Consider the following 109,306-nt stretch of genomic DNA (forward strand, 5'->3'; position numbering starts at 1 on the left):
CGAGGCCGACGACGAGCGCTGTGGTCGTGCTCATCGGCCCGCCTCCCTGTCGCGGCCCGCGTGCTGCGGTACGCCGTCCGCGGCGGCGTCGGGCTGCGGGCGCACCCGCACGCGCTCGACGCGCCGTCCGTCCATGACCTCGACCCGCAGCGTCACGCGGGTGGTGGTGCGGTGCACGGTGACCTCGTCACCCACCGCGGGCATCCGGCCCAGCTCGGCCATGATGAGCCCGCCCAGCGTCTCGTAGGCGGCACCCTCCGGGACCTCGATGCCGGTGTACTCGACGAGCTCGTCGGGGCGCAGCATGCCGGGCACGATCCAGGAGCCGTCGGCGGCGCGGGCGGCACCGGCGCGGCGCGGGTCGTGCTCGTCGGCGACATCACCCACGAGCTCCTCGACGACGTCCTCCAGCGTGACGACGCCGGAGGTGCCGCCGTACTCGTCGACCACCACGGCCATCTGCATCCCCAGCTCGCGCAGCTCGACCAGCAGAGGGCCGAGGCGCACGGTCTCGGGCACGCGGGGCGCCTCCACCATGAGCGCGGCGGCGGGCACCTCGGCCCGCCGGTCGTGCGGCACGCCGACGGCGCGGCGCAGGTGCACCAGGCCGACGACGTCGTCCCGGTCCTGGCCGATCACCGGGAACCGCGAGTGCCCCGTGCGCCGGGCGAGCGCGACGACGTCGTCCGCCGTCGCGTCCCGGTCCAGCACGGACATCCGCAGGCGGTCCGTCATGACGTCGCGCGCGCTCAGCGTGTCGAGCTCGATCGAGTTGGTCAGCAGCGTGGCCACCGACTCCTCGAGCGTGCCCTCCTCGGCGGAGCGACGCACGAGGGAGGCCAGCTCCGACGCGGACCGGGCTCCGGAGAGCTCCTCGCGCGGCTCGACGCCGAGCCGCCGCAGCAGCGCGTTCGCCGAGCCGTTGAGCACCGCGATGAGCGGCTTGAACGTCACGGTGAACACCCGCTGCACCGGCACCACGAGGCGCGCCGTGGCCAGTGGCGCCGAGAGCGCGAAGTTCTTGGGGATCAGCTCACCGCATACCATCGAGAACGCGTTCACCAGCACGAGGGCCAGGGCGCCGGCGAGCCCGGCGGAGACGGCGGTGGGTATCGACGTCGCGCCGAAGGCCGCCGACAGCAGCGAGTTCAGGGCCGGCTGCGCGGTGTAGCCGAGCAGGATGGTGGTCAGCGTGATGCCGACCTGGGCGGAGCTCAGCTCCGTGGAGAGGTGCCGCAGCGCGGTGCGCACGCTGCTGTCGCGCATGCCGTGCCCCAGCGCGGGGCGGCCGGGATGCCCGGGGGCGGAAGGATCGGACCCGGTCCGCCCGGGTCTGTCCCCCTCCGAGTCGTCGGAGTCGCCGATCACGGCGGGGTCGATGGTGACGAGGGAGAACTCCCCGGCCACGAAGACAGCAGTACCTGCTGTGAGGATGACGCCCACGGCGACCATGATCCAGTCGCCGGTCATCTCGCGCTCCGGAAGGCACTCGAGGGGTGCGGCGTCTTCCAAGGATTCCGGTCGGGATATCGCTCGATCATCGTGCGATAGATCGTAGCGGGAAGGGGGACTCTCAGGCTCGCTTCAGTGTCTTGTCAGGCAAGTACGGGCATGATTGACCTATGTCATCTGGTATTCCCCAGCCGTCTGGGGCCCCGCAGCAGCCCGGAACGGCGTCGGCCGCCGCCTCGTCCGGCCAGCAGAGCGCGACCGTGCTCGTGGTGGAGGACGAGCCGACGATCGCCACGGCGATCGCCCAGCGGCTGTCGGCCGAGGGCTGGCGCGTCGAGGTCGCGCGGGACGGGCTGTCCGGCGTCGACGCGGCGTCCCGGCTGCGCCCCGACGTCGTCGTCCTGGACGTCATGCTGCCCGGCATCGACGGGCTCGAGGTCACGCGGCGCATCCAGGCGGAGCACCCGACCCCGATCCTCATGCTCACCGCGCGCGACGACGAGACCGACATGCTCGTCGGGCTCGGCGTCGGGGCCGACGACTACATGACCAAGCCCTTCTCGATGCGCGAGCTCGTGGCCCGCATCAAGGCGCTGCTGCGGCGGGTGGACCGGGCGGCGCAGGCCGCCGCGACCACCCCGGCCGACCCGCCCATGACGATGGGCGACGTCACCGTGGACCGCGCCCAGCGGCGCGTGTACCGGGCCGGCGACGAGGTGCACCTGACCCCCACGGAGTTCGAGCTGCTGGTCATGCTCGCCGGCTCCCCCAAGACCGTGCTGACGCGCGAACGCCTGCTCGCCGAGGTCTGGGACTGGGCCGACGCCAGCGGCACCCGCACCGTGGACTCGCACATCAAGGCGCTGCGCCGCAAGCTCGGCCCGGACCTGATCCGCACGGTGCACGGCGTGGGCTACGCGTTCGAGCCGCCCGCCGGCCAGTGACCGGGCCCCACGACCTGGCCTCCCGATGATGCGGCCGCACGTACCCCGTCCCCGCGTCCCGGACGTGCGGCCGCTCGACCCGCTGAGCTCGCTCAAGATCAAGCTCGGCGTGCTCGTGGCCGCCACGGTGACCGCGGCGGTGCTCATCACGTGGCTCGGCCTCCAGGCGTCCCTGGGGCCGAGCCGCACGTTCCCGCTCGCGATCATCCTGTCGCTGCTGGTCACCCAGATCCTGGCCCGCGGCATGACGTCGCCGCTGCGCGAGATCACCGAGGCCGTCCAGGCGATGGCCGACGGCGACTACACCCGGCGGGTGCGCGCCACCAGCAGCGACGAGGTGGGCCAGCTCGCGCACGCCTTCAACCGGATGGCCGAGGACCTGGCCTCGGTGGAGCAGACGCGTCGCGACCTCATCGCCAACGTCTCGCACGAGCTGCGCACCCCGGTGGCGGCGCTGCAGGCCCAGCTCGAGAACATGGTCGACGGCGTGGTGCAGCCCACGCCCGCCGCGCTCGAGCAGGCGCACGCGCAGACCGAGCGGCTCACCCGCCTGGTCACCTACCTGCTGGACCTGTCGCGCATCGAGGCCGGGGCGTCCGCGCTCAACGTCAGCACCATCGCGGTCGGCGACTTCCTGGAGGACTGCGCCGAGGACCTGTCGATGGTCGACGCGGCGAAGGACCTGCACTACGTCGTCGACGTCACGCCCGAGGACCTGGTCATCGAGGGCGACGCCGAGCGGCTGCACCAGGTGGTCACGAACCTGCTGCAGAACGCGATCCGGCACTCCCCCACGGGCGGCGTGGTCCGCCTGGACGCGTACCCGGTGGACGGGAGCGAGGGGGCCGACGTCGTGCTCGAGGTGAGCGACGAGGGGCCGGGGATCGCCGCCGCGGACCGCGAGCGGATCTTCCAGCGGTTCGTCCGCGGCACCGGCTCGACCGGCGAGGGCCGGGGGCGCGGCGGGGCGTCGGCCGAGCAGCACGTGGACACGGTGAGCGTCGCGGGAGCGGGCAGCACTGTGGGCAGCACTGTGGGCAGCACGGCCGGGGGCACCGTCGGGTCGAGCGGCGGCACTGGCATCGGCCTCGCCATCGTGCGCTGGGCCGTGGAGCTGCACGGCGGTCACGTCGAGGTGGTCGACTCCGAGCGCGGCGCCACGATGCGCGTCACGCTACCGGCGCGGGCGCACCCGGCCCCGGGGGTCACCACGACGCACTCGGGATGAGGGCCGGCACGAAGACCGGTCGTGCGGGCCTGCGTGCGGACCCGGCGTGCGCGTGGCGTGACCGTCAGGTGATCGTCCCGGCGGGAAACGCAGCAGCCTAGGGCTCTCCCGGTCCGGAACGTGAACCGGAGTTCCGTGATTTCGGTCACAGACGCAAAGGAAGCCCGCCCTGCAACAAATCCCCGTAACGCTGCGTTGGCGACTTCGAGGGCGAATGTTGCCCGGGTTTTGCTCTGGGTACGGGAACCATGACGAACCACCTCCATTGGTGCTCTGGCGCACGCTTGCGCCACAGCGCGCACACGCACCGTGGAGCGGAAAGGGCCTACGCTTGGAGGGTCCGAAAACCGTTCGGGCTGCGCGCGCCGCGACCAGACGTGGCGCGCTACGAACGCAACTGTGGTGAAGGTGGGCGATCCGCGCGTGTCCCCTAAGGCTGGTTCAGAGTCGATCAGCGTGGCGAGCTCGTCATTCGGAGCCAACGAGTGGCTTGTGGACGAGCTCTACCAGCAGTACTTGAAGGACAAGAACGCGGTGGACCCCGCGTGGTGGGACTTCTTCGCCGACTACACCCCGGGCGAGAACGGTTCCGCCAAGGACGGCGTGCAGGACGGCGCCCCGGCGCCCACGAAGGCCCCTGCGGCACCCGCCGCCGCGGCCCCCGCCCAGGCAGCCCCGGCCCCCGCCCAGGAGGCCACCCCCGCCGCGCCGACCACGCCCGTCACCGGCGGCACCGCCGCGGCGGAGGCGGGTCAGCCCGTGCGCGAGAAGGTGCTCCCGGCCGACCCCAAGATCAACCCGGCCAACCCCATCGCCACGCCGCCCACCACCCACTACGCGGACACGTTCGAGCGCCCGGTGGCGCACCCGGACGCCGTCGACGACATCCAGAAGCTGCGCGGCCCCGCCGCGCGCGTCGTGACCAACATGGAGTCCTCGCTCGAGGTCCCGACGGCCACGTCCGTGCGCGCCGTGCCGGCCAAGCTGATGGTCGACAACCGCATCGTCATCAACAACCACCTCAAGCGCGGCCGCGGCGGCAAGATCTCGTTCACGCACCTCATCGGCTTCGCTCTGGTCGAGGCGCTGGCGGACATGCCGGTCATGAACGCGCACTACGAGCTCGTCGACGGCAAGCCCGGCGTGAACCAGCCCGCGCACGTCGGCTTCGGTCTCGCGATCGACCTGGCCAAGCCGGACGGCTCGCGCCAGCTCCTGGTGCCCAGCATCAAGAAGGCCGAGGAGCTCGACTTCGCCGAGTACTGGGCGGCGTACGAGGAGCTGGTCCGCAAGGCCCGCGGCGGCAAGCTCGCGGTCCCGGACTTCCAGGGCACCACGATCTCGCTGACGAACCCGGGCGGCATCGGCACCGTGCACTCCGTGCCGCGCCTCATGCAGGGCCAGGGCACCATCGTCGGCGTCGGCGCCATGGACTACCCGGCGGAGTTCGCCGGCGCGTCCGAGGAGCAGCTCGCCCGCATGGGCGTCTCGAAGGTCATGACGCTCACGTCGACCTACGACCACCGCATCATCCAGGGCGCCCAGTCCGGCGAGTTCCTCAAGATCATCTCGGAGAAGCTGCTCGGTCTCGACGGCTTCTACGACCGTGTGTTCGCGGCCCTGCGCGTGCCGTACGAGCCCGTCCGCTGGGTCCGCGACAACACCGTGGACGCCGACGTCGAGGCCGCCAAGCCGGCCAAGATCGCCGAGGTCATCCAGGCGTACCGCTCGCGCGGCCACCTCATGGCCGACACGGACCCGCTGGCCTACCGCCAGCGCAAGCACCCGGACCTGGACATCCAGAACCACGGCCTGACGCTGTGGGACCTCGACCGCACGTTCCCGACCGGCGGCTTCGGCACCAAGCCGAAGGCCACGCTGCGCGAGATCCTCGGCCTGCTGCGCGACTCCTACTGCCGCACCATCGGCATCGAGTACATGCACATCGCCGACCCGGCCCAGCGCAAGTGGCTCCAAGAGCGCCTGGAGGCCGGCTACGCCAAGACGCCGCGCGAGGACCAGCTGCGCATCCTGCGCCGCCTGAACTCCGCCGAGGCGTTCGAGACGTTCCTGCAGACCAAGTTCGTGGGGCAGAAGCGCTTCTCGCTCGAGGGCGGCGAGTCCCTGATCCCGCTGCTCGACGCGATCCTCTCGCGGGCCGCCGAGGGCGGCCTCGACGAGGTCGGCATCGGCATGGCCCACCGCGGCCGCCTGAACGTGCTGGCGAACATCGCGGGCAAGAGCTACGGCCAGATCTTCAAGGAGTTCGAGGGTCAGCTCGACCCGAAGAGCGTCCAGGGCTCCGGCGACGTGAAGTACCACCTCGGCACCGAGGGCACGTTCACCTCGGAGTCCGGCGCCACCACGCGCGTCTACCTCGCGGCCAACCCGTCGCACCTGGAGGCCGTGGACCCGGTGCTCGAGGGCATCGTGCGCGCCAAGCAGGACCGCATCGACCTCGGCGGCGACGGCTTCTCCGTGCTGCCGATCCTGGTGCACGGCGACGCGGCGTTCGCCGGCCAGGGCGTGGTCCCCGAGGTGCTGAACCTGTCGCAGCTGCGCGGGTACCGCACCGGCGGCACCATCCACGTGGTCGTCAACAACCAGGTCGGCTTCACCACGGGCCCGACGGCGTCCCGCTCGACCACCTACGCGACCGACGTGGCCAAGGGCTACCAGGTGCCGGTGCTGCACGTGAACGGCGATGACCCCGAGGCCGTCGTCCGCACCGCGGAGCTCGCCTTCGCGTTCCGCGAGCAGTTCGGCCAGGACGTCATCATCGACCTCATCTGCTACCGCCGCCGCGGGCACAACGAGGGCGACGACCCGTCGATGACGCAGCCGCTCATGTACAACCTCATCGAGACCAAGCGCTCGGTGCGCAAGCTCTACACCGAGAACCTGGTCGCGCGCGGTGACATCACCGTGGAGGAGGCCGAGCACGCGCTGCAGGACTACCAGTCGCAGCTCGAGCGGGTCTTCACCGAGACCAAGTCGGGCTTCACGCCCGCGCCGCAGACCGAGCACCTCGCCGGCCTGGAGCGCCCGGAGTCCCAGCGCGAGGACGCCGGCACGATGGTCGGCTGGCAGACGGCGATTTCCCCCGAGATCCTGCAGCGGGTCGGCGAGGTGCACACCACGCCGCCGGAGGGCTTCACGGTCCACCCGAAGCTGGCCCAGCTGCTGGAGAAGCGCCACCTCATGGCGAAGGAGGGCGGCATCGACTGGGGCTTCGGCGAGCTCGCGGCCTTCGGGTCGCTGCTCGTGGAGGGCACCCCGGTGCGTCTCGCCGGCCAGGACTCGCGCCGCGGCACCTTCGTGCAGCGGCACGCCGTGCTGCACGACCGCGAGACCGGTGCCGAGTGGACGCCGCTGCTGTACCTGTCGAGCGACCAGGCCAAGTTCTGGGTCTACGACTCGTCGCTGTCGGAGTACGCGGCCCTCGGGTTCGAGTACGGCTACTCCGTGGAGCGCCCGGACGCCCTCGTGCTCTGGGAGGCGCAGTTCGGTGACTTCGTCAACGGCGCCCAGACGGTGATCGACGAGTTCATCTCGTCCGCCGAGCAGAAGTGGGGCCAGTCGTCGTCGGTGGTCATGCTGCTGCCGCACGGCTACGAGGGCCAGGGGCCGGACCACTCGTCCGCGCGGATCGAGCGGTTCCTGCAGCTCTGCGCCGAGAACAACATCACGGTCGCGCAGCCGTCCACCCCGGCGTCGTACTTCCACCTGCTGCGTCGCCAGGCCTACGCCCGGCCGCGCCGTCCGCTCGTGGTGTTCACGCCGAAGCAGCTGCTGCGCCTCAAGGCCGCCGCCTCCTCGGCGGAGGACTTCACGCAGGGCACGTTCCAGGAGGTCATCCCGGACCCCGCGGCCGACCCGGCCAAGGTGAACCGCGTGATCCTGTGCACGGGCCGCGTGTACTACGACCTGCTCGCCGAGCGCACCAAGCGCGGCGACGAGGGCGTGGCGCTGGTCCGCCTGGAGCAGCTGTACCCGTTCCCGGAGGAGCAGATCCGCGCGGAGCTCGCGAAGTACGGCGACGCCGAGGTGGTCTGGGTCCAGGACGAGCCGCAGAACCAGGGCGCGTGGAGCTACCTCCACCTGGCGCTGCCGATGGACGTGCCGTACGTCAAGGTCGTCTCCCGCCCGGCGTCCGCCTCGACCGCCGCCGGTACGGCCAAGCTGCACCAGGCCCAGCAGAAGACGCTCCTGGAGCAGGCCTTCACGCGGGGCTGATCCGCGCACGACACGAGAGGCGGGCACCCTTCGCGGGTGCCCGCCTCTCGTGCGTCCGGACGGCGCCGTAGGCTGGCCGGATGGCAGACGCTGAGTTCAAGGACCTGGTCATCGACGCCACCCACGGGCCGACGCTCGCCACGTTCTGGTCGGCCGCCCTCGGCCTGCGGTCGCGGCCGGCGGGCGACTCGTCCGCGGTGTTCGCCCTGGAGGACGACGTGCCCCGGCACATGGTCTGGATCAACCAGGTGCCCGAGCCGCGCACCGTCAAGCAGCGGGTGCACCTCGACCTGCACGCCACGGTCGCCGAGCTGGAGGCGCTGGGCGCGACCGCGGACACCGCCCGCGAGAACTGGGTGGTCATGCGCGACCCCGAGGGCGGGGAGCTGTGCGCCTTCCCCGACCGGGCCGCCGAGGCGGGGCCGTACCGCCTCTACGCGCTGGTCGTGGACTCGGTGGACGCGGCGGCGGCCAGCGCGTGGTGGGGCAGGCGGCTCGGGCTCGAGCCGCAGGAGCTCGAGGGCCGCGGCTGGTACCGGCTGGGCCCGGGCGGCTCGCTGCCGTGGCAGATGCTGTTCATCCCGGTGCCCGAGCCCAAGACGGTCAAGAACCGCATCCACTGGGACGTCGTGGGCGACACCGGCGCCCTCCTCGACGCCGGCGCCACACTCGTCATGCCGCGCGAGGACTCACCCGACCCGCACGTCTTCTGGGACGTGCTGGCCGACCCCGAGGGCAACGAGTTCTGCGTGTTCGCCCCGGACCAGGTCTGATCCCCGGCCCGGGGCGGGCACGTCACCACTTGTCGTGCACGTGCTCCTTGATCAGCTCGTCGTAGATCTCGCGCACGCCCGACATGAACAGCGGGCCCAGGGTCGCGGCGTCGCCCGCCGCGGCGTTCGCGCGCGCCTGGTCGACGTTCCGCGCCCCCGGGATCACCGACGACACGCCGGGCCGCTGCCACGCCCAGGCGATCGCGGCCTGCGCCGGGGTGAGGGTGTCGCCCACGACGTCCCGGGCCAGCTCGGTGAACCGGCCCGCGGCCTCCAGGCCCACCTCGAAGGGCACGCCGGAGAACGTCTCGCCGACGTCGAACGCGGCGCCCTCGCGGTTGAAGTTCCGGTGGTCGTTCTCGGCGAACACCGTGTCCTTGGTGTACCGCCCGGCCAGCAGGCCCGACGCGAGCGGCACGCGCGCGATGATGCCGACGCCGGCGGCGGAGGCCGCGGGCAGCACCTCGTCGAGCGGCTTGAGCCGGAACGCGTTGAGGATGATCTGCACGGTGGCCACGTGGGGCCGGGCGATGGCCTCGAGGGCCTCGGAGGTCTTCTCGACGCTCACGCCGTAGGCCGCGATCGCGCCGTCGGCCACCAGCTGGTCGAGCGCGTCGTAGACGGCGTCGCTCGAGTACACGGCGCTGGGCGGGCAGTGCAGCTGCACCAGGTCCAGCCGCTCGACGCCGAGGTTGCGGCGCGACCGGTCCGTCCACTGCCGGAAGTTGTCCAGCACGTAGTTCTCCGGCACCTGGTCCACGCGCCGGCCCATCTTGGTGGCGACCGTGAGCCCGGCGTCGGGGTGGTCCTTGAGGAAGGAGCCGATGACCTGCTCGCTGCGGCCGTCGCCGTAGACGTCCGCGGTGTCGAAGAACGTCACACCCGCCTCGAGCGACGCCTCCAGGACGGCGCGCGCGTCGTCCTCGCTGACGTCGCCCCAGTCCGCACCGAGCTGCCAGGTGCCCAGGCCCACAGCCGATACGAGCCGACCCGTCCGTCCGAGTACCTGCTGTTCCATCGTTCCTCCTGCTGCTGAGGCGGGCTGGTACACCCGCGCGGACCCGCCGTCGGGCCCCTTTCATAGCGGGGTCGTGGGGACATGCCAATATCCGACCCTCTAGTCTGCCGTCCCACGCTACGTGGCGCAGGCGGAAATTGCCCTACGGTTACGGTGTGAGTGTGACGACAGAAATTCCTCCCGTGGGTGCGGCCAGTCCTCATCCTTCCGGGGACCAGTTCCGGATCGGGCACGGCGCGCACCGTGCGACGGTCACCCAGGTGGGGGCCGCGCTGCGCGAGTACTCGGTGGACGGGCGCGACGTCGTGGTGCCCTTCGGCGTGGACGAGATCAACCCGGTGTTCAACAGCGCGGTGCTGATCCCGTGGCCCAACCGCCTCGCCGACGGCGCCTACGAGTACGGCGGCGTCACGCACCAGCTGCCGATCACCGAGCCGGACCGCCGCACGGCGCTGCACGGGCTCGCGGCCTTCGAGCGCTGGTCCGTCGTCGAGCACACCGGGTCCGCCGTGACGCTCGAGCTGGAGCTCGTCGCGCGGCCCGGCTACCCCTTCCAGCTCGTGGTCCAGATCCGGTACGCCCTGTCCGACGCGGGCCTGGAGATCACCCTCGACGTCACCAACGTGGGCACCGACACCGCACCGTACGGCTGCGGTTTCCACCCCTGGCTGTCGACCGGCGGCGCGCCGCTGGACGAGTGCACCGTGCGCCTGGACGCCGCCACCCGCGTCACCACCGACGAGCGGCTGCTCCCCACCGGCACCGAGCCGGCGTCGAGCACGTACGACCTGCGCGAGCCGCGCAGCGCGGCGGGCCTCGACCTCGACGACGCCTACGTCGACGTGGTGCGGGACGAGCAGGGCCTGTCGTGGGCGCACCTCGCGGGGCCGGACGGCCGCACGGCCGCGGTCTGGATGGACGGGTCGCAGGATGTCTGGCAGATCTGCACGGGCGACCACATCCAGCCCGAGCGGCGGCGGATGGGCCTGGCCGCCGAGCCCATGAGCTGCGTCGCCGACGCGTTCCGGACGGGCGAGCGGCTCGTGCACCTCGCGCCGGGCGAGCGCCACGCGGTCCGTTGGGGCATGACGCTCCTCTGACGTCGGCGCGTTGCCACCGGTCGGCCCGGGTCCGTGCACCACAATGAGGAACCGGCCGTCCGCCAGGCTGCCGGGAACAGGCAAGGAGAGTCCGTTGCAGGAACGCGAGGTGCGCATCTGCGTCGTCGGTGACGAGCTGGCCACGGGTGTCGGAGATGCCCGTGCGCTCGGCTGGACCGGGCGCGTGGTCGCGCGCACCCATTTCTCCCGGCCCGCCATGCTCTTCACGCTCGCCGTGCCCGGCGAGACGAGCACCCAGCTCGGCGCCCGCTGGGAGACCGAGACCGCCGCACGGTTCGGCCCGGACTCCGAGGTCGAGAACCGCCTGGTGGTGGCCCTGGGACGGCACGACGTCGCCTCCGGGCTGACCGTCGCGCGCTCGCGGCTGAACCTGGCGAACATCCTCGACGTCGCCGACGCCAACCGCACGGCGGCCTTCGTCGTCGGCCCGCCGCCCGGCACGCCGGCCGAGGGCGAGCGGATCGCCGAGCTGTCCGACGCGTTCGCGGACGTCGCCAGCCGGCGCCGCGTGCCCTACGTGGACACGTACACGCCGCTGGCGCAGCACGAGCAGTGGCTGGCCGACATGGCCCAGGGCGGCGGCGTGTACCCGGGCCAGGCGGGTTACGGCCTCATGGCGTGGCTCGTGCTGCACACGGGCTGGCACGCGTGGCTGGGCCTCCCCCAGGACGAGGTCGCCTGACCCGAAGTAGAACCAGGGCGAGATAGAACTGCAGCCGAAGCTGGAGTTCTATCTCGCTGCAGTTCTATCTCGCCCTGGTTCTACTTCGCTGCAGTTCTACTTCGGCGGCGACGGGGTCAGGAGCGGGTGATCGTGGCCGTGCCCGAGACCGTGTTGGTCGAGACGTAGGCCGCGGCGCCGGGCTCCGCGTGGTCGACCACGACCGTGCGCTGCGCGCTCGACGTCGCCTGCGTGCCGTCGATGACGACCTTGCCGGTGACGCTGCGCGCGCGGAGGTTGACCGGCGACCCGGCGTCGAGCCGCACGGCCGCCGCACCGGACACCGTCTTGACGTTGACGAGCGGAGTCGTGCCGACGGCGGCCACCTCTACCGCCCCGGACACCGTCTGGGCCGAGACCCGGCCCAGCGCGCCCACCAGCGACACGGCGCCCGACACCGTGGTGGCCGACGCGTCGCCCGAGTGCTCGGCGATCGTGACCGAGCCCGTGCCCGACTTGGTGGTGACCGAGCCGGTGGTGCCGGTGACGGTGATCGACCCGCCGGCGGTCTTGACGTTGACGCCGGCCTGCGACCCGGTCACCACGACCTCGGCGCCGACCGTCGCGACGTCCACCACCGACGTGGCGGGCACGGTGATCCGCACGGAGGCGCTGTCCTGGTCCTTGAGGCCGCGGAACCGGTCCACGAAGCCCTCGAGGCCCGGGAAGTCGTAGGCGACCCGGAGGTTGCCGTGCTCGGCGAGCACCTGCAGCGGACGGGAGGAGACGTCCAGGACCTCCACGACGGCGCCCGTGGTGCGGTTCGGGTCGGCCACGACCTCGGCGCGGCCGTTGGTGAGTCGGACGGTCAGGGTCGAGGCGCTGCCGACCTCGATGGTCTGGGGGGCGGCCACGCTCCAGGACTCGGTGGTCATCGCTGTGCTCCGTTCGGTGGGGAGATTCGGGGGCGGTCGGTGGTCACGGGTGGGTGGTCGGGTCGGTGGGCCGGGGGCCGGAGGAGGTCGTGTGCGGCAGCGTCCCACGGATCGCGGTCCGGGCCGAGTCGAGCACGGTGCGCAGCGTCTCGACGGTCAGCGCGGACACCGTACCGGCGACGTCGGCCTCTCGCAGGTCAGCCAGGACGTCGTTGCGGAACCGCTGCAGCACCGCCTCGGCGTCGTGCCGCAGCGAGTTGGACTGCGTGCGCCGCGGGTCGGGCGTCGTGTCGGGACCCGGGCGAGGGCGGGAGCGGGCCTCCTGCGCCGCGGCGGCCAGCTCGGCCCGCAGGCCGCGCATCGTGTCGCGGATGTCCGCCCGGACCTCGTCCGCCAGGCTGCGCACCGTCTCGGCGACACTGCGCTCCAGACGCCGCACGTCGTCCATGCGGGCGTCGACCTCCGCCCGGCCCGCCGGCGTGAGCTCGTAGGAGGCCTTGCGGCCCGCGCCGGCGGCATCGGGGACGGACCGGCGGACCAGCCCTTCCTCCTCGAGCCGGGCCAGCCGCGGGTAGATGGTCCCGGCACTGGGCCGGTACGTGCCGCCGAAGCGCCGGGTGAGCTCGGTGATCAGCTCGTACCCGTGCCGGGGCCCGTCCAGCAGCAGGACGAGCAGGTACAGGCGCAGCTCACCGTGCGCGAAGACGGGCGGCACTACAGCTCCACGGGCGTCGGCGCGGCGTCCTCGGGGGCGTCCGGCGTGGCGTCCGCCGGTGCGTCCTGCGGTCCGCCGATCACCGTGACGTCGCCGGAGACACCCGTGACGCGCAGCTGCGTGACGCCGGGGGCGCCGGACCGCTCGCCGCCGGTCACCCTGGACCCACCGCCGCCGGTGAACTGCAGGCCGCCGAGCGTCACCCGGCCGCTGACGCTCTGGACGGAGACCTCGACCGCACGGTCGTCCGGGACCCGCAGGAGCATGTCGCCCGAGACGGAGTTGACCCGGACCTGCCGCGGCTGGGTCACCAGGTCGAGGGTCACGTTGCCGGACACCGACGACGACGTGACGACGTCGGCCGAGCCGCTGACCACGACGTCGGCCGACACCGTGTTGCTGGTGATGTCGCCGACGTGGTCGCGCACCGTCAGCTCGCCGGAGACGGTGTTCAGCCTGAGGTCTCCGGCCGTGCGCGACACCAGCAGCGAGCCCGAGACCGTGGACGCCGACGCGCCCGCCGTCGTCCCCGCGAGGAGGCCCTCGCCGCGCACCGTGCCGAGGCGCACGACGGTGCCGGCGGGCACCGCCACGTGGATGTCGGCGCGCGCCTTGCCCCCGAAGTCGACGAACCGCTTCACGAACGAGCCCCAGCCCGACAGGCCGCTCTCGTGCTCGATCACCAGGCGGCCGTCCACGAGGCGCACCTCGAGGGACCGGCCCTCGACGGAGTGCACCTCGACGCGGACCACCGGTTCGTCGTGGGCCACGACGTCGAGCCGTCCGTCGACGACGTGGGCGTCGACGGTCGTGACACCGTCGAGCTCGATGGTCTGCGGGCCTGTGACGGTCCAGCTGTCCGCGCTCATGGGATCCTCCGATGGTCGGGGAGACACGATATATCGCGTCCTCGCCAGACACGATATATCGCGTTGCCGGTCCGGACAACCCCCTGCCGCTCGCCCGATGCCGGACAACCGCCGGATCTGTGGGATCATGGGCACCATTCAGTCCGTCACCTGTCAGGAGACACCCATGAGCAAGCGCGGTCGCAAGCGCCGTAGCCGCAAGGGCAACGCCGCCAACCACGGCAAGCGCCCCAACGCCTGAGCACAGCCTCAGGCCGTACGGCACACGAAAGGGCCGGCACCCCTTGCGGGGTCCCGGCCCTTCGTCATGCCCGCACGCGGCGGGTCGACGGCGGCGCTACTTCACGACCGCCATCGTGAGCTGCTGGTGGATGCGCACCCGGAGGGTGTCCGGGGCGCGCTCGCTGCACGACCGCTTCACGAGCTGCTTCACGAGGTCCTCGACGCTCAGCTCGGCCAGGCACGGCGAGCAGTGGGCGACGTGCGCGCGCATGCGCTGCTCGTCGTCGGGCGTCATCTCGGAGTCCAGGTACTCGTACAGGTGCGTCAGCATGTGCTGACACTCGGACTCCCCCGCCGTGTCGTGCGGAACGGGTTCGATGTTGTTCACTGCGCACCTCCGGGCGCCTGGCTGACGAGTCCTCGCTGGGCTGCGTAGTCGGCGAGCAGCTCGCGCAGCTGCCGACGTCCGCGGTGGAGCCGGGACATGACCGTCCCGATCGGAGTTCCCATGATCTCCGCGATCTCCTTGTAGGGGAAGCCCTCCACGTCGGCGTAGTACACGACCATCCGACGATCCTCCGGGAGCTCGGCGAGCGCCCGCTTCACATCACTGTCCGGCAGCCGGTCCAGCGCCTCGGCCTCGGCCGAGCGCAGACCCCGCGACGTGTGCGACGCCGCGCGCGCGATCTGCCAGTCCTCGACGTCCTCCGTCTGGGACTGCTGCGGCTCACGCTGCTTCTTGCGGTAGCTGTTGATGAACGTGTTCGTGAGGATGCGGTACAGCCAGGCCTTCAGGTTGGTACCCGGCCGGTACTGGTGGAACGCGGCGAACGCCTTGGCGAACGTCTCCTGCACCAGGTCCTCGGCGTCCGCAGGGTTGCGCGTCATGCGCAGCGCCGCGGAGTAGAGCTGGTCGAGGTACTGGAGCGCGTCACGCTCGAACCGCGCGGCGCGCGCCGTAGCGTCCTCCTCGACGGGCGACCGCTCGGTGTTCTCGGCGTCCTCGGCGCCCGTGCCCTCGGCACCCTCGGCGTCCGTCTCGACGGCCGCTCCGACCTCGCTCGCGCTCGTGTCGGGGCGCGCCTCGACGTCGGCCCCGGCCTCGCCGGTGCCCTCGTTCTGCTCGCGCGAAGTATCGGTCATCGCAGTCGAGCCTAGCCGGGTCGGCCATCCGGCGTTCGCCAGGACCGCGGACAGACCGTCCGTCGCATCCTTCGCCGTGGCCCCCGACCGGTCCTCGCCCAGGTGGAGGAGGTGCTGAGGTACCGCACCGAACTCCAGCGCCGCGTCCCGGACATCCCGCACGTCCGAGCCGGCCCCGTTCGTCATACCGGTCACCGTGTCGATCACCCTGTTCCTCACCGCATCCTTCTCGAGGCAACGCTCCACGACCGGTTCAACCCCCGCTCGCCCCCGGGAATTCCCGGTGCGGGCGGCGTCACTGCTGCGACGTGGGCCCGCATCTGCCATGGTGGGTCCATGCTCCTTCGACACATCGCGCGTCCCCTTCTGGCCTCGTCGTTCATCTACGACGGCGTGCAGGCCGCCCGGAAGCCGAGCGAGCACGTCGCCGCGGCCCGGACGGGTTCCGCGCTGGCGACCAAGGCGCTCGGCGCCGAGCCGCTCAGCGAGAAGCAGGTCGCCACGCTCGTGCGCGCGCACGGGATCGCCACCGCCACCGCCGGCACCCTGCTCGCGCTCGGCAAGGCGCCCCGCGCGTCGGCCCTCGCGCTGGCCCTGCTCACGCTGCCCCTCGCGGCCGTGAACCAGCCCTTCACGGCGCCCAAGGACGAGCGCCCGGCGCGTACCGAGCGGTTCCTGCGCAACCTGGCCTCGGTCGGGGCGGCGCTGATCGCCGGGGCCGACCTGGAGGGCCGGCCGGGTCTGTCGTGGCGCGTCCAGCAGGCCCGCGCCGCGCGCGCCGAGGTGAAGGCCGCCAAGGCCGACTGATCCCGCGATAACCTCGGCACATGACGTCATCGACCACCGCGCCCGCCCCTGCCTGGGAGGCGCCGCTCGCCGGCGCCCCGCTGGACGCGACGGTCGAGATACCCGGCAGCAAGTCGCTCACCAACCGGCTCCTCGTGCTCGCCGCGCTGGCGGACGCACCCGGCACCCTGCGGGGCGCGCTGCGCAGCCGCGACGCCGACCTCATGATCGGCGCGCTGCGCGCGCTGGGCGCCGGCATCGCGGAGGGTGACCAGCCGAGCACGCTGCACGTGACCCCCGGTCCGGTCACCGGCGACACCGACATCGACACCGGTCTGGCCGGCACCGTGATGCGGTTCCTGCCACCGTTCGCCGCCCTCGCCGACGGCCCGGTCCGGTTCGACGGCGACGCCGCGGCCCGGGTGCGGCCCATGCTGCCGGTGCTGGCCGCCCTGCACGCGCTCGGTGTCACGGTGCACGGGCCCGACGGTGCCGACGAGGGCGAGCTGCCGGCCCATCTCCCCTTCACGGTCGAGGGCCGCGGGCACGTGGCGGGCGGCGCGGTCGACGTCGACGCGTCCCAGTCGTCGCAGTTCGTGTCCGGCCTGCTGCTGGCAGCCGCCCGGTTCGAGCGCGGCCTGACCCTGCGCCACATCGGCGCGACGCTCCCGAGCCTGCCCCACATCGAGATGACGGTGGCGACGCTGCGCGACGTCGGCGTCGAGGTCGACGACTCGCGCGACGGCATGTGGCACGTCGCGCCCGGGCCGATCGCGGCGCGCGACGTCCGGGTCGAGCCGGACCTGTCCAACGCGGCGCCGTTCCTCGCGGCCGCGCTCGTGGCCGGCGGCACGGTCCGCGTGCCGGGCTGGCCCACGATCACCACCCAGCCCGGGGCCATGGTGCCGGAGCTGCTGGAGCGCATGGGCGGCACGTACACGCTGGCCGACGGCGTCCTGTCCGTCACGGGCACCGGCGCGGTGCACGGGATCGACGTGGACCTGCACGCCGGCGGCGAGCTCGCGCCGACCTTCGCCGCGCTCGCCGCGCTCGCCGACAGCCCGTCCCGGCTGCGTGGCATCGCGCACCTGCGCGGGCACGAGACGGACCGGTTGGCCGCGCTGGCCCGGGAGATCACCCGGCTCGGCGGGCAGGCCGAGGAGACCCGCGACGGGCTGGTCATCACGCCGCGGCCGCTGCGCGGCGACGTCGTGCGCACGTACGAGGACCACCGCATGGCGACGTCGGCCGCGCTGCTCGGCCTGCGCGTGCCCGGGGTCCAGGTGGAGAACGTCGCCACCACGGGCAAGACCCTGCCCGGGTTCACCGCCATGTGGCAGCGCATGCTCGGCTCGGACGCCTGAGGGGCGAGCCGATGGGTCGGCGCGACATCCGCGACGAGTCGGACTTCCGCTCCCGTCCGTCCAAGCGCGGGTCGCGGCCGCGGACGAAGCAGCGCCCCGAGCACTCGGACGCCGTGACGGGGCTCGTCACGGGGGTGGACCGGGGGCGGTACACGCTGCTGGTGGGCGGATCCGAGACGGGTCACGGCGGCACGGTGGTCACCGCGATGAAGGCGCGCGAGCTCACCCGCACGCGCGTCGTGGTCGGCGACCGGGTGGACGTCGTGGGCGACACCTCGGGCGAGGAGGGGTCGCTCGCGCGGATCGTCCGGATCCAGGAGCGCACCTCGACCCTGCGCCGCACGGCCGACGACACCGACCCGTACGAGCGGATCGTCGTGGCCAACGCCGACCAGCTCGTGATCGTCACCGCGCTGGCCCAGCCCGAGCCGCGCACCGGCATGATCGACCGGTGCGTCGTGGCCGCGTACGACGCCGGGATGTCGGTGCTGCTGTGCCTCACCAAGGCCGACCTGGCCTCCCCCGACGCACTGCGTGCGCTCTACGAGCCGCTCGGGGTCGAGGTCGTGGTCACCCGGCGGACGACGGCGGACGACGGCGGCGCCGGCGACCTCGGCGCCGTGGCGCTGGTCCCGGAGTCGGTCGAGGAGGTCCGCGACCGGCTGCGTGGCCTGTCGTCGGTGCTGGTGGGGCACTCCGGCGTCGGCAAGTCCACGCTGATCAACGCGCTCGTCCCCGAGGCGGGTCGCGCCACCGGCGTGGTGAACGACGTGACGGGCCGCGGCCGGCACACCTCGACGTCGGCGGTCGCGCTGCGGCTGCCCGACGGCCCGGCGACCGACGACGACCCCGACTACGACGGCTGGGTGATCGACACCCCGGGCGTGCGGTCGTTCGGCCTGGCGCACGTCGAGGTGGCGCACCTGCTGCACGCGTTCGAGGACCTCGACGAGGTGGCGCAGGAGTGCCCGCGCGGCTGCACCCACCTGGCCGACGCCCCGGACTGCGCCCTCGACGACTGGATCGAGGCCTCTCCGGACGACGAGCGCCCGGCCCGGGAGGCGCGCCTCGCCTCGTTCCGGCGGCTGCTGACGTCGCGCACCGGCACGGACGCGTGACGGCGCCGCCTCAGGCGGCCGACGCGGCCCGGCTCGGCGCGGTCGACGTGCAGTACCTGGACGACGGCGGGGCACGCGCGGCGCTCGTCGTCTCCGCGCTGCCGACGTTCGCGGCGCTGACCGAGGAGCGCACCGTGCTGGTCGAGCACGTCGCGGAGTACCGGCCCGGCCGGTTCTACGAGCGCGAGCTGCCCGCCCTCGTGCAGGTGCTCTCGGGTACCGACCCGCTGGACCTCCTGATCGTCGACGGCTACGTGGACCTCGACCCCGAGGGGAGGCCCGGCCTGGGCGCCCACGTCGCCGCGGCGGGACTCGCACCCGTCGTGCTCGGCGTCGCCAAGACCCGGTTCCGAGCCGCTACGCACGCGACCGAGGTGCTCCGCGGGCGGTCCGCGCGGCCGCTGTACGTCACCGCGACCGGCATGGCGCCGGCCGACGCCGCGGAGCTGGTGCGCTCGATGGCGGGCGCCGGCCGGCTGCCGGACGCCCTGCGCCGGGTGGACCGCCTGGCCCGGGGTGCCGCTCCGGCCTAGAGGTTCTGGCCTCGGCCCTCACGACGTGCCTCACGACTGGAGGAACATCCAGCGGTGGCCCTCCAGGTCCTCCGCGCGGTACAGCCTGCCGTAGGGCTCCTCCTCGATCCCCGAGAGCAGGCCGGCACCCGCGGCCCGTGCCCGCGCGTAGTGGGCCTCGACGTCGGTGACGTGGACCAGCACGCCGTCGATCACCCACGGCGTCGACAGCCAGGCGTCGGCCGCCGTGCAGTGCTTGCGGTGGGCCGTCGGCCCCTCGTACGACGCGAGCTCCGAGAGCATCACCCGACCGCCACCGGCATCGAGCTCGCCGTGGGCGAGGTGGCCGTCGTCGTCCAGCCACCGTTCCGCCTCCGTGAAGCCGAAGGCCTCGATGAGCCAGTCCATGGCGGCGGCGCCGTCCTGGTAGGACAGCATGGGGATCACTGCGGGTGCGGGCATGACCGACCTCCTCGTTCTCGAACAAATGTACGAGTCATTCGAGGATCTGTCGAGCGCTCCCTACCCGATCTGGAAGCCGAACAGCTCCACGGCCCACGGGTCCAGGCGGCCGGCCGCGGGTCCGCCGTCGGCGCCCTGCACGTCGAAGCCGAAGAACTCCGAGGCGGCCTGCCCGCCGAGCGCCAGCGGATGGAAGGGCAGCGGGTAGTCCGCACCGGCCGGCGCCGGGTGGTCCCCCGCCCAGAACGGCTCCTCGAACGCGAGCCGCTCGCCCGCGTCCTCCAGGACGCCGTCCTCCGGAGACACGCTCAGCGAGCGCACGAGCGCGCCGTCCCGCCAGACCGCGAAGGCGAACCAGTCCACGGCGCTGTGCATCGCGTGCAGGTACAGCGTGCGACCGACGCTCGCCGCGACGAGGTGCGCGGGGAGCTGGGAGGGCCGGTCGAGCATGAGCGCCTGGTCGCACAGGACGTCCACCTCGGGCGTGGACAGCGCGCACGCCCGCCCCTGGGGCGGGAACAGCGCGTCGCCGAGGTCCCACGGCTCCTCGCCGTCCGGACGGATGCGGGCGGGCGGCCACAGCAGGCCGAGCAGGTCGGCCGCACCCGCCTCGTCGGCGAACTCCGCCGCACCGGACAACCCCTCCGCCACGTCCCCGTCCGCGTACACCAGCATCGCGGTCTTGGCACCCATCGTCGCTCCCGCCCTCGTTCCGTGCGTGTCTCCAGCGTGCACCCTCGGCGCCCTGCCCGACGCCGCACACGAGGGTACGGCCACCCACCCACACCGCCACCGCGCGGTCCCAGCGGACGGACCCCGCGCCCTGGCACACGGGCGGGCCCGGACACGGCAGACTGAGCACATGCGTATCTACGTGCCCGCCACGCTCGACGAGCTCGACGCCGTCACCCATGCTCCCGACGCCGCCCGCTGGACGATCGCTCCGCGCCGCGCGCACGCCGTCACGAAGGAGCTCGAGGCCGCGCTCCCCGAGGAGGACGCCGAGAGCCTCGAGTACGTGGCCGCGCTGAACGCCGCGGACGACTCCCTCGCCCTGATCGCCGGGCGCGCCGACGCGCCGCACCAGCGCGTGATCATCACGGTGGAGGTCCCGGACGCGGTCGTCGCGCCGGCCGACGGCGACGTCCCGGACGACGACGACCCGGTGGCCTCCGAGATCCAGGTCACCGGCACGGTGGAGGGCGTCGCGATCGTCTGCGTGCACGTCGACGAGCCGGACGCGGCGACGGACATCGCCGACGTCCTGGCGGCGGCGGACGAGGAGAGCGACAGCGAGGACGTCTCCGGCGTCAACGAGGAGGCCGAGTCGGCGCTCGACGAGGCCCTGCAGCGGGTCACGGACCGCGACCTGCTCTGGTACGACTGGAGCGAGATCAAGAACGTCCCGCGGGCCTGACCCGGGCGACGGGGCCCGGCCCCTGTGGGCCGGGCCCCCGTGGGCCGGGCCCCGTCAGGCCAGGTACTCCAGCGCTGCCGCGTGCAGCCTGCCGTTCGTGGCGATCGCGTTCCCGCCCCACGGCCCAGGAGTGCCGTCGAGGGCGGTGAACGTGCCGCCCGCCTCGGTGACGATCGGCACGAGCGCGGCCATGTCGTACACCTCGAGCTCGGGCTCGGCGGCGATGTCCACGGCCCCGTCGGCGACGAGCATGTACGACCAGAAGTCCCCGTACCCGCGGGTGCGGGCGCAGGCCCGGGTGAGATCGAGGAACCCGTCGAGCGAGCCGCGCTCCTCCCAGCCGCCGATGGAGGCGTAGCTGAACGAGGCGTCCGCGACGTCGGACACGCCGGACACGGACATCCGGGTCGCGGACGCCAGCGACTTGCCGGTCCACGCCCCCGAACCCTTCGCGGCCCACCAGCGCCGGCCGAGCGCGGGGGCGCTGACCAGGCCGACCACGACCTCCTCGCCGTCCGCCAGGGCGATCAGGGTGGCCCAGACGGGCACGCCACGGACGAAGTTCTTGGTGCCGTCGATGGGGTCCACGATCCAGCGGCGCGCGCCGTTGCCCGCCGAGCCGTACTCCTCCCCGACGATGGCGTCGCGCGTCCGGGCCCGGGCCAGCTGGCCGCGGATGAAGTCCTCCGCGGCGCGGTCGGCGTCCGACACCGGCGTGAGGTCCGGCTTGGTCTCGACCTTGAGGTCCAGCGCCCGGAACCGCGACATGGTGATGGAGTCGACCTGGTCGGCGATCACGTGCGCCAGACGGAGGTCGTCGGCGTAGTTGTCCTTCGTCATGGCGGCCACGGGCACAACCTAGCGCCGTACAGCACGTCCGTGCCGGAGGGCCGCGCCGGGCGGGCAGATTGTGCCGGGCCGGTCCGGTCGCTCACGTGAGGGCCGGCACCAGCTCGCGGACCCGTTCGGCCAGGTCCTGGAACGCGGCCCGCGCGGGCGAGGCGGGCGCGCACTCGGCGAGCACCCGGCCGGCGAGCAGCGCGGCGTCCAGGCCGGCCGGGTCGTCCGGCACCAGGTGCACGTCGTCGACGCCCGCGTACCGGGCGAGCGCGTCCCGCACCTGGGACCCCGCGCGCCGGCCGACGACGGCGTCCCGCACGCGGTTCACGACCACGACACGGGCCGCGACCCCGGGCACGCCGGCGTCCCGCAGGTCCTCCAGGCCCCGGACCAGACGCTGCACACCGACCGGGTCGGCCCCGCCGACGACCACCACCACGTCGGCGGCCTGCAGCGCGCTCAACGTGGCGCCGTTACGCTGCGGCGCGCGCGTGTCGTAGGTGATCAGCTCATCGGTCTCCAGGATGGGTCCGCAGTCGACCACGGTCCAGGTCGCCAGCTCCCGGCACCGCTCGAACACCACGTCGAGCGAGGCCGCGGGCAGCTCCGGCCAGCGGGAGGCGCGGGTGATGCCCGTGAGCACCCGCACGCCGGGGAGGACCACGGGGCTGTGGTGCGCCAGCGCGACGACGTCGAGCGCGCCGCGGCTCGCCGCCCGGGCCGCTGCGGCCAGCCCCGGCGCGTCGTCGAGCAGGCCGAGCCGGGAGGTGACCGACGAGGCGTAGGTGTCCGCGTCGGCCAGGACCACCGTGTCCGCACCGGGCGGGCGGACCGAACCGGACGGACGCGTGCCGCGGGACCTGCGCAGCAGGCCGCCGCGGCGGGCCGGAGCGGCGCCCACGCCGGCAAGGGCCGCCGCGAGCTCGATGGCCGTCGTCGTGCGGCCGGGCGAGCCCGGCGGCCCCCAGACCGCGACGACGGTGCCGCGCCGACCACCGGCATCCGGCACCGCGACCGACGGTTCGACGACCTCCGGGGGTGCCCCGCGCACCGCCGCGACCAGGTTCTCCGCGTCCCCGGCGGCGACCACGACGTCGCACCCGAGCGCGGCGAGGCGTGCGGCGGGCGTGGCCGCGTCCTCGACCGCGACGACCCGGAGCCCGGCGGCGCGCATCCGGGCCACGGCCTCGCGGTCCAGGCCGGGCAGGTCCCCCGAGACGACCGCGGCCGTGCCGGCACCTGCCTCGGCGGACGCCAGGAGCTCGGTGAGCTCGGCGCACCGGCGGGTCACGGTGACCCGCGGCTGCGCGCCGAGCACCGTGACCGCGGCGGCCTCCTCGTCCGGCGCGCGCACCGCCACGAGCACGGTCACGACCCGCTCGTCGCTCACCGGACGCCACCCGCCACGGGGACGACGGCGACCGTCCCGGTGTCGGTCAGCGCCGCCAGGACCGCGGGCAGCGCGTCGGACGGGACCAGCACGTGCAGCGTGGCCTCCCCGTTCACCACGATCGCGCCGTCCGCGGCGTCGACCTGCTCGACCACGACGTCGCTCGCGAGCGTGCGCGGCTCCGGCCGGTCGGCCTCCGGCGCGACCGGGGCGGCGGGCACGAACCACAGGTCGACCACCGCCCCGGCGCGGATCCGGTCCGAGAGCCCGGAGCCGACCGGCACGGCCACGGACCGGACGTCGGCACCGGCCCCGAGCGCACTCAGGGGGACCAGCTCGCCGTCGTCCACCACCCGCAGCGCCACGAGGCCTCCGGGCAGCGGCGCGTCGGCCGGCAGGTACCGGCCTGTGCCCGCGCCGAGCCGGACGTCAGCGACGCGCAACGAGCCCGCGGTGACCGGTTCGCCGGGCGTGAGGGCGCCGTCCGCGACGAAGACCGGGACGGTGCGGCTCGCGGCCGAGACCGCCCACGAGCCCGCCGCCACCGACAGCGCCACGATCACGAGGCCGGTCACGAGCCGCGGATCGCGCCACCGCGGCCGGCGCAGCCGCGCCGCGGGCTGCTCGGGCAACACCCCGCTCGTGAGGGCCGGGGCGGCCGGGGCATACGTCATCTCGGTCCTTCCGCGTACTTTGATGGACTTTGTGCAGCGCCTCACGTAGAACTCCCCCTACCGGGCCGCGCACGACAAGGTGACGATCCCGGCGAATGGGTGCCCAGGCGGGGCAGAGCGCCGGAACCATAGTGATCGAACACTGTCGATCCGGCATCAGATAAACACTTCTTGTGGATAACCCCCTCATGTCGGTGTCTCGTGCCACACTGGTCCCATGGAAAAGCGCTTTCTCTCTCTGGCCGACGTAGTCGAGACACTGAACATCTCGATGGCCCAGGGCTACGCACTGGTCCGGACCGGCGACCTTCCTGCCATCCAGGTCGGGCCCAAGAAGGTCTGGCGCGTCGAGGCGGCGGAGCTCGAGGCCTACATCGAGCGCATGTACGCGAAGAGCCGCGAGCGGCTCAAGGGTTCTGCGACCAGCGACGCCTGAAAGCCCTCAGCACACCGTCGGGACCGGCGCACTCCCCGGAGTGACACCGGTCCCGATCTCCGTCGACCGGCGCCCCTGACAGGCCCCCATCAGGCAGGCCCACATCGGTCACGTCACGGCGCCTCGCTCACCGCCAGCAATGCCGCAAACGGCACCAGCCGCGTGCTGCCGATGTCGAGCACATCCACGTCGAGGTGATCGCGCCCCACGCGCGCGACCCTGCCGGTCACCGCACCCCTGAGCGTGCGCACCGCGACCCGCACCCGGTCACGCTGGAGCGCACGCAGCAGGGTGCCGAGCCCGACCGCATCGCGCCGGGACGCCGCGGGCGCGGCCTGGCGAGCCAGACCCTGCACACCGGCGACGGCGCCGAGCGGCACCACGTGCCGCCCCGCCGGCTCGGGCCGCACCCCCTGGAGCAGCACCCACTCGTCCGCGGCCTCCCGCACCACGCCGCGCAGCGGCTCACCGTCGAGCAGCTCCACCGTCACGCCTGACCCGATCACCGCCCGGAACCGGTCCGCGAGGGTCATCGTCGCGTGCTCGGCACGGGTGAGCTCGGGCACCAGCGCGTCGAGCTCCGCAGCCGACTGCGCGTCGGCCTGCGCCTCGAGGTCCCCGAAGAGCGCAGCCCACCGCACCTGGTCCCCGCGGCCGGCCGCGGTGTCACGTGACGTCATGCAGCCATCCTGCGCTATCCACAGCCATCGCGCTCCCCGGTGGACACCCACCCGGCACGGAGGTTGAATATCGATGGCCAGTGAGCATCAAAGGGCATCAACGTTGCTTCATGAGCCCGACCATCGGTAAGACGACATCTGCAGGGGGAACCATGACGAACAGCACCGGGCCTGGCCAGACGCCGTCGCCCACACAGGCCGGCGGGCGTGGCGGCGTCGCCGGCCTGCTGGCCCTCGGCGTCGGGCTCGTCGCGGCGGCCGGCGCGCTGGGGGCACGCACCTGGTACGTGGGGAGCGGGCTCGGCTCGGCGCTGTTCCCCGTCGACGGCATCGTCGAGCTCGCGGCGGTCTCGGTGGGCACGGTCGTCGCCGGATGGACGGGTGTCCACGCCCTGGTGGCGCTGGCCTGGGTACTGGTCTGCCGGCGCGGCGCGCGCTGGAGGGCGGGCGAGCGAGCAGTCGCGCGGCACGCGCCGGCCGTGGTGCGCCGTCTGGTCCGGGCAGCCCTCGGCGCCGGTGTCGGCCTCGCGCTCACCGTGCCGACGGCCATGGCCGCGCAGCCCGCGGCCGCCGCGCCGACGGCCGTGACCGCGTCGACGGCGCAGGCCGCCGACGACCCGGCGGTGGTGCGGCTCGGCTGGCGGCCCACGGGCGGCACCGCGGAGACCACTGCGAAGCCCGCCCCCGAGCGTTCCGCGCTCGTCAACCGCGGGGTGTCCGCCGGACGTGAGCCGGTCGTCGTGGTCGAGCGGGGCGACACGCTCTGGGCCATCGCGACGGATCACCTGGCGGAGACCGGCAGCAGCGGCGGGGCGGGCACCGGAGCCCAGGCCGCGGTCAGCGACGCCGAGATCGCGGCCGCCGTCGACCGGTGGCACGACGCCAACCGGCGGGTGCTGGGCGCCGATCCCGACCTGATCCTGCCGGGCACGGTGCTGCACCGGCCCTGAGGCCGGCTCGCCACAGCCCGGCCATTCGACCCCAGCCACCAGCCCGCCGACCCCAGGAGCCCGCGCATGACCACCCTCGACGTCCGTCCGGACGCGCTGCCCGAACCTGCCGGGCCGGGCGCGCCCGCAGACACGCCGTCAGCGGGCCCCGCGCCCGCGTCCGCACCTACGTCCGCACCCGTGACCACCGTCAGCCCGCCAGCCGCCCGCGCCACGTCGCAGCCCACGGCCCCCTCCGCGCAAGACGTCCCGGCGCCGACCCGGACGGCCGCTCCCCCGGCGGTGCGCACGACCTCGGTGCCGCGGGCGCCCCGGCGGGCCGCTCCGCCCACCGACACCCCCGTGACCCGCAGGGCCGCGATCCCGGCAGCGGGCCCAGCGGTCACCGCTCGCACACCACCCGGCCTCGTGCCGCCGAGGACCGGTTCCAGGTCCGGCCCCGGGACCGGCCCCGGGATCGGACGTCGCCTGCGGCGCATGCGGATCGGCGGCAGCCCGTACCCGGAGCTGGAGGACGCGGCGGCGGCGCTCGACGCCGCGGCGGGTCGTCCGGCGCCCGAGCCGGAGACGCCGCTGCCCGACCCGACCGCCCAGGTCTGCCGTGTGGTCCGTGCCGCCGTCGAGGTGCTGCGGGGCGAGCGTCCGGCGGCCCAGCTCGCCCGCTGGGTCACCCCGCAGGTCTACGACCAGCTCCTGGAGCGGGGACGGCTCATGCGGGAGGCCCGGGGGAACCAGCCGCCGCGGCCCAAGGCGCACCCGGCCACCGTGCGGCGGGTGCGCATGGTCCGGCTCGGCGCCGCCTCCGCCGAGGCGACGGTGATCCTCCACGACGAAGGGCGGGTACGCGCCGCGGCGGTCCGGCTGGAGGGGCGCCGCGGGGTCTGGCGCGTCGCCGTCCTGGAGATCGGCTGAGCGGTCGCGCCGGGATCAGGCCAGCTCGACCACCAGGTCTGCCGCGCCACGCGTGGTGGCGATGAGCTCCGCGTTGCGCTGGTCGGACCCGGCGGCCCACGCCTCGGCGTCGGGCAGCGGCTTGCCGAAGGCGTGGTGCCGCGCGACGAGGCGGCGCAGTCGTTCGGAGTCGGCCAGCTCGAGGTACCAGACCTCGGCCATCCGGGCGCGGGCCGCGGGCCAGGCACCGTCCGGGACCAGCAGGTAGTTGCCCTCGGTGATCACCAGCGGCTCGTCGGCGACGACGGTACCGGCCGCGACCGGCTCCTCGATCTCGCGGCGGAACTCGGGCGCGTACAGCGGCCGGTCGCCACGGCGGCGGTCCGCGATGCGGTTGATCAGGGCGGCGTACCCGGCGTCGTCGAAGGTGTCGACGGCGCCCTTGCGGGCTCGGCTGCCCTGCGCCTCCAGCACGGCGTCGGCCAGGTGGAACCCGTCCATGCCCACCACGACGGCGGTGCCCGGCGCCAGGGCCTCGACAAGAGCCACCGCCAGCGTGGACTTGCCCGCGCCGGGCGGCCCCGTGATCCCGAGCACGCGGACCTCGCCCGTGCGGGCGGCGTCGGCGGCGAGGGTCGACGCCCGTTCGACCAGGTCCGCCGTCGTCAGCCGCACGGCAGGTGCTCCAGCCAGGAGCGCGGACCGACGTGCTGCACGCGGATGGTGGCGACGCGCACGGCCTCCTCGACCGCGGCCTCCAGGTCCAGTCCCCGGCCGAGCGCGACCACCAGCGCGCCGTGGAACGCGTCGCCCGCCCCGAGGGTGTCGCGCACGTCGACCGCCGGCACGTTCGTGGTGCCCTTCCTGCCGGCCTCGTCGCACCAGGTCACCGGGTCGCCGCCGTGCGTGGCGACGGTCGCCCGGGACCGCGCGACGCCGTCGGGCGCGTGGAAGTCCGCCGAGCGGGCCGTGACGTCCGCCGAGCCCATCAGGTCGGCGAAGACCGGCCGCCACCGCCCGGCGTCGAGCACGATCATCGGACGCGGGTCCAGCGTCTTCGCGTACGCGAGCACGCGGCGCGCCAGGTCGGGGTGGTGCCCGTCGAGCAGGACGACCCGGGGGCGCGGCAGGGCGTCGAGGTCCACGGGGGTGACGTCGACGCCGTCCACCAGGGTCGCGTCCGGCGAGACCACCGACCGGTCGCCGGTCTCGTCGTCGACCATGACCGCGGAGACGGCCAGGGGGATCTCCGTCCCCGCCGCGGTGTCGTGCACCTCGACCCCGTGATGCTCCAGGTCACCGCGGGCGGCGGCACCCACCGGACCGGCCCCCACGGGGCTGATGAGCAGGGCCCGGGCGCCGAGGCTCGCGGCCGTGACGGCCGCGTTGGCCGCCGGACCGCCCGCGGACACGTCCTGGCGCACCGCCGTGACCTTCTGGTTGGGCCCCGGCCGGACGACGCTGCGATGGATCACATCGAGGGTCGTGAGACCGGCGAACCAGCAGGTCAACGCCGGTTTCTGGGTGGTTTCTGGCGGTGCGTCGGACATGTGCAGAGGCTACCTCTGAAACTGAGTGTCAGTGACCGTGGCTACCGTGAGGGGATGACGAACGACGAGTCGACGACGCCTCCCGAACCGCCCCCGGATTTCTGGCGCGACCTGCTGCTCGACCAGCTCGAATTCTACTGGGACGTCCACCTCTGGCCACGGCTCGAGGGCCTGACCGACGCCGAGTACCTCTGGGAGCCGGCGTCGCCCGCCTGGAGCGTCCGCCCCGGGCCGGACGGCGAACCCAGGCTGGAGTACGAGACCCCCGAACCGGAGGTCCCGCCGGTCACGACCATCGCGTGGCGCATGGTCCACGTGGGCCGCGACGTGTTCGGGCGGCGCGCCCGGGCCCTGTTCGGGCCGACGGACGCACCGCCCGAGGCCGACATGTTCGACCCCCGGCACTGGCCGGAGGCGCCCGTCACGGCCGCCGGTGGCCTCGCCATGCTCGACGAGGGCTACCGGGCGTGGCGGTCCGGGATCGCGAACCTGGACGACACGGCCCTGCGGGCCCCGATCGGCCCCAAGGGGGCCGCGTTCGCCGAGTTCCCGGTCGCCGCGCTGGTGACCCACCTCAGCCGCGAGGCCATGGCGCACGGCGGCGAGATCTGCCTGCTGCGCGACCTCTACCGCGCTCAGGAGGCGTCCTCCGGGTAGGCGTGCTCGGCGTACACCCGCAGCGCGTCGCGCACGAACGTCGCACCGCCGGTGCCGCCGTAGCTGGTGGCGAACCGGTCGTCCGCCACGTACAGGTCCGCCAGGCCCAGCAGGTAGCCCTTGTCGGGGCGGCCCTGACCGTGGCCCGGCGTGCCCGGCACGGCCACGAGCCACGCGGCGTGCCGGGCGGCGAGCGCCTGCGCCTCGTCCGAGGCGGGGTCGGTCCCCGCCTCCGCGGCGTCGGCCCAGGCCTTGCTCAGCGCGGCGACGTCGGCCTTGAAGGCGTCCTGCTCCTCCTTGCCGAGGCCGGTCCACCAGCGGTCGCCCTGTTCGTAGGCGTCGCGGCCCCAGCGCTCGGTCACCTCCTGCTCGTACCGGGTGTGGTCGAAACCGTCGAGCATGTCCTGCGCCATGATGTCCTCCTTCGCGTCGGGGTCCTGTTCCAGGGCGGCGACCGTCCGTTCGACCGACGCGATCTGCCGCGCCAGCCTGTCCTGCTCCGCCCGCAGCGAGACGAGGTGCCGGCGCAGCGCCGGCACCTCGTCCTGTTCGCTGTCGAGCAGCGTGGCGATGTCGCCGAGCCCGAGACCGAGGTCCCGGAGCAGCAGGATGCGCTGCAACCGCACCACGGCGGTGCGGTCGTAGCGGCGCGGGCCGCTCGCCGTCGTCCGGACGGCGGGCAGCAGCCCGACGGCGTCGTAGTGCCGCAGCGTGCGGCTCGTGACACCGGTCAGCCGCGCGATCTCCTGGATGGACCAGTACATGCCCTCCACGGTAGAGGTTGACGCCGCGTCAACTTCAACCCCCGTGGTCAGATGTCCTGGAGCAGCTACCACTCGTCGTCGGTGAAGAGCCTCGACCGGATGAGGAAGCGCACCCCCTCGGGGGCCTCCAGGCTGAACCCGGCCCCGCGCCCGGGCACCACGTCGATGGTCAGGTGGGTGTGCTTCCAGTACTCGAACTGGTTGCGGCTCATCCAGACCGGGACGGTGAACGAGTCGACGGCGAGGTCACCGAGGTGCACGTCGGCGTCGCCGGTGATGAAGTCGCCGTCGGGGTAGCACATGGGCGACGAGCCGTCGCAGCAGCCTCCCGACTGGTGGAACATCAGCTCGCCGTGCTTCTCGCGCAGCCGCACGAGCAGCGCCGCCGCGTCGTCGGTCACGGCGACCCGCGCGGGTGGCGCGCCGACGGTCCCCGGCGAGGATGTGTCGTCGGACATCCGAACCTCCTCGGTAGCGCGGTCATCGGTGGCGTCGTCGGACGTACGGGTCGCCTGGGCGACCTGTACGTCCGACGACGTGGGGGCAGGGGCTAGAAGAAGCCGAGCTTCTGCGGGGAGTAGCTGACCAGGAGGTTCTTGGTCTGCTGGTAGTGGTCGAGCATCATCTTGTGGTTCTCGCGGCCCACGCCCGACCCCTTGTAGCCGCCGAACGCCGCCGCCGCCGGGTACGCGTGGTAGTTGTTGGTCCACACGCGGCCCGCTTCGATGGCCCGCCCGGCCCGGTAGGCGTCGGCGCCCGACCGGCTCCACACCCCGGCGCCCAGCCCGTACAGGGTGTCGTTGGCGATCTTGATGGCGTCGTCGAAGTCCGCGAACTCCGTCACCGCCACCACGGGCCCGAAGATCTCCTCCTGGAAGACCCGCATCTCGTTCTTGCCCTCGAAGATCGTGGGCGTCACGTAGTAACCGCCCGCGAGGTCGCCCTCCAGCTCGGCCCGGTGGCCGCCCGTGAGCACCTTGGCACCCTCGGCCCGGCCGATCTCGAAGTAGCTGAGGATCTTCTCGAGCTGGTCGTTGCTGGCCTGCGCCCCGATCATCGTGTCGGTGTCCAGCGGGTTGCCCTGCTTGACGGCCTCGGTGCGCGCGACGGCGTCGGCCAGGAAGTCGCGGTAGATGTCGCTCTGGATGAGCGCGCGCGACGGGCACGTGCACACCTCGCCCTGGTTGAGGGCGAACATCGTGAACCCCTCGAGCGCCTTGTCGTAGAAGTCGTCGCGCGCCGCGGCGACGTCGCTGAAGAAGATGTTCGGCGACTTGCCGCCGAGCTCCAGGGTCACCGGGATGATGTTCTGCGACGCGTACTGCATGATCAGACGGCCCGTCGTGGTCTCGCCCGTGAACGCGATCTTGCGGATCCGGGGCGAGCTCGCGAGCGGCTTGCCCGCCTCCGCGCCGAACCCGTTGACCACGTTGACGACGCCCGGCGGCAGCAGGTCCGCGATGAGCTCCATGAGGTACAGGATCGACGTCGGCGTCTGCTCCGCCGGCTTGAGCACCACCGCATTGCCCGCCGCGAGCGCCGGGGCCAGCTTCCAGACCGCCATGAGGATCGGGAAGTTCCAGGGGATGATCTGGCCGACCACGCCCAGCGGCTCGTGGAAGTGGTAGGCGATGGTGTCGCCGTCGATCTCGCTGATCGATCCTTCCTGGGCCCGGATCGCGCCGGCGAAGTAGCGGAAGTGGTCGATGGCGAGCGGCATGTCGGCGGCCAGGGTCTCGCGGACCGGCTTGCCGTTCTCCCAGGTCTCCGCGACGGCGAGCTCCTCGAGGTGCTCCTCCATCCGGTCGGCGATCTTGTTCAGGATGATCGCGCGCTCGGTGACCGAGGTGCGTCCCCAGGCCGGTGCGGCCCCGTGGGCGGCGTCGAGCGCCCGGTCGATGTCGTCGGCGTCGCCGCGCGCCACCTCGGTGAAGGTGCGGCCGGTGACGGGGCTGGGGTTCTCGAAGTACTGCCCGTTGGCCGGGGGCACGTACTCGCCGCCGATCCAGTGGTCGTACCGGGTGCGGTAGGTGGCGATGGCCCCCTCGGTCCCCGGGGCTGCGTACACGGTCATGGTCTGCCTCCTCGCAGTCTTCTCGCGCCCGCCTCGGTCGCCCGACGGCGGGGCCACGGCTCGGGTGCACCGGTGCGCCCGAGTGGGGCGAGGGTAGGCAGCGGTGCGTTGCATCGGCGTTGCAACCCGACCGTGACCTCACGCGGGCAAGGCCGGCCGGTACCGGGACAGAGACGGGGCGAGGACAGGTCGCGCGGCCCGACGAGGGCGTGCGGCACGACGCACCCGCGGAGAGGACACCGATGAATCCCGCACCACGTACCCCGGCCCGCACCGGCCGCCCCGCCCTGCCCCTGATCGTGCCGCTGGCCGCGGCCCTGACGGTGGTGCTGGCCCTGGCGGGCTGCGGCGACGGCGGCGACGGCGCAGAGACCGCCCCCGACGCGGTGAGCCTGTCGCTCCCGGACGGCGGCACCGGCGAGGTCGCCCCCGCCCCCGTCCCAGCCGCCGAACCGTTCGTCCCGGAAGGCCGGGAGGAGTACGACGACTCCCCCGAGTCACCGTTCCAGGACGTCGCCACGAGCCCGCTGTCCACGTTCTCGGCCGACGTCGACACGGCGTCCTACTCGAACCTGCGCCGCCAGGTGAACCAGGGCGTGCGGCCCGAGGGCGTGCGCATCGAGGAGCTCGTCAACTACTTCGACTACGGCTACCCCGCACCCGCTCCGGACGCCGAGCACCCGTTCACGGTGACGACCGAGGTCGCCGCCGCCCCCTGGAACGCGGAGCACCAGCTCGCGATGGTGGGCGTGCAGGCCACGGAGGCGGTCCCGACGTCGGAGGGCAACAACATCGTCTTCCTGCTGGACGTGTCGGGCTCCATGGACGAGCCCGCCAAGCTGCCGCTGCTCGCGGAGTCGTTCGCGCTGCTGGTCGAGCAGCTCGACGAACGCGACCGCGTGTCGATCGTGACCTACGCGGGCGACAACCGCGTGGTGGCGGACTCCGTGCCGGGCTCGGAGCACGATGTGCTCGTGGACCACCTGCGCTCGCTGCGCGCGGGCGGGGCGACGGGCGGGGCGGACGGCCTGGCCACCGCCTACGAGCTGGCGGAGAAGAACTTCGTCGAGGGCGGGAACAACCGGGTGGTCCTGGCGACCGACGGCGACTTCAACGTGGGCCCGTCCACGCCGCAGGAGCTCACGGAGCTGATCGAGGCCGAGCGCGAGTCGGGGGTGTACGTGTCGGTGCTGGGCTTCGGCATGGGCAACCTCAAGGACAGCACCATGGAGGCGATCGCCGACCACGGGAACGGCAACTACGCGTACGTCGACACCCTGGCGGAGGCGCGCAAGGTGCTCGTGGACGAGTTCGGTTCGACGATGTTCGTCGTCGCCCAGGACCTCAAGGTGCAGGTGGAGCTCAACCCGGCGACGGTCGCGTCCTACCGGCTGATCGGCTACGACAACCGGCGCCTGGACGACGAGGAGTTCGCGGACGACGCGCGCGACGCGGGCGACGTCGGCGCCGGGCACTCGGTGACGGCGTTCTACGAGCTGGTCCCCGCCGACGCGGACCGGCCCGGCTCCGACGGTCTGGCGTACTCCGACCGGGAGGTCGGCCCGAGCGACGACTTCATGACCGTGCACGTGCGGTACAAGGAGCCGGGCGGTGGGGCGAGCACCGAGGCTGAGTTCCCCGTCGGTGCCGGGGCCTTCACGACGGCCCCGACCGCGGACTTCGCCTTCGCCTCCGCGGTGGCCGAGCTCGGCCTGATCGCCACCGGGTCCGAGTACCGCGGCGCGGCCGACCTGGACGCCGTCCGCGAGCGGGCCGCCGGCGCCGTGGGTGCGGACCCGTACGGGCTGCGGGCGGAGTTCGTGGACCTGGTGGATGCCTACCCGAGATAACCGCCGACGACGATTTCCGGTGGCGAAACAGATGCATCCAAAGCCATCAACATTGACCGGAAGAATGACACGAAAGTTGTTTACCGCCAGTGCCGGGTCTGGAAATTCTCAGACCCGGCGAAATGGCCCGTCAGGAACCGTCGTGGGAGGTGAGGACGGTTCGCGCGCCCACCGGGTCGCGCGTCTCGAGCGCGTGCTGGGCGCCCTGCGACTGCTGCACCATGTCGACCGCGGCGCGCAGGTCCTCGGTGGCCCAGTCCAGGGAGGTCTCGATGTGGGTCGCCTGGGCGAGCAGGGTACGGGCCTGCGTCACCGACGACGGCGGGGCGTCGGTGACCCGCTGCGCCACGGCGGCGCGGGCGTCGGCGAGAGCCTCGGCGAGCACGTCGCGCGTCGCCGGGTCGGCGACCCGGCCCTCCGAGTGCTCGTACACCCGCTCGGCCGTGTCCAGCACCGCCGCGAGGTCGTGCGACCTGTCGGATGTACTGCTGACCTGGGCGTCGATCTCGGCGGCGAGCGCCAGGAGGTGGCTGGCCTCGTCCGCGCGGACCGATCCGGCCCACAGCGAGACGGCGACCGCGACGCCCGTCACCACGGCCGCGCCGAACGTCCAGCGGCGGCGGCCGCGGGCGCCGGCGAGGTCGGCGAGCGGCGGCTCCGGCGATTCGAGCGGCGGGGAGTCGAGCGGCGGGAGCTCGGCGGGGTCGGGCACCGGCGGCGCCGCCGGCACGCTGGTGGATGGCAGGTGGCTCGGACTGTCTCCGGCCGGGTCGTCAGCGTCAGACATCGTCGATTCCGGTCTGGACAAAGCGATGGTGTTCAACTCTTCCCCCAAAGAGAGTTCCCCTGAAAACAAACTGTCGGACACGAGGTCCGTTCAACAACCGGTGCGAATGACGCTAGGACTACTTTCTGCGTCCCGCGCGGCGAATCCGTAATACGTCCGTGATCTGTGGACGACGCGCTCGGGACCCGGTGCACTTGGTGAACTCCGTGCCCAACCTGTTGAGGACCTTGGTGCGGTGCCTACACTGGCCTGGTTCGACGACGGCGTCCGGACGAGGTAGGTGCAGATGGCCCAGGTGCCACACCGGGACGCGCAGTGGGTGCGCGCGGCGTACGAGCGATTCGTCGGTTCCGCGGGTTCGCAGGAGCCCGCCGGCATCGACCCCGTCGTCGCGGCCTCCTGGCGGCGGAGCCTGCGCAACGGCGTCGACCCGGACCATCCGAGCGCCGTGCCCGTCGCCGCGACGGCCGACCTCGAGGACTACCGGCGGCACCATCCGCTCGCCGTCGCGATGCCGCTGGTCCGCGACCTGGTCGGCGGAGCGACGGGCGACGACCTCGTCGTCGCCGTGTCGGACGACGCCGGCCGCCTGCTCTGGGTCGAGGGCCACGGCCCCGTGCGCAGCGCCGTGGACCGTGTCGGGTTCGTCGAGGGGGCCGTGTGGCGCGAGGAGTCGGTGGGCACCAACGCACCCGGCACGGCGCTGGCCACCCGCCGCCCGGTGCAGGTGCTCGGTGCCGAGCACTACGCCCGCCCCGTGCAGCGGCTGAGCTGCACCGCCGCCCCCGTGCACGACGCGTCCGGTGGCATCGTCGGCGCCCTCGACCTCACCGGAGGCAGCGTCGCCGGCACGGGCGTCGCACTCGCCCTGGTACGAGCGACGGTCGCGATGGTCGAACGCGAACTCGCGGCGCGGGCCGCCACCTCCCACGCCCCGGCCGACGCCATCGCCCCCGGCCTGGCCGTGGCCCCGGACCCCACCCCCGACCTGCGGCTGCTCGGGCCGCCCACCCTGCGCGGACGCCGCATCTCGCTGCGCCACGCCGAGATCCTGCTGCTGCTCGCCGAGCACCCCCGCGGTCTGACCGCGGAGGAGCTCGCCGTGCTGCTGCACCCCGGCGACCTGTCCCTCGTGGCGGTCCGTGCCGAGGTCTCCCGGCTGCGCCGGGTCGCCGACGCCGTCCTGGACGGTCCGCTGCTCGCCGGCTCCCGCCCGTACCGGCTCGCCCGGCCGCTGCGGTCCGACGTCGACGCGGCGCGCGGCCACCTCCGCCGGGGCGACGTGCGCAGCGCGCTGACCGCCTACCCCGAACCACTGCTGCGCCGGTCGGCGGCGCCCGGCGTCGAGCGGCTCCGCGAGGAGCTGGAGGCCGAGGTCCGGGAGGCGGTGCACGCCTGCGCCGACACGGTCGCCGTCGATCGCTGGACCGCGCGCCCCGAGGGCGCGGACGACCACGCCGCCTGGACGCGCCTTGCCCGCCTCGCCCAGCCCGGCGGCCCGCTGGCCGCCCGCGCGTCGGCACACCTCGACGTGCTGGAGCGCCGGTTGCGCTGACACCCCACTGGGGGCACGCCAGGGACGTCCGGCAGTGTGTCCACCCAGCGGACGCCCGGGATCGATTCCGGGCTCCTCCGCGTTGCCAACGTCGTCAGAGCACGCTCCCCCGAGGAGGACCCATGTCCACGCCCGTCGACCCTTCCGAGAAGTTCGCGCAGTACGCCCACCCGGAACGCCTCGTGAGCACCGCGTGGCTCGCGGAGCACCTCAAGGACCCCGGCGTCGTCGTGGTCGAGTCGGACGAGGACGTGCTGCTCTACGAGACCGGCCACATCCCCGGCGCCGTGAAGGTCGACTGGCACACGGAGCTGCAGCACCCGGAGATCCGTGACTACCTGGACGGCGCGGCGTTCGCCGCTCTCCTGGGCGGCAAGGGCATCTCGCGCGACACCACGATCGTGCTGTACGGCGACAAGAACAACTGGTGGGCGGCCTACACCGCGTGGGTGTTCACGCTGTTCGGCCACGAGGACGTGCGCCTGCTCGACGGCGGCCGCGGCCTGTGGACCGCCGAGGGCCGCGAGCTCACCACCGACGTCCCCGCCCCGGCGCCGGTCGAGTACCCCGTCGTCGAGCGCGACGACACCACCGTGCGCGCGTTCCGGGACGACGTCCTGGCGCACCTCGGCACGGGCCCGCTCGTCGACATCCGCTCACCGCAGGAGTACACGGGTGAGCGCATCGCCATCCCGGACTACCCGGAGGAGGGCGTGCTGCGCGGCGGGCACATCCCGACGGCCCGCAACGTCCCGTGGGCCACGGCCGTGGCCGAGGACGGCACCTACAAGACGCGCGCCGAGCTCGAGGCGATCTACACGGAGGGCCTGGGCATCGACCCCGACGACGCCGTGATCACCTACTGCCGCATCGGCGAGCGCTCCAGCCACACCTGGTTCGCGCTGACGTACCTGCTCGGCTACACGAACGTGCGCAACTACGACGGCTCGTGGACCGAGTGGGGCAACGCGGTGCGCGTCCCGGTCGCCACGGGCCCGGAGCCGGGCACGGTCTGACACGGGCGGCGGCGGTCAGTCCCGGCCGAAGGCCTTGCGCAGCTCGTCCTTGGCGCGCTCCAGCACGTCACGCTGGTCCGCATCGAGGTCCTTGCCCGCGCGGTTGACGTAGAAGGTCAGCATCGACATCGCCGACCGGTACGGCGAGCTCTTGCGGCGGTCGCTCGCCTCCGCGGACCTCTTGAGGGAGCGGGCGATCCGCGCGGGGTCGTCCCACGTGAACACGCCCTCCTCCAGGTCCAGGGCGTCGCTGCCCTCGGTGACCTCCTGGGACCAGCGGTCGGGGCGGTCGTCCCGGTCCTTGTTCTCGGCCATACGGCCACGCTACGACGACGCCGCGGCACTCGCCCGGGTGCTCGCCCCGCCCGGGACGCGGTGAAAGGATGAACCGATGAGCACCGACGACACCACCCTCCCCGACGCGCTCGCCGAGCTCCGGGACGCCTTCCTGGAGACGCCTGAGCGGGACCGCCTCCAGCTGCTGCTGGAGGTGTCGCGTGAGCTCCCGCCGCTGCCCGACCGCTACGCGGACGCCCCCGAGCAGCTCGAGCGGGTCCAGGAGTGCCAGTCCCCCGTCTACGCGTTCGCGGAGGTGGACGACGCCGGGGTGGTCGCCTTCCACGCGACCGCACCGGAGGAGGCGCCCACCACGCGCGGGTTCGCGTCGATCCTCGCGCAGGGCCTGACCGGGCTCACAGCGCAGCAGGTGCTCGACGTGCCCGACGACTACCCGCTCCAGCTCGGCCTCACGAAGGTGGTCAGCCTGCTCCGCCTCAACGGGATGGCGGGCATGCTGGCGCGCGCCAAGCGTCAGGTGCGCGAGCAGGTCGAGGCCGCGCGGGCCTGACCCGCCCGCACTGACCCCGCCCGCGCGGTCAGCCCAGCCGGGACCGCAGCCAGGGGATGCAGGCCTCCGCCTGGATGCGCTGGAACGCCCGCAGGTGCGGGATGCCCGGCGGCGCCTCGAGCAGCGAGCTGCGCACGAAATAGGCGGTCAGCACGGCCACCCAGACCGTCACCGCCTCGGCGTCCGTCCCGGCGGGCAGCGGCGTCCGCTCCAGCACCTCCTGCGGCGCGGGACCACCCGTCGCACGCACCACCGGCAGCATCGCGACCTGGTCCACGAACGCGGGACCACGCCGCGCGTGCGGCCAGTCGACGGCGACGGCCTCCTCCCCGCCGTCCGGGGAGCGCACGACGAGCGCGTTGTCCGCGCGCAGGTCGTTGTGCACCAGGTGGGGCCCGGCCAGGGCCTCCCGCTGGCGCGCGGCCGAGGCGACCTCCGCGAGGACGTCGACGTGGGCGGCCAGCCACGGGTCGTACGTGGCAAGACCCGCCGGCCGCTGGTCGGCCAGGAGGGCCGCCTCCGGCCAGGACAGGTCGGCCGCGTCCGGGAACGCCCCGCCGGCGGGCACCTCGTGCTCGGCGATCCGCCGGGCCAGGCGCTGCAGCCGGTCCAGGTCGCCGAGGTCCCAGGGTTCGCCCCGGGGCGCCCGCCCGTCGACCACGTCGGACGCGACGAGCACCCAGGACGGCTCGGCCTCTCCGGGGTCGGCCACCTCCTCGGCCCACCGGAAGGCCGGCGCGGGGACGCCGTCGGGCAGGGCCGCCGAACGCACCGCCTCCGCGCGGTGCAGGCGGGCGGCCTCGGCGTGGTCGGTCGAGGCGACCTTGACGAACGCGCGGCCCGCCGGGGACTCGAGCGTGAGCGCCCACCCGGGCGAGAAGCCGCCGTCGTGCGACGTCCAGGAGGTGACCGGACCACCCAGCCGCGCGACGACGGCCTTGCGCACGTGGGCGGGCAGGTCGGGCCAGGTGGGTCGCACGCGGGTCATGCGGCGATGATGTCAGGGCCCCGCGCCCGGCGCGGAATCATTTTCCGTCCGCTCCCATTCTTGGACGACCGTCCTGTATCACCGTTGTGATGTCGGGGTTACTGCGATTCCTGGCGTATTCAGTTCCGGGTCGGTCCTGGAATGCCCGAAATACCGCGGCCGATGCATCCTCATGCACCGATTGACAGGGTGAAAAAGGCGTCTCACCCTTCTTCCTGGTGAACACACGTGTGTGCTCCACCACACTGTTACGACGGAGCTATTCGAGGGGAAACACCATGATCCGAGGATTCCGTGCAATCAGTCGCGCTGTCGCGACCGTGGCCGTCTCGGCCGGCCTGGTCTGCGCAGCCACCACAGGTGCGAGCGCCACGGTGGCGACCGAGGGGGACGTTCCCGCGGTCCACCAGCTCACCATCTCCGAGCCGGCCCCCGAGGTCGTCGCGGAGGTCCCCGCCGAGGCCGAGGACCCGGTCCCCGACGTGCCGGTGCCCGACGTCCCCGTCCCCGACGTCCCCGTCCCGGACCTGCCCGTGCCGGTCCCGACCCCGGGTCTCCTGGACGGCCTGCTCGCCGCGATCGGCAACCTGCTCGCGTCGCTCCTCGGCGGTGTCCCCGTACCGCTGCCCGTCCCCGGCGTCTGACCGCCGGATCCCCGACCCGCCGGACGCCGCCAGCACGCCCGGCACCGACGTCCTTTTCACCGGCCGTTCTTGAACGGTGGGGCCGGTGACAAAGGGCTCCTGAGGAAGAGGCCCTTTCCCGCACCGGGAAAGGGCCTCTTTCTCGTCCGCTCACTCCTCGAAACGATATCCCGCACCCGGGTGCGTGAGGATATGGCGCGGCTGTGACGGGTCCCGTTCCAGCTTTCGCCGCAGCTGCGCCGTGTACACGCGCAGATAGTTCGTCTCCGTCGAGTAGGCGGGCCCCCACACCTCGTGCAGCAGGCGCTTGCGGTCCACGAGCCGGCCGCGGTTGCGCACGAGCACCTCCAGCAGCGCCCACTCGGTGGGGCTCAGCCGTACCTCCCCACCGGCCCGGAACACCTGCCGCCGCGCCAGGTCGACACGCAGGTCGCCCGCGACGACCACGGGCTCCTCGGACTGCACCGGTGCGCCCCGGCGGACGGCGGCACGCAGGCGCGCGAGCAGCTCGTTCATCGCGAAGGGCTTGGTCACGTAGTCGTCGGCGCCGGCGTCGAGGGCGTCCACCTTGTCGTCGCCGAGCTGCCGGGCGGACAGCACGACGATCGGTACCCGCGTCCAGCCCCGGATCCCCGCGATCACATCGAGCCCCGGCATGTCCGGAAGCCCGAGGTCCAGGAGCACCACGTCGGGCCGGACCGCAGCCACGGCGTCCAGGGCGGCAGCCCCCGTGGGCGCGGCCGTCACGTCCCAGCCGTGGGCGCGCAGGTTGATGGCCAGGGCGCGGGCCAGCGCGGCGTCGTCGTCGACCACGAGGACGCGGTTGCCGGACGCCGCGCGGTCGGCCTCGTCTGTCACGGGGCCGGTCACGGGACCACCCCCTCGCGCGGAACGGTGAGCACCATGGTCAGCCCGCCTCCCGGGGTGTCCTCGGCAGCGATCCGAGCGCCGACGGCACCTGCCAGACCCGCCGCGACGGCGAGACCGAGGCCCAAGCCCTCGGCGCTCGTGTCGTCGAGCCGCTGGAACGGCTCGAACATGGCGGCCTTCCGGTCGTCGGGCACGCCCGGCCCGGTGTCCGCCACGCGCAGTTCCACCACGTCGCGTGCCGCGGACGCCGTGACCAGCACCTGCGCACCGGGCGGAGAGTGCCGGACGGCGTTGGAGACCACGTTGGCCACCACCCGCTCGAACAGGCCGGGGTCGGTGTGCACCAGCGGCAGGTCCTCCGGCACGTCGAGCACGAGGTCCCCCAGCCACGGCTCGACGGCGATCGGCACCACCTCCTCCAGCGATGCGGCGCGCAGCGCGGGCCGCAGAGCGCCGGTCTGGATGCGGGACAGGTCCAGGAGGTTGCCGATCAGGCGCTCCAGCCGCTGCGTCGAGCCGGCGATCGTAGCCGTCAGGACGTCCCGGTCCTCCTGGTCCAGCTCCACGTCCGGCGAGGCCAGGCCGTCCACGGCCGTGCGGATCGCCGCGAGCGGCGTGCGCAGGTCGTGCGAGACCGCGGCGAGCAACGCGGTGCGGGTGCTCTCGGTGCGCTCCAGCACCTCGGCCTGCGCGGCCTGCTCACGCAGCCGGCGCCGTTCCATGACGATCCCGGCCTGCGCGCCGAACGCCTCCACGACCTGCCGGTCGCTCGCGGGGAGAACGCGGCCGACGAGGACCAGCCGGTGCCGGTCGTCGATCGTCACCTCGGTCGCGGTCGCGGTCGCGTCCGCCGCGCCGCGCCCGGGGACCACGTCGGTGGCCCGCCGCTCGTGCGCCACGACCGACCAGGGCGCGCGGTCGTCGGCGCGCTCCTCCAGGCGCACGTCGGCCATGGCGAAGGTCTGGGCCAGACGCTGCACGACGGCCTGCGCCGTGTCCTGTCCCGAGAGCACCGCGCGGGACAGCGCGGCCAACGTGGATGCCTCGGCCCGCGCCCGGTAGGCCTGCGTGGTACGCCGGGCGGCCAGGTCCACCACCGAGGCCACGGCCACGGCGATCACCACGAACACCACGAGCGCGAGCACGTTCTCCGCCCCCGCGATGCTCAGCCGGCCCGTCGGTGCGGCGAAGAACCAGTTGAGGCACAGGTTGGACACGACGGCGGCCACGACGGCGGGCCACAGGCCGCCGATCATCGCGACCCCCACCACACCCGCGAGGAGCAGCATGGCGTCGGTCGCGAGCGCCACGTCGTCGGTGCCGGACGCCAGCAGCGCCGCCGTGAGCACGGCGGGGACGAACAGGGCCGACGTCCAGCCCGCGGCCCGTCGCCTCGGGGACAGCGACGAGTACCGCGACCGCACGCCCAGCCCCACCCGGGCCCGCTCGTGCGTCACCAGATGCACGTCGATCGCGCCGGAGAGCCGCGCGATCTCGGCGCTGGAGGAGCCCAGCAGCGCCTGCCGCCACACCGGGTGCCGGGACACACCCACGACGATCATGGTCGCGTTGACCCCGCGCGCGAAGTCCACGACGGCGGACGGCACGTCCTCCCCTACGACCGTGTGGAACACGCCGCCGAGCGACTCCACCAGCGCGCGGTGCGCGGCGATCGTGGCCGACGGCGTCGACGGCAGGCCGTCGGTGGGCAGCACGTGCACGGCCAGCAGCTCGGTGCCCGCCGCTCGCTGCGCGATGCGCGCGGCCCGGCGCAGCAGCGTCTCCGTCTCCGGGCCGCCCGTCACGGCGACGACGATCCGCTCCCGCGCGGGCCACGTGCCGCCGATCGCGTGGTCGGCGCGGTACCTGGTCAGGGCGTCGTCCACCCGGTCGGCCAGCCACAGCAGGGCGAGCTCACGCAGCGCCGTCAGGTTGCCGACCCGGAAGAACGACGACATCGAGGCGTCGATCTGCTCCGCCCGGTACACGTTGCCGTGCGCGAGCCGGCGCCGGAGCTGCTCGGGCGAGAGGTCCACGAGCTGGATCTGGTCGGCGTCGCGCACCACCTGGTCGGGCACCGTCTCGCGTTGGCGGACGCCGGTGATGGCCTCGACGTCGTCGGTCAGGGACGCGATGTGCTGCACGTTGACCGTGGTGACCACGTCGATCCCGGCGTCGAGCAGGTCGTGCACATCCTGCCAGCGCTTGGCGTGCCCGGAGCCGGGCGCGTTGGTGTGCGCCAGCTCGTCCACGAGCACGACCTCGGGCGCGCGCTCCAGCACCGCGGCGACGTCCAGCTCGGTCAACACGGACCCGCGGTACTCGGACCTCCGCCGCGGCACCATCTCCAGGTCGCCGATCTTGGCGACCGTCGCGGCACGGCCGTGCGTCTCGACCAGCCCGATCACGAGGTCGGTGCCGCGCGCCCGGCGGCGGTGCGCCTCGTCCAGCATGGCGTAGGTCTTGCCCACGCCAGGGGCCGCCCCCAGGTAGACGGTGAGGCGGCCCCGGCGTCCGGTGGTCATGGGTTCAGTGTGCGTCATCGAGCGCGAGGTTGAGCTCCAGCACGTCGACCCGCGGCTCGCCCAGCACGCCCAGGTCACGCCCGGCCGTGTGCGCCTCGACCGCGGCCTCGACGTCGGCCACCGGCAGGCCCCGCTCGCGCGCGACGCGGGCGACCTGGATCGCGGCGTACTCGGGGCTGATCTGCGGGTCCAGGCCCGAGCCGGACGACGTCACGGCGTCCGCCGGGACGTCGGCCGGGTCCACGCCCTCCAGCTCGGCGACGGCGTCCTTGCGCTCCTCGATCGCCGCCACCAGGTCGGGGTTGAGCGGGCCCAGGTTCGAGGCCGCCGAGGCGAGGGTGTCGTAGCCGTCGCCCGCCGCCGACGGCCGCGGGTGGAAGTACTGCGCGCCCTCGAATGCCTGCGCGACCAGTGTCGAGCCCACCGCCTCCGAGCGGTCGGTCGTGTGCGAACCGTCGGAGCGGACGAGCGAGCCGCTCGCCTGCCAGGGGAACGCCACCTGTCCCACCGCCGTCATCGCGAGGGGGTACGCCAGGCCCAGCAGCAGCGTGAAGACGAGGAGCATGCGCAGCCCCGCCAGCGTGTGCCGGGTCAGCGTCGCGAGGTCGCTCGCCACCGTGGTGCTTGCCATTCTGAAGTCCTTTCAGGATCCGATGCGCGCGGGCTACAGGCCCGGGATCAGCGAGACGACGAGGTCGATGAGCTTGATGCCGATGAACGGCGCGACCAGGCCGCCCAGGCCGTAGACCAGCAGGTTGCGCTGCAGCAGCGACGACGCCGAGGCCGGCCGGTACCTGACGCCCCGCAGCGACAGCGGGATCAGCGCCAGGATGATCAGCGCATTGAAGATGACGGCCGACAGGATGGCCGAGCCCGGGCTCGCCAGGCGCATGATGTTCAGCACCTCGAGCTGCGGGAACACCGTCATGAACATGGCGGGCAGGATCGCGAAGTACTTCGCGACGTCGTTCGCCACCGAGAACGTGGTCAGCGCACCGCGCGTGATCAGGAGCTGCTTGCCGATCTCCACGATCTCGATCAGCTTCGTGGGGTCCGAGTCCAGGTCCACCATGTTGCCCGCCTCCTTGGCGGCGGACGTGCCGGTGTTCATCGCCACGCCGACGTCGGACTGGGCCAGCGCCGGGGCGTCGTTCGTGCCGTCGCCGGCCATCGCGACGAGCTTGCCGCCCTCCTGCTCGCGCTTGATGAGCGCGAGCTTGTCCTCCGGGGTGGCCTCCGCCAGGACGTCGTCCACCCCCGCCTCCGCGGCGATGGCCTGCGCGGTCACGGCGTTGTCGCCGGTGACCATCACCGACCGGATGCTCATGGCGCGCAGCGCGTCGAACCGCTCGCGCATGCCCTCCTTGACCACGTCCTTGAGCCGGACGACGCCGAGGATGCGCGCCGGGTGCTCGCCGAGCTGCTCCCCCACGACCAGGGGGGTGCCACCCATCCGCGAGACCGCGTCGATGTGCGCGTCGAGCTCGGCCGTCTCGGCCTCGCTCAGGTACGTCCCGGTGCTCTGCGCCCAGCGCCGGATCGCACTGCCGGCACCCTTACGGATCCGGTGCATCTCGGTGTTCCCCGCCCCGCCGGCCTCGCTCGACCGGGTCAGCGGCAGGTCCACGCCCGACATCCGGGTCTGCGCCGTGAACGGCACCAGCGCCGCGTCCAGCGGCAGCTCTTCCGCTGTCCCGTACGTGCCGTCGACGAGCTCGACGATGCTGCGCCCCTCCGGTGTCTCGTCCGCCAGCGACGCGAGCCTGGCCGACTCGGCCAGCTCACGCGGCGTCACCTCCGTCACCGGCAGCACCTCGGTGGCCCTTCGGTTGCCGTACGTGATGGTGCCCGTCTTGTCGAGCAGCAGCACGTCCACGTCGCCCGCCGCCTCCACCGCGCGACCCGACATCGCCAGCACGTTGCGCTGCACCAGCCGGTCCATGCCCGCGATGCCGATGGCGCTCAGCAGCGCGCCGATCGTCGTCGGGATGAGGCAGACCAGGAGTGCGACGAGCACGAGCAGGTCCTGCCGGGCCCCGGAGTAGATCGCGAACGGCTGCAGCGTGGCCACCGCCAGCAGGAACACGACGGTCAGCGACGTCAGCAGGATGTTCAGCGCGATCTCGTTCGGCGTCTTCTGGCGCTCGCTGCCCTCGACCAGGGCGATCATCCGGTCCACGAACGTGGCCCCGGCGGGCGCCGTGATGCGCACGACGACCTGGTCCGAGAGCACCACGGTGCCGCCGGTGACGGCGCTGCGGTCGCCGCCGGACTCGCGGATGACGGGGGCCGACTCGCCGGTGACGGCCGACTCGTCGATGGACGCGACGCCCTCGATGACGTCGCCGTCACCCGGGACGGTCTCGCCTGCGGCGACCACGACGACGTCGCCCACCTGCAGCGTCGAGGACGGCACCTCGACGGTGGGCAGCCGGTCGAGCCGTGTGCCCGAGGTCAGGGTGTCCTGAGGGGCGTCGACCTTGCGCGCCGTCGTCTGCTTCTGCGTGGCGCGCAGGGTCGAGGCCTGGGCCTTGCCCCGCGACTCGGCCACGGACTCGGCCAGCGTCGCGAAGAGGACCGTTGCCCACAGCCAGACCGCGATCCACCAGGCGAACACGCCCGGCTCGACGATCGCGAGCACCGTGGTGACCACGGCGCCCACCTCGACCACGAACATGACCGGCGAGGTGTACAGCACGCGCGGGTCGAGCTTGCGCAGCGCGCCTGGGAGGGCGGACCGCAGCTGCGCCCGGGTCAGGGCGCGTGGGGCGGGCCGCGCGCCGCCGGGCGCGGGTTCCCGGGTGGGCGTGTCCGGGACGTTCCGGGTGTCGATGGTCATGACAGGGACTCCACAACGGGACCGAGGGACAGGACGGGGATGAAGGTGAGACCCACGACGATGATTGCCACGGTCGCCAGCAGGCCCGCGAACAGCGGGCGGTGCGTGGGCAGGGTGCCCGAGGTCGCAGGCACGACCGCCTGGCGCGCCAGGCAGCCGGCAAGGGCCAGCACCAGTGCGATCGGAACGAACCGGCCGGCCAGCATCGCGATGCCCTGCGTCACCTCGTAGAACGGGGTGCCGCTGGTGAGGCCGCCGAACGCGGAGCCGTTGTTGTTGGCTGCCGAGGCGTAGGCATAGAGCACCTCGGACAGGCCGTGCGGACCCGACTCCTGGAGGCCGGCCAGGCCGGGCCGAGCCACAACGGCGGCCGCCGTGCCCACCAGGACCAGCGCGGGGGTCGTCAGCACGTAGAGCGCGACGAGCGTCATCTCGCGGCGACCGATCTTCTTGCCCAGGTACTCCGGCGTGCGCCCGACCATGAGCCCGGCGATGAACACCGCGACCACGGCCAGCACGAGCATGCCGTACAGGCCCGCGCCCACGCCGCCCGGGGCGACCTCACCCAGCAGCATGTTGAACAGCACCAGGCCGCCGCCGGGAGCGGTGAGCGAGTCGTGCGACGCGTTCACCGCGCCGGTCGACGTCGCCGTGGTCGCCACCGCGAACAACGCACTGCCCGCGAGCCCGAACCTGGTCTCCTTGCCCTCCATGGCGGCGCCCGCCGCCTGGGGCGCGGCCCCGGGGCCTGCCATCTCGGCCCAGGTGGTCAGCGCGAGCGAGGCCGTGAACAGGCCGGCCGTGACCCCGAGGACCGCCCAGCCCTGCCGCTTGTCACCGACCAGGATGCCGAACGTGCGGGGCAGGGTGAACGGGACGAGCAGGAGCAGGAAGATCTCGACCAGGTTGGTGAACGGCGTCGGGTTCTCCAGCGGGTGGCCGGAGTTCGCGTTGAAGAACCCGCCACCGTTGGTGCCCAGCTCCTTGATCGCCTCCTGCGACGCGACCGGGCCGCCCAGCGACTGCTGGGTGGCGCCCTCGACCGTGGTCAGTGCGGTGTGCGGGTCCAGGTTCTGGATCACACCGCCCGCCATGAGCAGCACGGCGGCCACCAGCGACAGGGGCAGCAGGATGCGGGTCACGCCGCGGGTCAGGTCGGACCAGAAGTTGCCGATGCGGGCGTCCGTCCCGGAGCGGGCGAAGCCGCGCACCAGGGCGATCGCGGCCGCCATGCCCACGGAGGCGGAGACGAAGTTCTGCACGGCCAGGCCGGCCATCTGCACCAGGTGTCCGGCGGCGGCCTCACCCGAGTACCACTGCCAGTTGGTGTTGGTGGTGAAGCTGACCGCGGTGTTCCACGCGCCCGCCGGGTCGAACCCGGTGAAGCCGAGGTTCCAGGGCAGGTGCTGCTGCAGCCGCAGCATGCCGTACAGGACCAGGACGGAGACCAGCGAGAAGCCGAGCAGGGACATCAGGTAGGTGGTCCAGCGCTGCTCGGCGTCCGGGTCCACGCGGACGACGCGGTACCAGAGTCGCTCGGCACGCAGGTGCCGCGGGCTGGAGTAGACCCGCGCCATGTAGGCGCCCAGCGGTGCGTGGACGGCGGCGAGCAGGGCGACCAGGACGAGCGCCTGCGCCACCGCGGCGAGAACCGGTGTGCTCACGGCGGTCACCGCGTCCGGTCGCCGCGGACGAGCGCGACGAAGAGGTAGGCGAGGCCGGCGAGGGTGAGGACCAGCCCCACCGCGTCCACGGGGTTCACCGCTGCCTCCCCGAGGGGCGGGCGGAGTCGTCGTTCGCGGAGGCGCGGCGCGCCACGAGGGCCACCGTGGCGAAGAACGCCACGGTCAGGAGGATGAGAACCAGATCGGTCATGCGTCCGGTCTACTCCGCCGCCACCGGGGCAGAACCGCTCGTTGACGCAACGCTGACGCGGGAGCCGGTGCCGTTGACACCTCTCTGACGCCTGGCCCGCCTCCGAGAACGACCTGAGGTACCGATCCAGGGCCGGATCAGTACCTCAGGTCGTTCTCGAAGCGGACCTTTCCGGTCAGAAGTCGAAGAGGTCCTCCAGGAAGGACTCCTTGCGCTTCTTCTTGTAGCGGCGGTCGCCGTACTCGTACCGCCGGTCGTCGCCGTAGCGCCGGTCGCCGTCGTAGCGGCGGTCGTCGTCCCGGCGGCGGTCGTCGTACCGCGGGTCGTACGCGGGCTGGGGCGATCCGTACGCCGGCCCCGCCTGCACGGGGTTGGGCGCGGGGGCCGACGGCGTCGCCGGCCGGTTCTCGGCGGCGATCTCGGTCTCCACCGAACGGTCGATGACCTTGTCGAGCTCACCGCGGTCGAGCCACACGCCACGGCACGTGGGGCAGTAGTCGATCTCGATCCCCTTGCGCTCGGACATGACGAGCGTGGTCTGGTCGATGGGGCACAGCATCGGATATCTCCTCGCGGTCGCGTGGTCTACCCGTGTCCCAACGCGCGAGGCGGGGCGCAGGTTCCGACGCCTGCCAGTGACCCGGACATGTGAGAGAGTTTCACCGCAGGGTGACTACCCGGCGAACCTGTCCGGAGGTGCTAGGACCGATGACCGTCCTCGTGGCATACAACGAGTCGCCCCAGGGTGAGGCCGCCATGCGCGCCGCCGTCGCGGAGGCGGCGCGCCGCAAGCAGGAGCTGGCCGTGCTCGTGCTCACGCCGCAGGAGGACACCACGGTGCCCGCGTCGCTCGCCCACCTGCTCGACGCCGTGCCGAGCACGGTCGCCGTCGCGCCGATCGCCTTCCGCGCCCAGCAGACCGAGGTCGCCGACGCGATCCTGGACCGCGCCGAGGCGGTCTCCGCGGACCTCGTCGTGATCGGCTCCCGCAAGCACTCGACCGTGGGCACGTTCCTGGTCGGGTCGACGACGCAGCAGGTGCTGCTCGACTCCCCCGCCCCCGTGCTGGTGGTCAAGGCCAGCTACGCCTGAGCGCCCGCAGCGCTGCCTGCGGAGCTCGACGCGGCGCGCGCCGCGATCCGCCCGACGACGTCGTCGAGCACCGGCGTCGCGATCCCGTGGCGTGCGGCCCGGCGCCGCACCGCCCCGCCGATGGCGTCGAGCTCGCCCTCCCGGCCGGCCTCGATGTCCGCCTGGAGCGAGGAGCGCATCGCGGGCGGGAAGCCGCCGAGGATGCCCCGCAGGTCGTCGCCCGTGGTCGGCACGCCCTCGGCGGTCGCGGTCGCGGCGATCTCGTCCAGCAGGCCCGCGGTCAGCGCGGGGTCGCGGGTCAGCGCCTCGCCGATGCCGGTAGCCCACGTGGAGGTCAGCAGCGCGAGCGGGGCGAGGAACCGCAGCTTCTTCCACAGCACCTCGGCCTCGGTGCCGCCGGTGAGCACCTCGATCGGCGTGTCGCGCAGCGCCGCGACGACGCCGAGCTCCGCGGCGTCGTCCGGAACGACCGTCCGCAGGAGCGTGCCGCGGTGGCGCACGAGTGCCGGCCCGGGGCCGTCGGCGCCCGTGCGCAGCGTCTCGCCCGCGATGGTGGCGCCGACCACCTCGACCCCGGGCAGCGCGGTCCGCAGCGTGTCCACGTGGTCCAGGCCGTTGAGCAGGGACAGCACCTCCGCGGGCGCGGCGGGTCCGAGCAGGCGGGCGGCGTCGGCCACGCCCTCGGCCTTGACCGCCACGACCACCCGGGCGCCGTGCGGCACCTCGGTGACCGCCGGGAGCGCGGCGTGCCAGGCGCCGAACTCGTCGGTGGTGACGTCCAGGCCGTGCTCCGCGACGTGGCGGGCGGTCCGCTCCCGGGCCACCACGACGACGTCGTGCCCGGCGCGCTGGAGCATCGCGGCCACGAGGCCGCCGATGGCTCCCGGGCCGACGACTGCGATCGGCTCCTGGGTCGCGGGCTGGTCGGTCGAGGTCACGTCGTTGGCCGCATCACGCATGGCCACATCGTAGGCACGCGCCGGGATCGGTCCGTGCACTGGTCTACTCTCGACGCATGGCCGCAGTCACGCTCGGTATCCCGTCGGTGCGGGGCGTGCCCCGGCGCGCAGCCACCCCCGCGGGCAGGCCGCGTCCCGACACCCCGCTGCTGGTCGACCGCTACGGCCGCGTGGCGCGCGACCTGCGGGTCTCGATCACCACGGCGTGCTCGCTGCGCTGCACGTACTGCATGCCTGCCGAGGGCCTGCCGCTGGTGCCGCGCGACGAGCTGATGACGCCCGAGGAGATCGGCCGGCTGGTCGGCATCGGCGTGCGCGACCTGGGCCTGCGCGACATCCGGTTCACGGGCGGCGAGCCGCTCATGCGCCGCGACCTGGAGCAGATCATCGGGGCCGCCCGCACCGCGGCGGACGAGGGCATCGCCGCGGCCGGCGCGACCGGCGAGCGCGTGCGGATCGCCATGACCTCGAACGCGCTCGGCCTCGACAAGCGCGTGGACGCCCTGGTCGCCGCCGGGCTGGACCGCGTCAACGTCTCGCTCGACACGGTGGACCGGCAGGCGTTCGCCACCCTGACCCGGCGCGACCGGCTGGACGACGTGCTCACGGGCATCCGCGCCGCCCTCGCCGCGGGCCTCGCACCCGTCAAGATCAACGCCGTGCTGCTGCCGGAGACCCTGGCGGGCGCCGCCGACCTGCTCGCCTGGGCGGTCGAGCACGACTGCCGGCTGCGGTTCATCGAGGAGATGCCGCTCGACGCCGACGGGCAGTGGACCCGGGGCGATGTCGTGAGCGCCGCCGACCTGCTCGACGTGCTGGGCCGGCGCTTCACGCTCACCCCGGCCGGCCGCGAGGACCCGTCGGCCCCGGCCGAGGAGTGGCTGGTCGACGGCGGCCCGGCGACCGTGGGCGTGATCGCGTCGGTGACGCGGTCGTTCTGCGGTGCCTGCGACCGCACCCGGCTGACCGCCGAGGGCACGGTCCGGTCCTGCCTGTTCGGCAACGAGGAGACCGACCTCAAGTCGCTGCTCCGGGCGGGTGCCACGGACGAGGAGGTCAGCGATGCCTGGCGGGCCGCGATGTGGGCCAAGCCGCGTGCGCACGGCAGCGACGCTCCCGACCTCGCGGCCGACGCCTTCGCCGACACGGTGCGCAGCATGGGGGCCATCGGCGGCTGACCGCGTCAGAGACCGACCCACTCGGACTCGCCGTCCGTGAACCGCTGCTTCTTCCAGATGGGCACCTCGGCCTTGATCCGCTCGACGAGCAGCGAGCAGGCCTCGAACGCCTCCTTGCGATGCCCCGCGGACGCGGACGCCACCAGGGCGACGTCGCCGATCTCCAGGTGGCCGTACCGGTGCACAGCGGCCACGCGCAGCCCGGTCTCCGCGGACACGGCCGCGCACACGTCGCGCAGCACCGTGGTCGCGTCGGGGTGCGCCTCGTAGTCCAGGCTCGTGACGTCGCGGCCGCCGTCCTCGTCGCGCACCACCCCGCGGAACGTGACCACCGCGCCGCACTCCGGGGCGGCCACGGCCGCCTCGACGGCCCGCCCGACGGCGTCGTCGAGCACCTCCGGCGTCACCCGCACCACTGCGTCCACGACTGCTCCCTCGTTCTCGTGCTCTCGTCCGCGCCGCGTCACAGCGGCCAGACGGCCACCTCGGCACCGGGTTCGAGCGTAGTCGTAGCGGCCGGGACGTCGATCAGCACGTCCGCCGCCGCCATCGACGCGACCAGGTGCGACCCCGGCCCGCCGACGACCGCGACACGGGGCGTTCCCGCGACGGCGTCGTCACGCACCCACCGCCCGCGCAGGAGCTGGCGTCTCCCGGGCGGCGAGGCGACGGCGCCGTCGAGCACCGCGGTGACCCGGTCGACCGGCGGGAGGCCGCCCGCCCGGCGCAGCAGGTCGCGCAGGAAGACGACGAACGAGACCTGGGCGCTCACCGGGTTGCCCGGGAAGGCCAGCACGGGCCGGCCGCCCACCTGCCCCAGGCCCTGCGGTCCGCCGGGCTGCATCGCCACCGACCGGAACGTCACCTCCGGCAGCGCGTCCTTGACCACCTCGTACGCGCCCTGGCTGACGCCGCCGGTGGTGAGCACGAGGTCGCACAGCGCGGCCGCGCGCTCCAGGGCGACGCGCACGACCTCCGGGTCGTCGGGCACGCTCACCCGCAGGCCGACCCGGCCGCCCGCCGCCCGCACGGCCGCCTCCAGCGCCGGACCGTTGGCGTCCCAGACCTGACCCGGGCCGGGCTCGCCGTCCGGCGGGACGAGCTCGCTGCCTGTGGACACGACGGCTACCGAGACCGGCACGAGCACGGGCAGCCGGGTGATGCCGCAGGCCGCGGCCGCGGCCACGTGGTGCGGGGCGAGCACCGTGCCGGCCCGCAGCACCACGTCGCCGGCCGCGACGTCCGACCCGGGCTCCCGGACGTACTCGCCCGCGGTGCGCGGCCGGACCACGGCGACGGTCCCGCCCCCGGAGGTGTCCGCCGACCCGTTGAAGGTCAGGTGGTCGGTGTCCTCCACCGGGACCACGGCGTCGGCGCCGGCCGGCAGCGGGGCGCCCGTCATGATGCGGACGGCGGTGCCCGGTTCCAGCGGGGCCGGCTCGCCCGGGGCGGCCGCGACGTCGCCCGCCACGGGCAGGGTCACGGGGACGCCCGGGGCGGCCGGAGCGACGTCCGCGGCCCGCACCGCGAACCCGTCCATCTGGGAGTTGCGGAAGCGGGGCAGCGCGCCGGGCGCGGTGACGTCCCGCGCCAGCACCCGCCCGAGCACGTCCTGGTGCAGCGGCACCACCTCCTGCGGACGGTCCGCGAGCGGTGCCAGGAGCTCCGCCACGTCGGCCCGGTGCTGTTCCACGTCCACCCGGTCCCCGTGATCAGCCATGCCAGCAACCTATCCCGGCGCGCGGCCGGACCTGCACCGGACGTGTGACGGCCGGCGAGGCAGGGGTGCGAGACAGGGGTGAGGGACGCAAGAATCGACCATGCACATCCATGCGCTGAGCAACAACGGGACCACCCCCGACGGCGTCCTCGTGCGCCGGGACGCGAACACCCCGCACGGGCTGCGGGTGCTCGACTCCGTGCTCGCCATGCGCCCGACCCCCGACGTGGTCCTGCGAGCCCGGCAGCGCGTGGAGTACGAGGGCGACGTGCGGCGCTGGGTGCGGTACTCGCTCCAGCGGGAACCGGGCGGGGTGGACGTCACGTTCGACCGTGCCGACCTGCCGCCCGGCGTCGGCGACGGTGTGCCGTCGTTCGCGCGCTACCTCCTGGTGCTGGAGCTGGCCACGGTCGGCGCGTGGGTGGAGTACACGCAGCTCGACGACGCGGACCCGGCCCGCACCCAGCACGCCCTGCTGGTGCGTACCGACACCCAGCCGCTCGTGCTGCCGGACGGCGTGTCGACGTCGGCCATGCGCATCGACCAGCTTCTGGACGGCGAGCCCGCCAACTCGTTCTGGTGCGACAGCTTCGGGGTGGTGCAGGCCGACTACATCGAGCGGTTCCCCGACGGAACGCAGGTCTCGGGCATCTCGTGGCGCACCACGTGGGAGGGCATCGAGCCGTGGCTCGACGCCGAGGTGCGGGGCGCGCTGGACGCCTCGGGGATCCTCACCCAGACCTGACCGGGCGCCGGCGGGCTGCCTGGCGCTACCGGTGCAGGTGCGCCTTGTGCCCGACGGCCGCCGAGACGTCACCCTCGGCCACCGTGAGCAGGCGGTCGGCGAGCCTCCGCAGGGCGCGGCCGGCCGCGATCTCGTCGCCGATCAGAGGCACCTCGGGATCGCCGGGCGCCCTGCGCGCGTGCCCGACGGCGCGCAGCGACTCCGGCGGGCCGTTCATCACCATCGCCTCCGCCGTGGTGCTGCCGCCCGACTCGACCACGGTGATGCGCACGTCCCAGGTCAGGGCGCGGCCCTGCCGGGCGCCCTCCGCGCCACCTGCGGTGCCTGCCGGGCCTGCGTCGGTGTCGACGTACGTGTCGGCGCCCGGGTAGACCAGCGTCTCCTCACCCGTATCCGACCACCGGACCCGGTACGGCGGCGAGCCGTCCTCGTGGGGGCACTCGGTCACCACACCGTCGCGCACCGCGCCGCCGACCACTCCCGAGGCCGTCACTATCCGGTCGCCCACTGCTGCCTTCATGGGGTGCCTCCTCGCGTCGTTGCGGTTCTCCCATCATCGCCCCGATCCGGCCGGCGCGCGGCGTGATGCCGCGGTCACCTGCCCGACGCCGCGCCGTGACACGCGCGTGAGACGCTGACAGGGCCGGGACCTGCCCGACGTGCCCGGCGCGGTCGACGAGAGGGGCGGCACATGCGGGACCTGCTGCCGCGGCTGCTGGGCTGGTGGCGCGCGGGCGAGCGCGCGGCCGTCGCCACCGTGGTGCACACCGTCCGGTCGGCGCCGCGCGAGCCGGGCGCCGCGATGGCAGTGGGCCCGGGCGGCGAGGTGCTCGGCTCGGTGTCGGGCGGGTGCGTCGAGGGCGCCGTGTACGACGTGTGCCTGGAGGTCGCCGAGAGCGGCCGCCCCGTGCTCGCCCGCTACGGCGTGGCCGCCGATGCGGCGTTCGATGCTTCCTTCGATGTCGGCCTGACCTGCGGCGGCACCGTGGAGGTCTTCGTCGCACCCCTCTCACGGACGGCATGGCCGGGCTTCGACACGTTCGTCGCCCGCGTAGCCGACGGCGGGCCCGGAGTCTGCCTCGCGACGGTCCTCGCGGCGCCCGAGGGCGGTCGCGTCACGCCCGGCCGGCGGCTGGTCGTCGGGCGCGCGGCGGACGGCAGCGGGGCGGGCGGCACCCTCGGCGACCCCGGCCTGGACGCCGCGGTGGCCGCGGACGCCGTCGGCCAGGTCGGCGCCGGAGCGAGCGCCGTGCGGGAGTACGGGCCGCGCGGCGAGCGCACCGGAACCGGTACCCAGGTGTTCCTCCAGGCCTTCGCGCCGCGCCCCCGTCTGCTCGTGTTCGGCGCCGTCGAGCTCGCGGCCGCGCTGGCGCGGGCCGGACACCTGCTGGGCTACCGCGTGACGGTGTGCGACGCCCGCCCCGTCTTCACGACGGCCGACCGCTTCCCGGACGCCGACGAGGTGGTCGTGGACTGGCCCCACCGGTATCTCGAGGCCCAGATCGCGGCGGGCCGGGTCTCCGCGCGCGACGCCGTCTGCGTGCTCACCCACGATCCCAAGTTCGACGTGCCCGTGCTGCGCACCGCCCTCACCGGCCTGCCGACCGGCACGTACGTGGGCGCGATGGGCTCGCGACGTACGCATGCCGAACGGACCGCCCGCCTGACCGAGCACGGCGTGCCGCCCGCTGCACTGGCCCGCCTGCGCAGCCCCATCGGCCTGGACCTGGGCGCGCGCACCCCGGACGAGACCGCCGTCTCGATCGCGGCCGAGATCCTGGCGGCCCGCTCGGCCGCCTCGGCCCGCCCGCTTCGCGACACGAGCGGTCCGATCCACGGCTGATACGTCACCGCGAGTCCGCACCGGGCTGGAGGAGCCCCCGCAGCGCGCCCTCGTACTCCACCAGATCTTTCTCGACCGTGCTTCGTATCAGCTGCGGATCGATGTACTCGTAGGCATGCGCGATGCGATTACGGGTGGACCAGATCGCTTTCCACGTGGACCCGAACGCTCGTTCTCGAGCCTCCTCGCTCAGCTTCGCAGCCACCTCGATCGAGGCACCCAGCCGGAGGCAGACCGCGTCGAACAGCACGGGGTCGTCCAGGTCACCCCGCACGAGGTACGACTTGAGGACGTCGAGGTGGTTCAGCGCCGACTCGACATGCCTCTCATCCTTCTCGTTCACAGCGGGATCGCCTCGACCGTGGCCGCGACGTTCTCGCGCAGGGCGCGCGCGATCACCACGTCCACCTCGCGGCCCAGCACCTCCTCGAGCTCAGCCTCCAGGGCACCGAGGGCGAACATCCCGACCCCGGGGTCGAGGTCGACCAGCAGGTCGACGTCCGACTCCTCGGTGTCCTCGCCGCGTGCCACGGAGCCGAAGACGCGAACGTTGCGCGCGCCGTGACGCGCTGCGATCTCGATGACCTCGTCGCGTTGTTCCCGAAGCAGCAGCGTGAGCAACGGGACGTGGTCGTGCTCGCGGCCCTCCACGTCCGTCGTGGTTTCGATCCGCAGCAGACGTGCGACCTCGGGCTGACTCCGGCCGAGCGCAGCCCCGATCCTGCGTTGACTCCATCCCAGGTCTCTCGCCTGGTGCGCCGCGACCACCAGCTCACGAGTCGCGGCCGCCCTGAGCTCACCCGCGTGACGACTCGTCCGCTGCAAGTGGTCCGCGAACGCCCGCTCGACCGCTGACACACCATCCGCCCCTGGACCCATACCGAACCACCTCCTGATAGCAGATGCTATCAGGAGGAGCGCCGGCACACCGCCTAGGGTGTCCGCATGTCAGCGCAGCCCGAGACCGTCCTGCCCCCGAAGCTCCGCGCCGGCGACACCCTGCGGGTCGTGGCCCCCGCCAGGTCGCGGGCCATGATCATGGAGCACGACAACACCCGCTGGATCGACGAGCGGTTCGCCGCCATGGGACTCGCGCTGACGTTCGGCGAGCACGTCGACGAGGACGACCAGTTCCGCAGCGGCTCGATCGAGCACCGGGTGGCCGACCTGCACGCCGCCTTCGCCGACCCCTCCGTGGCCGGCATCCTCACGGTCATCGGCGGGTACAACAGCAACGAGCTGCTCCCGTACCTGGACTTCGACCTGATCGCGGCCCACCCGAAGGTCTTCTGCGGCTACTCGGACATCTCCGCGCTGCAGAACGCGATCCTCGCCCGCACCGGCCTGGTCACCTACTCGGGTCCGCACTGGTCCAGCTGGGGCATGCGCGACCACTTCGAGCCCACCGGGGACTGGTTCCGCGCGGCGGTCATGGACGACGCCCCCATCGCCGTCCAACCCGCGGCGGAGTGGACCGACGACCTGTGGTTCGCCGACCAGGACGCCCGCACCCCGGTGCCCAACGAGGGCTGGTGGCCGCTGCGGCCGGGCCGGGCCTCGGGCCGGGTCGTGGGCGGCAACCTGGCGACGCTCTCGCTGCTGCAGGGCACGCCGTACATGCCGTCGCTGGAGGGCGCCCTGCTGTTCCTGGAGGACGACTTCGAGTCGGACGCGACGCACGTCGCGCGGCGCCTCACCTCGCTGCTCCAGCTGCCGGGCGCCGACGGCGTCACCGGGCTGGTCGTCGGGCGCTTCCAGGCGAGCTCCGGCATCACTCGGGCGGCCCTCGACGAGATCGTCGCGCGACAGCCCGCGCTGCGCGGCAAGCCCGTGCTGGCCGGCGTCGACCTCGGGCATACGAGCCCGCTGCTCACCGTCCCGATCGGCGGCACGGCGACGCTGGCGGTCGAGAGCGACGCAGCGAACCTCACGATCACCCGGCACTGACACGGGGCGACGTCCGCCGTCGGCGAACCCGGAAATTGAGTCGGGTCGACTCAGGTTGTACCGGTCATCAGACCCGCCCGGAGGAGGACACCATGACCACAGTTCTGACCCGCACCCCGTTCGCCCACACCTGGCTCCGCGACCCGTGGAGTACGCAGTCCGGCGCCACCGAGGGCCTCGTGCCCGCGGCCGACGTCTACCGTGAGGGCGAGGACCTCGTCGCCCGCCTCGACCTGCCGGGCATCGACCCGGCCGACGACATCACCGTCGAGGTCGAGGGCCGCAGGCTCGTCGTGCGCGGCGAGCGCAAGGACCAGCGCTCGGAGGAGTCGGAGGGCCGCCGCATCTCGGAGGTCCGGTTCGGCTCGTTCCGCCGCACGGTCACGCTCCCTCAGGCCGTGGACGGCGACGCCGTCCGCGCGTCCTACGACGCGGGCGTCCTGACGGTCACCGTGCCGGGCGTGTTCGCCGGCACGACGCCGCGGCGCATCGAGGTCACCACCGCCGCCTGACCCGCTCAGGCAGCCTCCACCGACGGCGCCCGACCGCTCCCCGCGGCCGGGCGCCGTCGTCGTGTACGGGTCCTTTTCACCCGCCGGGGCGCGACGCGCCGTGGACGCCGTCGGGGAAAACCCGTATCCGCCTGCCGGTCCGTTGTGCGCCGCGGAACCGCGCCAAATACTTCTCGTGAGTACTGCGTCGTCACCTCTCACGCAGCGCCCGTAACCACCCGGTGCACGTGCGACTGCTGCTGTGCCTGCCGCGCTGCCCGCGCGGTGGAGGACCGTTCGCGAAGGAGCGTCCGATGCGTCGCACGAGACACCGCACCACCCGCACCGCCCTGGTGGCGACCGCCGCCCTGTCCCTCGTCCTGTCGGCCTCGCTCGCCGCCTCGGCGGCCGCACCCGTGGCGGACGACGGCGGCCGCGCCACCGACGCCCTCGGCGCCTCGGGCTCCCCGGCGGCTCAGGACCTCGCAGCGGCGCTGACCTGGTCCGACGAGTTCGACGGTCCCGCGGGCAGCGCTCCGAACGCGGCCAACTGGAACCACGAGACCGGTGGCGGCGGCTGGGGCAACAACGAGCTGCAGACCTACGTCAACTCGCGCAACAACTCCGCGCTCGACGGCAACGGCAACCTGGTGATCACCGCGCGCCAGGAGGGCGGCGGTTACACCTCGGCCCGGCTCACCACCAAGGGCAAGGTCCAGCCCCAGTACGGCCGGCTGGAGGCACGCATCAAGATCCCCCGGGGCCAGGGCATCTGGCCGGCGTTCTGGATGCTCGGCGGCCAGTTCCCGGGCACCCCGTGGCCCGACGCGGGCGAGATCGACATCATGGAGAACATCGGGCGGGAACCGCACATCGTGCACGGCACGCTGCACGGCCCCGGCTACTCCGGCGGCAACCCCATCACCGGCCAGTACATGCACCCGCAGGGCTGGTCCTTCGCCGACGACTTCCACACCTTCGCCATCGACTGGAACCCGAACTCCATCACCTGGCCCGTGGACGGCAACGCCTACCAGACGTTCACGCCCGCGAACACCAACGGCAACCCGTGGGTCTACAACCAGCCGTTCTTCTTCATCCTGAACGTGGCCGTGGGCGGCAACTGGCCCGGCTACCCGGACGGCAGCACGCAGTTCCCGCAGCAGATGGTGGTCGACTACGTGCGCGTCTACGACTCCCAGGGCGGCGGGGGCGGCCGGACCGGCCGGATCACCGCGAGCAACGGCATCTGCCTCGACGTGGCCGGCGCCAACACCGCCAACGGCACGCCGATCCAGCTCGCCAACTGCAACAACAACACCGCCCAGCAGTGGACGGTCGGCACGGACGGCACCGTCCGCGCGCTGGGCAAGTGCCTGGACGTGTCCGGTGGCGGCACCGCGGCCGGCACACCGGTACAGCTCTGGGAGTGCAACGGCACCGGGGCCCAGCAGTGGGCCGCGGTGAGCGGCTCGCAGGCACTGCGCAACCCGCAGTCGGGTCGCTGCCTCCAGCCGGTGGGCCGGGTGCAGAACGACGGCACCCGCACCGAGATCGCGAACTGCGACGGCAGCACGGTCCAGCGCTGGACCCTTCCGTAGCAAGGTCCGCCGCGTGCAGGCGATCGGGCATGGTTCCGGGGCCCGGAGCATGCCCGATCGCCTGGTCGCGGCGGACCTTCTCGCGCGCCCGGTCAGGCCCGGCGGGCCAGGGCCGCGGCGCCGACCACCGTCGCGTCGCCGCCGAGGGCCGCGTGGCGCACCTCGACCGGGTGGCCCGAGACCGGCGGCGCCTCGCGCAGCCGTGCGAGCAGGGCGGGTTCCAGCAGGTCCCACGCCCGCGCCAGCCCCCCGCCCACCACCACGTGGCCGACGTCGAGCAGGGCCGCCACCACGAGCACCGCTGAGCCGACGGCGTGCCCCGCGTCGGCGAACACCCGGACCGCGGCAGGGTCGCCCGCCCGCGCCAGCGCCTCGATCTCGGCCGCGCCGAGGGCGGACGCCGAGCCCGGCACCACACCGGCCGACACCCCGCCCACGCCCGCCTCTGCGCCCACCGCCTCCGCGTACCGGCGCTCCACCGACCGTCCCGACGCGAGCGTCTCGAGGTGCCCCCGCTGCCCGCACGTGCACACCGCGTCGCCGAACCCGGGCATGTGCCCGATCTCGCCGGCGGCACCCGCACCCCGGTACAGGGCGCCGTCCAGCCACAGCGCACCGCCGACCCCGGTGCCGAGCGCGATGCCCGCGGCCGACCGGACACCGCGCACCGCGCCCCACGTCGCCTCGCCGACCAGGAACGCGTCCACGTCGTTCGCGGCCGTGACGGGCAGCCCGGTGCGGGACGCGAGCCCGGCCCGCAGGTCGGTGCCCACCCAGCCGGTGAACGAGTCGCTCGCCGCGAGCACCTCGCCCGTCACCGGGTCGACGACGCCCGCCGCGCCGACCCCCACGGCCGTCACCCCGGCGCGCCCCGCACCGGAACCCGCGCCCGAACCCACCCCGGACCCCGCACCGTGCCCCATCCCGCGACCCGCCGCGGCCACGGCCCGGTCGACCAGCCCGGCGGCGACGTCGAGCATCGCGGCGCCACCCCGCGGCGTGGGCGCCGTCGCCGAGGCGACCACCTCGCCGTCGGCCGTGACGACCGCGGCGCGGATCTTGGTGCCCCCGATGTCGACGCCCGCGGTGGCCCCGTACGTCATCGGGCCGCGCCCGCGGTCAGCCGCTGCCGGGCGGCGCGCCGCGCACGCTGCGCCGCCGGGTCCGGCGTCGGCACGGAGGCCAGCAGCTCCGCGGTGTAGCGGTCGTGCGGGGCGGCGAACACGTCCGCCGTCGGGCCGCTCTCGACGAGGCGGCCGGCACGCAGCACCGCCACACGGTCGGTCAGCTCGTGCACGACGCCGAGGTCGTGGCTGATGAACAGGCAGCCGAAGCCCAGCTCCGCGTGCAGGTCCCGCAGCAGCGCGAGCACCTCGGCCTGCACGGACACGTCCAGGGCGCTGGTCGGCTCGTCGGCGACCAGCAGCCGGGGCCGCAGGGCCAGCGCGCGGGCCAGCCCGATGCGCTGCCGCTGCCCGCCGGAGAACTCGTGCGGGTACCGCCGCTCCGCACCGGCGGGCAGGCGCACCGCGTCCAGCAGCTCGCGGACCCGCGCCCTCCGCTCCGGTGCGGACAGCCGCCGTCCGTCCCGGCCGTGGATGACCAGCGGCTCCGCGACGGACTCCCCGACCGGTGTGCGAGGGTCGAGCGAGGCGCCGGGGTCCTGGAAGACGACGCCGACGTCGGCCAGCAGGCGCCGCCGGGCCCGGCCGCGGGCACGGCCGAGCGAGGTGCCCAGCAGCAGCACCTCCCCCTCCGTGGGCGTGAGCAGGCCCAGGCAGGCGCGACCCGCCGTCGACTTGCCCGATCCGGACTCGCCGACCAGGCCCAGCATCTCCCCCGCCCGCACGGTCAGGTCCAGCCCCTCGACGGCGCGGACGTGCCGCCCCTGCACCCGGTAGTCGAGGCTGACGCCGCGCAGGTCCAGCACCACCTCCCGCTCGTCCGGGCCGTCCGGTGCTCGCCCGGCGGCCGGCAGACCCGGCCCCGGCTCGCCCACCACCGTGCCCACCACTGTGCCCACCACCGTGCTCGCCGGCGGCACCGCGGGTACGGCGTCCAGCAGCGCCCGCGTGTACGGGTGCTCCGGGGCGAGCAGCACCTGCTCGGCCGCGCCGTGCTCGACGATCCGTCCCTCGCGCATGACGGCGACCTCGTCGGCGATGTCGGCCACCACGCCCATGTTGTGGGTGACCAGCAGCAACGCCGTGTCCCGCTGCGCCACGAGCTCGCGCAGCAGGTCGAGGATGCCCGCCTGCACGGTGACGTCGAGCGCCGTGGTCGGCTCGTCGGCGACGATCAGGTGCGGTTCGCACGCCAGCGCGATCGCGATGACCACGCGCTGCCGCTGCCCGCCGGACAGCTCGTGCGGGTACTGCCCCGCCCGCCGCTCCGGCTCCGGCAGGCCGACGGACCGCAGCAGCTCCACGGCGCGTTCGCGTGCGGCCGCCCGGGTGACCCGCTCGTGGTTGAGCACCGCCTCCGCGATCTGGTCGCCGAGCGTCATGGTCGGGTTGAGGGCCGTCATCGGCTCCTGGAACACCATGGACGCCACGCGGCCCCGCAGGTCCACGAGCTGGTCCTCCGGGGTGCGGACGACGTCGCGCAGGGCGCCGTCGTCGGCCAGCTCGACCGTGCCGGTGACGCGCGCCGTCGTGGGCAGCAGGCCCAGGACGGACAGCGAGGTCACGCTCTTGCCGGATCCGGACTCGCCCACGAGCGCGACCACCCGGCCGCGTCGCACCTCGAGGTCCACGCCGCGCACGGCGGGCACCTCGCCCGAGTCCGTGGCGAAGGTGACCGCCAGGTCCTGGATGCGCAGGACGACGTCGCTCATGCTGCCCTCCCCCTCACGTCGACCACGTCCCGCAGCCCGTCGCCCACGAAGTTCAGGGCGCACACCACGATCACGATCGCCAGGCCCGGCGGCAGGATCAGCCACCACGCGCCCTGGTAGATGTAGCTGATGCCGTCGTTGAGCATGGCGCCCCAGTCGGTGGTCGGCGGCTGCACGCCCATGCCGAGGAAGCTGATGTAGGCGACCAGCAGGATGGCGTCGGCCACCTGGAAGGTCGCGTTCACCACGACCGTGCCGACGGTGTTCGGGATGACGTGGGACAGCACGGTGCGGCTGTGCGTGGCGCCCATCGCCCGGGCCGCGACCACGTAGTCCCGGGTCCGCACGGACAGCGCCTCCGCGCGGATCAGCCGGGCCGGGACGAGCCACGAGACCAGGCCCAGGACGACGATCATCATGCCGACCGTGGGCCGGACGATCGTGGACAGCACCAGCAGCAGGAAGATCGCGGGGATGGCGATGCCGGCATCGACCACCCGCATCATGACGGCGTCCACGACGCCGCCGACGTACCCGGCGACCGCGCCCCACAGGGTGCCCACCACGGTCGCGAGCGCGCCGGCCAGCACGCCGACCAGGAGCGAGACGCGCCCGGCCACCATGAGGCGGCCGAGGTTGTCGTAGCCGAGCGCGTCCGTGCCGAGCGGGTGGCCGTCGGCTCCGGGCGGCAGGTTGGCCGCGCCGAGGTCGGTGGTCACCTGCTCCGTGGGGTGCACGAGCGGTCCGAGCACGGCGAACAGGACGAGCAGCAGGAGCGCCACGGCGCCCACCACCGCGAGCCGGTTGGCGGCGAACCTGCGCAGCCCCGTCATCGCAGGCTCCCGCGGGTGCGCGGGTCGAGGAGCGCCTGGACCAGGTCGGCCAGCAGCGAGCCGACGACGGTCGCCACGGAGATGACGAGCACGCAGCCCAGCAGCACCGGGAAGTCGCTGCTCTGTGCGGCACTCCAGAACAGGAGGCCCATGCCCGGGTAGTTGAACAGCTGCTCCACGACGAGCGCGCCGCCGAACATGACGGGCAGGTAGTACCCGAGCATCGCGACCACGGGCGTGAGCGAGTTGCGCAGCACGTGCCGCAGCACGACGCGCCGGTAGACGGTGCCCTTGGCGCGGGCGGTGCGCACGTAGTCCTCGCCGAGGTTGTCGAGCGTGGCCGAGCGCATGTAGCGGCTGAAGGTCGCGACGATGGGCACGGCCCCGGTGAGCACGGGCAGCACGAGGCCGGCGGGCTGGGCCAGCACCTCGGCGACGCCGCTGCCCTGCGGCGCCGCGGCGGGGAACAGGCCGGCGGTCTGGCTGAGCAGCAGGATCAGGAGCATGCCCAGGAAGAAGGTGGGGGTCGAGTAGGCGACGATCGCGAGCGTCGAGAGCCAGTAGTCGACGGCGCGGTTGCGCCGCACGGCCTGGTAGACCCCGGCGGGTACGGCGATCGCGACGGCGACCACGAGGGACAGCCCGGTGAGCAGGAGCGTCTTGGGCAGGCGCAGGGCGATGGCGTCGGACACCGACTGGTTGAGCAGGTACGACTCGCCGAGGTCGCCCGTCAGCGACCGGCCCAGGAAGGAGAGGTACTGGAGCACGACCGGCTGGTCGAGGCCGTTGGCGGCCTCGAACGCAGCGATCTGCTCGGCGGTCGCCTGCTGGCCGAGGACGCCGCGGGCCGGACCGCCGGGCAGGGCGTGCAGCAGCGCGAACACGATGACGCTGACCACGAGGATCACGGCCAGGGCCTGGAGCACACGCCGGATCAGGAAGCGGCCGAAGCCGCCGCGCGCCACCCGGGTGGGCGGCACGACGGCGACCTCGGTCGCACTCTGCGCGGGGATGGCTGTGGTCATGTCAGCCGGCCCAGCTCCAGCGCTGCGGGTGGAAGCTGGCGAGCGGGTCCTGCGTGGTGCCCTCCAGCCCCTCCTTGATGACCGAGACCTGGTAGACGGGGTTCGGCAGCCACATGACCGGCAGGTTCTCGGCGCCGTAGCGCGAGTACTCCTGCATGACCGACGGGTCGGTGCTCTCGGTGGAGTCGTGCATGAGCTGGTCGAAGGTCTCGTCGGAGTAGGAGCCGAAGTTCGACGCCGCGCCCGTGCCGAACACGCGCTCGCCGCTCGGGTAGCCGCCGAAGTACCAGCTGCCGGCGGTGCCGAAGAAGGGCAGCTCCCAGTCGCAGTCCGGCTGGTCGGCGGTGCACGGCGCGATCGAGGACAGCACGGTGTTCAGCGGCGCGGTCTCGATGGTGACGCCCACGCCCGCCTGCTCCATGGTCGACTTGATCTCGGCGAACATGTTGTCGGTCTCGGCCGAGCCGCTCTGGGACAGGATCGTGATCGCGAGCTTCTGCCCCTGCTCGACGTCCTTGCCGCACTGGTCGTCGCCCTCGCCAGGGTCGGTGCACTCCAGGACGCCGTCGGCGCCGGGGGTCCAGCCGTGGTCCGCGAGCAGCGCCGTGGCCGCCTCGGGGTCGAACGGGTACGGGTTGTCCTTCTGCTCGGCGGAGAGGAAGTCGCTCTCGGGGTTCTGCGGTACGGGCCCGTAGCCGGGCAGCGCCGCGCCCTTCCAGATCACCTCGGAGATCTGCTCCTGGTCCACGAGGTGCTGCAGCGCCTGGCGCACGTAGAGCTGGCGGTAGACCGGGCCCAGCTCGGGGTGGTTGAAGTTGTAGGGCAGGTATGTGATGGACCAGCCGGCCCACGGCTCGACCGTGTAGCCGAGCTGCTCGTACTGCTCGGGCGCGTCCAGGCCCGTGGTCGGGATGTACCCGTAGTCGACGGCGCCGGAGCGCACCGCGTTCACCTCGGCGTCCGTGGACGTGTAGGGCAGCAGGTTGACGGTGTCGATCGACGCGGCGTCGTCGCCGTCGTACGTCTCGTTGCGCGTCAGCTCGACCTGGCCCGCGTCGGTGAACCCGGTCAGGGTGTACGGGCCGTTGACGGTCTGCCACAGCGGGTTGGTGGCGTACGTGCCGAGGTCCTCGCTCTGCGTGACGAGGTAGTCGAAGATCGCCCGCGCGCCGTCCTTCGTCTCGGCGAGCGCGGGGTCGGGCTCGTCGTCGTCCGCGGCCTTGGCCCAGGCGTGGGACGGCAGGGGCACCACGAGGGTGAGCTGCGAGGCCTGGAGCCACTCGGGGTTGTAGACCTTGTCGAAGGTGAGCTCGACGGTCTTCTCGTCGGGCGTGGCCACCTCGGTGACGTTGTCGGGCATGCGGCCCTCGGAGTAGCTGGCCCACAGGTCAGTGTTGGCCTTCACGAGGTCGAACCAGAACGCGACGTCCGCGGAGGTGACGGGCTCGCCGTCGCTCCAGGTGCGGTCGTCGAGGGTGATGGTGACGGTGCGGGAGTCGTCGGAGAAGGTGATCTCGTCGGCGAGATCTGCCGTCGCGACGCGTCCCACCTCGCCCTCGGAGCCGTCGTAGGCGACGAGCGGCTCCCAGAGGGTGCGCATGATGGCGGAGTTGTGGGTGGCGAGCTTGCCGGCGATGCCCAGCGGGACGATCCAGTTGGGGGTCGCGTTGGCGGGCAGGGCGTAGTTGACGTCGGTGCGGGCGGCTGACTCGTCCGCACCGGAGGACGCGGAGCATCCGGCGAGGAGGGCGACGGCGGCGGCCGCTCCGACCGCCAGCCGCATGGCCCGTCCGGCCTGCGTGGTGCGCATCTGGGTCTCCTTGGTCTGCGGGGCCGGCGAGACTTGGTTCACCGACCGAATAATGAAGCACCGTAGACGGAGGAAGTTTCTGGGATCTACGCGGAATCCGTAACAAGACTGTTAATTCGCCCGCGCAAGAAGCCCGGTCCGGCCGATCTTGTCCTCGCCGTGGTGCAGACTCGTCCCGAGACTTGGTCCGTATCCCGCAAGAAGACCCGCAAGAAGTTCCGCACGACGTTTCCGGAGGAGGAGGCCTGTGGCCCAGACCGCGCGCCCTCGGGTGTCCGCCGCACGGCTCGAGCGCGAGATCGTCGTGCTCGTGTCGAGCGGACGCGCCCGGTCCCGCAAGGAGATCGCCGACGCGCTCGGCCTCGCGCCGTCGACCGTCTCCCAGCGCGTGCAGGCGTTGCTCGCCTCGGGCGACCTGGAGGAGACGGGCGAGGGCGAGTCCAGCGGCGGACGGCGTCCGCGCGCCCTGCGGGTGCCCGGCAGCACGGGCTACCTCGGCGTGGTCGACGTGGGCGGTGCCCACGCCCGCCTCGGCATCCTGCGCCACGGCGGCGAGCTCGTCGCCACCACGGAGATCCCGCTCGCGATCGCCGACGGTCCCGAGGCCGTGCTCGCGCAGGCCACGGCCGCGCTGCGCGACCTCGCCGGCACGGCGGCGGACGGCGGACGGCTGCTCGGCGCCGGCATCTCCCTGCCGGGGCCCGTCGACGTCGCGCAGCGGGCGCTCGACAGCCCGTCGCGCATGCCCGGCTGGTCGGGGTTCGACGTCGGCTCCTGGCTGGAGGACGCCCTCGGCGTCCCGGCCGTCGTGGAGAACGACGCCAACGCGATGGCCGTCGGCGAGCACTTCGGCCCCGCCCGGCGCACGCGGCACTCCGTGTCGGTCAAGGCGGGCACCGCGATCGGCGCGGGGATCCTGGTCGACGACCGGCTGTACCGGGGCGCCGGCGGCGCGGCGGGCGACATCACCCACACCCGCATCCCGGCCGGCGGCGACACCCCGTGCACCTGCGGCAACCGCGGCTGCCTGGAGACCGTGGCCTCGGGCGCCGCCCTGGTGCGGCTGCTGCGCGAGCAGGGCTACGACGTCACGGCGACCGCCGACGTGCTGACGCTCGTGCGCGACGCCGACCCCGTCGCGACCACGCTGGCCCGCACCGCGGGGCGGCACCTCGGCGCCGCGCTGTGCACGGTGGTCAACTTCTTCAACCCGGGCGCCGTGTACCTGGGCGGCGCCCTGTCCACCCTGGAGCCCTTCGTCTCCGCGATCCGGAGCCAGATCTACGAGGGCGCCCACCCGCTCATGACCCGCGACCTGGTGATCGCGCCGTCGGGGCTCGGCCCGGACGCGAACCTCGTGGGTGTCGGCCGCCTCCTGGAGGACACCCTCGTGCCGCACGCGTTCACCAGGCCGCCGGCCACGCCGCCCGCGATGACCCCGGCGATGACCCCGGAAGGAACCCGATGACCACCTCGCGCCCCCGCGTCGCGATCGCCGGCATGTCGATCGAGTCCAGCACGTTCTCGCCCCACCGCTCCGGCTGGGAGGCGTTCACGCTGCGCCGCGGCGACGAGCTGGTGACGCACTACCCCTTCCTCGCCGACGGCGCTCCCCTGCGGCAGGCCGCCGACTGGACCGGCGTGCTGCACGCGCGCTCCCTGCCGGGCGGCGCCGTGCCCGCCGACGTCTACGAGGCGGTGCGCGACGAGATCGTCGCGACGCTGCGCGCGCAGCAGGCCGAGCACGGCCCCTACGACGGGCTGCTCCTGGACATCCACGGCGCGATGACGGTGGTGGGCCGCGACGACGCCGAGACCGACCTCGCGGCGGCGGTCCGCGACGCCGTCGGCCCTGACACTCTGGTCAGCACCACGATGGACCTGCACGGCAACGTCCCCCGCGCGCTCGCCCAGCTGAGCGACCTCATCACGTGCTACCGCATGGCACCGCACGAGGACGTGTGGGAGACCCGGGAGCGCGCCGCGACCAACCTGCTCGCGCGGCTCCGGTCCGGCGGGGCACCGAAGAAGGCGTGGCTGCAGGTCCCGGTGCTGCTGCCGGGCGAGAAGACCAGCACGCGCATCGAGCCCGCGGCCTCCATCTACGCCGAGGTCGCGCGCGTGGCCGGGTCGCCGGGCGTGCTCGACGCGGCGCTGTGGGTCGGGTACGCGTGGGCGGACGAACCGAGCTGCCGGGCCGCCGTCGTCGTCACGGGCGACGACGAGGAAGCGATCGTGCGCGGGGCCGAGCGGCTCGGCCGCCGGTACTGGGACGCGCGCGACGACTTCGCGTTCGTCGCTCCCGCGGCCCCGTACGAGGAGTGCGTGGCGGCGGCGCTCTCGAGCGCCGCCCGCCCGTACTTCCTGTCGGACTCGGGCGACAACCCGACCGCCGGCGGCGCGGGCGACGTCACGTGGACGCTCGCGCGGCTCCTGGCGGAGCCGGCCTTCGCCGAGGGCGGCGGGAGCACGGCGATCTACGCGTCGCTCCCGGACGCCGGCGCGGCACGTTCGGTGGCCGCGACCTTCGCGGCCGAGGGCGCGGGCGCCGAGGTCGACGTCGAGGCGGGGGCGCGCGTGGACGACGGCCCGCACGGCCCCGTCCGGCTGCGCGGCGTGGTGGAGCACGCGAGCGACGGCGACCCTGACGCGGGGATCGTCACGGTCGTCCGCGTGGGTGGGCTGCGTGTGATCCTCACCGAGCGCCGCAAGCCGTACCACCTGGAGTCGGACTTCACGGCGCTGGGGCTCGACCCGCGCGGCACCGACGTCGTGGTCGTCAAGATCGGCTACCTCGAGCCCGAGCTGTACGACATGGCCGCCGACTGGATGCTGATGCTGACGCCGGGTGGTGTCGACCAGGACCTCCTCCGCCTGGGCCACCACCGCCTGACGGCCCCGACCCACCCGTTCCACCCCTTCCCCACGGAGCCAGACCTCCGCGCCGACCTCCTCTGACCCACCTGCCGAAGTAGAACCCTGCCGAAGTAGAACCCTGGCGAAGTAGAACTGCAGCGAGATAGAACCAGGGCGAAGTAGAACCGCAGCGCGCGCCCTGCTTCTATCTCGCCCTGGTTCTATCTCGCCCTGGTTCTATCTCGCTGCAGTTCTACTTCGCTGCAGTTCTACTTCGCTGGTGTTCTACTTCGGCGGGGTGAGGGTGGGTCAGGCGTCGGCGACCAGGGAGTAGAGGTCCTTCGGGTTCTCCGGCTCGGCGATGAGGTCGAGGTGGCCGAGCAGCTCGGGGGCGTTCTCCGTCACGTCCTGCAGCACGAAGCGCAGCGCGGTCCAGTCCTCCAGGGCGAACCCGACGGAGTCCCAGACCACCAGCTCGTCCGCGCTGCGACGGCCCGGTGCGACGCCCGTGACGACCTGCCACAGCTCGGTCACCGGGAAGTCGGGCGCCTGACGCTGGATCTCGCCCTCGATGCGCGTCTGCTCGGGCAGCTCGACGAAGACGCTCGCGCGCGCCACGGTGGCCGGGTCGAGCTCCGTCTTGCCGGGGCAGTCGCCGCCGATCGCGTTGATGAACACCCCGCCGGTCACGTCGGCGTCCTGCAGCACGGTGGCGTTCTGCTTGTCCGCGGTGCAGGTCGTGACGACGTCGGCACCGCGCGCGGCGTCGGCGGCGTCGTCGGCCAGGACCACGTCGAAGCCGAGCGCCTTGGCGTGCTTCGCCAGCTTCTCCATGGCGTCGCGGTCGACGTCGAAGACGCGCAGCGTCTCGATGCCGAGCTCGGCGCGCATGCCGAGCGCCTGGAACTCGGCCTGGGAGCCACACCCGATCAGGGCGAGCGTCCGCGAGCTCGCCGGGGCCAGGTACCGCGCGGCCAGGGCCGACGTCGCCGCGGTGCGCAGCGCGGTGAGCAGCGTCATCTCGGCGAGGAACGTCGGGTAGCCGTTGTGCACGGAGGCGAGCATGCCCACCGCGGTGACGGTCTGGTAGCCGCGCGACGGGTTGAGCGGGTGACCGTTGACCAGCTTGAACCCGTAGGTCTCGGCGTCGGACGTGGGCATGAGCTCGATGACGCCCTCCGCCGAGTGCGACGCGATGCGCGGCCGCTTGTCGAGCTCGGGCCAGCGCGCGAAGTCGCGCTCCAGGGCGTCGGTCAGGGCGGCGATCGCGGCCTCGGGCCCGCGGCGCGCGACCCAGCGGGCGGTGGCGGCGACGTCGAGGTACGGGACGGTGGTCATCGGGTCTCCTCCGTGGTGGCGGCAGTGACGGCGGCCGCGTCCGCGAGCACGGCGCCCGCGACGACGGCGCTGGCCAGCGCCGTGCCGGTCAGGGCGGGCACGGCGGACGGGGTGGTGGTCTCGGGGCGCAGCTCGAGCGTGCAGCACTTGACCGAGCCGCCGCCCTTGAAGATCTCCGACAGGTCGATGCCGACGGGCACGAAGCCGCGCTCCTTGAGCGCCTCGGCGTAGTCGTGGGCGCGGTCGCTGAGGAACACGTGCAGCCCGTCGGAGACGACGTTCAGACCCAGCACCGCGGCGTCCTGCCTACCGACGAGGATCGCGTCCGGGAACCGCTCGCGCAGCGTCTCCTGGGCCGCGGTGCTGAAGGCCTCGGGGTGGTAGGCCACGACGACCTCGCCCGAGACCGCGCCGTCGTCCAGCACGGAGAGCGCGGTGTCGAGGTGGTAGTACCGCGGGTCGACCAGCTCGAGCGGGACCAGCTCGATGCCCTGCTCGGCGAGCTCCAGGCGCTCGGCCACCTCGGCGTGGCCGGCCGGCGTGGTGCGGAAGCCGGTGCCGGCGAGCAGCGTCCTGCCGATGAGCAGCAGGTCGCCCTCGCCCTCCATGATCTCGACCGACTCGCCGAGCCGGCGGTAGCCCTCGGCGGCCGGCGAGCCGAACCAGCGGTCGTACGCGGGACCCTCGGCCGCGCGCTCCGGGTACGTGAACCGGGCGGCGAGCGCCCGCCCGCCGACGACGATCCCGCCGTTGGCCGCGTAGACCATGTCGGGCAGGCCCGGCTCGGGCTCGATGACGTCGACCCGGTGCCCGCGCGCCTGGTAGGCCGCGCGCAGGGCCTCCCACTGGGCGAGCGCCTTGGTGGTGTCGACGGGCGACGACGGGTCCATCCACGGGTTGATGGCGTAGACGACGTCGAAGTACGTGGGCGGGCACATGAGGTAGTGCCGCGGCGTTGCGGTCCGCTGGACCATGGTCTGCGTCATGGCGCGAGGCTACGGTCGCGCCGATTCACAACAGGCACGCATCCGTTGCGTTGTGAGCCGCTGAATCTTGCAAAATCACGCGCCGGGTTGAACGATTCGTTCATGGATGCCGTGAACCGGGCGATCGTCTCGGAGCTGTTGAAGGACGGGCGCGCCACCTACCAGGAGGTCGGCGCCGCCGTGGGCCTGTCGGCGCCCGCCGTGAAGCGGCGGGTCGACCTCATGCTCGCCCGCGGGGAGATCGCGGGGTTCACCGTGCGCGTCGACCCGCAGGCGATGGGCTGGATCCTGGAGGGCTACGTCGAGATCTTCTGCTCCGGGATCGTGTCGCCCAAGGTGCTGGAGCGCGACTTCGCGCCCATCCCCGAGGTGGTGCGGGTCTCGACCGTGACCGGCGACGCCGACGCGATGGTGCACGTCATGGCCACCAGCATGGAGGAGATCGAGCGCACCGTGGAGCGCATCCGCACCGTCACCCACGTGGTCAAGACCCGTACGGCGCTCGTGATGTCCCGCGTCGTGGACCGGCCCGGCGCCTGACCGGACGGTGGGCACCCCGACCACCTCACCCGCCGAACGGCTTAGGCTGTCCTAACCAGGACGTATCCGCTCGACCGGAGGGACGCCCCCATGCTCAGGACCGCCGTGTCGGACGACGTGGCCGGGTGGCTCGACGTGCTCGGCCCGCTCGCGTTCTACCTGGCGGTGTGGGGCCTCGTGTTCGTCGGGACGGCGTTCTTCGTCGGCGTGTTCATCCCGTTCCTCACCGGGGACGGCCTGCTGTTCGGCGCCGGCATCGTGGCCGGTTCCACCGACCGCATCGACATCTGGGTGCTGGCGGCCGGCGTCGGCGTCGCCGCCGTCGCGGGCGACCAGGTGGCCTTCCTGCTGGGCCGCCGGTACGGGCGCCCGTACCTCGCCTCCCGCACCGGCCGCTGGGTCCAGGCCACCGTGGCCCGCACCGAGCGGTTCTACGACCTGTTCGGCTGGTGGTCCGTGGTGATCGGCCGGTACATGCCCTGGGCGCGCGTCTTCGTGCCGGTCATCGCCGGCATCGCCGGGATGCCCTACCTGCGGTTCCTCACCGCGAACGTCTTCGGTGCGCTGAGCTGGGGCGTGCTCATCACGGTGCTCGGGTACTTCGCCGCGTCCGACCCGTCGGTCCGCCCCGTCGCGTACGTGGTGGCGGGGGTCGTCATCGCGGCGTCCGTGGTCGCGGGCATCCGGGCGTGGCGCCAGGACCGCGCCCGGCGGCCCGCCACCGAGGCGCCTGCCACCGGCCTGCAAGACACCGACCTGCAAGACACCGACCGGTAGGACGCCGTCCGCACGATCAACGGCCCCCGCCGCACGATCAAACCCGCGCCACCCACCCGTCGGAGGCTGGGTGCATGCCCACGCAGACCGCCCCGTCCAGCCCTCCGACCACACCGCCCGCCGTCACGGGAGCGCGCGCCTGGCTGCCCGTCGGCGCGCTCTCCCTCGGGATCGCGATCCTGGTCGCGAGCGAGTTCCTGCCCGCCGGCGTGCTGCCGGCCCTCGCCGCGGACGTCGGTGTCAGCGAGGGCACCGCGGGCCTCGCGGTCGCCGCGACCGCGATCGCCGGGGCGTTCACGGCCCCGAGCATCGCCGTGCTGCTGCCCCGCGCGGACCGCCGCCTGGTGCTGCTCGGCCTGCTCCTCGCGGCGGCACTGTCCAACCTGGCCGTCGCCGTCGCGCCCGGCTTCGCCGTCGTCCTCGTCGGCCGGCTGCTGCTGGGCGTGGCGATCGCCGGCTACTGGTCGCTCGCGTTCGGCGCCGGCGTGCACGCCGCGCCGGGCCGGCAGCGGCTCGTCGCCTCCGCCCTCGCCTTCGGCACCAGCGTCGCCACGGTCGTGGGCGTCCCGCTCGCCTCCGTCGTGGGCGACACCGTCGGCTGGCGGACGGCGTTCGGCGGCGCCGCCGTCCTGAGCCTGCTGAGCGCCGTGGCGCTCGCCGTCGCGCTGCCCTCCGTACCGGCCCATCCCACGGCGGGTCTGCGCATGCTGCGCGAGGCGCTGCGCAACAGGCTGCTCATGGCGGGCATCGGGTTCGTGGTGCTGGTCGCCTTCGGCAACTTCGCGGCGTACCCGTACATCCGCCTCGCCATCGACCGGGTGGACCCCGGCGCGACCACGTGGATGCTGCTCGCCTGGGGCGTGGGCGGGGTCGTCGGACCGATCCTGGCCGGCGTGCTGGCCCGGTGGCTGCGGCCCCTCACGGCGGCTGCGCCGTTCGGGCTGGCCGTCGCGCTGCTGCTGACCGCCGTGGCGCCGTCCGTCCCGGTGCTGACGGTCGCGGTGGTGCTCTGGGGCGTCTCGCTCAACGCCGTACCCGCCGCCACGCAGCTCTGGGTCGCCCGGGCGGAGCCGGTGCGGACCGAGTCCGCGATCTCGCTGCAGGTCACCGCGTTCCAGGTCGCCATCACGGCGGGGTCGGCGCTGGGCGGCGTGCTACTGGACGGCTACGGCGTCCGCCCGCTGCTCGTGATCGGCGCGGGCGCCGCGGTGGCGGCGGGTCTGGGCTGGGCGTTCGTGCGCCTGCCGCGCGCCTGACACCACATCCGACACGGCGTCCGACACCGAACCCGACGGCGCGGTGCGCCAGGCGAGCGGCGAGACGCCGTCGTGCTCCGCGGCGAACGCCCGGCTGAACGCGGCGACCGAGCCGTACCCCACCTCGACGGCGATCCGCGTGATCAGCAGGCACCGGTCGGCCAGGAGGGTGCGGGCCCTGTCCATCCGCACCTGCCGCAGCATCCCCATCGGGCTGTGCCCGGTGGCCCGCCGGAAGCGCTCGGTGAGCGCGGAGCGCGACAGGTGCACCAGGGCCGCCATCCGGTCGACGGTCCACGGCTCGCCGGGGCGGGCCGCCAGCGCGGCGACGACGTCGCCGACCTGAGGGTCCCCCAGACCGTCCGGGGCGGCCCGCCCGTCCTGCTCCCAGAGGGCGACCATCGCGGCACCGATCAGCCCGGCGTAGCTGGCCGCATACGGGGCGGGGGCGCTGATCGCGTCGAGCGGGCACACCCGGACGAGCGCCATGACCCCACGCTGGCGGCGCTCGAACTCGCGCACGACCAGCGGGCTGGGCAGCGCCACGGTGGGCACGGCCTGCCGCAGGTCGCCGTGCACCAGGTCGGTCTCGGCGTGGGCGACCAGGCAGTGCGCCGTCCTGGCGTCGACCAGCACCGCGTCGCCCGCACCCACCTCGCGCCGCGAGCCCGCGGTCTCCAGCGTCGCGGAGCCGGACAGCACGACCAGCCACAGGGCGCCCGGCCGGGACCACGTCGCACCGGCGGACAACCGCTCCCGGGTCAGCGTCGTCATCTTCCACTCCATGCACAACGGAGCCATCCGGGGGCGCGTGCTATTCCCGGAGCGTGTTCCCGGGACGGACGCGCTCCGGGCTGCCATACTGCCGATCACCCGGCCGCAGCCCGTACCGGCCCACGAACTCGGAGGACGCCGTGCTGATCGCCGGACTCGTGCTCGCGGGCGTCGCCGCGCTCGTGCACGTCTACATCTTCTACCTGGAGTCCTTCGCCTGGACGCGCCCGCGTACCCGCGCCACGTTCGGGACCACGGTGCAGGAGGCCGAGGTGACCCGGCCGCTGGCCCTGAACCAGGGGTACTACAACCTGTTCCTGGCGATCGTCACGGCGGTCGGCATCGTGCTGACGGCCGCGGGGTCGACGCCGGCCGGCGCCGCGCTGGTGCTGGCCGGCACGGGCTCGATGCTCGCGGCGTCGCTGGTGCTCGTGATCTCGGACCCCACCAAGCGGAGCGCCGCGCTCACGCAGGGCCTGGTCCCGCTGCTCGCCGTCGTCGCCGTGGTGGTCGGGCTGACCGTCTGAGGAGCCGGCGACCCACGCCTGGCCAGATCCCGGAGGTTGTTGGCAGCACGGCCACTGTCGGCGCGTGCGGGCAGTCCCGCACGATGACCGCATGCGAACGACCTCGGGCACCGCGGCATGACCGCGCTGTTCCTCTCCCTGCACGTCCTGGCCGCGATCCTCACCGTGGGACCGGTCGCCATCACCGCGAGCATGTTCCCGCCCGTCGCGCGCCGCGCCCTCGCCGCGCCCGACGACGCGAGCGCCGCCGCCTCGGTCCGGCTCCTGCACCGCGTCACGCGCGTGTACGCCGCGATCGGCGTCGCCGTCCCGGTGCTCGGCTACATCACGGGCGCGACGCTCGGCGTCCTGTCCGACGCGTGGCTGATCGCATCCATGGTGCTCACCGCCGCGGCCGCCGCCGTCCTCATCGTGCTCGTGCTGCCCGGGCAGCGGCGCGTGGTGGAGGCGCTCGAGGCGCCGGGGAACCGCCCCGCGACCGCGCGCCTCTCGATGCACGCGGGCATCTTCAACCTGCTCTGGGCGGTGGTCGTGGTCCTCATGGTCTACCGCCCCGGGTCGACGACGGGAGCCGGGCTGTGACCGGCGGCGCGGCGCTCCGGGTGCTCGGTGCGCTGGAGCTCGTGACGGTGCTGGTGCTGCTCGGCAACCTGGCGACGGTGCACCACCCGGGTGTGGCGAGCGCCGTCGGCCCGCTGCACGGCATGGTCTACCTCGGGGTGCTCGTGACCGCCGTGGCGCTCGCCCGCGGGCGGCACCGGGTGTGGCTGCTGGCGCTGGTGCCCGCCGTCGGCGGGCTGCTCGCGGACCGCGCGAGCCGGTCCGCGCGCTGAGCCGGCTCAGGTGGCAGCGGTCATCCGCTGCGTGCCGACGACCGCCAGCAGGCGCAGCGCCTCCTCCGACGGCGACCCCGGGTCGGCCGTGTAGACCACGACCTGCTGGTCCTGGTCGGTGATGTCCAGCGCGTCGCAGTTCACGGTGACCGGTCCGACGAGCGGGTGCCGGAACGTCTTGCGCAGCGTGCGCGCGACGTCGACGTCGGCGGCCGCCCACAGGTCGGCGAACTCCGGGCTGCCGGCCAGGAGCTCGTCGACCAGGGCGGTCACCTCGGGGTCGTCCGGGTACCGCGCGGCGGTCCGGCGGAGGCGGGCGGCGGCCGAGCGGGCGTACTCGTCGACGTCCGACACGCCGTACATCCGGTCGGACCGGTTGCCCAGCCCGAGGAAGGCCCGCCGGACGAGGGTGCGGTCCTGACGCGACACGGCCGAGAAGTCCTCCATGAGCGCGGCCGCGAGGCCGTTCCAGGCGATGACCTCCGACGTCGCGGACGTCACGAACGCGGCGGACCCGGGCAGCCGGTCGAGCATCAGCTGGACGCTGGGCCGCACCGTGCGGGACGGGCCGGGCGGCGGCCCGGGCGGGAGCCCGGCGAGCACCGAGAGGTGGTCCCGCTCGGCGTCGGACAGGCGCAGCGCGCGGGCCAGCCCGGTCACGACCTCGCGGGACGGGTGGGGGCCGCGCGCCTGTTCGAGCCGCGTGTAGTACTCGGTGGAGATGTAGGCGAGCTGCGCCACCTCCTCGCGGCGCAGGCCGGGTGTGCGCCGCCGGCGACCCGCGGGCAGGCCGACGTCCGCGGGGGCGATGCGCTCCCGGCGTCCGCGGAGGAAGGTGGCGAGCTCGGCTCTGTCCATACCTCGAGTATCGGCGGGGTGCCCGCCCGTAGCCAGGTACGGCCGGTGCCTGGATGCGGTCGCCGACCGGGCAGAGGCTCGTCGGTATGAGCACAACCACCGAGACCACCCACCCCACCACCCCGACGGCCGGCCTGCTGGCCGGCAAGGTCGCCCTCGTCACCGGGGCGGGCCGCGGCATCGGCGCCGCCGCGGCCCGCCTGTTCGCCCGCGAGGGCGCCACCGTCTTCCTCTCGGCCCGGACGGAGTCGCAGATCGCGGCGGTCGCCGAGGAGGTGCGCGCCGCCGGCGGCACCGCCGACCACGCCGTGGCCGACCTGGCGGACGCCGACAGCGTGCGCGCCCTCGTCGACCGCGTCGTCGAACGCTTCGGGCGGCTCGACGTCGCCTTCAACAACGGCGCGGCCTTCACCCCGCCGCAGCCGCTGGACCAGGTGTCGGAGGCCGACTTCGACCGCGTCTACACCGTCAACCTGCGCGGGCCCTGGCTGTCGATGGTCGCGGAGATCGACGCGATCCACGCCACCGCGGGCACCGGCGCCATCGTCAACAACTCCAGCATCGGCAGCCTGCGGGCCAACCCGGTGCTGCCCGCCTACGGGGCCATGAAGCGCGGCGTGAACAGCCTCACCGAGTCGGCGGCCGTGACCTACGGGCCGGAGGGCATCCGGGTCAACGCGATCACCCCTGGGGGCACGAGCACGGAGATGATCCGCGAGTGGGAGAACCACACGCCGGGTCTGACGGACCACCTCGCGGCCGGCGCGCCGCTCGGCCGGATGGCCCGGCCGGAGGAGATCGCCGAGCCGCGGCCTGGCTGCTCAGCGACCGCGCGTCGTACGTCACGGGCGCGATCCTCCAGGTCGACGGCGGCGCGGGCGCCTGAGCGGCGTCAGCCGGGGAACGAGAAGAACCGCATGGTCGAACGGTCCCCGGTGGCGGCGTCGCAGATCTCGATGTCCACCGCGCCCCAGGTGATGTCGCCGCCGAAGCCGGACGCGTCCGACCAGACGATGCCTGCCCCGGACGGCCCGCCGTCGACCTCGACCCGGCCCGCCCCCGTCTCGATCCAGGTGATGTCGCCGGTCCAGCCCTCCGCCCCCGGCGGGTCGACGCCCGACCACGCGGCCACGTCCTCGCCGTCGTCCGCGGAGCCGCAGTCGGTGAAGAACCCGGGTGGCACGTTCGTCAGGACGCCCACGCCGCCGGGCTCGAGCCGGATCGAGGCCGAGGAGTCGTCCGGGTAGGAGTACTCCCACGTCTCGGGCACCGGTACGTCGTCCACGGACCGGAGGCCGCAGCCGGACAGGGCCACGGCGAGGGCGGCGACGGCGGAGAGGGCCGGGACGAGCGGTGGCGTGGGCCTCGGGCGGGTGGTCACGGGGGACATCCCAGCAGATCGGGGTGGACCGGTCACGACCCGGGCGGCCCCGGGCGGGTCGGCAGGGCCATGGTGCGGAGGCGGCGGAGCATGCGCGCGTCGCGGAAGCCGACGGCGTGCGCCGCCGCCTCGACGGTGGCGCCGTGCCCGATGAGGTGCTCGGCGCGCTCGACCCGGAGCGACTGCTGGTAGCGCAGCGGCGTGACCCCGGCAGCCCGGGTGAACAGCCGGGTCAGGGTGCGCTCCGCGACGCCGGCGCGCGCGGCCAGGTCGGGCAGCGGGAGCGTCCGCGTGAAGTGCGTGTCGATGTGGTCCTGGACGCGGTGCACCGTGTCGTCGAGGTGGGACCGGTGCCGGAGCATCACGCTGGCCTGCGGTTCCGTGCCGTTGCGGCGCGCGTACACCACCATCTCGCGGGCCACCCGGGCGGCGACGGCCGGACCGTGCCGCACGGCGAGCAGGTGCAGCGACAGGTCGATGCCGCTCGCGATCCCGGCCGACGTGACCACGCGGTCGTCCGTCGTGAACAGCACGTCGCGCACTACGTGGGCGCGCGGGTGCCGGGCGGCGAGCTCGTCCTGGACCGCGTGGTGCGTGGTGCAGCGGCGGCCGTCCAGGAGCCCGGCCTGCCCCAGCGCGTCCGAGCCCGCGCACACGCTGGCGACGGTGCCGCCCGCCGCGTGGTGTGCCCGGAGCCGCTCGCGCGTCGCGTCCCCGACGTGGGGCCAGGCCCGCGGGTCCTCCCCCACCCGCCACCCGGGCACGACGACGAGATCGTCCGGGGTCAGTGCCGGCCAGTCCGGACCCACCGCCAGCGGGAGGCCCTGCGCGGACGTGACCGTGGCGGCGTCGGGCAGGGCGGAGACGTAGCGCAGGTCGTAGGGGTGGCCGACGTCGCCCGCCGTGAAGAACGCCTGCGCCGGTCCCGCCAGGTCGAGCAGGTGGACGCCGGGCAGGAGCACGAACAGGACAGTGGTCACCCCGCCGATGGTGCCACGTGCTCGCGCGCCTCGGCCTCGAGCTCGGCGACCGTCGCGATCCGCGCGAACCGGTCGCGCAGCACGGTCTCGGTGCGCTCCAGGAGGTCGGCGGCGGTGAACCGGCCCAGCGGGTCGGTGCTCGTCGCGTCGCTGACGAAGGTCACGGCGTAGCCGAGGTCCGAGGCGACGCGGGTGGTCGTCTCCACGCACTGCTCGGCCCGGATGCCGCACACGCGCAGCGCGCCGACGCCGTGGGCGGTGAGGAGCTGCTGCAGGTTGGTGGTCGTGAAGGCGTTGTGCGAGGTCTTGTGCAGCACCGGTTCGCCGGGGCGGGGCTCACCGAGCTCCGCGAACAGCCGGACGTGGCCGGTCGCGGGGTCGAACGGGTTGCCCGTCCCGGGCTCGGTGTGCAGCACCCAGACCACGAGGTCGCCGGCCTGGCGGGCGAGGTCCACCAGCCGGTTCACCGGCTCCGCGATCCCGGGGTTGAGGGTGTCCGCCCACTGGGGGCGCACCCGGAAGGACTCCTGGACGTCGACGACTATCAGCGCTCGGCTCATGACCCCAGTCTGACCGGGACGGAGGTGCCCGGGGAGCCCTGATCGGGTCCCGATGCGGAACGATCTGGTCAGCACTGCCAGGGAAACGCGGCGAGGTCGGCAGCCTGCCTCAAGATCGGTACAGGCCTGTGCCGATCTCGGTGCGGACTGCCGACCTCGCCGGTCGGTGTGTCAGGTCCGTCAGGCCTTGACGAAGGCCAGCAGGGCCTCGTTGACCTCGTCGGCGTGCGTCCACAGCAGGCCGTGGGGCGCACCCTCGATCTCGACGTACTCCGCCTCCGGGAAGGCGCTGTGGAACGGACGGGCGGTGGCGTCGATCGGCAGGATGTTGTCCTTGGTCCCGTGCAGGATCAGGGACGGCTTGCCGGCCGCGCGCACGGCCTCGACGTCGGCCCGGAAGTCCTCGATCCAGGAGGAGACCACCGCGTAGGCCGCCACCGGCGCACTGCCCGTGGCGGTGTTCCAGGACGCCGTGACGGCCTCCTGGCTGATGCGGGACCCGAGGGTCTCGTCCAGGTTGTAGAAGTCCTGGTAGAACTGCGTGAACCAGGCGAACCGGTCGCCGCGGGCGGCCTGCTCGATGCCGTCGAACACCGACTGCGGCACGCCGGTCGGGTTGTCGTCGGTCTGGACCAGGAACGGCTCCAGCGACGCCAGGAACGCGAGCTTGGCGACGCGGTCGTGGCCGTGGTTCTTGACGTACCGGGCCAGCTCGCCGGTACCCATGGAGAACCCGACCAGGATGACGTCGCGCAGGTCCAGGGTGGTCAGCAGGGTGTTCAGGTCGGCCGCGAAGGTGTCGTAGTCGTACCCGGTGCCGACCTTGCTCGACTTGCCGAAGCCCCGGCGGTCGTAGGTGATGACGCGGTAGCCGGCCGCGATCAGCTCGCGCGACTGACGCTCCCAGCTGTTGCCGTCCAGCGGGTAGCCGTGGATCAGGACGACCGGCTGCCCCGTGCCGTGGTCCTCGTAGTAGAGCTCGGTGGTGGTGCTGTTCTCCGAACCGACCGTGATGTAACCCATGATCCGATCCCTCTCCATCTTGCCGCGGTGAGAACGGTCGTTCTCGCCCGATGTCAGATACAGTAGAGAACGAACGTTCTCCGCGCAACCCGAGCGGAGCAGAAGATGGGGTGATGTTTCATGGCCGACGAAGAGGCCGCACGCGAGCAGGTGGTTCGCGCCGCGGACGAGCTCTTCTACACGAAGGGGGTGCAGGCCGTCGGCATGGACGCCGTGCGGACGGCCGCCGGTGTCTCCCTCAAGCGCATCTACTCGCTCTTCTCCTCGAAGGACGAGCTGGTCGTCGCGGTGCTGCGCCACCGCACGGCGGTGTGGGACGACGGCATCGCGTCGGCGTCGGAGCGCGCCACGACCGCCCGCGCACGGCTGCTCGCGATCTTCGACTTCCTCGACGGCTGGTTCCGGGAGCCGGACTTCCGCGGGTGCGCGTTCATCAACACCCACGGGGAGCTGAGCGCCACCTCCCAGGCCGTCGCGGATGCCGTCCGCGAGCAGAAGCGCACGTTCCAGGAGTACGTCGCCCGCCTGGTCGCGGAGCTCGACGGCCCGCCGGAGCTCGCGCCGCAGATCGCGATCCTGGCGGAGGGCGCGCAGACGACCGCCGCCATCGCGGGCACCCCCGACGCCGCCCGGTACGCCCGCGACGCCGTCGAGACGCTGCTCGACGCGAAGGTGCCGGCCAGTGTCTGAGGAGATCACGCAGGAGGGTGCGACGATGGATGACATGACCCCAGACCCCGGTACCGGCGGGCACGAGGCGACCCGCGAGGCCGCCCCGGCCCCCGCCCACCTCGGCACCCACGACAGCGGCTTCGCGTTCCGCTGGGCGTACGGCAACCCGGAGGCCCCGTTCACCATCGTGGAGTTCGGCGACTTCGAGTGCCCGTACTGCGGCGCGGCCAAGCCCGTGCTGAGCGAGCTGATCGATAAGTCCGAGGGCCAGGTGCGCCTGGTGTGGCGGCACTTCCCGCTCTTCGAGCCGCACCCGTACGCGCTCACGGCCGCCCTGGCCGCGGAGGCCGCCGGCCACCAGGGCGCGTTCTGGCCGATGGCGAAGCTGCTGTTCAAGAACCAGATGCAGCTCGACGACGCCTCCATCGTGCGCTACGGCGAGCAGCTCGGCCTCGACACCACGAGCCTGGTCGGCGAGCCGGCCCAGCGGTTCGCCGAGGCCGTCCGCACCGACTACCAGGACGGCATCGACGCCGGGGTGCACGGCACGCCGACGCTGTTCATCAACGGCGAGCCGTACACCGACGCGGTCACGGTGACCGACCTGCGCGACACCATGGGCCTGTCGCGCACGAAGAAGTCCTGGTTCCGGCGCTGACCCACCCGGGCTGCGTCACCGCGCCAGCAGGGCCCGCAGCGCGGCGACCACCTCCCGGGGCGACTGCTCGGCCATGAAGTGCCCCGCGTCGAGGGTGCGGTGCTCCAGGTCCGCGGCCCAGGCCGACCACAGGCCGGCCGCGTCGTAGCCGAGCGCCGCGCCCCAGTCCTGCTGGAGCACCGTGACCGGCATGGTCAGCCGGTGCCCCGCCGCGCGGTCCGCGCGGTCGTGCTCCAGGTCGATGCCTGCCGACGCGCGGTAGTCCGCCACGATCGACGGCACCGCGGCGCGGGCGGCCCGCAGGTACTCCGCGCGCACGGCGGCCGGGATCGCCTCCGGGCCGGTGCCCCAGGCGTCGAGGAAGAAACCGAAGAACTCGTCGGCCGACGCCTCGATCATGCGCTCGGGCAGCCCGGGCGGCTGCGCCATGAGGTACAGGTGGAACGCCACGGCGGCGTCGGCGCCGTGCAGCACGTCCCACATGTCGAGGGTGGGCAGCACGTCGAGCACCGCGAGGTGCGTGACGGTGCGGGGGTGGTCCAGTCCGGCCCGGACGGCCACCAGCGCACCCCGGTCGTGCCCGGCCAGCGCGAACCTGTCGAACCCGAGGGTGTGCGCGAGCGCCACCACGTCGGTCGCCATGGTGCGCTTCGAGTAGGTGTCGGGACCGGACCCGTCCGGCTTGTCGCTGGCGCCGTAGCCGCGCAGGTCGGGGGCGATGACCGTGTGGTCACGGACCAGGTCGGCCGCCACGTGCCGCCACATGAGGTGCGTCTGCGGGAACCCGTGCAGCAGCACGACCGGGCTGCCGGTGCCGCCGACCGCTACGTTGAGGGTGACGTCGCCGACGGCGACGCGCTGCTGATCGAGATCGGGGATCGTGACTGTCATGCCCCCGAATCTCCAGGACGCGGATGAGCGATCGATGAGTGGGGCGGTGCCGGTGGGCGTGCCGAGGACGGGCGTGCTGCGGGTGGGCGTGCTGGGCCCCGTCACGGCCTGGGTCGACGGCGCCCCCGCACCGCTGGGCGGACCGCGGCAGCAGGCGGTGCTCGCCCGGCTGGTCGCGGCCCAGGGCCGGCTGGTGACCACGGACCGGCTCGTCGAGGACCTGTGGGCCGACCCGCCGCGCGGGGCCGTCGCCGCGGTCCGGACGTTCGTCGCCGACCTGCGCCGCCGGACCGAGCCGGGCCGCGCGCCCCGGTCCCCGGCGCGGCACCTCGTGACCGACGGCCCGGGGTACGCCCTGCGCGGGGCCGAGGTCGACGCCCGGATGTTCGAGGAGGCCGTGGCCGGGGCCCGCGACCTCGCTCCCGCGGCGGCGCGCGGGGCCCTCGACGAGGCGTTGGCCGCCTGGCGCGGCACCGCGTACGCCGGGCTGGACCAGCCCTGGGCCGTCGCCGAGCGGTCCCGGCTGGCAGGCCTGCGGCTCGTCGCCGTCGAACGGCACGCCGAGGTCCGGATCGCCCTGGGCGAGGCCGCCGACGTCGTACCGGGACTCGACGCGCACGTCGACGAGCACCCGTGGCGCGAGGAGGGCTGGCGGCTGCTCGCGCTCGCCCTGTACCGGTCGGCGCGCCAGGCCGACGCGCTCGCCGTGCTGCGCCGCGCCCGTACGATGCTCGCGGACGAGCTCGGCGTGGACCCCGGCCCGCGGCTGGCGGAGCTGGAGTCCCAGGTGCTGCGGCACGAGGCGCCCGGGGAGCCACCCGCCACGCAGGACGTCTGGGACGACACCACAGCGGCCTACGAGCGCGTGGTCGCAGCGGGCGCGCGAACGCGGCTGGAGTCGACGGCGACGTTGCTGCGCACCCTGGCCCTGACCGGCGGGGACGGACTGGCCGCCGCACGCTCCCGCCGGGTGGGCGCGATCCGCGCGGCGGAGCAGCTCGCCGACCCGGAGCTCACGGCCCGGGTGATCGGCGCGTACGACGTGCCGGGCGCGTGGACCCGGTCCGACGACGCCGGCCTCGCCGCCGAGACAGCCGCGGCGGCCGAGCGCACGCTGGCGGCCCTGCCCGACGGCACGCCGGACGCCGTCCGCGCCCGTCTGCTGGCGACCGTGGCCGTCGAGTCGCGCGGGCTGCCGGGCCCCCGCGGTCCGGAGGCGGCCCACGAGGCCGAGTCGCTCGCCCGGGGCGCCGGCGACCCCGGCGCGCTGGCGTTCGCCCTGGCGGGGAGGTACCTGACCCACGTCGGGCGCACGGGGCTCGCCCCCGGGCGCGACGCGATCGGCGCCGAGCTCGTGCGCCTCGCGGGGCGGCACGGCCTGAGCACGTTCGAGATCCTGGGGCACCTGGTGCGGATGCAGGCGCTGTCCGCGCTCGGCGAGAGCGCGGCGGCGCAGGAGCACGCCGAGGCCGCCGGCGCGCTGGGCGCACGCCACGAGCGGCCGCTCGTCACGGTGTTCACGCGGTGGTTCGACGCCCTGCGGACGGCGGCCTCCGGTGCGCCCCTGGCGGACGCCGAACGCGCCTACCGGGAGGCCGCCCGCACGCTGGCCGGCTCCGGGATGCCGGGCCTCGCGGACGGGCTGCTGCCCCTGGCCCTGCTCGCCCTCCGGGTGGGCCGCGGGCTGCCCGCGACCGGGATCGAGGACGCCGACGGCACCTGGGGCCCCTACGCGCCCTGGGCCCGGCCGCACCTCCTCCTCGCGCGCGGGGGCGACGCCGCGGACGCCGTCCGCCGGCTGCCGGACCCCCCGCCCGGGCTGACCGCCGAGGTGCTCTGGATCCTCGCGGGACGCGCGGCGGTCGCGGTGGGCGACCGGCGCGTGGCCCGGCGGGCGGCCGAGGCGCTCGCGCCGGCCGCCGGCGAGATCGCCGCGGGCAGCGGCGTGCTCACCGCGGGTCCGGTGCGAGCCCACCTCGACGCCCTGGCGGCCTTCCTCGACGCTCCACCCGACGGGCCCGGCGGCTGACGCGGGCGCCCGTCACGCCGGCGCGCGCCACGCCCCGTCGGGCAGCGGCGGCGGGCCGCCCTCCGCCTCGTGGGGCGAGCAGAGCGGCAGCCGGTCGCCGAAGTAGCGCAGCACGGCGGCGCCGATGATCCCCGCCAGCAGCGAGCCCACCAGGACGCCGACCTTCGCCTCGTTGATCAGCGCCTCGTCGTCGAACGCGATCTCGCTGACGAACAGCGCGATCGTGAACCCGATGCCGCACAGGAATGCGCCGCCGGCGAGGTGGCCGTAGCGCACCCGGCCCGGGAGCGTCCCGAGGCCGGTGACCAGGGCGACGAAGGCGCCGCCGAACACGCCCACCGCCTTGCCCACCACGAGCCCCAGCACCACGCCGAGGGTCACGGGGCTCGACACCGCCGCGCCGATCGCCTCCCCCGACAGCTCGACGCCCGCGTTGGCGAGACCGAACACCGGGACCACCACGAACGAGCTCATGGGGTGCAGCGCGTCGAGCAGCCGGTCGCTGGTCGGCACCGCCGACCGCGCCGCGCTGACGGCCAGCCGCGAGCGCGCCGGGTCCAGCTCCTCCATCAGGGCCCGCCCGTAGACGCCGAAGTACCAGCGCGCCTCCTCGTCACGCCCCCGGCGGGCCGTGGGGACGGCCAGGCCGACGGCGACGCCGGCGAGCGTGGGGTGCAGCCCCGACTCCAGCACGGCCACCCACAGCGCTGCCCCGACCAGCAGGTACGGCGTGATCTGCCAGATGCCGATCCAGCGCATCGCGAACAGGGCCACGACCAGCGCTCCCGCGAGCAGCAGGGCGCTCGTCATGAGCTCGTCGGAGTAGAAGATGCCCAGCAGCGCGATGGCGCCGATGTCGTCGAAGATCGCCAGCGTGAGCAGGAAGATGCGCAGCTGGTCCGGGCAGCGCGGGCCCACGAGCGCGAGCACGCCGATGACGAACGCCGTGTCCGTGGACATCGGCAGACCCCAGCCCGCCGCGTCCGGCCCGGACGGGTTGATCAGCAGGTACAGGCCGATGGGCACCGCGAGGCCGCCGATCGCGCCGAACAGCGGCACGGACGCGGCGCGGAAGCTGCGCAGCTCGCCCACCGTGAGCTCGCGGTTCACCTCGACGCCGACCACGAGGAAGAAGATGGCCATGAGGAAGTCGTTGACCCAGTGGTGCAGGGTCAGGTGCAGCTCCCAGGTGCCCACCGTGAGGTTGACCGGCACGTCCCAGACGTCGTGGTACGAGCCGCCGGCGACGTTCGCCCAGACCATCGCGACGGCCGACGCGGCCAGCAGGAGCGTCGCACCGCCGCCCTCGGTGGCGAAGTAGCTGCGCAGGCCGGGCGAGAGCCGCGGGTAGGGGATGTCGACACGAGGCCGAGGCCCTGGTCGGGTAGGTACGCCCGTAGGGATCCGATCTGCCACGGGTCAAGGATCGCAGACGCCGGCGCGGTCAGCCGAACGCCCGCGTGGCCGCGATCGTCCCGAGCAGGCTCAGCGCCTCCGCGGCCGGCGAGCCCGGCGTCGCGTGGTAGACGACGAGCTCCTGTCCCGGGGCCCCGAGCACGCCGAACCCGTGCACCCGCAGCTCCAGGTGGCCGACGTCGGGGTGCAGGAACCGCTTCGCCGTCAGCCGCTTGCCCCGCGCGTCGGCCCGGTCCCACATCGCCACGAAGTCGGGGCTCTTCACGCGCAGCTCGTCGACGACGCCGCGGATGGCGGGATCGCCCGGCCGCTGCCCGTCGGCGAGGCGGAGCGCGGCCGCCGCGTTCTCGGCCACGACGTGCCAGTCCGGGTAGAAGGTGCGCGCCGCGGGGTCGAGGAACGTCGTGCGGGTCAGGTTCCGGGAGAATGCGAAGCCGGTGAACAGCGCCTCGGCGATCGGGTTGGTCGCGAGCACGTCGAAGGCCCGGCCGAGCACGATGGCGGGGCTGTCCCGCCAGGAGAGCATGAGCTCCACCAGCTCGGGGTCGGCCTCCTCGACCGGTGCGGGCGGCTCGGGCCGCGGGCTGAACCCGGCCAGGCGGTACAGGTGCTGCCGGCCGTCGTGGTCCAGGCGCAGCACCTCGCCGAGCGAGTCGAGCACCTGCGGGGACGGGTTCGTCTCGCGGCCCTGCTCCAGGCGCACGTAGTAGTCCACGCTCACGCCGGTGAGCATGGCCACCTCCTCGCGGCGCAGGCCGGGCACGCGGCGGCGGCCGTAGACGGGCAGCCCGAGCGCCTCGGGCGTGAGCTGCGCCCGCCGGCCGCGCAGGTACTCGCCGAGCGGTGTCGTGGTCATGCCTTCGACGGTACCCGCCCCGCCCGGCGTAACCAGGGTGTGCCAGACCCAGGAAGAGCGGCCCCTTCCTGGGCCCCGCGCGGCGGCGCAGTGTCGATGCCATGAGCACATCAACCGACAACACCAAGATCGTCCTCGTCACCGGCGCGAGCAGCGGCATCGGCGAGGCCACGGCGCTCCGCCTCGCGGCCGAGGGTCACCACGTGGTGCTCGGCGCACGTCGCACCGAGCGCCTGGACGCCCTCGTCGCCCGCATCCGGGCCGACGGCGGCTCCGCGAGCGCCGCGCGCCTCGACGTGACCGACCGCGACGACGTGCGCGCCGTCGTCGACCGGGTGGTCGAGGAGCACGGCCGGCTCGACGTCATCGTGAACAACGCGGGGGTCATGCTGCTGTCCCGGCTCGACGCGCTGCTGGTCGAGGAGTGGGACCGCATGTTCGACGTCAACGTGCGCGGCCTGCTGTACGGCGTGGCCGCGGTGCTGCCGCACTTCCGGCGGCAGGGCGGCGGCCACGTCGTGACGGTCGCGTCGATCGGCGCGCACCAGGTGTCCCCGACGTCGGCCGTGTACTCGGCGACGAAGTACGCCGCCTGGGCGGTGACGGAGGGGCTGCGCCAGGAGTCCGACCCGTCGGTGCGGGTCACGACGATCTCGCCCGGCGTGGTCGAGAGCGAGCTGGCCGAGCACATCTCCGACCCAGGGGCGCGGGAGCACATGGTCACCTACCGCCGCAACACGATCCCGGCCGACGCGATCGGCCGCGCGATCTCGTTCGCGATCAGCCAGCCGGCGGACGTCGACGTGAACGAGATCATCGTGCGCCCGGCGGCCCAGCGCTGACCTGTCAGACGCTCAGGTCGCCCCAGCGGCCTGAGCGTCTGACATCTGGGTGGGGTTACGGGCCCGTCGTCAGGTACGTGACCTGGCGGCTGCTGTTCACCGTCTCCCCCGTGTTGTTGATGACGCGCCGGATCGTGCCCGTGCCGCCCAGGGACACGGTGACCATGTTGTGGAACCGGACGTTCGGCCGCACCGGCACCTCGAAGGCCCGCGCGTTCGCCACCGACGGGTTGACGTTGAAGAACGCGTAGCTGCCCAGCCCCCAGGCCTGGTGGTCGGTCACGGAGTCGGCCACCTTGTACGCCGCCCAGCCCTCGGTCGAGCCGTTCATGTAGGCGGCCTGGTTCGGCGGGTCGTAGGGCATCTCGTTCTGGTAGAAGTACGTGCGCCCGCGCTCGCCGTTCCAGATGGTCTGGTACTGCTGGTAGTGCTCGACGAACAGGCCGTACATGGTGACGTCGTCGCCGTTCACGACGAGGCCGTTGCGGCCGGTGTTGACGGTCCACCCGACGGTTCCGGGGTTGCCGTGGTCGGCCCGCCAGATCCAGGCGTGGTCGCCGATGACGTCGTCGCTGTTGACCTCCATGCTCACCACGGCCCTGCCGGCGATCGAGCCACCCACCCGGATGAACACGTCGGACAGCACCGTCGGGTTCGCCGCGTGGTCGGCGGACGAGCCGGCGGGGCCCACCTGGAGCAGCACGTTCGAGCCGCCGGTCCCGGCGTCGAACATGATGCCCGCGAGGCGCACGCCGTCGACGTCGGCCACGCGCATCGCGTCGATGCCGCCCTGCGGCACGAAGGTCGCCAGGCCCAGCCCCAGCACCACCGTGTCCGCGCGGTTGACCTGGAGTGTCTGGTTCACCGGGTAGGTGCCTGGGGTGACCAGCAGGTTCTTGCCCGCGGCGAGCGCCGCGTTCATGCTCGCGGCGGAGTCGCCCGGGCGCACCACGTGGAAGTCGCTGATCGGCAGGGACCGGCCGGCCGGGTTGCCGTTCGCCCAGGTGGTGCCGCTCGAGCCGGTGCGGACGGCCGGGACGAAGACCCGGTAGGAGCCGTTGTCGTCGACGTACAGGTAGGGCTTCTCGGCCACCTTCGGGGTGGTCGCGACGGTCGTGTACGGCGGCGAGGGGAAGCTGTTCGACGGCGCCCCCTGGCTGCCCACGAACACCTGGTTCCAGTTGGAGCCGGTCCAGCTGCCCATCGTGGAGTTGCGCGTCAGGAACTGCTGCTGGGAGCCGGAGTCGATCTGGCCGTCGATCTTCGAGTCGGCGATGAACCCGCCGGAGGACCAGCCGCCGTCGGACAGGGCGAGGCCGCCCCGCAGGTGCATGCGGCGGTAGGGCGCGGCCTGGGAGACGGACCAGCGGTCGCGGCCGTCGGCGGGCGTGACGGACAGGCCCTCGGCGGAGCGCCAGAAGTTCTGCGTGGCGTTCTGCGAGCCGTCGGGCCACCAGTCGGCCTCGACGTGCACGTGGCCGTTGATGTTCACGTCGTCGGGCACGAGGCCGAGGCCCGCGACCTGCGTGAAGAACCCGACGTTGGCGTCGACGTCGTAGGAGCCCGGGTAGAACAGGAAGGCGTGCCGCTGGACGCCGAACTGGTTGGTCTCCTGGGCGTCGAAGACGCTGTTCAGGCGGGACTGGATCGAGGCGTCCGACATGGAGGTGTCGAAGACCGACACGTTGGGCCCGAGGTCCGGGTTGGCAGGGTCGGGGAGCACGGCGTCGGGGTCGGGCTGCGGCACGGTGCCTCCGCGGTGGGTCCACTTCTGGTTGGCGGCGCCCGTGCAGGTCCAGAGCTGGAGCCGCGTCCCGTTGGCGGTGCCGCCGCCGGTGACGTCGAGGCACTTGTCCGCGGCCTGGTTCACCAGGTCGCCGGCCGCGGTCAGGGTCCACCGCTGGCTGGCCAGCGAGGAGAAGCAGTCCCACAGGTGGACGACGGCGCCGTTCGCCGTCGAGCCGTTCGCAACGTCGAGGCACTTGCCGCGGCCGCGCACGGAGCCGTCGTCCGCGAGGGTCCAGCTCTGGTTGGCGTTGTCCGGCGTGCAGTCCCAGATCTGGGGACGGTTGCCGTTCGCGGTGGAGCCGTCGGTCACGTCGAGGCAGCGTCCGCTCCCCGAACCGACGATGGTGCCGGTCGAGGCGGCGGACGCGCCGGGCGACGCGACCACCCCCAGCAGACCGGCGAGCAGGACGGCGCTGAGTGCGCCGACCGCCTTCCGAACAGGTGACATGGCAGCCTCCGGGAGGGTCTGGCGCCGCGTCGTCGCGGCGGCGCCTCACCCTACCGAGCCACTTACTAACCTGTCAGTAGGTAAAATCCCTATCATCGGACGAGCGCCCGCCCGGTCAGCGGCGCCGGGGCAGGGGGCGGGGCTCGGCCGGGTCGGCGTCGGACCCGGCCGCGGGCGCCGCCGCGGCGGGCGCCATCGCCGCGGCGAGCTCGCTCTCGTCAGCGGTCGCACGGCAGTAGACACGCGTGCCGCCGCCCTTGCACAGCTCGTGCAGCCCGGCCGCGAAGGCGTTCAGGTCCTCGGGCTCGGCCCGGCGGAAGCGGCGCGAGAGCGACCAGTGCCGCACCACGTCGTCCAGCGTCGTCGGCCGCACCATGCCGAACAGCGTCACCAGGTGGTTGGACAGGCGGATCAGCAGCCGGGCGCCGTCCGGGCTCTCGGCGACGAGCTGGGCGCTGCGCAGCCCGTCGTCGGCCGTGGGGCCGCCGAGCAGCCGCTCCAGCTGGCCCAGCACGGACGCCGGGTCGACGACGTGGGATCCCACGGCGCCGTCGATCTCGCCGCCGTCGATGGTCAGGGCCGCCGTCTCGTCGTCCGGGGCCACGAAGTACTCGAACCTCATGCGGGCATCTTTCCGCATGTCAGGGGGTGCTCGGTGCCACCGCCTGCCCCGCGGGCGGTCAGCGACCGTCCGCGCCGCCCACGCCCGTGCGCCGCGACGTGCGGATCATGGCGACCCCCACCGCCACCAGGACGGCGGCCGCCAGCGAGATCGAGGCCACGGCCGCACCGGTCGCGGCCAGCCCGTCGCGGTCCGCCGGCCCGCCGGGCACCGGCTCCGGCCCGGGGGACGGGCCGGGCGACGGCCCCGCCGACGGGCCCGGGCCGGCACCCGGGTCCGGGCTCGGGCTCGGGCCGGGACTCGGCTCCTGCGTGTCGCACGTCACGGTGAAGTCCTCCGCGAGCAGGCTCTCCCCCGCCGCGGTCACCGTCACCGTCCGCTCGCTGACGTCGGCCGCGCACCCCTCGGGCACGGTCGGCGTGATCGTGTGCTCCCCCGGCGGGAGGTCACCGGCGAAGTACCCTCCGGCCGCGTCCGTCACCAGCTCGACGGGACCGTCCGGCCCCGTTACGGTCACCGTCACCCCGGGCACAGGATCGCCCGCGCCGTCGGTGACGGTGCCGCCGACGGCGCCGGGCGTGGTCAGCGCGAAGTCGACGTCGGCCACGTCGGCGCCGCCCACCGTCACGTCCTGGGTCAGGGGCCCGTCGGCGCGGTAGCCGTCGGGCACCTCGATGCCCACGGTGACGTCGCCGGGCAGCACGTCCTCGAAGCGGTAGGTGCCGTCGGCGGCCGTCGTGGTGCCGACCGTGCCGTCCGGGCCCTCGAGCGTCACGACGACGCCCGCGACGGGCTCGCCGCCCGAGGTCACCGACCCGGAGACCGACGCCGGCGCCCGGACGACGAAGTCGTTGCCCGTGCTGGGCTCCTCCTGGTCGACCTCGACGGTGAGGTTCTCCGGGACCGTCCCGGCCACGTACCCCTCCGGCAGGTCGCCGAGCACGAACGCGTACTCCTGCGGACGGCCGTTCACCGCGTCCCACCCGACGTGGTCGACCAGGTACGCGCCGGTCGAGTCGGTCGCGGCCGTCAGCGGGACACCGCCGCCGACGGGCGCGAGCGTGACGGTCGCCCCGGCGACGGGCTCTCCGTCGTCCGTCAGCACCGTGCCGCTCACGGCGACGGGCACGACGGCGCGGGCCGCGAGGTCGACGTCGGTCGCGTCGGCGTCCCGCAGGTCGATCGCGGTGATCTCCCGGTCGCCGTACGCGACGAGCCCGTACGGGTGCTCCTCGCCGCCCTCCGGCAGGTCCGTCAGCTCCACGCGGTACCCGGACGCCGCGGTGTAGCCGGGGAAGCCGTACTGCCCGCTGGCGTCCGAGGTGGTCGTGGCCAGCTCCGTGCCGTCGGGTCCGAACAGCGTCAGGGTGGCGCCGGGCAGGACGCCCTGCGGGGTGCCGGCCGCGTCGACCAGGTCGACCGTCCCGGCGATGTCGCGGGCCAGGGAGGCGAACCACGTCTGGTACACCGGGAACCCGCTGCGCCGGAAGAACTGGACGGTCAGGCTCGCGATCGGGGTGGTGGGCCGGAACCAGCCCGCGGCGCCCGCGGTGTCCTCGGCGGCGGCGTTGCCGATCAGCTCGTGGGTCTGCGGGTCCCACGACGGCACGTCCGCCGGGTCGCCCGTGCACGACGGCGAGCCCGCCGCGGTGCAGTAGTTGAAGCCGCCCTGCCAGCCGAGCTCGCCGCCCGCGAGCTCCCGGCCGTCGGCGGCCAGGGCCGTCACGACCACCCGGTCCGCGTCGATGTCGCCGAGCACGAACGCCCAGCCGTTCCCCGGGGTCGGGCGCTCGAACGTGTAGGTCGTGGTCGACGGCGCCTGCGGCCGGTCCGCCTGCGGGCGCAGGTTCAGGTACGGCTGGTCGCGGCTGGAACCGAAGACCTCGCCCGGGGGCGTGGCCGGGCCGAGCCACGTGGACGCGCCCGAGATCACCCCGACGCCGCCGCGGGAGTCCGACGTCACGGTGGCGGACGGGAAGCCACCCGCCGGGAGCCGCATCGTCGTCGCCCAGTCGCCGGCGGAGCCGGTCAGCGGCTCCCAGTCCGCCCAGCCGGCGGTGGTGGCAGCGGATGTCGTCGTCGTGGGCAGTACGGCGGCGAGCGTGACGAGCACAGCCGTCAGCACTGCACCCAGGCCCCCTGCGGTGCGCTTCACGGACGACACCGTAGGAGCGGTCAGGACGGACCGCGCGCCGAACGATGCGAACGCATCGTTTTCTGGCAGGTTGTCCGGTTCAGCCGCCGAACTCCCGGGCGCGCAGGCGGGCCAGGTGGGCGTGCACCAGCGGGAGCACGGACGCCCCCTCGCCGCTCGCCGACGCGACGCGCTTCATGGACCCCGCCCGTACGTCGCCCACGGCGAACACGCCCGGCAGCGTCGTCTCCAGGCTGGCGGGCGGGTGCCCCTCGACCCACGACTCGCGCGGGACGTCGCGGCCGGTCAGCACGAACCCGCGCTCGTCGCGCGCCACGCCCGCGGGCAGCCACGTGCAGTCCGGCTCGGCACCGAGCAGGCAGAACAGGCCGTCGGCCGAGGTCTTCGTGATCTCGCCCGTGTCGAGGTCCCGCAGCCGGAGCCACTGGAGCCAGCCCTCACCGCCGCCGTCGGCCACCACCGTGCGCGTGCGCACCTGGATGGTCGGCGTCGCCTCGATCTCCCGCACCAGGTAGTCGGACATGGTCTCCGCGAGGCCCGCCCGCCGCACCAGGATCGTCACGCCGCCCGCGAACTTGGCGAGGTGGACGGCGGCCTGGCCCGCGGAGTTGCCGCCGCCGACCACGTACACGTCGCGGTCCTGCATCTCGCGCGCCATCGACGTGGCCGCACCGTAGTAGACGCCCGCGCCGACCAGGTCGTCGACGCCCGGCACGCCCAGGCGCCGGTAGGTCACGCCGCTCGCGAGCACCACCGTGCGCGCACACATCTGCGCCCCGGGCACGTGCACGTGGTGGTGCTCGGGCTCGTGCGGCGGGCCCGGCTCGACCCGGACGGCCGGACGGCCGGTGAAGAACCGCGCCCCGAACCGGCTGGCCTGGATGCGGGACCGCTGCGCGAGCCGCATGCCCGAGATTCCGCGCGGGAAGCCGAGGTAGTTGCGGATCATCGAGCTGGACCCGGCCTGGCCGCCGATGGCATCGCGCTCGATGACGACCGTGGCGAGCCCCTCGGACGCCGCGTAGACGGCGGTGGCCAGGCCCGCCGGACCGGCGCCGACGATGGCCACGTCCGCGATGACGCCGTCGGGGATCGTGTCGAAGCCGCCGTAGATCGACTCCGTGACCGCCGACGGCGTCGCCGCGGACAGCGTGCGACCCGTGTGCGTGCGGACCACCGGGAGCTGCGCGCCCGGGCCCGCGGCCTCGAGGATCGCCGCCGCGTCGTCGTCGGCGGGCGTGAGCGACCGGTAGGGGAAGCCGAGCCGCTCCAGCAGGTCCCGGATCGCCGCCGCGTCGCGGTCACCGGGCTCGGCCACGAGGTCGCTCACCGTCACGACGGGGCGGCCCACCGACCAGTTCCACTCCGAGAGCAGCTCGATGAGCGCCGTGTGGAACTCCTCGTCCCGCGGGCCGCGCGGCACCACGACGAACGTGTCCATGTCGCGGCGCAGCGTCGCGGCCCGCAGGTCGTCCAGGCTGTCGGCGAAGATCTCGAAGGGGACGAGCGCCACCCGGCGCGCGGTCGCGACCACGGCGGGCACCTGGTGCAGCAGGTCGATCGCCGTGCCGTCGTCCAGGAGGTGCTCCGCCGCGATCATCGCGATCTGCGCGCCGTCGGCGACCAGGTCCCGGGCGCGGTCCAGGCCCGCGGCCGCGCCCACGACCGGCTCGATCCGGTAGTCGCGGTCGTACCGGGCGCGGAACTCCTGCTCGATGGTGCCGGCGTGCTCGCCGCCGACGAGCAGGATGACGGGCCTGTCCTTCATGGCGCACAGCGTAGACGGCGCACCCCCGCTACGGGCGGCCGAGAGCGGGTGAGGCCGCGGCCGCCGTGACCCTTCGGCGGCGCACGGGGTACGGGAGCGGGTGGGCGGCGGTCCAGGCCGCGCCCGCGCAGATCATCTCCTTGTACCGCGCCGCGAGAGCGCCGCCGGGGGCGGGACGACGGGCCTGGTCGTCGGCCGTGACGAGCTGGATGATCGCGTCCCGGCGACCCAGGCTGATGCACTGGTGCACGTAGGCCAGCGGCGTGCGCGGCAGCCGGCCGCCGGTGAGGCGCGCCGCGAGGGAGTCGGCGGCCTGCCAGCCCATCGGGATGCCGGACGCGCACGACATGCGCAGCGGGTTGCCCAGCGGGCCCTCGGCCTGGGCGGCGTCACCGACCGCGTAGACGTCGGGGTGGGAGACCGACCGCATGGTGCCGTCGACCACGACGCGCCCCTGCGCCGTGACCTCGAGCCCGGCGGCCGCCGCGAGCGGGTTCACCGCGAAGCCCGCGGTCCACACGGTGACGTCCGCCGGGATCGTCGCGCCGCCGCCCGTCACGACCTCGGTGGCACGCACGGCCGTCACGCCCGTGCGCTCGTGGACCGTCACGCCGAGCCGGGCGAGCACCCGTCGCAGGTGCCGCTGCCCGGCCGGCGAGAGCCAGTCGCCCAGCCCGCCGCGCACCGCCAGGGCGACGTCGAGGTCGCCTCGCGCCTCCGCGATCTCGGTGACCGCCTCGATCCCGGTCAGGCCGCCGCCGACCACGACCACCCGGCCCCCGGGCGCCAGGTCCGCGAGCCGCTGCCGCAGGCGCAGCGCCCCGGCCCGGCTCGCGAGCTCGTGCGCGTGCTCCGCCACCCCCGGCACGTCGTGGTCGGTCGATGCGCTGCCGAGGGCGTGGACCAGCGTGTCGTAGGGCAGCTCGTCCGCGCCGTCGGCCCCGGTCACCGTGACCGTCCGGCGGTCGGCGTCGATCGCCGTCACCCGCGCCACGCGCAGGACCACTCCGGTGCCGGCGAGCAGGTCGGACAGCGGGCGCGCGGGCAGGTCCTGCCCGGCGGCGAGCTGGTGCAGGCGCACCCGCTCGACGAAGTCGGGGTCGGCGTTGACCAGGGTGATCGAGGCGTCGTCGCGGTGCAGACGCCGGGCCACCCGGCCGGCCGCCGAGAGCCCCGCGTAGCCGGCCCCGAGGATGACGATGCGGTGCTTCATGAGGTCCTCGCTCCGTGAGTGTCGTGGGATGTTCGTGCCTCCTGAACCGGACGGCGCGGCGATCCCTGACACCCCACGACCGTGACGCGCGTCACCACCCCCGGACGAGCGGCTCCCCGTGGTCGGCGGCGGCCCACTGCCGCGCCGCCCGGCCCAGCTTGTCGGGGTTGACCTGGCTGAGCACTGCGGTGATCCCGTCGGCTCCCGCCTCCAGCGTCATCACGCCCACGAGCCGGTCGCCGACCACGGCGACCAGGGCGGGCAGGCCGTTGGCGGTCCACGCGTAGAGGTCGGGGCTGCCGCCCAGGGCCGCCCGCTTCGCCGCAGCGGGCCGGAACAGCCCGCGCAGGAACCTGGCCACGGCCGCGGCACCCAGCACCGGCGTCACGCGCGCCGGCACCGTGCCGCCGCCGTCGCCCACGCCGACCACGTCGCCGGCGAGCAGCCGGACCAGCGGCTCGACCCGGCCGCTCGTGGCGGCGGCCAGGAACTCCTCCACGACCGTGCGGGCGGCGGCCGGATCCACCGTGGCGCGGGTCCGCTCGGCGGCCAGGTGCTGCCGGGCGCGGTGCAGCAGCTGCTGGCTGCCCGCCTCGGTGAGGTCGAGCAGCTCCGCGATCTCCGCGTGGGAGTACGCGAACGCCTCGCGCAGCACGTACACGGCCCGCTCGGTCGGCGTGAGGCGCTCCATCAGCAGGAGCACCGCCGTCGACACCGAGTCGCGCTGCTCCGCGGTGTCCGCCGGGCCCAGCATGGGGTCGCCGCCCAGCACCGGCTCGGGCAGCCACTGCCCCACGTAGACCTCGCGCCGGGCCCGCGCGGAGCCGAGCTGGGTGAGGCAGAGGTTGGTCAGCACGCGGGTGAGCCAGGCCTCCGGCACCCGGACCTGCGCACGCTCCGCGGACTGCCAGCGCAAGAACGTCTCCTGGACGGCGTCCTCGGCCTCGGCCGCGGAGCCGAGCAGCCGGTACGCGATGGCCTCCAGGCGCGGCCGGAACGCCTCGAAGGCGTCGAGATCACCCTGTCGCAGGGGCTGCGTCGTCATGCCCGCGACCCTACGCTGGAGCCACCAGCGAGCCGGTGCGCACCCGCGCCGGTCCCGGTCGTCCGGACGGGAGTCACCATGTCGTTCGCCACCCGAGGTTTCACCGGTCGCAGGCGTGAGCCGGACAGCCGGCTCCCACCCGGTCAGACGCTCGTCCAGGACTGGCCGGTGCTCAGCGCCGGGCCCACGCCCCGCGTCGACACCGCGGACTGGGAGCTCGTGCTGCGTGACGAGACGGGCGCCGACCACCGCTGGTCCTGGGACGAGCTGCTCGCGCTCGGCGTCGAGGACGTCACGGTGGACATCCACTGCGTGACGCACTGGTCCCGGCTCGACATGTCCTGGCGCGGCGTCAGCCTCGACAAGGTGTTCGAGGACGTCGAGTCCGAGCACGAGTTCGTCATGGCGCACTCCTACGGCGGCTACACGACGAACATCCCGCTCGAGGACCTGCTGGACGGCAAGGCGTGGATCGCGATCGAGGCCGACGGCGGCCCGCTGGACCCCGAGCACGGCGGCCCCGCGCGCCTCCTCGTGCCGCACCTGTACTTCTGGAAGAGCGCCAAGTGGCTGCGCGGCCTGACGATGATGCCCGACAACGACCCGGGCTTCTGGGAACAGTACGGCTACCACCTGTACGGCGACCCCTGGAAGGAGGAGCGGTACTGGTGAGGGCACGCCCCGCGTGGCACGTCGCGACGGTCACCGAGACGCGCCAGGAGACGCCGACCGCGGCCCGTCTGGTGCTCGACGTGCCCACGTGGCCCGGGAGCGTGGCGGGCGCGCACCTCGACGTGCGCCTCACGGCGCCCGACGGGTACCAGGCCAGCCGCTCCTACTCGATCGCGGCGTCCGCACCCGCGGCCCCGGGGACGCCGGGGCGCGTGGTGCTCGCCGTCGACGAGGTGCCCGACGGCGAGGTCTCGCCGTTCCTGGTGCACGACGTGCGGGTCGGTGACCAGCTCGAGCTGCACGGGCCGCTGGGCGCGTTCTTCGTCTGGCGGCCGGGCGAGGACGACCGGCCGGTGCAGCTCGTCGGCGGTGGCTCCGGCGTCGTGCCGCTGTACGCCATGGCCGCGGCGCACGGAGCCGCGGGCGACGAGACGCCCTTCCGGCTGCTCTACTCGGTCCGCACGCCCGCGGACGTGTACTTCGCCGACGAGCTCGCGGCACTGGCCGGGCCGTCCTTCACGCTGGACCTCGTCTGGACGCGCAAGGCGCCGGACGACCGGCCGGGTCCCGTCGGCCGCCTGACGCGGGAGTCTCTCGCGGCCCTGACCGTCCCCGCCGACCAGCGACCGCGCGTGTTCGTCTGCGGCTCGACGGGCTTCGTCGAGACCGTCGCGGCCTGGCTCCAGGAGCTGGGCCACGCCGCGGACGACATCCACACCGAGCGCTTCGGAGGCCTGACATGACCCACCACCTCGACGGCAACGTGCTCGCGGGGGCCCTCTCGGAGGTCTTCGCGAGCGACGTCACCGCCGCCCGCGGCCGCTGCGCCGGCTGCGGCCAGACCTCGCCCATCGCCGAGGCCATGGTCTACACCGACGCGCCCGGGCTCGTGGCCCGGTGCGCCGGCTGCGACCAGGTGCTCGCCACGCTGGTCGACGCCGGCGACCGCGTGATCCTGAGCCTCGCGGGCCTCACCGCGGTGGAGCTGCGCCGCTGAGCCCTGCCCGCGCGGCGGACGACTTCGTGTTGCGCGGGGTACCGGGCCCGCTGAACGACGTTCGGCTGAGCACCGCCTGATGCGGCTGAGCCGGATTTTTCGGCTGGGCTGAATCGCGCGGCACTCAGCCGAACGGACTTCACCAGGGCTGACACCCTGTCCGCGACGAGCGCCGCGTCGGCCGTGCGCGGCTCTCGGACGACACGACTTCTCCCCCGATGCCTGCGTCCACCGACCCCGCCGGGGGACACTGTGAGCGTGTCAGCCCGACAGCCCACCAGCCACGACGTCGCGCGCGCCGCGGGAGTCTCGCAGTCGACGGTCTCCTACGCCCTGTCCGGCAAGGGCACGATCGCGCCCCGCACGCGCGAGCACGTGCTGGCGGTCGCGGCGTCCATGGGCTACCGGCCGAACCTCGCCGCCCGGTCGATGCGCACGCAGCGCTCGGGCCGGCTCGCCGTCGTCACCGGCGCCACGGTCGACAACCGCCTGCGCATGCTCACCGGCGCCACGGAGGTCGCGGGCGAGGCGGGCTACGCCGTGGACACGCACAGCGTCGACGGCACGGCGGAGGACCGCACCGAGCGGGTCGCCGATCTGGCGCGCGGCGGCCAGGTCGAGGGGGTCCTGACCTTCCTGCCCGTGGTGCCGGCGGCGCTGCGCCTCGACGACGACGCAGCGCCCGTGGTCGCTGTCGCCGCGTTCGACGAGCAGCTGCGCACCACCGGCGAGCTCGCCGACGCGAGCCTGCTCGGCACCGTGATCGGCGCGCTGGTCGGGGCGGGGCACCGGCGGTTCCTGCACGTGGCCGGACCCGAGCACTTCGCCTCGGCCCGCGCCCGCCGGGACGTGTACCTCGCGGAGGTCGCCCGCCGCGGCGTGGAGTCGCTCGGCGTCGTCGGCGGGGTGTGGTCGCCCGCGGCGGGCCGCGAGGCGGTCCTCGCCCTGCCCGACGACGCGCGCCCGCTCGCCGTGATCGCCGCCAACGACCACATCGCGCTCGGGGTGCTGCGCGGGGCCGCCGAGCGCGGCTGGTCCCTGCCGGGCGACCTGGTCGCGACGGGGTGGGACGACGCCGAGTTCGCGGCGTACACGACGCCGTCGCTCACCACGATCTCGGTCGACTTCCGGGAGGCGGGGCGGCGCGCGATGCGGCGGCTGCTCGCCGCCGTCCGGGGCGAGGAGCCCGCGCGGCCGACCACCCCCCTCCAGCACGTCGTGTGGCGGGAGTCGACGGGGCCGCTCCCGGCGGGCTGACGGCACCGGCCTTGACAACGAACGCCTGTCCCGTGACGATGTTGGCCGTCGCATCATACGTATGATGGACGGTGCGACAAGGACGTCATCCGGAGGAAGCATGCTGAAGATCGGCATCGTCGGCACCGGCGGTATCGCCGGTGCGCACGCCGAGGGGTACCACCGGTTCGCGCAGGAGTGCGAGGTCGTGGCGCTGTGCGACATCGTCCCGGGCAAGGCGGCCGGGCAGCGGGACCGGCTGGGCCTGCCGGACGCGCGGGCCTACGAGAGCATCGAGGAGCTCCTGGCCGCCGAGGACCTCGACCTGGTGAGCATCGCGACGCCGCCGTCGACCCACGCGGAGCTCGCGGTCACGGCCCTGCGGGCGGGTGTGGACGTGCTGGTCGAGAAGCCGATGGCGCCGTCCCTGCAGGAGTGCGACGCGATGATCGCGGCCGCCGCCGAGCACGGCCGCGTGCTGTCCGTGGTGGCGCAGAACCGGTTCCGGGACGACATGGCCACGCTCAAGGAGGTGCTGGACTCCGGCCTGGCCGGGCCGGTCTCGCACGTCCAGGTGAGCTCGGCCTGGTGGCGCGGCACTGCCTACTACGACCTGTGGTGGCGGGGCACCTGGGAGTCCGAGGGCGGCGGCTGCACGCTCAACCACGCGATCCACCACCTCGACCTGACCCTGTGGATGCTCGGCGCGCCCCGTGCGGTGACCGCCGTCCTGACGAACGCGGCGCACGAGAACGCCGAGGTCGAGGACCTGTCCGTCGCGGTGCTGCAGTACGACCGCGCGCTGGCCGAGGTGACCAGCTCCGTGGTGCACCACGGCGAGGAGCAGGCGATCGTCGTGCAGGGCCGGCACGCGAGCGTCGCCCAGCCGTGGAAGGTGGTCGCGTCGGCGGCCCAGCCGAACGGCTTCCCCGCGCCCGGCGGCGACCCGGAGCGCGTCGAGCGGATCGAGGCGCTGGCCGCGGCCCGGCGCCCGCTGGACCACGTGGGGCACGCGGGCCAGATCGGCGACACGCTCGCCGCGGTCCGCGAGCGCCGTCGGCCCGCCGTCGACGGCGCGGACGGGCGGCGTGCCGTCGAGCTGGTGACCGCGATCTACCGGGCCGGCATCGAGCGGCGCACCGTGGACCTGCCGCTGCGGCCGGACGACCCGTACTACCGCACGGGCACGCTCGTGGAGCGGGCCCCCCACTTCTTCGAGAAGACGGCGTCCGTGGGCGACCTGCCCGGCGCGATCACCGTCGGCGGCAGCAACCAGGAGGCAGCACGATGACCGCGACCAGCGGCGCCCAGTACGCACCCGAGCCGGTTCCCGACCCCGTGGTGGGGGCGGGCGACTTCCCGTTCGCGGCGGTGCGGCTCGACCACGGCCACATCTACGGCATGGCCGAGGGCCTCCAGGCCGCGGGTGGCACCGTGAAGTGGGTGTACGACCCGGACCCGGCCAAGGTCGAGGCGTTCCGCGCGAAGTTCCCCGACGTGCGCGTGGCCCGCAGCGAGGACGAGGTGCTCGACGACGACGAGGTGCGCCTGGTCGCCGGCGCCGCCGTCACGTCGGAGCGCGCCGCACTGGGTCTGCGGGCCATCGAGGCCGGCAAGGACTACTTCACCGACAAGGCCCCGCTGACCACGCTCGACCAGCTCGCGGCGGCCCGTGAGGCCACGGCGCGGACGGGGCGCAAGTACGCCGTGTACTACTCCGAGCGCATCCACGTCGAGGCGGCGGTGCTGGCCGACCAGCTCGTCGAGCGCGGGTCGATCGGCCGCGTGCTGCAGGTGATGGGCCTGGGGCCGCACCGCCTCGGCACCGGCCGGCCCGACTGGTTCTTCGAGAAGGAGCGGTACGGCGGCATCCTGTGCGACATCGGCAGCCACAACTTCGAGCAGATGCTGCACTACGCGGGCGCGAAGGACGCGACGGTGACGCACTCCGCCATCGCCAACTACAACCACCCGGAGCACCCCGAGCTGGACGACTTCGGCGAGGCCACCATCGCGATGGACAACGGCGCCGCGGGCTACTGCCGGGTCGACTGGTTCACGCCGGACGGGCTGCGCACCTGGGGCGACGGCCGCACGTTCATCCTGGGCACCGAGGGCTACATCGAGCTGCGCAAGTACACGAACGTGGCCACCGACGAGGGCCCGGGCCACGTCTTCCTGGTCGACGGCTCCGGTGAGCACCACCTCGTCGCGAAGGGCAACGTGGGCTACCCGTACTTCGGGCGGCTCATCCTCGACTGCCTGGAGCGCACCGAGACGGCGATGACGCAGGAGCACGCGTTCAAGGCGGCGGAGCTGAGCGTCCAGGCGCAGCTGGCGGCAAAGGTTCTCTCCCCGGCCGGGCCGGTCGTGTCGTAGACTCGGCGGCGCGGGGGGAGTACTTCTCGAACATCGTCCGGTCATTACGGCGCACCAGCGACCTCGGGCGGCGGCCTGGCCCGGTGACGTGCACGTGTCCCGGGGGGCGAAGGAGACCTCGGAGCCTACGACCTGGAGACTCCTTGCTCTCGTCCCTCATCGCCCCTGCCTCTGCCCCTGCACCCGCCCTGACGTCGGTGGCCACGCCGACCCTGTGGGCCGTCACGATCCTGGCCGTCATCGCCCTGCTGGTCGCCGACTTCCTCATCACGCGCCGTCCCCACGAGGTCTCGATGCGCGAGGCGCTCGGGTGGAGCGCGTTCTACATCGCCCTCCCCCTCGCCTTCGGCGGCTGGGTGTGGGCCGCGTTCGGCGCCCCGACCGGGGTGGAGTACCTCACCGGCTACCTCGTCGAGAAGTCGTTGTCCGTCGACAACCTCTTCGTCTTCATGCTGCTGCTCTCCGCGTTCGCGGTACCCCCGGCCCTGCAGCAGCGGGTGCTGCTGCTCGGCATCGCCGGGGCCCTGGTGCTCCGTGGGGTGTTCATCGCCCTCGGGGCGGCGGTCCTGGCCAACCTGAGCTGGGCGTTCCTGCTGTTCGGCGGCATCCTGCTGGCGACGGCGGTCAAGATCCTGGTCGACCAGCTCCGTGGCGGCTCCCACGACGTCGACGTCTCCTCGCTGCGCTCGGTCCGGCTGATCCGGCGCTTCATGCCGGTCACGGACGACTACCGCGGCCCGCGGCTGTCGGTCCGGGAGCAGGGCCGGCGCATGCTCACCCCGCTGGCGGTGGTGGTCGTCGCCGTCTTCGCCGCCGACGTCGTCTTCGCGGTGGACTCCGTGCCGGCCGTGTACGGCATCACGAGCGACCCGTACCTCGTGTTCGCCACCAACGCGTTCGCCCTGCTGGGCCTGCGCGCCCTGTACTTCGTGCTCCAGGGTGCGCTGAGCAAGCTGGTGCACCTCGGGTACGGCCTGGCGACGATCCTGGCCTTCATCGGCGTGAAGCTCGTGCTGCACTGGGCGCACGGCATCTGGGCCGGCGTGCCGGAGATCCCGACCCTGGCGTCGCTGGGCGTCATCGTCGGCGTGCTGGCCGTGGTCACCGCGACGAGCCTGTGGGCCACCCGCGGGGCCGGTGGCGACCCCACCGACGAGGGCGGCACCGGTGACGAGGAGCGGCGCCAGGTCACGGCTCAGCCGTGACGCGGTCCGCCTGAGGCCGCGCGGCTGCGGCGGGAGCGCCCGTTCGGGCCCGCCGCGCCCGCGGCCGACCCGGCGTCCCAGACCCGCGTGACGCCCAGGCCGCGCAGGTCGACGTCGGTGACGGTGACGCCGTCGGGCCCGATCCACCGCTCGGGCTGGAAGTGGTCGTCGGTCGCGGCGTCCCAGCGGCGCATGAACGGCGTGCCGCTCGCGGTGATGACGACCGAGCCGTACGCGGTCGGCAGCGGCTCGGTCGGCAGGTGCACCAGGGTGTACGTGCCCGTGAGGTCCGACGCGCTCACCGAGGCCACGCTGTACCAGTTGCCGTCGGTGTCCCGCTGGACCGCGTAGCCGCTGGCGTCGAGCACGACGGACAGGGGCGGCAGGTCGGCGTCGCGGAGATCCTGACTGGTCCGGTAGACGGTGCCGACCTGGGCTGCCTGGGTCATCGCGCGCTCTCCTCGTGGTATGGGGTGTTATCACCCATCCAAGCGGAAACCTCGCGATTCGGCTGGCCCAACCACGGGTACGGCAGCCGGAGTCCTCTTCGAGGCCGAGGTTGCTTCGCTCTGCGCCCCCGCAGAGCGAAGCAACCTCGGTCTCGAAGGGGAGTCGGGGTGACACCTACCGCAGGAACGTGCGCAGCATCTGCGTCAGCTCGTGGGGCCGCTCCTCGGTGACCCAGTGGCCGGCGCCGGGCAGCACCCGGGTCTCGACGTCGGACGCGTACTCCTCCAGCTGCGTGCCGATGTACGTGCCCAGCGACTTCTCCCCGCCGATCGCCAGGATCGGCATGGGCAGCGGCCCGCGGGCCTGCAGCTCCGCGTTCTGCTCGACGTCGACGTGCAGCGCCCGGTACATCTTCAGCCACGCGTCCCAGCGCCCGGGCTCCCGGAGGTACCGCGCGTAGAACTCGTAGTCGGCCGGGCCGAAGGCCGACGGGTCCCCGAGGAACTGGCCGATGAACCCCTCGACGAGCTCCCGCTCGCTCCCCTCCACGAGGGTCTCGGAGATCTCCTGCTGGAAGAACCCGTAGTGCCAGATCGACGGCCCGCCGGCGGCGTCCAGCGCCGGGTAGCCGTAGATCGACTCGTCGGGGATCGGCCCTTCCATGAGGGCCATCCGCTCGACCTCGTCCGGCCACATGGCCGCGTACGGGTAGGCCACCCAGGCGCCGATGTCGTGCGCCACGATCTGGATCCCGTCGTTCAGGCCGAGCTGGGTGAGCAGGTCGTGCACGTCCTGCGCCAGCTGGACCGTGTCGTAGCCACCCTTGGGCACGCCGGAGTCCCCCGTGCCGCGCAGGTCCACCGCGATGACGGTGTGGTCCTCGGCGAGCGGGCCGAGCTGGTCGCGCCACTCGGCCCAGGTCTGCGGGAACCCGTGCAGCAGCACGACCGGCGACCCGCTCCCGCCGCGCAGGTAGTGCATGCGGAACCCGTTGACGCGGGCGTGGTGGGAGCTGTAGCCGGCCGGCGGCCGGGCCTCGTGGTGCTTCCCGGACGCCGGCGCGGCCTCCGCCGGGGCGGTCGCCACGGTGGCGGCACGGGCCGACGGCGGGCCCTCGGCCGGTGCCGCGCCGGGGAGCAGGAGCCCGGCCGTCGCGAGCACCGCCGCGACGACTGCCCCGACTCCCGCTGATCGCTTTCTCATGGAACGTCTCCTATTTCTGGACCGATCGAGCCATAAGTGCAGCACGCCGTCGGCGGCCCTGACAAGTGCTTGCGGAGAATTTCTGGATCATCTAGTCTGGAAGTGAACGGAGGTGGGGCCAGGTGGCACGCACGGGACGCCCGCGGGCGTTCGACCGGGACGCGGCGCTGGAGACCGCGCTGCGCCTGTTCTGGGAGCACGGCTATGACGCGACGGGGCTGGCCCTGCTGCGCGCGGAGATGGGCATCTCGTCGGCGAGCTTCTACGCTGCCTTCGGCTCGAAGGAGGCCCTGTTCGACGAGGTGGTCACGGTCTACGTGAACTCCTACGGCCGGGTCACCGAGGCCGTCGGCCAGGAGTCGCTGCCCCCGCGGGAGGCGATCGAGCGGGTGCTGCGGGCCTCCGCGCGCATGCAGACCGAACCGACCCACCCGTCCGGCTGCCTGATGGTGCTGGCCGCGGCCGTCGGCGGCACCGACCACGCCGCCGTCCGGGACCTGCTCGCCGACCACCGGGCAGTGGTGCGCCGCAACGTCGCGGCGTGCGTCCGGCGTGCCGTCGCCGCCGGCGAGCTGGAGGCCGGTACGGAGCCCGAGGGCATGGCGGTGGCCTTCACCGGGTTCCTCTGGGGCATCTCGCACGAGAGCCGCGACGGCACCTCGCTGGAGGTGCTCGACGCGGCGATCACGCGGCTCATGACGGTCTGGGACGCCGCCCGCACGCAGGAGCACCGGGCGGCGGCGGGCACCGCCGCCTGACCCGGCGGGCACCGCCTGCTCAGCGCGCGTCGAGGAAGGCCTCGAGAGTGCGCTCGTTCTCCGGGGTCTGCATGCCGTCGGCCAGCGCGGCCTCGAGCTTCTGCTCGATCTCCGGCGGGGACGGGTAGACCTCCGCCACGGCCGCCGCCTCGGTCCGGAGGTCGTCGTAGAGGCGGTCACCCGCCGTCGTCGGGTCGACGGCGGCCTTGGCCGCCCGGATCTGGGCGGGCAGGCGGGAGCCGATCCGCTGCGCCACCTCGTCGACGAACCGGTCCAGGTCGGCCGCCGGCACCGCCCGCGTGATCCAGCCGTACAGCTCGGCGGTCCGGGTGTCGTACACGTCCGCGGTGAGGATCGCCTCCAGCGCGCGCGAGCGCCCGACCGAACGCGCCAGGAGCTGCGTCCCACCCCCGCCCGGGATGATCCCGAGCCGCGCCTCGACCTGCCCGAGCCACGTCTCGCCCGCCGCCGCGTACCGCAGGTCGGTGGCCATGGCGAGCTCGTTGCCACCACCCCGCAGGTAGCCGCGCAGCTTGGCGATCGTGACCTGCGGCAGGGCCCGGATGCTCGCCACCAGGTGCTGCAGCGGGAGCAGGCCCTCGAACCCGCTGTCCTCCGCGGCGAGCGCGGCGAAGCCTTCCGGGTCGGACCCGTAGCCGACGTCGACGTGCGCGGCGAAGAAGTCCTGCACCGCGCTGTCGAGCACGACCACGCGGACCGTGTCGTCAGCGGCGACCGTGCGGACGAACCGCTTGAGGTCGGGGAGGAGGGTCCGGTCCAGCAGGTTGAGGGGCGGGTGGTTCATGGTCACGGTGAGCACGCTGCCCGTGCGCTCGATCACGAGAGTCTCGTAGGTGTCGTCGGTCATGGTCTGGTCGTCTCCTCCTGCGTCGTGCCTGCCTGTCGAGGCCGGCACGGACGACCGTAAAACCTGACGCTGACGTCAGAGGCAAGTGTGAGGCCGCACACTCCCCTTGACCCTGTGCCAAGAACACGGTCTCTACTGCGATCAAGGCGCCGCCCGGCACAGTGACGGCCCCGACCGGAAGAGACAGCCATGTCAGGTTCGAACCCGTACCAGTGGCTCCAGGACCTCGTCGCCCAGGTTCCCGAGCCGATCCAGCCTCTGGTCGTCGCCCTCGGTGGCGCGATCCCCTACATCGAGGGCGAGGGGGCCGCAGCCCTGGGCGTCGTCGGCGGCATCCACCCCGTCGTGGCCGGCCTGGCGGGGGTGACCGGCAACGTCATCGCCGTCGTCCTGGTGGTCCTGCTCAGCTCGCGGGCCCGGACCGCGGCGCTCGCCCGCCGTGACCGGCGCACCGCCCTGGCGGTCGCCGGCCCGGGCGTGGCAGGCCCGGACGCGACAGGACCGGACGCGCCCGAGGAGCAGCAGGACGAGCCCGGCAAGAAGCAGTCCAAGGGCCACCAGCGGCTCCGCCGGTGGGTGGTCCGCTTCGGCGTCCCCGGCGCCAGCCTCCTGGGCCCGCTCGCGCTGCCGACACACCTCACCGCCGCGACGCTGGTCGCGACGGGTGTGAGCAAGCGCTGGGTCCTCCTCTGGCAGGTGATCGCGATCGTCGTGTGGGCCACGCTGCTGACCCTGGCCGCGACCGGCCTGATCACCGCGGTGGAAGCCGTCTGACCATGGCCGCACCTCGGATCCCGGTGCGGGCGTGGCTGCCGCTGGCCGGCGTCATTGTCCTGGCCGTCGCCCTCGCCTGGCTCAACCACAGCCCGTGGTGGGGCTGGGCGCTGGTCGGCGTGCTGCTCGCCGCGACCGGGCTCGCGGCCCTGTGGTGGTCGCGGCGCGGCCGGCTGGTCCAGGTGACCGCCTGGCTCGCCGCCGCGGCCGTGGTGGGTGGCACCGCGCTGCTGGCCGCGCCGGTGCCGCAGGTCCGCGTCGCGGGCGGCGACGACCCGCGGCCCACGGCGCCCGTCGTGACCCGCGAGGGTCCGGTGACGGGTGTCCGGAACGACGCCGGGACGGCCGAGATCTTCGCCGGCGTGCCGTACGCCGAGCCGCCCGTCGGGGAGCTGCGGTGGCAGCCGCCGCAGCCGCTCCGGCCGCGCACCGAGCTCCTCGTCGCCGACCGGTTCGCCCCGGCGCCCGTGCAGCCCACCTCGACGTTCGCCACCCGCGCGCTGACGCGGGTCGTGGACGTACCCCTGGAGAACACGCTGCTCAACCCGTTCCCGGTCAGCGAGGACAGCCTCTACCTCAACGTCTGGCGCCCCACGCGCCCGGACACGGCAGCGCTCCCCGTCCTGGTCTACGTGCCCGGCGGCGGCTTCGCCACCGGTTCCGGCGCCCTCCCGCTTTACGACGGCGAGGCGCTGGCCTCGACGGGCCAGGTCGTCACCGTCACGATCAGCTACCGCCTGGGCGTGCTCGGCTTCCTCTCCCACCCCGAGCTGGCCGCGGCGTCCGGCCACGACGCGTCGGGCAACTACGGGATCCTGGACCAGGTCGCCGCGCTGGACTGGGTGCGGCAGAACATCGCCGCGTTCGGCGGCGACCCCGACCGGGTCACGGTCGCGGGCGAGTCCGCCGGGGGCGAGAGCGTCTGCCTGCTGGGTGCGACGCCTCTGGCCCGCGGCCTCGTCGACGGCATCATCGGCGCCAGCGGCGCCTGCATGGGCACGACGGGCGACACCGAGGACGGCGACCAGGCCGACAGCCGCGAGGTGGCCGAGGCCGCCGGGCGCCGCCTGGCACGCGAGCTGGGCGCCGCCTCGGTCGACGAGATGCGGCGGCTGCCGGTCGCGGAGATCACCCGGGCCGCGGCCGCCGTCGGGGCCGGGCACTGGCGACCCTCCGTCGACGGGTACGTGCTGGACCGGCCGCCGGCCGAGATCTATGCCGACGGCGACCAGCTCGACGTGCCGCTCCTGGCCGGCAGCAATGCCGACGAGAGCTCGCTGGCCCTCGCCGCCCCGCCGGACACGGACGTCGCCGCCTACCGGGAGTCCGTCCGGGAGCAGCACGGCGAGGACGCCTCCTGGTTCCTCGACCTCTACCCGGGCGGGACGCGGGAGCAGGTGCTCGACTCGCTGCTGCGCGCCCGTACGGACCAGGTGATGACACGCGCGATGCACCGGTGGGCGCACCTGCAGACCCGGACCGGCCGGGCCCCGGCGTACCTGTACTTCTTCACGCACGTGCCGCCCGAGCGGGGCCTGGAGAAGTTCGGCGCCTACCACGGGGCCGAGGTCATGTACGCCTTCGACAACCTCGGCGCGGACGGTACGGCCGACTACGGCGAGGCCGACCACCGGCTGCGCGACCAGCTGCGGGGCTACTGGCTGAACTTCGTCGCCACGGGGGACCCCGACGGACCGGGTCTGCCCACCTGGCCGGCCGTGGCGGACGCGCCCGGCCACGTCATGGAGCTCGGCGCCGACAGCGGGATGACCCTGCACCCGCGGCACGCCGAGATCGACTTCTGGGCGGGCTACGACGGCCCGGTCCCGTAGCCACGACCGACCGGCGGGCATTGCTTGCGCGGCTTGTATTGGTTCGTCATGCTATGTCGGCTTCATCCGAACTCATGGAGGT

General features: G+C 73.7%; 109 protein-coding genes (1 of these 109 cut by a window edge). 51 read left to right on the top strand and 58 right to left on the bottom strand.

From position 1 onward, the window contains the following. Positions 1-34, bottom strand: the beginning of a protein-coding gene (locus tag APR03_RS02395; protein WP_253832350.1) for a hemolysin family protein. It extends 1,019 nt beyond the left edge of the window; 34 of the gene's 1,053 nt are visible here — the first part of the coding sequence; the start codon lies at positions 32-34; its stop codon lies beyond the left edge, outside the window. Next, entirely contained in the window at positions 31-1,470 is a 1,440-nt protein-coding gene (locus APR03_RS02400) for a hemolysin family protein (protein ID WP_253832352.1), read from the bottom strand. The genes APR03_RS02395 and APR03_RS02400 overlap by 4 nt, the downstream gene beginning before the upstream one ends. Before the next feature lie 242 nt (positions 1,471-1,712). On the opposite strand from APR03_RS02400, the gene APR03_RS02405 reads away from it, so the two are divergent. From APR03_RS02405 to APR03_RS02420, 4 genes are all read left to right on the top strand, one after another. After that, complete coding sequence (locus APR03_RS02405) at positions 1,713-2,396, top strand: response regulator transcription factor (protein WP_372494744.1); 684 nt, start codon at positions 1,713-1,715, stop codon at positions 2,394-2,396. 25 nt (positions 2,397-2,421) lie between these two features. Continuing rightward, entirely contained in the window at positions 2,422-3,624 is a 1,203-nt protein-coding gene (locus APR03_RS02410) for a sensor histidine kinase (protein ID WP_372494735.1), read from the top strand. Positions 3,625-4,047: 423 nt separating this feature from the next. Further along, positions 4,048-7,860, top strand: coding sequence for a multifunctional oxoglutarate decarboxylase/oxoglutarate dehydrogenase thiamine pyrophosphate-binding subunit/dihydrolipoyllysine-residue succinyltransferase subunit (locus tag APR03_RS02415; protein ID WP_372494736.1), 3,813 nt, complete (start codon positions 4,048-4,050; stop codon positions 7,858-7,860). Between the two features lie 80 nt (positions 7,861-7,940). After that, positions 7,941-8,633 carry a VOC family protein gene (locus APR03_RS02420; protein ID WP_253832359.1) on the top strand — a complete coding sequence of 231 codons (693 nt, stop codon included), beginning with the start codon at positions 7,941-7,943 and terminating at the stop codon, positions 8,631-8,633. Between the two features lie 22 nt (positions 8,634-8,655). Here the strand turns inward: APR03_RS02420 and APR03_RS02425 are convergent, their stop codons facing one another. Next, positions 8,656-9,651, bottom strand: coding sequence for an aldo/keto reductase (locus tag APR03_RS02425; protein WP_253832361.1), 996 nt, complete (start codon positions 9,649-9,651; stop codon positions 8,656-8,658). A gap of 155 nt (positions 9,652-9,806) precedes the next feature. Between APR03_RS02425 and APR03_RS02430 the strand changes: the two genes are divergently transcribed. Together APR03_RS02430 and APR03_RS02435 are read left to right on the top strand one after the other, a co-directional pair. Then, positions 9,807-10,751, top strand: coding sequence for an aldose 1-epimerase family protein (locus APR03_RS02430; RefSeq protein WP_253832363.1), 945 nt, complete (start codon positions 9,807-9,809; stop codon positions 10,749-10,751). A gap of 109 nt (positions 10,752-10,860) precedes the next feature. After that, positions 10,861-11,454: a GDSL-type esterase/lipase family protein gene (locus APR03_RS02435; protein ID WP_372494746.1), complete on the top strand. Its 594-nt coding sequence runs from the start codon at positions 10,861-10,863 to the stop codon at positions 11,452-11,454. A 116-nt stretch (positions 11,455-11,570) separates the two neighbouring features. On the opposite strand, the gene APR03_RS02440 is transcribed toward APR03_RS02435, so the two are convergent. The 3 genes from APR03_RS02440 to APR03_RS02450 are packed head-to-tail and all read right to left on the bottom strand — an operon-like array spanning position 11,571 to position 13,952. Next, complete coding sequence (locus APR03_RS02440) at positions 11,571-12,368, bottom strand: DUF4097 family beta strand repeat-containing protein (RefSeq protein WP_253832367.1); 798 nt, start codon at positions 12,366-12,368, stop codon at positions 11,571-11,573. A 43-nt stretch (positions 12,369-12,411) separates the two neighbouring features. After that, complete coding sequence (locus APR03_RS02445; protein WP_253832369.1) at positions 12,412-13,083, bottom strand: PadR family transcriptional regulator; 672 nt, start codon at positions 13,081-13,083, stop codon at positions 12,412-12,414. Next, positions 13,083-13,952: a DUF4097 family beta strand repeat-containing protein gene (locus APR03_RS02450; protein ID WP_253832371.1), complete on the bottom strand. Its 870-nt coding sequence runs from the start codon at positions 13,950-13,952 to the stop codon at positions 13,083-13,085. Before APR03_RS02450 ends, APR03_RS02445 begins: the two co-directional genes overlap by 1 nt. Positions 13,953-14,118: 166 nt before the next feature. Here APR03_RS02450 and APR03_RS25410 point away from each other — a divergent pair, with 166 nt between their 5' ends. Next, a complete protein-coding gene (locus APR03_RS25410; RefSeq protein ID WP_099052597.1) occupies positions 14,119-14,193 on the top strand; it encodes a 50S ribosomal protein bL37 in 75 nt (24 codons plus the stop codon). A 96-nt stretch (positions 14,194-14,289) separates the two neighbouring features. Here APR03_RS25410 and rsrA read toward each other — a convergent pair whose 3' ends face one another. Together rsrA and APR03_RS02460 are read right to left on the bottom strand one after the other, a co-directional pair. After that, positions 14,290-14,505: a mycothiol system anti-sigma-R factor gene (gene rsrA / locus APR03_RS02455; RefSeq protein WP_253832373.1), complete on the bottom strand. Its 216-nt coding sequence runs from the start codon at positions 14,503-14,505 to the stop codon at positions 14,290-14,292. Positions 14,506-14,558: 53 nt separating this feature from the next. Next, positions 14,559-15,317, bottom strand: coding sequence for a sigma-70 family RNA polymerase sigma factor (locus APR03_RS02460; RefSeq protein WP_253832375.1), 759 nt, complete (start codon positions 15,315-15,317; stop codon positions 14,559-14,561). 336 nt (positions 15,318-15,653) lie between these two features. On the opposite strand from APR03_RS02460, the gene APR03_RS02465 reads away from it, so the two are divergent. The 4 genes from APR03_RS02465 to APR03_RS02480 are packed head-to-tail and all read left to right on the top strand — an operon-like array spanning position 15,654 to position 19,118. Further along, positions 15,654-16,124 (top strand): DoxX family membrane protein, encoded by a 471-nt coding sequence (locus APR03_RS02465; protein ID WP_253832377.1) that lies wholly within the window; start codon positions 15,654-15,656, stop codon positions 16,122-16,124. Between the two features lie 20 nt (positions 16,125-16,144). Further along, positions 16,145-17,467, top strand: a complete 1,323-nt coding sequence (aroA, locus tag APR03_RS02470; protein WP_253832379.1) for a 3-phosphoshikimate 1-carboxyvinyltransferase — start codon at positions 16,145-16,147, stop codon at positions 17,465-17,467. 11 nt (positions 17,468-17,478) lie between these two features. Next, positions 17,479-18,585 (top strand): ribosome small subunit-dependent GTPase A, encoded by a 1,107-nt coding sequence (gene rsgA, locus APR03_RS02475; protein ID WP_253832381.1) that lies wholly within the window; start codon positions 17,479-17,481, stop codon positions 18,583-18,585. Next, positions 18,582-19,118 (top strand): endonuclease V, encoded by a 537-nt coding sequence (locus APR03_RS02480; protein WP_253832383.1) that lies wholly within the window; start codon positions 18,582-18,584, stop codon positions 19,116-19,118. Before rsgA ends, APR03_RS02480 begins: the two co-directional genes overlap by 4 nt. Before the next feature lie 30 nt (positions 19,119-19,148). Here APR03_RS02480 and APR03_RS02485 read toward each other — a convergent pair whose 3' ends face one another. After that, positions 19,149-19,559, bottom strand: coding sequence for a VOC family protein (locus APR03_RS02485; protein WP_253832385.1), 411 nt, complete (start codon positions 19,557-19,559; stop codon positions 19,149-19,151). Positions 19,560-19,619: 60 nt separating this feature from the next. Continuing rightward, positions 19,620-20,252 (bottom strand): DUF6928 family protein, encoded by a 633-nt coding sequence (locus APR03_RS02490; protein WP_253832387.1) that lies wholly within the window; start codon positions 20,250-20,252, stop codon positions 19,620-19,622. A gap of 169 nt (positions 20,253-20,421) precedes the next feature. Between APR03_RS02490 and APR03_RS02495 the strand changes: the two genes are divergently transcribed. Further along, complete coding sequence (locus APR03_RS02495; RefSeq protein WP_253832389.1) at positions 20,422-20,976, top strand: DUF6912 family protein; 555 nt, start codon at positions 20,422-20,424, stop codon at positions 20,974-20,976. 54 nt (positions 20,977-21,030) lie between these two features. Here APR03_RS02495 and hisN read toward each other — a convergent pair whose 3' ends face one another. The 3 genes from hisN to APR03_RS02510 form a co-directional block, all read right to left on the bottom strand. Beyond that, on the bottom strand, positions 21,031-21,816 hold the full coding sequence (gene hisN / locus APR03_RS02500; protein ID WP_253832704.1) for a histidinol-phosphatase: 786 nt from the start codon (positions 21,814-21,816) through the stop codon (positions 21,031-21,033). A gap of 91 nt (positions 21,817-21,907) precedes the next feature. Then, positions 21,908-23,206 (bottom strand): CpaE/TadZ family protein, encoded by a 1,299-nt coding sequence (locus APR03_RS02505; protein WP_253832391.1) that lies wholly within the window; start codon positions 23,204-23,206, stop codon positions 21,908-21,910. Next, positions 23,203-23,880, bottom strand: a complete 678-nt coding sequence (locus APR03_RS02510; RefSeq protein ID WP_253832393.1) for a hypothetical protein — start codon at positions 23,878-23,880, stop codon at positions 23,203-23,205. The genes APR03_RS02505 and APR03_RS02510 overlap by 4 nt, the downstream gene beginning before the upstream one ends. Positions 23,881-24,097: 217 nt before the next feature. Between APR03_RS02510 and APR03_RS02515 the strand changes: the two genes are divergently transcribed. Further along, positions 24,098-24,316, top strand: a complete 219-nt coding sequence (locus tag APR03_RS02515) for a helix-turn-helix transcriptional regulator (RefSeq protein WP_253832395.1) — start codon at positions 24,098-24,100, stop codon at positions 24,314-24,316. 113 nt (positions 24,317-24,429) lie between these two features. Here the strand turns inward: APR03_RS02515 and APR03_RS02520 are convergent, their stop codons facing one another. Beyond that, positions 24,430-24,996, bottom strand: coding sequence for a hypothetical protein (locus tag APR03_RS02520; protein ID WP_253832397.1), 567 nt, complete (start codon positions 24,994-24,996; stop codon positions 24,430-24,432). 152 nt (positions 24,997-25,148) lie between these two features. Between APR03_RS02520 and APR03_RS02525 the strand changes: the two genes are divergently transcribed. Both APR03_RS02525 and APR03_RS02530 read left to right on the top strand, forming a co-directional pair. After that, the gene (locus tag APR03_RS02525; protein ID WP_253832399.1) at positions 25,149-25,946 is read left to right on the top strand and encodes a LysM peptidoglycan-binding domain-containing protein; all 798 of its coding nucleotides are present in this window, start codon (positions 25,149-25,151) and stop codon (positions 25,944-25,946) included. Positions 25,947-26,012: 66 nt separating this feature from the next. After that, complete coding sequence (locus APR03_RS02530) at positions 26,013-26,858, top strand: Rv3235 family protein (protein ID WP_253832401.1); 846 nt, start codon at positions 26,013-26,015, stop codon at positions 26,856-26,858. A gap of 15 nt (positions 26,859-26,873) precedes the next feature. Here APR03_RS02530 and APR03_RS02535 read toward each other — a convergent pair whose 3' ends face one another. Together APR03_RS02535 and APR03_RS02540 are read right to left on the bottom strand one after the other, a co-directional pair. Further along, positions 26,874-27,512 carry a nucleoside/nucleotide kinase family protein gene (locus APR03_RS02535; protein WP_253832403.1) on the bottom strand — a complete coding sequence of 213 codons (639 nt, stop codon included), beginning with the start codon at positions 27,510-27,512 and terminating at the stop codon, positions 26,874-26,876. Then, positions 27,503-28,387 (bottom strand): PfkB family carbohydrate kinase, encoded by an 885-nt coding sequence (locus APR03_RS02540; RefSeq protein WP_253832405.1) that lies wholly within the window; start codon positions 28,385-28,387, stop codon positions 27,503-27,505. Before APR03_RS02540 ends, APR03_RS02535 begins: the two co-directional genes overlap by 10 nt. A 54-nt stretch (positions 28,388-28,441) precedes the next feature. Between APR03_RS02540 and APR03_RS02545 the strand changes: the two genes are divergently transcribed. Further along, entirely contained in the window at positions 28,442-29,044 is a 603-nt protein-coding gene (locus tag APR03_RS02545; protein WP_253832407.1) for a DinB family protein, read from the top strand. On the opposite strand, the gene APR03_RS02550 is transcribed toward APR03_RS02545, so the two are convergent. From APR03_RS02550 to exaC, 3 genes are all read right to left on the bottom strand, one after another. Beyond that, positions 29,023-29,808, bottom strand: a complete 786-nt coding sequence (locus APR03_RS02550; protein ID WP_253832409.1) for a MerR family transcriptional regulator — start codon at positions 29,806-29,808, stop codon at positions 29,023-29,025. The genes APR03_RS02545 and APR03_RS02550 overlap by 22 nt on opposite strands. Before the next feature lie 65 nt (positions 29,809-29,873). Continuing rightward, positions 29,874-30,266, bottom strand: coding sequence for a DUF779 domain-containing protein (locus tag APR03_RS02555; protein ID WP_253832411.1), 393 nt, complete (start codon positions 30,264-30,266; stop codon positions 29,874-29,876). Positions 30,267-30,358: 92 nt separating this feature from the next. Then, a complete protein-coding gene (gene exaC / locus APR03_RS02560) occupies positions 30,359-31,882 on the bottom strand; it encodes an acetaldehyde dehydrogenase ExaC (protein WP_253832413.1) in 1,524 nt (507 codons plus the stop codon). Positions 31,883-32,124: 242 nt separating this feature from the next. Between exaC and APR03_RS02565 the strand changes: the two genes are divergently transcribed. After that, positions 32,125-33,732 carry a vWA domain-containing protein gene (locus tag APR03_RS02565; RefSeq protein ID WP_253832415.1) on the top strand — a complete coding sequence of 536 codons (1,608 nt, stop codon included), beginning with the start codon at positions 32,125-32,127 and terminating at the stop codon, positions 33,730-33,732. 130 nt (positions 33,733-33,862) lie between these two features. Here the strand turns inward: APR03_RS02565 and APR03_RS02570 are convergent, their stop codons facing one another. After that, the gene (locus tag APR03_RS02570; RefSeq protein WP_253832417.1) at positions 33,863-34,519 is read right to left on the bottom strand and encodes a hypothetical protein; all 657 of its coding nucleotides are present in this window, start codon (positions 34,517-34,519) and stop codon (positions 33,863-33,865) included. 286 nt (positions 34,520-34,805) lie between these two features. Here APR03_RS02570 and APR03_RS02575 point away from each other — a divergent pair, with 286 nt between their 5' ends. Both APR03_RS02575 and APR03_RS02580 read left to right on the top strand, forming a co-directional pair. Then, on the top strand, positions 34,806-36,074 hold the full coding sequence (locus tag APR03_RS02575; protein ID WP_253832419.1) for a sigma-54-dependent transcriptional regulator family protein: 1,269 nt from the start codon (positions 34,806-34,808) through the stop codon (positions 36,072-36,074). Positions 36,075-36,196: 122 nt separating this feature from the next. After that, positions 36,197-37,090, top strand: coding sequence for a sulfurtransferase (locus APR03_RS02580; RefSeq protein WP_253832421.1), 894 nt, complete (start codon positions 36,197-36,199; stop codon positions 37,088-37,090). A 15-nt stretch (positions 37,091-37,105) separates the two neighbouring features. On the opposite strand, the gene APR03_RS02585 is transcribed toward APR03_RS02580, so the two are convergent. Next, entirely contained in the window at positions 37,106-37,405 is a 300-nt protein-coding gene (locus tag APR03_RS02585; RefSeq protein WP_253832423.1) for a DUF3175 domain-containing protein, read from the bottom strand. A 76-nt stretch (positions 37,406-37,481) separates the two neighbouring features. Here APR03_RS02585 and APR03_RS02590 point away from each other — a divergent pair, with 76 nt between their 5' ends. Continuing rightward, positions 37,482-37,937: a SufE family protein gene (locus tag APR03_RS02590; protein WP_253832425.1), complete on the top strand. Its 456-nt coding sequence runs from the start codon at positions 37,482-37,484 to the stop codon at positions 37,935-37,937. A 28-nt stretch (positions 37,938-37,965) separates the two neighbouring features. Here APR03_RS02590 and APR03_RS02595 read toward each other — a convergent pair whose 3' ends face one another. Continuing rightward, on the bottom strand, positions 37,966-38,925 hold the full coding sequence (locus APR03_RS02595) for a phosphotransferase family protein (protein ID WP_253832427.1): 960 nt from the start codon (positions 38,923-38,925) through the stop codon (positions 37,966-37,968). 278 nt (positions 38,926-39,203) lie between these two features. On the opposite strand from APR03_RS02595, the gene APR03_RS02600 reads away from it, so the two are divergent. Continuing rightward, the gene (locus APR03_RS02600) at positions 39,204-39,569 is read left to right on the top strand and encodes a hypothetical protein (protein WP_253832429.1); all 366 of its coding nucleotides are present in this window, start codon (positions 39,204-39,206) and stop codon (positions 39,567-39,569) included. 150 nt (positions 39,570-39,719) lie between these two features. Here APR03_RS02600 and APR03_RS02605 read toward each other — a convergent pair whose 3' ends face one another. The 6 genes from APR03_RS02605 to APR03_RS02630 form a co-directional block, all read right to left on the bottom strand. Continuing rightward, positions 39,720-40,439, bottom strand: a complete 720-nt coding sequence (locus tag APR03_RS02605) for a response regulator (protein ID WP_253832431.1) — start codon at positions 40,437-40,439, stop codon at positions 39,720-39,722. After that, complete coding sequence (locus APR03_RS02610) at positions 40,436-42,964, bottom strand: DUF4118 domain-containing protein (RefSeq protein ID WP_253832433.1); 2,529 nt, start codon at positions 42,962-42,964, stop codon at positions 40,436-40,438. Before APR03_RS02610 ends, APR03_RS02605 begins: the two co-directional genes overlap by 4 nt. A gap of 4 nt (positions 42,965-42,968) precedes the next feature. Continuing rightward, complete coding sequence (gene kdpC, locus APR03_RS02615) at positions 42,969-43,595, bottom strand: potassium-transporting ATPase subunit KdpC (protein ID WP_253832435.1); 627 nt, start codon at positions 43,593-43,595, stop codon at positions 42,969-42,971. Positions 43,596-43,628: 33 nt separating this feature from the next. After that, the gene (kdpB, locus tag APR03_RS02620) at positions 43,629-45,803 is read right to left on the bottom strand and encodes a potassium-transporting ATPase subunit KdpB (protein WP_253832437.1); all 2,175 of its coding nucleotides are present in this window, start codon (positions 45,801-45,803) and stop codon (positions 43,629-43,631) included. Beyond that, complete coding sequence (gene kdpA, locus APR03_RS02625) at positions 45,800-47,467, bottom strand: potassium-transporting ATPase subunit KdpA (protein ID WP_372494738.1); 1,668 nt, start codon at positions 47,465-47,467, stop codon at positions 45,800-45,802. Before kdpA ends, kdpB begins: the two co-directional genes overlap by 4 nt. 386 nt (positions 47,468-47,853) lie before the next feature. After that, the gene (locus APR03_RS02630) at positions 47,854-48,237 is read right to left on the bottom strand and encodes a TFIIB-type zinc ribbon-containing protein (RefSeq protein WP_253832439.1); all 384 of its coding nucleotides are present in this window, start codon (positions 48,235-48,237) and stop codon (positions 47,854-47,856) included. Positions 48,238-48,386: 149 nt separating this feature from the next. Between APR03_RS02630 and APR03_RS02635 the strand changes: the two genes are divergently transcribed. Next, the gene (locus APR03_RS02635; RefSeq protein WP_253832441.1) at positions 48,387-48,770 is read left to right on the top strand and encodes a universal stress protein; all 384 of its coding nucleotides are present in this window, start codon (positions 48,387-48,389) and stop codon (positions 48,768-48,770) included. On the opposite strand, the gene APR03_RS02640 is transcribed toward APR03_RS02635, so the two are convergent. Continuing rightward, entirely contained in the window at positions 48,761-49,729 is a 969-nt protein-coding gene (locus APR03_RS02640; protein WP_253832443.1) for a ketopantoate reductase family protein, read from the bottom strand. The genes APR03_RS02635 and APR03_RS02640 overlap by 10 nt on opposite strands. Positions 49,730-49,785: 56 nt before the next feature. Between APR03_RS02640 and moaA the strand changes: the two genes are divergently transcribed. Continuing rightward, on the top strand, positions 49,786-50,907 hold the full coding sequence (moaA, locus tag APR03_RS02645; protein WP_253832445.1) for a GTP 3',8-cyclase MoaA: 1,122 nt from the start codon (positions 49,786-49,788) through the stop codon (positions 50,905-50,907). Between the two features lie 5 nt (positions 50,908-50,912). Here moaA and APR03_RS02650 read toward each other — a convergent pair whose 3' ends face one another. After that, positions 50,913-51,332, bottom strand: coding sequence for a molybdenum cofactor biosynthesis protein MoaE (locus APR03_RS02650; RefSeq protein WP_253832447.1), 420 nt, complete (start codon positions 51,330-51,332; stop codon positions 50,913-50,915). A 38-nt stretch (positions 51,333-51,370) separates the two neighbouring features. Further along, positions 51,371-52,627 (bottom strand): molybdopterin molybdotransferase MoeA, encoded by a 1,257-nt coding sequence (locus APR03_RS02655; protein WP_253832449.1) that lies wholly within the window; start codon positions 52,625-52,627, stop codon positions 51,371-51,373. A gap of 100 nt (positions 52,628-52,727) precedes the next feature. Between APR03_RS02655 and APR03_RS02660 the strand changes: the two genes are divergently transcribed. Then, positions 52,728-53,372 carry a hypothetical protein gene (locus tag APR03_RS02660; RefSeq protein ID WP_253832451.1) on the top strand — a complete coding sequence of 215 codons (645 nt, stop codon included), beginning with the start codon at positions 52,728-52,730 and terminating at the stop codon, positions 53,370-53,372. A 25-nt stretch (positions 53,373-53,397) separates the two neighbouring features. Here the strand turns inward: APR03_RS02660 and APR03_RS02665 are convergent, their stop codons facing one another. After that, complete coding sequence (locus APR03_RS02665; RefSeq protein ID WP_253832453.1) at positions 53,398-53,892, bottom strand: dsRBD fold-containing protein; 495 nt, start codon at positions 53,890-53,892, stop codon at positions 53,398-53,400. A 171-nt stretch (positions 53,893-54,063) separates the two neighbouring features. On the opposite strand from APR03_RS02665, the gene APR03_RS02670 reads away from it, so the two are divergent. Then, on the top strand, positions 54,064-55,215 hold the full coding sequence (locus APR03_RS02670; protein ID WP_253832455.1) for an XdhC family protein: 1,152 nt from the start codon (positions 54,064-54,066) through the stop codon (positions 55,213-55,215). A gap of 4 nt (positions 55,216-55,219) precedes the next feature. On the opposite strand, the gene APR03_RS02675 is transcribed toward APR03_RS02670, so the two are convergent. Continuing rightward, positions 55,220-55,558: a HepT-like ribonuclease domain-containing protein gene (locus APR03_RS02675; RefSeq protein ID WP_253832457.1), complete on the bottom strand. Its 339-nt coding sequence runs from the start codon at positions 55,556-55,558 to the stop codon at positions 55,220-55,222. Then, positions 55,555-55,866 (bottom strand): nucleotidyltransferase family protein, encoded by a 312-nt coding sequence (locus tag APR03_RS02680; protein ID WP_253832459.1) that lies wholly within the window; start codon positions 55,864-55,866, stop codon positions 55,555-55,557. The genes APR03_RS02675 and APR03_RS02680 overlap by 4 nt, the downstream gene beginning before the upstream one ends. Before the next feature lie 294 nt (positions 55,867-56,160). On the opposite strand from APR03_RS02680, the gene APR03_RS02685 reads away from it, so the two are divergent. The 3 genes from APR03_RS02685 to APR03_RS02695 all read left to right on the top strand — a co-directional run bounded on the left by APR03_RS02685 (position 56,161) and on the right by APR03_RS02695 (position 59,254). Then, a complete protein-coding gene (locus APR03_RS02685; RefSeq protein WP_253832460.1) occupies positions 56,161-57,162 on the top strand; it encodes a S66 family peptidase in 1,002 nt (333 codons plus the stop codon). A 92-nt stretch (positions 57,163-57,254) separates the two neighbouring features. Next, on the top strand, positions 57,255-57,674 hold the full coding sequence (locus APR03_RS02690; protein WP_253832462.1) for an Hsp20/alpha crystallin family protein: 420 nt from the start codon (positions 57,255-57,257) through the stop codon (positions 57,672-57,674). 293 nt (positions 57,675-57,967) lie between these two features. Further along, positions 57,968-59,254, top strand: a complete 1,287-nt coding sequence (locus APR03_RS02695; RefSeq protein ID WP_253832464.1) for a family 16 glycosylhydrolase — start codon at positions 57,968-57,970, stop codon at positions 59,252-59,254. A 92-nt stretch (positions 59,255-59,346) separates the two neighbouring features. Here the strand turns inward: APR03_RS02695 and APR03_RS02700 are convergent, their stop codons facing one another. The 5 genes from APR03_RS02700 to APR03_RS02725 are packed head-to-tail and all read right to left on the bottom strand — an operon-like array spanning position 59,347 to position 65,758. Further along, a complete protein-coding gene (locus APR03_RS02700; protein WP_275976952.1) occupies positions 59,347-60,357 on the bottom strand; it encodes an ROK family protein in 1,011 nt (336 codons plus the stop codon). After that, entirely contained in the window at positions 60,354-62,090 is a 1,737-nt protein-coding gene (locus tag APR03_RS02710) for a dipeptide ABC transporter ATP-binding protein (RefSeq protein ID WP_253832466.1), read from the bottom strand. The genes APR03_RS02700 and APR03_RS02710 overlap by 4 nt, the downstream gene beginning before the upstream one ends. Further along, positions 62,087-62,923 (bottom strand): ABC transporter permease, encoded by an 837-nt coding sequence (locus APR03_RS02715; protein ID WP_253832468.1) that lies wholly within the window; start codon positions 62,921-62,923, stop codon positions 62,087-62,089. The genes APR03_RS02710 and APR03_RS02715 overlap by 4 nt, the downstream gene beginning before the upstream one ends. After that, positions 62,920-63,948 carry an ABC transporter permease gene (locus APR03_RS02720; protein WP_253832470.1) on the bottom strand — a complete coding sequence of 343 codons (1,029 nt, stop codon included), beginning with the start codon at positions 63,946-63,948 and terminating at the stop codon, positions 62,920-62,922. Before APR03_RS02720 ends, APR03_RS02715 begins: the two co-directional genes overlap by 4 nt. Position 63,949: 1 nt before the next feature. Then, a complete protein-coding gene (locus tag APR03_RS02725; RefSeq protein WP_253832472.1) occupies positions 63,950-65,758 on the bottom strand; it encodes a peptide ABC transporter substrate-binding protein in 1,809 nt (602 codons plus the stop codon). 247 nt (positions 65,759-66,005) lie between these two features. On the opposite strand from APR03_RS02725, the gene APR03_RS02730 reads away from it, so the two are divergent. Together APR03_RS02730 and APR03_RS02735 are read left to right on the top strand one after the other, a co-directional pair. Continuing rightward, entirely contained in the window at positions 66,006-67,226 is a 1,221-nt protein-coding gene (locus APR03_RS02730) for an ROK family transcriptional regulator (RefSeq protein WP_253832474.1), read from the top strand. Continuing rightward, on the top strand, positions 67,223-68,716 hold the full coding sequence (locus tag APR03_RS02735; protein WP_253832476.1) for a M81 family metallopeptidase: 1,494 nt from the start codon (positions 67,223-67,225) through the stop codon (positions 68,714-68,716). The genes APR03_RS02730 and APR03_RS02735 overlap by 4 nt, the downstream gene beginning before the upstream one ends. Before the next feature lie 207 nt (positions 68,717-68,923). Here APR03_RS02735 and ocd read toward each other — a convergent pair whose 3' ends face one another. After that, complete coding sequence (gene ocd / locus APR03_RS02740) at positions 68,924-69,952, bottom strand: ornithine cyclodeaminase (protein ID WP_253832478.1); 1,029 nt, start codon at positions 69,950-69,952, stop codon at positions 68,924-68,926. Next, a complete protein-coding gene (gene ddaH, locus APR03_RS02745) occupies positions 69,949-70,938 on the bottom strand; it encodes a dimethylargininase (protein WP_253832480.1) in 990 nt (329 codons plus the stop codon). The genes ocd and ddaH overlap by 4 nt, the downstream gene beginning before the upstream one ends. A 102-nt stretch (positions 70,939-71,040) precedes the next feature. Here ddaH and APR03_RS02750 point away from each other — a divergent pair, with 102 nt between their 5' ends. The 3 genes from APR03_RS02750 (at position 71,041) to APR03_RS02760 (ending at position 73,511) form a co-directional block, all read left to right on the top strand. Next, a complete protein-coding gene (locus APR03_RS02750; protein WP_253832482.1) occupies positions 71,041-71,478 on the top strand; it encodes an Lrp/AsnC family transcriptional regulator in 438 nt (145 codons plus the stop codon). A 90-nt stretch (positions 71,479-71,568) separates the two neighbouring features. Then, positions 71,569-72,255, top strand: a complete 687-nt coding sequence (locus tag APR03_RS02755) for a DedA family protein (RefSeq protein ID WP_253832484.1) — start codon at positions 71,569-71,571, stop codon at positions 72,253-72,255. Between the two features lie 74 nt (positions 72,256-72,329). After that, positions 72,330-73,511, top strand: coding sequence for an MFS transporter (locus APR03_RS02760; RefSeq protein WP_253832486.1), 1,182 nt, complete (start codon positions 72,330-72,332; stop codon positions 73,509-73,511). On the opposite strand, the gene APR03_RS02765 is transcribed toward APR03_RS02760, so the two are convergent. Continuing rightward, positions 73,410-74,285, bottom strand: coding sequence for an AraC family transcriptional regulator (locus APR03_RS02765; RefSeq protein ID WP_253832488.1), 876 nt, complete (start codon positions 74,283-74,285; stop codon positions 73,410-73,412). The genes APR03_RS02760 and APR03_RS02765 overlap by 102 nt on opposite strands. Positions 74,286-74,425: 140 nt before the next feature. Here APR03_RS02765 and APR03_RS02770 point away from each other — a divergent pair, with 140 nt between their 5' ends. The 3 genes from APR03_RS02770 (at position 74,426) to APR03_RS02780 (ending at position 75,645) form a co-directional block, all read left to right on the top strand. Beyond that, complete coding sequence (locus APR03_RS02770; protein ID WP_253832490.1) at positions 74,426-74,812, top strand: DUF1304 domain-containing protein; 387 nt, start codon at positions 74,426-74,428, stop codon at positions 74,810-74,812. A 117-nt stretch (positions 74,813-74,929) separates the two neighbouring features. After that, positions 74,930-75,394 carry a hypothetical protein gene (locus APR03_RS02775; protein WP_253832492.1) on the top strand — a complete coding sequence of 155 codons (465 nt, stop codon included), beginning with the start codon at positions 74,930-74,932 and terminating at the stop codon, positions 75,392-75,394. Beyond that, entirely contained in the window at positions 75,391-75,645 is a 255-nt protein-coding gene (locus APR03_RS02780) for a hypothetical protein (RefSeq protein ID WP_253832494.1), read from the top strand. The genes APR03_RS02775 and APR03_RS02780 overlap by 4 nt, the downstream gene beginning before the upstream one ends. Before the next feature lie 6 nt (positions 75,646-75,651). Here the strand turns inward: APR03_RS02780 and APR03_RS02785 are convergent, their stop codons facing one another. Beyond that, a complete protein-coding gene (locus tag APR03_RS02785) occupies positions 75,652-76,503 on the bottom strand; it encodes a helix-turn-helix transcriptional regulator (RefSeq protein WP_253832497.1) in 852 nt (283 codons plus the stop codon). An 86-nt stretch (positions 76,504-76,589) separates the two neighbouring features. Between APR03_RS02785 and APR03_RS02790 the strand changes: the two genes are divergently transcribed. Beyond that, positions 76,590-77,750, top strand: a complete 1,161-nt coding sequence (locus tag APR03_RS02790) for an SDR family NAD(P)-dependent oxidoreductase (protein WP_253832499.1) — start codon at positions 76,590-76,592, stop codon at positions 77,748-77,750. Positions 77,751-77,916: 166 nt separating this feature from the next. Here the strand turns inward: APR03_RS02790 and APR03_RS02795 are convergent, their stop codons facing one another. From APR03_RS02795 to APR03_RS02805, 3 genes are all read right to left on the bottom strand, one after another. After that, complete coding sequence (locus APR03_RS02795; protein ID WP_253832501.1) at positions 77,917-78,864, bottom strand: GlxA family transcriptional regulator; 948 nt, start codon at positions 78,862-78,864, stop codon at positions 77,917-77,919. After that, complete coding sequence (locus APR03_RS02800; RefSeq protein WP_253832503.1) at positions 78,861-79,424, bottom strand: cysteine hydrolase family protein; 564 nt, start codon at positions 79,422-79,424, stop codon at positions 78,861-78,863. The genes APR03_RS02795 and APR03_RS02800 overlap by 4 nt, the downstream gene beginning before the upstream one ends. Before the next feature lie 180 nt (positions 79,425-79,604). After that, complete coding sequence (locus APR03_RS02805; protein ID WP_253832505.1) at positions 79,605-80,447, bottom strand: alpha/beta fold hydrolase; 843 nt, start codon at positions 80,445-80,447, stop codon at positions 79,605-79,607. A gap of 120 nt (positions 80,448-80,567) precedes the next feature. Here APR03_RS02805 and APR03_RS02810 point away from each other — a divergent pair, with 120 nt between their 5' ends. Together APR03_RS02810 and APR03_RS02815 are read left to right on the top strand one after the other, a co-directional pair. After that, positions 80,568-81,137, top strand: coding sequence for a TetR/AcrR family transcriptional regulator (locus APR03_RS02810; RefSeq protein ID WP_253832507.1), 570 nt, complete (start codon positions 80,568-80,570; stop codon positions 81,135-81,137). Between the two features lie 34 nt (positions 81,138-81,171). Then, on the top strand, positions 81,172-81,777 hold the full coding sequence (locus tag APR03_RS02815) for a DsbA family protein (RefSeq protein ID WP_253832509.1): 606 nt from the start codon (positions 81,172-81,174) through the stop codon (positions 81,775-81,777). Positions 81,778-81,792: 15 nt separating this feature from the next. Here the strand turns inward: APR03_RS02815 and APR03_RS02820 are convergent, their stop codons facing one another. Then, positions 81,793-82,668 carry an alpha/beta fold hydrolase gene (locus APR03_RS02820; protein ID WP_253832511.1) on the bottom strand — a complete coding sequence of 292 codons (876 nt, stop codon included), beginning with the start codon at positions 82,666-82,668 and terminating at the stop codon, positions 81,793-81,795. A 34-nt stretch (positions 82,669-82,702) separates the two neighbouring features. Between APR03_RS02820 and APR03_RS02825 the strand changes: the two genes are divergently transcribed. Then, the gene (locus APR03_RS02825; RefSeq protein WP_253832513.1) at positions 82,703-84,697 is read left to right on the top strand and encodes an AfsR/SARP family transcriptional regulator; all 1,995 of its coding nucleotides are present in this window, start codon (positions 82,703-82,705) and stop codon (positions 84,695-84,697) included. A gap of 12 nt (positions 84,698-84,709) precedes the next feature. Here APR03_RS02825 and nhaA read toward each other — a convergent pair whose 3' ends face one another. Continuing rightward, positions 84,710-86,113: a Na+/H+ antiporter NhaA gene (gene nhaA, locus APR03_RS02830; protein WP_253832515.1), complete on the bottom strand. Its 1,404-nt coding sequence runs from the start codon at positions 86,111-86,113 to the stop codon at positions 84,710-84,712. Between the two features lie 28 nt (positions 86,114-86,141). Beyond that, positions 86,142-86,969, bottom strand: a complete 828-nt coding sequence (locus APR03_RS02835) for a helix-turn-helix transcriptional regulator (protein ID WP_253832517.1) — start codon at positions 86,967-86,969, stop codon at positions 86,142-86,144. A 101-nt stretch (positions 86,970-87,070) separates the two neighbouring features. Between APR03_RS02835 and APR03_RS02840 the strand changes: the two genes are divergently transcribed. Then, entirely contained in the window at positions 87,071-87,811 is a 741-nt protein-coding gene (locus tag APR03_RS02840; RefSeq protein ID WP_253832519.1) for an SDR family oxidoreductase, read from the top strand. Between the two features lie 55 nt (positions 87,812-87,866). Here the strand turns inward: APR03_RS02840 and APR03_RS02845 are convergent, their stop codons facing one another. From APR03_RS02845 to sigJ, 6 genes are all read right to left on the bottom strand, one after another. Then, positions 87,867-90,047, bottom strand: a complete 2,181-nt coding sequence (locus tag APR03_RS02845; protein WP_253832521.1) for an RICIN domain-containing protein — start codon at positions 90,045-90,047, stop codon at positions 87,867-87,869. A 115-nt stretch (positions 90,048-90,162) separates the two neighbouring features. Further along, complete coding sequence (locus tag APR03_RS02850) at positions 90,163-90,669, bottom strand: hypothetical protein (protein WP_253832523.1); 507 nt, start codon at positions 90,667-90,669, stop codon at positions 90,163-90,165. 58 nt (positions 90,670-90,727) lie between these two features. Next, entirely contained in the window at positions 90,728-92,824 is a 2,097-nt protein-coding gene (locus APR03_RS02855) for an MSCRAMM family protein (RefSeq protein ID WP_253832526.1), read from the bottom strand. A gap of 79 nt (positions 92,825-92,903) precedes the next feature. Beyond that, a complete protein-coding gene (locus APR03_RS02860; RefSeq protein WP_253832528.1) occupies positions 92,904-94,592 on the bottom strand; it encodes an NAD(P)/FAD-dependent oxidoreductase in 1,689 nt (562 codons plus the stop codon). Between the two features lie 28 nt (positions 94,593-94,620). Beyond that, a complete protein-coding gene (locus APR03_RS02865; protein ID WP_253832530.1) occupies positions 94,621-95,805 on the bottom strand; it encodes an NAD(P)/FAD-dependent oxidoreductase in 1,185 nt (394 codons plus the stop codon). A gap of 91 nt (positions 95,806-95,896) precedes the next feature. After that, a complete protein-coding gene (sigJ, locus tag APR03_RS02870; protein ID WP_253832532.1) occupies positions 95,897-96,850 on the bottom strand; it encodes an RNA polymerase sigma factor SigJ in 954 nt (317 codons plus the stop codon). A 78-nt stretch (positions 96,851-96,928) separates the two neighbouring features. Here sigJ and APR03_RS02875 point away from each other — a divergent pair, with 78 nt between their 5' ends. From APR03_RS02875 to APR03_RS02905, 7 genes are all read left to right on the top strand, one after another. Next, entirely contained in the window at positions 96,929-97,522 is a 594-nt protein-coding gene (locus APR03_RS02875) for a molybdopterin-dependent oxidoreductase (protein WP_253832534.1), read from the top strand. Beyond that, positions 97,519-98,265: an FAD-binding oxidoreductase gene (locus tag APR03_RS02880; protein ID WP_253832536.1), complete on the top strand. Its 747-nt coding sequence runs from the start codon at positions 97,519-97,521 to the stop codon at positions 98,263-98,265. The genes APR03_RS02875 and APR03_RS02880 overlap by 4 nt, the downstream gene beginning before the upstream one ends. Then, entirely contained in the window at positions 98,262-98,519 is a 258-nt protein-coding gene (locus APR03_RS02885; protein WP_253832538.1) for a DUF6510 family protein, read from the top strand. Before APR03_RS02880 ends, APR03_RS02885 begins: the two co-directional genes overlap by 4 nt. 258 nt (positions 98,520-98,777) lie before the next feature. After that, positions 98,778-99,776 (top strand): LacI family DNA-binding transcriptional regulator, encoded by a 999-nt coding sequence (locus tag APR03_RS02890; RefSeq protein ID WP_253832540.1) that lies wholly within the window; start codon positions 98,778-98,780, stop codon positions 99,774-99,776. Between the two features lie 100 nt (positions 99,777-99,876). Continuing rightward, a complete protein-coding gene (locus APR03_RS02895) occupies positions 99,877-101,046 on the top strand; it encodes a Gfo/Idh/MocA family protein (protein WP_253832542.1) in 1,170 nt (389 codons plus the stop codon). After that, the gene (locus tag APR03_RS02900) at positions 101,043-102,134 is read left to right on the top strand and encodes a Gfo/Idh/MocA family protein (RefSeq protein WP_253832544.1); all 1,092 of its coding nucleotides are present in this window, start codon (positions 101,043-101,045) and stop codon (positions 102,132-102,134) included. Before APR03_RS02895 ends, APR03_RS02900 begins: the two co-directional genes overlap by 4 nt. A 197-nt stretch (positions 102,135-102,331) precedes the next feature. Continuing rightward, positions 102,332-103,339 carry a TerC/Alx family metal homeostasis membrane protein gene (locus tag APR03_RS02905; protein WP_372494741.1) on the top strand — a complete coding sequence of 336 codons (1,008 nt, stop codon included), beginning with the start codon at positions 102,332-102,334 and terminating at the stop codon, positions 103,337-103,339. Here the strand turns inward: APR03_RS02905 and APR03_RS02910 are convergent. Both APR03_RS02910 and APR03_RS02915 read right to left on the bottom strand, forming a co-directional pair. Then, complete coding sequence (locus tag APR03_RS02910; protein WP_253832546.1) at positions 103,330-103,788, bottom strand: hypothetical protein; 459 nt, start codon at positions 103,786-103,788, stop codon at positions 103,330-103,332. The two genes, APR03_RS02905 and APR03_RS02910, sit on opposite strands and share 10 nt — an antisense overlap. Before the next feature lie 175 nt (positions 103,789-103,963). Further along, positions 103,964-104,992, bottom strand: coding sequence for an alpha/beta fold hydrolase (locus tag APR03_RS02915; RefSeq protein ID WP_253832548.1), 1,029 nt, complete (start codon positions 104,990-104,992; stop codon positions 103,964-103,966). Between the two features lie 122 nt (positions 104,993-105,114). Here APR03_RS02915 and APR03_RS02920 point away from each other — a divergent pair, with 122 nt between their 5' ends. Next, complete coding sequence (locus APR03_RS02920) at positions 105,115-105,750, top strand: TetR/AcrR family transcriptional regulator (protein WP_253832550.1); 636 nt, start codon at positions 105,115-105,117, stop codon at positions 105,748-105,750. Between the two features lie 19 nt (positions 105,751-105,769). On the opposite strand, the gene APR03_RS02925 is transcribed toward APR03_RS02920, so the two are convergent. Beyond that, positions 105,770-106,618 carry an enoyl-CoA hydratase/isomerase family protein gene (locus tag APR03_RS02925; protein WP_253832552.1) on the bottom strand — a complete coding sequence of 283 codons (849 nt, stop codon included), beginning with the start codon at positions 106,616-106,618 and terminating at the stop codon, positions 105,770-105,772. Between the two features lie 189 nt (positions 106,619-106,807). Between APR03_RS02925 and APR03_RS02930 the strand changes: the two genes are divergently transcribed. Further along, the gene (locus APR03_RS02930) at positions 106,808-107,392 is read left to right on the top strand and encodes a small multidrug efflux protein (protein WP_253832554.1); all 585 of its coding nucleotides are present in this window, start codon (positions 106,808-106,810) and stop codon (positions 107,390-107,392) included. Positions 107,393-107,394: 2 nt separating this feature from the next. Further along, entirely contained in the window at positions 107,395-109,224 is a 1,830-nt protein-coding gene (locus APR03_RS02935) for a carboxylesterase/lipase family protein (RefSeq protein WP_253832556.1), read from the top strand. Positions 109,225-109,306 lie beyond the last annotated feature (82 nt).

The sequence above is a fragment of the Promicromonospora thailandica genome, from assembly GCF_024171955.1.
GTDB lineage: Bacteria > Actinomycetota > Actinomycetes > Actinomycetales > Cellulomonadaceae > Promicromonospora > Promicromonospora thailandica.

Excerpts from the sequence above, each read along its gene's own strand:
- APR03_RS02815 (WP_253832509.1), top strand. The coding sequence starts at position 81,172 with ATGACCCCAGACCCCGGTACCGGCGGGCACGAGGCGACCCGCGAGGCC.
- APR03_RS02565 (WP_253832415.1), top strand. The coding sequence starts at position 32,125 with ATGAATCCCGCACCACGTACCCCGGCCCGCACCGGCCGCCCCGCCCTG.
- APR03_RS02865 (WP_253832530.1), bottom strand. The coding sequence starts at position 95,805 with ATGAAGCACCGCATCGTCATCCTCGGGGCCGGCTACGCGGGGCTCTCG.
- APR03_RS02660 (WP_253832451.1), top strand. The coding sequence starts at position 52,728 with ATGCACATCCATGCGCTGAGCAACAACGGGACCACCCCCGACGGCGTC.
- APR03_RS02720 (WP_253832470.1), bottom strand. The coding sequence starts at position 63,948 with ATGACCACAGCCATCCCCGCGCAGAGTGCGACCGAGGTCGCCGTCGTG.
- APR03_RS02425 (WP_253832361.1), bottom strand. The coding sequence starts at position 9,651 with ATGGAACAGCAGGTACTCGGACGGACGGGTCGGCTCGTATCGGCTGTG.
- APR03_RS02530 (WP_253832401.1), top strand. The coding sequence starts at position 26,013 with ATGACCACCCTCGACGTCCGTCCGGACGCGCTGCCCGAACCTGCCGGG.
- APR03_RS02595 (WP_253832427.1), bottom strand. The coding sequence starts at position 38,925 with ATGACCCGCGTGCGACCCACCTGGCCCGACCTGCCCGCCCACGTGCGC.
- APR03_RS02820 (WP_253832511.1), bottom strand. The coding sequence starts at position 82,668 with ATGACAGTCACGATCCCCGATCTCGATCAGCAGCGCGTCGCCGTCGGC.
- APR03_RS02800 (WP_253832503.1), bottom strand. The coding sequence starts at position 79,424 with ATGAGCCGAGCGCTGATAGTCGTCGACGTCCAGGAGTCCTTCCGGGTG.
- APR03_RS02690 (WP_253832462.1), top strand. The coding sequence starts at position 57,255 with ATGACCACAGTTCTGACCCGCACCCCGTTCGCCCACACCTGGCTCCGC.
- APR03_RS02465 (WP_253832377.1), top strand. The coding sequence starts at position 15,654 with ATGCTCCTTCGACACATCGCGCGTCCCCTTCTGGCCTCGTCGTTCATC.
- APR03_RS02460 (WP_253832375.1), bottom strand. The coding sequence starts at position 15,317 with ATGACCGATACTTCGCGCGAGCAGAACGAGGGCACCGGCGAGGCCGGG.
- APR03_RS02610 (WP_253832433.1), bottom strand. The coding sequence starts at position 42,964 with ATGACCACCGGACGCCGGGGCCGCCTCACCGTCTACCTGGGGGCGGCC.
- APR03_RS02510 (WP_253832393.1), bottom strand. The coding sequence starts at position 23,880 with ATGACGTATGCCCCGGCCGCCCCGGCCCTCACGAGCGGGGTGTTGCCC.
- APR03_RS02575 (WP_253832419.1), top strand. The coding sequence starts at position 34,806 with ATGGCCCAGGTGCCACACCGGGACGCGCAGTGGGTGCGCGCGGCGTAC.
- APR03_RS02835 (WP_253832517.1), bottom strand. The coding sequence starts at position 86,969 with ATGACCACGACACCGCTCGGCGAGTACCTGCGCGGCCGGCGGGCGCAG.
- APR03_RS02665 (WP_253832453.1), bottom strand. The coding sequence starts at position 53,892 with ATGAAGGCAGCAGTGGGCGACCGGATAGTGACGGCCTCGGGAGTGGTC.
- APR03_RS02640 (WP_253832443.1), bottom strand. The coding sequence starts at position 49,729 with ATGCGTGATGCGGCCAACGACGTGACCTCGACCGACCAGCCCGCGACC.
- APR03_RS02400 (WP_253832352.1), bottom strand. The coding sequence starts at position 1,470 with ATGACCGGCGACTGGATCATGGTCGCCGTGGGCGTCATCCTCACAGCA.
- APR03_RS02550 (WP_253832409.1), bottom strand. The coding sequence starts at position 29,808 with ATGTACTGGTCCATCCAGGAGATCGCGCGGCTGACCGGTGTCACGAGC.
- APR03_RS02775 (WP_253832492.1), top strand. The coding sequence starts at position 74,930 with ATGACCGCGCTGTTCCTCTCCCTGCACGTCCTGGCCGCGATCCTCACC.
- APR03_RS02765 (WP_253832488.1), bottom strand. The coding sequence starts at position 74,285 with ATGACGACGCTGACCCGGGAGCGGTTGTCCGCCGGTGCGACGTGGTCC.
- APR03_RS02410 (WP_372494735.1), top strand. The coding sequence starts at position 2,422 with ATGATGCGGCCGCACGTACCCCGTCCCCGCGTCCCGGACGTGCGGCCG.
- moaA (WP_253832445.1), top strand. The coding sequence starts at position 49,786 with ATGGCCGCAGTCACGCTCGGTATCCCGTCGGTGCGGGGCGTGCCCCGG.
- APR03_RS02845 (WP_253832521.1), bottom strand. The coding sequence starts at position 90,047 with ATGTCACCTGTTCGGAAGGCGGTCGGCGCACTCAGCGCCGTCCTGCTC.
- APR03_RS02915 (WP_253832548.1), bottom strand. The coding sequence starts at position 104,992 with ATGAGAAAGCGATCAGCGGGAGTCGGGGCAGTCGTCGCGGCGGTGCTC.
- APR03_RS02725 (WP_253832472.1), bottom strand. The coding sequence starts at position 65,758 with ATGCGCACCACGCAGGCCGGACGGGCCATGCGGCTGGCGGTCGGAGCG.
- ocd (WP_253832478.1), bottom strand. The coding sequence starts at position 69,952 with ATGACCACCGTCCCGTACCTCGACGTCGCCGCCACCGCCCGCTGGGTC.
- APR03_RS02655 (WP_253832449.1), bottom strand. The coding sequence starts at position 52,627 with ATGGCTGATCACGGGGACCGGGTGGACGTGGAACAGCACCGGGCCGAC.
- APR03_RS02585 (WP_253832423.1), bottom strand. The coding sequence starts at position 37,405 with ATGGCCGAGAACAAGGACCGGGACGACCGCCCCGACCGCTGGTCCCAG.
- APR03_RS02910 (WP_253832546.1), bottom strand. The coding sequence starts at position 103,788 with ATGACCCAGGCAGCCCAGGTCGGCACCGTCTACCGGACCAGTCAGGAT.
- APR03_RS02860 (WP_253832528.1), bottom strand. The coding sequence starts at position 94,592 with ATGAAGGACAGGCCCGTCATCCTGCTCGTCGGCGGCGAGCACGCCGGC.
- APR03_RS02555 (WP_253832411.1), bottom strand. The coding sequence starts at position 30,266 with ATGTCCGACGACACATCCTCGCCGGGGACCGTCGGCGCGCCACCCGCG.
- APR03_RS02785 (WP_253832497.1), bottom strand. The coding sequence starts at position 76,503 with ATGGACAGAGCCGAGCTCGCCACCTTCCTCCGCGGACGCCGGGAGCGC.
- APR03_RS02810 (WP_253832507.1), top strand. The coding sequence starts at position 80,568 with ATGGCCGACGAAGAGGCCGCACGCGAGCAGGTGGTTCGCGCCGCGGAC.
- APR03_RS02635 (WP_253832441.1), top strand. The coding sequence starts at position 48,387 with ATGACCGTCCTCGTGGCATACAACGAGTCGCCCCAGGGTGAGGCCGCC.
- APR03_RS02450 (WP_253832371.1), bottom strand. The coding sequence starts at position 13,952 with ATGAGCGCGGACAGCTGGACCGTCACAGGCCCGCAGACCATCGAGCTC.
- APR03_RS02440 (WP_253832367.1), bottom strand. The coding sequence starts at position 12,368 with ATGACCACCGAGTCCTGGAGCGTGGCCGCCCCCCAGACCATCGAGGTC.
- APR03_RS02590 (WP_253832425.1), top strand. The coding sequence starts at position 37,482 with ATGAGCACCGACGACACCACCCTCCCCGACGCGCTCGCCGAGCTCCGG.
- APR03_RS02900 (WP_253832544.1), top strand. The coding sequence starts at position 101,043 with ATGACCGCGACCAGCGGCGCCCAGTACGCACCCGAGCCGGTTCCCGAC.
- APR03_RS02930 (WP_253832554.1), top strand. The coding sequence starts at position 106,808 with ATGTCAGGTTCGAACCCGTACCAGTGGCTCCAGGACCTCGTCGCCCAG.
- rsgA (WP_253832381.1), top strand. The coding sequence starts at position 17,479 with ATGGGTCGGCGCGACATCCGCGACGAGTCGGACTTCCGCTCCCGTCCG.
- APR03_RS02790 (WP_253832499.1), top strand. The coding sequence starts at position 76,590 with ATGAGCACAACCACCGAGACCACCCACCCCACCACCCCGACGGCCGGC.
- APR03_RS02735 (WP_253832476.1), top strand. The coding sequence starts at position 67,223 with ATGACCACCTCGCGCCCCCGCGTCGCGATCGCCGGCATGTCGATCGAG.
- APR03_RS02895 (WP_253832542.1), top strand. The coding sequence starts at position 99,877 with ATGCTGAAGATCGGCATCGTCGGCACCGGCGGTATCGCCGGTGCGCAC.
- aroA (WP_253832379.1), top strand. The coding sequence starts at position 16,145 with ATGACGTCATCGACCACCGCGCCCGCCCCTGCCTGGGAGGCGCCGCTC.
- APR03_RS02760 (WP_253832486.1), top strand. The coding sequence starts at position 72,330 with ATGCCCACGCAGACCGCCCCGTCCAGCCCTCCGACCACACCGCCCGCC.
- APR03_RS02700 (WP_275976952.1), bottom strand. The coding sequence starts at position 60,357 with ATGACGTACGGGGCCACCGCGGGCGTCGACATCGGGGGCACCAAGATC.
- APR03_RS02485 (WP_253832385.1), bottom strand. The coding sequence starts at position 19,559 with ATGCCCGCACCCGCAGTGATCCCCATGCTGTCCTACCAGGACGGCGCC.
- APR03_RS02840 (WP_253832519.1), top strand. The coding sequence starts at position 87,071 with ATGAGCACATCAACCGACAACACCAAGATCGTCCTCGTCACCGGCGCG.
- kdpB (WP_253832437.1), bottom strand. The coding sequence starts at position 45,803 with ATGACCATCGACACCCGGAACGTCCCGGACACGCCCACCCGGGAACCC.
- APR03_RS02515 (WP_253832395.1), top strand. The coding sequence starts at position 24,098 with ATGGAAAAGCGCTTTCTCTCTCTGGCCGACGTAGTCGAGACACTGAAC.
- APR03_RS02850 (WP_253832523.1), bottom strand. The coding sequence starts at position 90,669 with ATGAGGTTCGAGTACTTCGTGGCCCCGGACGACGAGACGGCGGCCCTG.
- APR03_RS02755 (WP_253832484.1), top strand. The coding sequence starts at position 71,569 with ATGCTCAGGACCGCCGTGTCGGACGACGTGGCCGGGTGGCTCGACGTG.
- ddaH (WP_253832480.1), bottom strand. The coding sequence starts at position 70,938 with ATGACGCAGACCATGGTCCAGCGGACCGCAACGCCGCGGCACTACCTC.
- APR03_RS02715 (WP_253832468.1), bottom strand. The coding sequence starts at position 62,923 with ATGACGGGGCTGCGCAGGTTCGCCGCCAACCGGCTCGCGGTGGTGGGC.
- APR03_RS02670 (WP_253832455.1), top strand. The coding sequence starts at position 54,064 with ATGCGGGACCTGCTGCCGCGGCTGCTGGGCTGGTGGCGCGCGGGCGAG.
- APR03_RS02495 (WP_253832389.1), top strand. The coding sequence starts at position 20,422 with ATGCGTATCTACGTGCCCGCCACGCTCGACGAGCTCGACGCCGTCACC.
- sigJ (WP_253832532.1), bottom strand. The coding sequence starts at position 96,850 with ATGACGACGCAGCCCCTGCGACAGGGTGATCTCGACGCCTTCGAGGCG.
- APR03_RS02600 (WP_253832429.1), top strand. The coding sequence starts at position 39,204 with ATGATCCGAGGATTCCGTGCAATCAGTCGCGCTGTCGCGACCGTGGCC.
- APR03_RS02885 (WP_253832538.1), top strand. The coding sequence starts at position 98,262 with ATGACCCACCACCTCGACGGCAACGTGCTCGCGGGGGCCCTCTCGGAG.
- APR03_RS02490 (WP_253832387.1), bottom strand. The coding sequence starts at position 20,252 with ATGGGTGCCAAGACCGCGATGCTGGTGTACGCGGACGGGGACGTGGCG.
- APR03_RS02710 (WP_253832466.1), bottom strand. The coding sequence starts at position 62,090 with ATGAGCGACGTCGTCCTGCGCATCCAGGACCTGGCGGTCACCTTCGCC.
- APR03_RS02545 (WP_253832407.1), top strand. The coding sequence starts at position 28,442 with ATGACGAACGACGAGTCGACGACGCCTCCCGAACCGCCCCCGGATTTC.
- APR03_RS02825 (WP_253832513.1), top strand. The coding sequence starts at position 82,703 with ATGAGTGGGGCGGTGCCGGTGGGCGTGCCGAGGACGGGCGTGCTGCGG.
- kdpC (WP_253832435.1), bottom strand. The coding sequence starts at position 43,595 with ATGGCAAGCACCACGGTGGCGAGCGACCTCGCGACGCTGACCCGGCAC.
- APR03_RS02570 (WP_253832417.1), bottom strand. The coding sequence starts at position 34,519 with ATGTCTGACGCTGACGACCCGGCCGGAGACAGTCCGAGCCACCTGCCA.
- APR03_RS02805 (WP_253832505.1), bottom strand. The coding sequence starts at position 80,447 with ATGGGTTACATCACGGTCGGTTCGGAGAACAGCACCACCACCGAGCTC.
- exaC (WP_253832413.1), bottom strand. The coding sequence starts at position 31,882 with ATGACCGTGTACGCAGCCCCGGGGACCGAGGGGGCCATCGCCACCTAC.
- APR03_RS02925 (WP_253832552.1), bottom strand. The coding sequence starts at position 106,618 with ATGACCGACGACACCTACGAGACTCTCGTGATCGAGCGCACGGGCAGC.
- APR03_RS02525 (WP_253832399.1), top strand. The coding sequence starts at position 25,149 with ATGACGAACAGCACCGGGCCTGGCCAGACGCCGTCGCCCACACAGGCC.
- APR03_RS02750 (WP_253832482.1), top strand. The coding sequence starts at position 71,041 with ATGGATGCCGTGAACCGGGCGATCGTCTCGGAGCTGTTGAAGGACGGG.
- APR03_RS02685 (WP_253832460.1), top strand. The coding sequence starts at position 56,161 with ATGTCAGCGCAGCCCGAGACCGTCCTGCCCCCGAAGCTCCGCGCCGGC.
- APR03_RS02630 (WP_253832439.1), bottom strand. The coding sequence starts at position 48,237 with ATGCTGTGCCCCATCGACCAGACCACGCTCGTCATGTCCGAGCGCAAG.
- APR03_RS02420 (WP_253832359.1), top strand. The coding sequence starts at position 7,941 with ATGGCAGACGCTGAGTTCAAGGACCTGGTCATCGACGCCACCCACGGG.
- APR03_RS02520 (WP_253832397.1), bottom strand. The coding sequence starts at position 24,996 with ATGACGTCACGTGACACCGCGGCCGGCCGCGGGGACCAGGTGCGGTGG.
- APR03_RS02695 (WP_253832464.1), top strand. The coding sequence starts at position 57,968 with ATGCGTCGCACGAGACACCGCACCACCCGCACCGCCCTGGTGGCGACC.
- APR03_RS02935 (WP_253832556.1), top strand. The coding sequence starts at position 107,395 with ATGGCCGCACCTCGGATCCCGGTGCGGGCGTGGCTGCCGCTGGCCGGC.
- APR03_RS02580 (WP_253832421.1), top strand. The coding sequence starts at position 36,197 with ATGTCCACGCCCGTCGACCCTTCCGAGAAGTTCGCGCAGTACGCCCAC.
- hisN (WP_253832704.1), bottom strand. The coding sequence starts at position 21,816 with ATGACGAAGGACAACTACGCCGACGACCTCCGTCTGGCGCACGTGATC.
- APR03_RS02875 (WP_253832534.1), top strand. The coding sequence starts at position 96,929 with ATGTCGTTCGCCACCCGAGGTTTCACCGGTCGCAGGCGTGAGCCGGAC.
- APR03_RS02540 (WP_253832405.1), bottom strand. The coding sequence starts at position 28,387 with ATGTCCGACGCACCGCCAGAAACCACCCAGAAACCGGCGTTGACCTGC.
- rsrA (WP_253832373.1), bottom strand. The coding sequence starts at position 14,505 with ATGCTGACGCACCTGTACGAGTACCTGGACTCCGAGATGACGCCCGAC.